The sequence below is a fragment of the Vibrio paracholerae genome, from assembly GCF_037672085.1.
GTDB lineage: Bacteria > Pseudomonadota > Gammaproteobacteria > Enterobacterales > Vibrionaceae > Vibrio > Vibrio cholerae.
Genome location: NZ_JBBHLM010000002.1, coordinates 300,343 through 415,685 on the forward strand (window position 1 = coordinate 300,343; position 115,343 = coordinate 415,685).

Here is a 115,343-nt window from a genome sequence, read left to right on the forward strand (position 1 = left end):
TAGCTCAGTGCTTCGGCATCAATCACGCCCAGTGGCGCAAGAATGCCCAGTACCAGAACGGTAATCGGGGTGATCATGGCAAACCAAGTGCCACCGGCACCAAACAGGCTCCACCATACAGGTTCGTCTGAACGTCTTGGGTTGGTATTAATCACAATAAGCTCCTTACACCACAATGAGAACGATCAGTGAGATAAAGGCCACGGCCGCCCACTGTGCTAGCACGATGATCTTTTTATCAACCAGTTTACCGCCTAAACGAATCGGTACGACTTGTGGCATCATGCTGAAGAAGGTTTGCGCATGGAACAAGCTACCCGCCAGCGCGACTAGGTTGATCGCAATAACAATTGGGTTGGCCATAAAATCCAACCAAGTTTGCCAAGCTTCAGGGCCTTTGACTAATGAACCTAAACCCAGAGTGAGGAATAAGGTAAATAGGATCAAAGGTAGGACGGTCGCTTCACGCACCATGTAGAAGCGGTAAAAAGGATGATCTTTCCACCAAGTGCGGGTCATTTCACGAACGTAAGGTTTGCGGTTACTCATCCTTATGCCTCCACTTTCTTTGGTGAACCATCAGGGTTCAGCATCGCGATTACGAAGTCTAATGAGGACTCGACTTTGCCTTGGTTTACCGCTGCTGCTGGGTCAACGTGTTTTGGACACACTTCAGAGCAGTAACCCACGAAGGTACAACCCCAAGCGCCATTATCACCGTTAATAAGCTTCATACGCTCGGCTTTACCGTTGTCACGGCTATCGAGGTTGTAGCGGTGTGCCAGAGTGAGTGCCGCAGGGCCTAAGAACTCAGGGTTTAGACCAAACTGTGGACAAGCTGCATAACACAAACCACAGTTGATACAACCAGCAAACTGCTTGTAGCGTGCCATTTGCTCTGGGGTCTGCAGGTTAGTGCCGTCTTCAGGCTTACGATCGTTACCTATGATGTATGGTTTGATCGCTTCTAGGCGCTCGATGAACGGCGTCATATCCACGATCAGGTCTTTCTCGATGGGGAAGTTAGCCAGTGGCTCAATTTTTACGCCTTCTGGGTAATCACGTAAGAAGCTCTTACATGCCAGTTTTGGCACACCATTGACCATGATGCCGCACGATCCACAGATCGCCATACGGCATGACCAGCGGTAAGAAAGATCTTTATCTAAGTGATCTTTCACATAGCCAATCGCATCCAGTATCGACATAGTTTCATCAAACGGAACTTCGAAGCGTTGCATGTGTGGCTCTGCATCGTTGGCTGGATCGTAGCGCAGAATGTCCACTTTTTGAATACGTTGTGCTGACATTATTTTTGCTCCTCTACGCTTTTTCCGGCCGCTTCAGCTGCGGCAGCTTTTTCGGCTGCTTCACCGTACAGACGCGCTTTTGGCTGCGACTTGGTGATTTTCACTGGGCTGTAATCGATCTTCGGTGTTTGACCTTCTTGATAGAATGCCAAAGAGTGTTTGAGGAATTGCACGTCATCACGCTCGGTGCAACCTTCATCAAGACGTTGGTGTGCGCCGCGCGATTCTTTACGTAGGATCGCGGAGTGAACCATGGCTTCTGCCACATCCAGACCGTAACCCACTTCAATCGCGTACAGCAGATCCGTGTTGAACACTTTGCCTTTGTCTTTGATGCTGATGCGCTTGTAACGCTCTTTCAACTCGGCCAGTTTGTCGATGGTTTCTTGCATCAGATCTTCCTGACGGTAGATACCACAACCCGCTTCCATGGTGTGACCCATTTCTGTACGGAGGGTTGCCCAGTTTTCATCACCTTCTTGCTGCATCAGTGCTGCGATGCGATCTTCAACTGCTTTGACTTGTGCGGCGATGGCTTTTTCATTCCAGCCTTTAAACTCTGCAGCGCGCTCAACCGCTTTTTCACCAGCAACGCGGCCAAACACCACAAATTCCGCTAGCGAGTTAGAACCTAAACGGTTCGCGCCATGCAGACCAACAGACGCACATTCACCTACTGCGAACAGGCCTTTAATGCGGGTTTCACATTCGCCATTGGTTTCGATACCACCCATGGTGTAGTGCACGGTTGGACGAATTGGAATCGGCTCTTTTGCTGGGTCAACGTTCACATACGCTTTGGCCAGTTCACAGATGAATGGCAGACGCTCTTGCAGGTATTCTTCACCTAAGTGGCGCAGGTCAAGCAGTACCACATCACCCAGTGGGTGTTTGATGGTGTTGCCTTTTTGCTGCTCATGCCAGAAGGCTTGAGAAACTTTGTCACGCGGACCCAGTTCCATGTATTTGTTCTTTGGTTGACCCACTGGAGTTTCAGGGCCCATACCGTAGTCTTGCAGGTAACGGTAGCCATGTTTGTTGACGATAATACCGCCTTCACCACGACAACCTTCGGTCATCAGAATACCCGTGCCTGGTAGGCCTGTTGGGTGGTATTGAACGAATTCCATATCACGTAGAGGAATACCGTGACGGAAAGCCATTGCCATACCATCACCGGTCACGATGCCGCCATTGGTATTGCAGTGGTAAACGCGACCCGCACCGCCAGTGGCTAGAACAACCGACTTAGCTTTAATGGTGACCAGCTCGCCTTCCGACATATGAATGGCGATCAAACCTTGGATTTCACCTTCATCAACCAGCAAATCCACCACAAAGTACTCATCCAATCGCTTGATTTGTGGGTACTTCATTGAAGTTTGGAACAGGGTGTGCAGCATGTGGAAGCCGGTTTTATCAGCAGCAAACCATGTGCGCTCAACTTTCATGCCGCCGAAGCGACGTACGTTGACTTCACCATTCTCTTTACGGCTCCAAGGACAACCCCATTGCTCCATCTGGATCATTTCGCGGGTTGCATTGGCAACAAAGTATTCAACAACATCCTGTTCACATAGCCAGTCACCACCGCCAACGGTATCGTTGAAGTGGTTATCTAGACTATCTTCATCCTTGATAACTGCTGCGGAGCCACCCTCGGCTGCGACTGTGTGAGAACGCATTGGATAAACTTTAGAAATCAGAGCAACTTCTAAATGAGGGTTTGCTTCTGCCGCTGCAATAGCAGTACGAAGACCAGCGCCACCAGCGCCGATGACTGCGATATCTGTGGTGAGAATTTGCACAGTTATCCTCCAGTGTGATTATTTTATTTTATGGACTGAGTTCGTTTCAGTACCTAGAGTTTTCAAAGTATTGATTTGGAAGTTACAGAGATGGAACTCACTGACTCAACACCTGACCACCCATTAAGTGGTAGGGGTAGTGTAGGAGAGCTTGAAGAATGAAAAATTGATTCTGTTGGGCTTTTGCTTCGGTATTGCAAACTTAAGCATACTATTTGCCCTATATGTGACTGGTGTCACAATTGAGTTTGGCTTTTTGTTCTGAAAGAGTACAATTCGTTATCTCTGTTTCTTGTGATGAGCCACCCATGACTAATTCTGATTGGATGCCGACCGCATCAATAAGCCAATTAAAACAACGCTCGACCTTGTTGCGTCAGATTCGTAAATTTTTTGCTGAGCGCAATGTGCTGGAAGTCGAAACGCCAGCCATGAGCCACGCCACGGTGACGGACATCCATCTACACACGTTTAAAACGGAATTTGTCGGGCCGGGTTATGCCAAAGGCAGCGCGCTGCATTTGATGACCAGCCCTGAATTTCATATGAAGCGTTTGTTGGCCGCGGGCAGTGGTTGTATTTACCAGCTGGGTAAAGCTTTTCGTAACGAAGAAAATGGCCGTTACCACAATCCAGAATTCACCATGTTGGAATGGTATCGGATTGGTTTTGATCACCATGCCTTGATGGATGAAATGGACGCCTTATTGCAATTGGTGCTGCGTTGCGGCAGTGCCGAGCGAATGACTTACCAAGACGCGTTTTTGAATGTGCTTGGCGTTTGCCCACTCGAAGGGGAAATGCGTGAGTTAAAGCAAGTGGCTGCTACGCTGGGTTTAAGTGATATCGCAGAGCCTGAAGAGGATCGTGACACCTTATTACAACTGCTGTTTAGCATTGGCATTGAGCCTAAAATTGGCCAAATCACACCAGCATTTGTGTATGATTTTCCGGCTTCACAAGCGGCGCTGGCCAAAATTAATCCGGCGGATCCGCGCGTGGCCGATCGCTTTGAGGTCTATTTTCAAGGGATTGAGCTCGCGAACGGCTTCCATGAATTGGATAACCCTGCCGAGCAGTTAGCCCGTTTTAAAGCGGATAATGCCAAGCGTTTAGAGATGGGACTGACAGAGCAACCGATTGATTACCATCTGATTGCGGCGCTGGAGGCCGGTTTGCCAGAATGTGCTGGGGTGGCTTTGGGTATTGATCGTTTGATCATGTTGGCGCTTGGCGAGGATCATATTGATAAGGTCACTGCCTTTCCGTTTCCTCGAGCCTGATCGGATTCTCAGTTTGCAACATATTCACCCTGTTCAAACCCAGTTTTAACGAGGTAAGCGCTCGCGTCATGCTGCCAACCTCGTTATACTCCTTGTCTGATTTGAATCCCCATTGCAAGAGCACAGGATATGCAAGAGTACATTGAGTTTTTTCAGCAAAATATGATCCTTTCACTGGCTTGGATCGGTATTTTGGTCGCGTTAATCGCCAGCATCTACAAATCGGCCACCGCGGCTTATCAAGAAGTCACGGCCACCCAAGCCACTCTGTTGATTAACCGTGAAAACGGCATCGTGGTTGACATCCGTAGTAAAGATGAATTCAAACAGGGCCACATTACCGACGCAATTCACATTTTGCCGTCAGACATCAAGGCGGGTAACTTGGCTGGCCTTGAAAGCCATAAATCGAACCCCATTATTGTGGTATGCAAAACAGGTCAAACCGCACGTGAAAGTGCAGATTTACTGACCAAAGCCGGTTTTGAGAAGGTAAATCTTCTTAAAAATGGCTTGATTGCTTGGAATGAAGCTAACCTGCCTTTGGTACGCGGTAAACGCTAAATCCTTAGAGCACCTCGTCGGCGCTGGTGAAAAGATCAGCGCTTGACACTCAGAGTTGTGATATCTACCACGTAATGGCTTGCCCACCTAGTGATCGCACACACTCTCAGTTAGTCTCAGGACACATTGACCTTTGAACCGAATTATCTGAATTAAGGATGAAATCATGGCTGAAGCAGCACAAGCCCCACAACAACAGTTTGCTATCCAACGTATCTATCTAAAAGATGTCTCTTTTGAAGCGCCAAGCTCACCAGTGATGTTCCAAAAAGAGTGGAATCCAGATGTCAAACTGGATCTCGACACGCAAAGCCGTGAATTGGGCGAAGGCGTTTACGAAGTGGTACTGCGCCTGACAGTAACCGTGAAAAACGCAGAAGAGACCGCATTCCTGTGTGAAGTACAACAAGCGGGTATTTTCAGTGCTGAGCAGATGGAAGCAGGCCAATTGGCCCATTGCTTGGGGGCTTTCTGCCCGAACATCCTGTTCCCATACGCACGTGAAACCATTTCAAGCCTAGTGGTGAAAGGTACTTTCCCACAACTGAACCTTGCTCCAGTTAACTTTGACGCGCTGTTCATGAACTACCTGCAACAGCAAGCTCAAGAAGGCGCAACGGCGAACGCATAATTCGCGCGATTGAGTTTTCAGTAAGAATAAAATGCACAGCGCCACCGCGATGTGCATTTTTTGTTTATCACTCGAGTATTGGTTTTTGCACTCTTTATCTGAGACAGCCTTAGCGAAGAAGGTGCAGACTGCAATAGCCTATGTTTGAGTATAGAATAGAGCACAACTTCGTTATCGATAGGCGGAACAATGAGCGAAACACAGAATCACAATAGCTACGGAAAACCTGTTGAAATGACCGTGATAGGTGCGGGCTCCTACGGTACCTCACTGGCGATCTCTTTGGCGCGTAATGGCGCGAATATCGTCCTGTGGGGACATGATGCAGAGCATATGGCGCGCATTGACGCTGACCGCGCTAACCATGAATTTTTGCCCGGAATTGCTTTTCCTGACACTCTGATTGTGGAAACTGACTTGCAAAAAGCGGTGCAAGCGAGCCGTGATCTGCTGGTGGTAGTGCCTAGCCATGTGTTTGGTATCGTGTTGAAAAGTTTGCAGCCACACCTGCGTGCGGATAGCCGCATTTGCTGGGCAACCAAAGGGCTAGAGCCTGAGACTGGAAGGCTACTCCAAGATGTCGCCCATGATGTACTTGGTGATAGCTACCCCCTTGCGGTGCTTTCTGGTCCTACTTTTGCCAAAGAACTGGCGATGGGGATGCCAACCGCGATTTCAGTGGCTTCGCCGGATGCGCAATTTGTACGTGACCTGCAAGAGAAAATTCACTGCAGTAAAACTTTCCGTGTGTACGCCAACAGTGACTTTATCGGTATGCAGCTTGGCGGCGCGGTAAAAAACGTGATTGCGATTGGTGCGGGGATGTCCGATGGTATTGGCTTTGGCGCGAATGCGCGAACCGCTCTTATCACTCGTGGTTTGGCTGAAATGAGCCGCTTAGGCGCCGCTTTAGGCGCGCAGCCGGAAACCTTTATGGGTATGGCAGGATTAGGTGATTTAGTGCTGACTTGTACTGACAACCAATCGCGTAACCGCCGTTTTGGTTTGGCCCTAGGTCAAGGTAAAGATGTGGATACCGCGCAAACCGATATCGGCCAAGTGGTTGAAGGGTATCGCAACACCAAAGAAGTGTGGATGCTAGCGAAACGCATGGGCGTTGAGATGCCGATAGTTGAACAAATTTACCAAGTATTGTATCAAGGAAAAGATGCGCGACTCGCCGCTCAGGATTTGCTGGCACGAGATAAGAAGATGGAGCGTTAATCCGCAGCGCAAGAGATGGAATTGAATCGATAGGGTATAGCTTACCCTATCTTGATTAGGACTGAGTAAGTAATGAAACAGTGCGCACACACCAAGGTTTGGCAAACCATTGTCGCTGAAGCTCGCGAGCAAGCCGAGCAAGAGCCGATGCTCGCCAGTTTTTACCATGCCACCATTATTAAGCATGACAGTTTAAAAGCGGCCTTGAGCTATATTCTAGCTAATCGTTTGAACACTGCCTCCATGCCTGCGATGGCAGTACGAGAAGTGATTGAAGAAGCGTTTGCTGCTGATCCGAGTATCTCAGAAGCGGCGGCGTGTGATATTTGCGCGACAGTCAACCGCGATCCTGCCGTCTCTATGTACTCGATGCCGCTACTTTACCTAAAAGGCTATCATGCTTTGCAAGGTTATCGGGTGGCTAACTGGTTATGGCGACAAGGGCGTAAGGCGCTCGCGACCTATTTCCAAAATCAGATATCTGTGGCGTGTCAGGTGGATATTCACCCTGCGGCGCGTATTGGTCGCGGCATCATGCTCGATCACGCGACGGGGATCGTGATTGGTGAAACCGCCGTGGTAGAAGATGATGTGTCGATTTTGCAGGACGTCACGCTTGGTGGTACCGGTAAAGAGTGCGGGGATCGTCACCCGAAAATTCGTGAAGGGGTGATGATTGGTGCGGGCGCGAAAATCTTAGGTAACATTGAGGTCGGTGAAGGCGCGAAGATTGGTTCTGGCTCGGTCGTGTTACAAGCCGTACCGCCCCATACTACAGTCGCTGGAGTGCCTGCGCGGATTGTGGGACGGCCACAATCGGATAAGCCTTCTTTGGATATGGATCAGCAGTTTAATGGTCGTTCGCAGACATTTATCGGCGGTGATGGTATCTAGAGACTCTCTCTATCTCTGCTCTCACGGTATTTAAGTGCTCATTCCGCGCTTGAGCAAAAAATAAAAAGGATGATGGTGACATCATCCTTTTTTACATCGGCAGGTTTGGCTTGGCTTATGCCATCGCGTTCAATTCTGCCAATACTTCGTCCGCCCATTGAATCCATGCTTGGCGAACCAGTAAATTACGACGTAGCGTTAAACGCTCTAAACGTTGCTGCTTGTCTAACACGGCTGGGTTAGCGTAATAAGCGGCTTCGATTTCCTGATAGTGAGCGACCAGTTTACGTGATTCTTCAACCAGTTCAGCCAGTTGCAGACGGTAAGGTTCTGCTGATTGTACTGAACAAGCCATCAATTTCGCACTAAACTCATCACGCACGGTTGGGTGTGCGGTTGGTTGATCAAACCACTCACCTAAAGCGCTGCGGCCAGCTTGGGTTATAGAATAAACCTTGCGATCTGGTTTGCCTTCCTGTGGTTCCAGAACACAAGTCACTAAACCCTGTTCCCCCATTTTATTGAGTTCACGATATACCTGCTGATGGCTGGCTTTCCAGAAGTAGCCAATGCTAGCAGAAAACTCTTTGGTTATATCGTACCCGGTTGCATCGCGAGTGCTAAGAACAGTAAGGATAACGTGTGGTAATGACATGTCTTCAATCCAAAAATTAAGTCAACATAAACTTCTATCTAAACAGTTGTTGTGCTTCTAATGGCACGCATATCAACGCATTTAAATACCTGCAGCGCAAAATTCGGCTGCTTATGTCACCTTATAAAGCCGGTTATCACCTAGAGTGGCGTATGTCTTTGCATACTTTGACTGTGAGATTGCTTTACATTACTTATCACAGAGGGAACGTAGTATATCTAAATAATAAGCATAAAGTGGAATACAAATATGCTGATTAGTCGAAAAACTGACATTATTCTCAATAATGCAAAAATGTAAAACAAAAGGCCGCAAAGTTGCGACCTTTTGGGTTTTTATACTGCCATTTAGCGGTTTGTTAACCAGTATTGCGCATTCCTGCCGCAATTCCTGCTATGGTCACCATCAAGGCTTCTTCCAGTTCTGGAGCAGGAAGTTCTGATTGACGGGTACGATACAGCAGTTCTGCTTGCAGCATATTGAGTGGTTCAATATAGATGTTACGCAGACGAATCGACTCTTGTCCCCAAGGATCGCTTTGCATCAGGTTCTCGTTGTTCTCAACGTTCAGCACAACTTTAATGTCTTGTTGTAATTGAGCACGCAATTTTTCACCCAATGGACGCAAAATCGGTTCAACAAGTCGCTCATCATAATGACGCGCGATGCTTACACTGCATTTGGTGTACACCATTTCCAACATGCCAAGACGAGTTGAGAAGAATGGCCATTTGCGACACATCTCTTCAAGTAGCGCTTGGTGTCCTTCATTAATGGCAATTTGGATCGCTTCTCCTGCGCCTAACCAAGCGGGAAGAATGAGACGATTCTGGCTCCATGAGAAGATCCATGGAATGGCTCGCAGGCTCTCGACTCCACCAGTAGGATTACGTTTGGCGGGTCTGGAACCCAATGGCAGCTTGCCGAGTTCTAATTCTGGTGTGGCTTGACGGAAGTAAGGAACAAAGTCTGGTTCACCACGCACGACTTTTCGGTAAGCATTGCACGAAATTTCCGACAGAATATCCATCAGCGCACGCCACTCATTTTTAGGCTCTGGTGGGGGTAGCAAGTTGGCTTCCAAAATAGCGCTGGCGTACATGTTAAAGCTGTTGACCGCCACTTCAGGTAGACCCAGTTTAAAGCGGATCATTTCGCCTTGTTCGGTTACACGCAGACCGCCCTTCAAACTCTTCGGTGGCTGAGAAAGCAGTGCCGCATGTGCAGGAGCACCGCCGCGACCAATTGTGCCGCCGCGACCATGGAATAGGGTGAGTTCGATCCCTGCTTCTTCGCCAACTTTCACTAGCGCTTCCATCGCTCGGTATTGCGCCCAGCCTGCCGCCATCACCCCTGCATCTTTGGCGGAATCGGAGTAACCAATCATCACCATTTGGTGGTTCTGAATAAAGCCGCGATACAGGTCGATGTTCATCAGTTGACGGATCACCGATTCTGCATTGTTCAAGTCATCTAAGGTTTCAAACAGCGGGCAAACATCCATACGATAAGGACATCCCGCCTCTTGCAGTAGCAGGTGCACGGCGAGGACATCCGATGCAGTGCGCGCCATCGAAATCACGTAAGCGCCAAAAGCATCTTTGGACTGTGCAGCGATGATCTTACAGGTATCCAACACCTCTTTGACTTGAGGCGACGGTTGCCAATCGCGTGGTAGCAGAGGGCGTTTCGAGTTCAGCTCTGTGGTCAGGAAAGCGATTTTATCTTGCTCGCTCCACTGATTGTAATCGCCGATGCCGAGATGGCGGGTCAGTTCCGAGATCACTTCAGCATGACGTGAGCTTTCTTGACGAACATCGAGGCGAACCAGATGCACGCCAAAGGCTTTAATGCGGCGCAGGGTATCGAGCAACGAACCATCTGCGATTACGCCCATGCCACACTCATGCAGTGATTGGTAACAAGCGTAAAGCGGTTCCCACAACTGATCTGCGGTTTGTAAAGGGGCTTTCACTGCCAGTTTTTGGCCGTTGAGTTTTGCATCAAGAATTTCAATCGTCTCTTGCAGCAAGCTTCGTATTGGCTTGAGGATGGCGCGATAAGGTTCGTGCTCTTCGCCGGCTAAAGCGCGTACGGCTTCATTACACTTGGTCATCGAAAGTTCGCTGACCAGTTCATTGATATCGGTGAGATACAAATCAGCTGCTTTCCAGCGTGACAGTAACAGCACTTCGCGTGTGATAGTGTGGGTCACAAAGGGGTTACCATCGCGATCTCCACCCATCCAAGATGAGAAATGCACAGGGCGTGCATCAATCGGTAAACCTTCACCTAAGTAAGATTTCACCTGTTCATCCAGCTCACGCAAAAACTCAGGAACAGCGTGCCACAGTGAGTTTTCTACGACTGCGAACCCCCATTTGGCTTCATCTAATGGCGTTGGACGCTGCTGACGAATCACATCCGAATGCCAACTTTGGGCAATTAATTGCTCAAGGCGGCGCTCGGTTTTATGGCGCTCTTTCGGAGAGAGGTCGCTGAGCTCAAGTTTGGACAGACACTCGTTGATTTTGACTAGCTTGTTGATCATGGTGCGACGAGTGATCTCAGTCGGATGAGCGGTCAATACTAGCTCAATGTTGAGATCGCGAATGGCTTGCGCCGTATCAAATTTACTGACCGACTTCTGCGCCAGTTTAGCAAACAGGCTACCAATCGCATCCAACTCATTCACGTGGCTTTCACAGTGGCGTGAGATGGTGTGATACTGCTCGGCAATATTGGTCAGGTTCAGGAATTGGTTAAAGGCGCGAGCCACGGGAGTCAGTTGGTGGTTAGGAAGATTTTTGATCTCTTCGATCAGCAGCTCGCGGTCTGCTTGGTTGCCCGCTCGGGCAGATTTGGAAAGTTTTCGGATGGTTTCCACTTTCGCTAAAATAACGTCACCATCGGCGGCTTGAATTGTCTGGCCGAGTAGTCGTCCTAACATGCTTACGTTACTTTTGAGCGCAGCGTATTTTTCGTTCATTGTCATCCTGCCTTGAAAAAAAATTACATCCAATGTGAGTTCAGTTAATTACACAATCTTGACCATTTTGTCCAGTGGACTTGCGGTTAAGACTAAGATTCCATTTATTGTCATCCGCATAGGTGCAGAGATTGTTTAACTAAAAACACCAAATTATTGAAAATTTCTTACAAAAAAGCCCTGAGGTTGAACTCAGGGCGATCAATTTAGAAACAATATTTCTGCATGGCTCGTGATAGCACGCGTACCGTTGGGTCAATAAATTCAAACGCCAAAAACTCATCCGGTTGATGAGCTTGATCGATCGAGCCTGGGCCTAGTACTAAGGTCGGGCAGATTTGCTGCAAGAAGGGCGCTTCGGTGCAGTAGTTTACGGTCTGTGCTTCTTGCTCACAGATTTCGCTAATGCCATGAATAAACGGGTGATCATGAGCGCACTCATAACCGGGGATCGGGTCATGCAGCGGGACGAGTTCAATGCGCCCCGGCCACTTTTGCTGTACCTCACGTAGAGCGTCACGCATCAAGTTATCTAAACCATCTAAGCTAATGCCGGGTAGAGGGCGAACGTCATAATGCAGTTCGCAGCAACCACAAATTCGGTTTGGGCTATCGCCACCATGAATGTGACCAAGGTTCAGCGTTGGAGTCGGAATTTCAAATCCCGGATGGTGATATTCTTTAATTAAGCGATCGCGCAGCTGCATGAGAGCAAACAGCACTTCGTGCATGATCTCAATCGCATTGACCCCCAGCGCTGGATTGGATGAATGGCCAGATTTACCGGTAACGCGAATGGCATTCGCCACATGGCCTTTGTGCGCGCGGATCGGCACTAAGCTGGTTGGTTCACCGATGATGCAGTAATCCGGTTTAAATGGGGCGTTTTCGGTAAAGTGGCGTGCACCGAGCATAGTAGTTTCTTCATCGCAGGTCGCCAGCACATACAGCGGCTTGGTTTGTTTGCGCCAATCGACGTTTTTCACCGCTTCATAAATAAAGGCGAAGAAACCTTTCATATCCGCGGTTCCTAATCCATAGAAGCGATTATTGGCTTGCGTGAGCGCATGCGGGTTGTAATTCCAGCGACCCTCATCAAACGGCACAGTATCACTGTGTCCTGCTAATAATAAGCCGCCTTCACCGCTACCGAGTTTGGCAATCAAGTTCTGCTTATTCGGGGCGACTTGCTCAATTTGAATCGAAAAACCGAGCGCGCTGAGCCAATCGGCTAATTTTGCGATCACCTGCTCATTACCTTCATCCCAGCGCGCGTCGGTTGAACTGATTGAAGAGGTTGAAATCAGGCCTTCATAGACCTCAAGGAAACTGGGTAACGGCATTTTATCTTTGCTCCTGCTATTGACAGAGTGTCGGCGAAACTGTAAAACACATATTAAATCACTTTAAGTGAATAAAAAACCAATTAATCGTAATTTTGAAAGATGAATAATCAGCGTTGCACGCTCTCTTTCACCACTTAATACGGATGTTTTTGATGTTAAAAACCACCATCATCGGCGCAAGCGGTTACACCGGAGCAGAACTGGCTCTTATGGTGCACAAACACCCACAACTCACGCTATCAGGTTTATACGTTTCCGCCAACAGTGTGGATGCGGGCAAATCGCTGGCGCAGTTGCATGGTCGAGTGGCAGGGCTGATTGATATGCCAGTGCAAGCCTTGACTGATGTGGATGCGGTGGCGGCCGAGTGTGATGTGGTCTTTCTGGCCACTGCCCATGAAGTGAGTCATGACCTCGCGCCGCAATTTCTCGCTCAAGGCTGTCAGGTGTTTGATTTATCTGGTGCATTTCGGGTGCAGAGCGAGTCGTTTTATCCAACCTTCTATGGCTTTGCGCATCAGCATTCTGAATGGTTGGAAAAAGCGGTGTACGGCCTTGCTGAGTGGAATGCGGAAGCAATCAAAACTAGCTCTATGATTGCTGTTGCGGGTTGCTACCCAACCGCATCACAACTGGCGATTAAGCCTCTGTTGGTGGATGGGTTAATCGACACGACCCAATGGCCAGTGATTAACGCGGTGAGTGGTGTCTCAGGTGCGGGGCGTAAAGCCACCATGACCAATAGCTTCTGCGAAGTGAGCTTGCAGCCTTACGGTGTGTTTAATCACCGTCATCAACCAGAAATTGCGACTCACCTAGGCTGTGAAGTGATCTTCACCCCGCATCTTGGCAACTTTAAGCGCGGCATTCTGGCCACCATCACCATGAAACTGGCAGATGGTGTCACCGAGCAGCAAGTCGCAGAAGCTTTTAGCAAAGCGTATCAAGATAAGCCGTTGGTGCGTTTCAGCAATGGTTTACCACGGATTCAAGATGTCGAGTTTACCCCATTTTGTGACCTCGGCTGGAAGGTACAAGGACGTCACATCATAGTGGTGTCTGCTATCGACAATTTATTGAAAGGCGCATCGAGTCAAGCGATGCAGTGTTTAAACATTCACTACGGTTTCGATGAATTAACCGCGTTGGTGTAAGGGTTCAACATGTCAGATCTTAAGCTCAGTCCTTTAGTGATTAAGTTAGGCGGTGCGGCGCTCGATTGCGCAGAGACACTTAGCAAACTGTTTGGTGCGATTGCCCAATATCAGAACCAAGCCCAGCGACGCATCGTGATCGTGCATGGCGGTGGTTATCTGGTCGATGATTTAATGGCCAAGCTGCAACTCAAATCGGTCAAAAAAGAGGGTTTGCGCGTCACTCCGTATGATCAAATTCCGATCATTGCCGGCGCTCTGGCTGGTACAGCCAACAAGATGCTGCAAGGCCAAGCGATCAAAGATGGCATCAATGCCGTGGGTTTGTCACTGGCGGATGGCGGTTTATGCCACGTCGAGGAGTTAGATCCTGAACTGGGCGCGGTTGGTAAAGCCACGCCGGGCGACTCCACTCTGCTGCAAGCGATTTTGGCTACTGGTGCGATGCCTATTATCAGCTCGATTGGCCTAACTGCCCAGGGGCAGATGATGAACGTCAACGCTGACCAAGCGGCGGTGGCGGTGGCGGGTGCTCTGGATGCGGAATTGGTCCTGCTCTCGGATGTCAGTGGTGTGTTGGATGGCAAGGGCCACCTTATCGCTACCTTAGATGCTAAACAAGCGGATGCAATGATTGCTGGCAAAGTGATTACCGACGGTATGATCGTCAAAGTGAAAGCAGCTTTGGAAGCAGCGCAAGATTTAGGGCGTCCGATTGAAGTGGCGACCTGGCGTTACCCAGAGAAGCTCGCCAAGTTATTTGGCGGCGAAAGCATCGGCACCCGTTTTCTACCTTAAGATTTTAAGTCACTAATTTGATTCAACCTGAGCACTGACCGCCAAGCGCAGAGCCAGGAATATGGAGATACATCAATGAGTAAAGTACAAGTTAAAAAAGTAGTTGTGGCATATTCTGGCGGTCTGGACACGTCGGTGATCATTCCATGGTTAAAAGAAAATTATGACTGTGAAGTGGTGGCGTTTGTGGCTGATGTAGGCCAAGGTGATGAAGAGCTGAAAGGCGTTGAAGCCAAAGCGCTCTCATCGGGTGCCTCGGAATGTTACATCGTTGACCTGAAAGAAGAGTTTGTTAAAGAGTACATCTACCCAACGCTGAAAACCGGTGCTTACTATGAAGGTAAATACCTGCTCGGTACTTCCATGGCGCGTCCGGTGATTGCGAAAGCGCAAGTAGAAATCGCGCGTAAAGTGGGAGCGGATGCACTGGCGCACGGTTGTACTGGTAAAGGTAACGACCAAGTGCGTTTTGAAGGTGCTTTTGCGGCACTGGCTCCAGATCTGCATGTGATTGCGCCTTGGCGTGAGTGGGATCTGCGTAGCCGTGAAGCGTGTTTGGATTACCTTGCCGAGCGCAACATTCCTTGTGCCGCGTCATTGACTAAGATCTACTCGCGTGATGCCAACGCATGGCACGTTTCTACCGAAGGTGGCGTATTGGAAAACACATGGAATGCGCCAAACGAAGATTGCTGGGTGTGGACAGTTGATCCTGAGCAAGCGCCTAACGAAGCCGAATATGTCACGCTGCAAGTGGCGCATGGCGAAGTGGTCGCCGTTGATGGCGAAGCCATGACCCCTTACAACGCTTTGCTTTACCTCAACCAAAAGGGCGCGAAGCATGGTGTCGGCCGTATCGACATCGTGGAAAACCGTCTGGTAGGTATGAAATCTCGCGGCTGTTACGAAACTCCGGGAGGCACCATCATCATGGAAGCGCTGCGTGCGGTTGAGCAACTGGTTCTGGATAAAACCTCATTCGAATTCCGTGAAGAGCTGGGTATTAAAGCGTCACACCTTGTTTATGATGGTCGTTGGTTCACGCCACTGCGTCAGGCGGTATTTGCGGCAGCCGATGAGCTGGCGAAAGATGTCAACGGTGAAGTGGTGATTAAACTTTATAAAGGCCAAGCCGTGGCAACGCAAAAACGTTCGGCTAACAGCCTTTACTCAGAAGATTTCGCGACCTTTGGTGCCGATGAAGTGTATGACCACAGCCACGCAGGCGGCTTCATCCGTCTTTACTCGCTGTCGAGCCGTATCCGCGCTCTGAGCAAAAATAAGCAGTAATCAGCGCAGTCATCGGTTTATATAATAAGGATCGCACTGCGATCCTTATCCCCTTCCTAATTGAAGTTGCAGCGGTGTTGGCTACGTTCATTCACCCCAATCACATAGTTTATCTATGCTCATGGGGATTCACTCACTTGCCGCCTACCTGCCACTCCAATGAGTTTGGGGGACATTTTCAGTTATCACATCCTCGACGGCGGTTGCGGTGAGAGGAAAGCAGGAGATTAAGCATGGCATTATGGGGCGGAAGATTTACCCAAGCGGCAGACAGTCGGTTTAAAGCATTCAATGATTCACTGCGTTTTGATTATCGCTTAGCCGAGCAAGATATTGTTGGATCAATCGCTTGGTCGAAAGCCTTGGTCTCCGTCAATGTCTTGAGCGTGCAGGAGCAACAACAGTTAGAGCATGCGTTAAATCAACTATTGCAATCGGTTCAGCAAGATCCTGAGCAAATCTTAGCCTCTGATGCAGAAGATATTCACTCTTGGGTCGAGCAGAAGCTGATTGAGCAAGTCGGTGATCTCGGTAAAAAACTGCACACAGGGCGTTCGCGTAACGATCAGGTTGCGACCGATCTTAAGCTTTGGTGTCGCGATCAGGGAGTCCATCTGCTGCTTGCTCTGAAAACGCTACAACAACAGTTGGTGGCAGTGGCGGCTGAACATCAAGCGACCGTTTTGCCGGGCTACACCCATTTGCAACGCGCGCAACCGGTGACATTTGCCCATTGGTGTTTAGCTTATTTGGAAATGTTTGAGCGTGATGAGTCCCGTTTGACTGATGCTCTAGCGCGTTTAAACACCTCACCACTGGGTTCTGGTGCATTAGCGGGAACCGCTTACGCGATTGATCGTGAGGTGCTAGCCGCGGATCTCGGGTTTACTCGCGCGACACGTAACTCGCTGGATGCAGTTTCCGATCGCGATCATGTGATGGAGCTGATGTCAGTCGCATCGATCTCTATGCTGCATTTGTCGCGTTTGGCGGAAGACATGATCTTCTACACCACAGGCGAAGCGGGCTTTATTGAATTGGCCGATACGGTGACTTCTGGCTCTTCACTGATGCCACAAAAGAAAAACCCCGATGCACTTGAGTTGATCCGCGGTAAAACCGGACGTGTCTACGGTGCATTGGCGGGGATGATGATGACAGTCAAAGCTTTGCCGCTGGCGTACAACAAAGACATGCAAGAAGACAAAGAAGGGCTATTTGATGCGCTCGACACTTGGTTTGATTGTTTGCAAATGGCGGGACTTTGCTTTGATGGCATTAAAGTCAATGCGGCGCGTACGTTAGAAGCGGCCAAGCAAGGCTACTCGAACGCGACTGAATTGGCTGATTATCTCGTTGCGAAAGGCATTCCATTTCGTGAAGCACACCATATTGTCGGGGTGGCGGTGGTTGCAGCTATTGGTAAGGGCGTGGCGTTGGAAGAGCTCTCTTTGGCCGAACTGCAACAGTTTTCGCCTTTGATTGAACAAGATGTCTATTCGATCCTGACTATTGAGTCTTGTTTAGAGAAACGCTGCGCACTGGGTGGCGTATCACCCAAACAAGTGGCGCATGCTCTTCAGCAGGCTCAAGCGCGCGTGAAGTCTTAAAATTTCAGCGAGCTTGTTGATCCTATGAGATAAATGGAAAAAAAACAGTGGTGCAACTATTTGAGCAATAAGAGGAATCATCTCAAAGAAAAAAGATCGTAAAAAAGATCATTTTTTTATGAACCTTTTGCTTAGAGCTCTGTCTATTACTGTACCACTGCTTTTTCTTAGAAGACTCTAAGAAGGCCCTAAATCTGTACTAGGTTTAGGGCTTTTTTCTTTTCTACATAGCAGAAAGTTTAATCCGGGTTCTAATCCTCTTTTCCTTGTCGTTTACGCCAAGGCAAGATCACGTACTTCATCCATAAATGCAGAAACAGTAACCCGTTAAAGGCAAACCCCGCAAGGATCAGACTGATCGACTCGATGCTGGTCGGGTCCTCTTTAAAGCCCCAAAACCAAATGATCCACACGACAACGGACAACACCGTGAGTTGATCCATACAGCGTTGACAGCGGCCAATTTTTTTCCAAAACCAATGTTCGCTGCACTCTCCACAAGCCATACACTCTACCTTAAGCCAAAAGATGTGATTGTCAGTCGGTGAACAACACCGAGTTGCTAAAACATCAAGGAGTATAACCCAGCGCAAGTATGATGCCGAAGCTTGAGGGCAGAGTTAAGGGCAGTGAGAACTGAATGAGCTCAACCAAATGCAATCTAATCCAAAAAGCCTGAGGTTGAGCTCAGGCTTTGGTATTTTTACTGAAAGAATCGATTCTGAGTGCGCGGGAAATTAACAGCCCGGACCACAATCCAAACAGTGTTTGATCATCTCAGGGCCTAAGTGCAGCTTCGCTTTTAAATCACGCAGAGCAGTGCGTACCCCTTCTTCTATCACCGGATGGTAGAAAGGCATATCGAGCATTTGCGAAATGGTCATCTGGTTTTGGTGCGCCCAAGCCAGCAAGTGTGCTAAATGCTCGGCATTCGGTCCCATCATCTCTGCGCCAAGGAAACGGCCAGTACCTTGCTCACCATACACATGCAGCAAACCTTTGTTGCGCAGCATCACGCGTGAACGGCCTTGGTTTTCAAACGACACTTCACCCACCGCAAAGCAGCCACAGTTACCCAAACGCTGAGTCAATTGCTTATAGGTTTCCCCGACCATAGCGATTTGTGGATCAGAAAACACTGCAGAAATTGGCGAGCGGCGTAAACCCGCGCGAATGTCAGGGAAGCGGCCTGCGTTATCGCCGGCAATGCGTCCTTGATCTGCGGCTTCATGCAGCAGCGGGATCTGATTGCTGGCATCGCCTGCAATAAAGATTGAAGGTACCGAGGTTTGCAATGTGTAATGATCAGCTTTAGGTACGCCACGCTCATCCAGTGCCACATCGGTATTTTCCAGAGCCAATTTGTCAACGTTGGGACGACGACCTGTTGCGGCAAGTACATAATCCACGATGAAGGTTTCTAGCTCACCTTGTTGGTTGATAAATTGTATTTCGACTTTATCGCCAGCAATACGTTTCATGCTTTCGACTTTGACATCTGCATCAAGATAAAACTCTTGTTGGAAAGCACGATTCGCGTAAGCCATGACATCAGGATCAGTAAGTGGTCCCACTTGACCGCCTAAGCCAAACACTTTCACTTTCACCCCTAAACGATGCAGGGATTGGCCAAGTTCTAAACCGATCACGCCCGGACCAAACACTGCGACGGCTTGTGGCAGGTCATCCCACTCAAATACGTCATCGTTGACCACAAGGCGATCGCCGAGCTCATTCCATACTGCTGGATAAGCAGGGCGAGAACCCGTCGCCATCACGATACGTTTGGCATGAATACGCGTGTGATCATCCACTTGCAGCGTATGGTTATCAATAAACTTGGCGTAGCCTGCAATCTTGTCTTGTTCAGGAATGGAATCCACCCCTTCCAGCACAAAACCGACAAAGCGATCTCGTTCGCGCTTGACGCGATCCATCACTTCACGGCCATTAATCACAATTTCACCTTGTGGGTAAACCCCAAAGCCGGGCGCTTTTTCAATCTGGTGTACACTTTCTGCCGCGGCGATCAGCAGTTTGGAAGGCATACAACCCACACGCGCACAGGTGGTGCCGTAAGGGCCGCCTTCAATCATCACCACATTCTGAGTGTAAGCTTTGGCTGCGCGATAAGCGCCTAGGCCAGCAGTGCCACCGCCGATCACGGCGACATCAACGTGAATCTGTTTCATTATGGATCCTCAATCGGTTTGTTCTCAGTCTGAAAGGGCAGTTTTAGGCTCCCATGTGGGAGCCTTGAAACTTATTGATTTAGGTAGGTTTCTAAGTCGTCGCTACCACCAATGTGTTTACCACCGATAAACACTTGTGGCACTGTACTGCGGCCAGAGACAGCGCGCAGACTCACTGTGGTGGCGTCTTTACCTAAAATCAGCTCTTCATACTGTAGACCGGCATCAATTAGTGCTTGTTTCGCCTTGGCGCAATAAGGGCAGCCTGGCTTAGTGAAAATAGTCACTGATTCTTGCACCTTGTATTGAGGGGCAATGTATTTGAGCATGGTATCGGCGTCCGATACTTTGAACGGGTCGCCCGGCTCATTCGGTTCGATAAACATTTTTTCTACCACACCGTCTTTAACCAGCATGCTGTAGCGCCATGAGCGTTTACCAAAGCCAAGGTCATTTTTATCCACCAACATGCCCATGCCATCGGTAAATTCACCATTACCATCAGGAATGAAGGTGATGTTGTCGGCGTTTTGGTCATCTTTCCAAGCATTCATCACGAAAGTATCGTTAACCGATACGCACAGAATGCTATCGACACCATGCTCTTTAAAGACTGGAAACAGCTCGTTGTAGCGTGGCAGGTGAGTGGATGAACAGGTTGGAGTAAAGGCACCCGGCAAGCTAAACACGATAACGGTTTTGCCTTTGAACAGTTCATCGGTAGTCACATTGACCCAAGCGTCACCTTGGCGAGTAGGAAAAGTAACCTGTGGAATGGTTTGACCTTCTTTAGATGTAAACATTGTGTTCCTCATTTGTGAAATTTAATTTTAAATCAATAGGATGTGTTTCCTTGTTGGTGGCTATTGTTAAAGAAAAGCTTTGATAGCTCTAATCGTTTAATGCTATGGTTTTAATAGATGTATTCTATCTGGGGAAGCTATGAACATTCGTGATTTTGAATACTTGGTCGCATTAGCTGACCACAAGCATTTTCGTAAAGCGGCTGAAGCGTGCTTTGTCAGCCAACCTACTTTGAGTGGCCAGATCCGCAAGTTGGAAGATGAAATTGGCACAACCTTGCTTGAGCGCAGTAGTCGTCGAGTTCTGTTTACCGAAGCTGGACTACAGCTGGTTGATCAGGCAAAGAAAATCCTTTCGGAAGTGAAAACGTTTAAAGATATGGCTAACCAGCAAACCGGAGCCATGACAGGGCCGTTGCACATTGGCTTTATTCCGACCTTAGGGCCGTATTTACTGCCGAAGATCATTCCTACTTTGAAAGAACGTTTCCCTGAATTGGAGTTGTATCTGCATGAAGCGCAGACTAGCCAGTTAGTGCGTCAACTCGAAGAGGGCAAACTCGATTGCTTGGTGCTCGCTTCGGTGGAAGAGACAGCACCTTTTAAAGAAATTGAGCTGTATAACGAAGTGATGAGCATTGCGGTACCTTGCGATCATGCTTGGGCGGCACGTGACGAAGTGGACATGCTGGAGCTGAAAGGTAAGACCGTATTGGCTTTGGGAGATGGGCATTGCCTGCGCGATCAAGCGTTAGGTTTTTGCTTTGCTGCGGGAGCGAAAGATGATGAGCGTTTCAAGGCCACTAGCTTAGAAACGTTGCGCAATATGGTGGCTGCGGGCGCGGGGATCACTTTATTGCCTGAGTTAGCTTTACCTGAAGATAAAACCAAAGATGGGGTATGTTATCTGCGGGCGGTTAACCCGATTCCATCGCGTCGACTCGTCTTGGCTTATCGCCCAGGCTCGCCTTTACGTCAGCGGTTTGAGCAGTTGGCAGAAGTGATTAAAGATCGTTTGCAGCAAAGCGAGTAAGACGTCGAATCGAATACAAAAAAAGAGGCTGATGATTCAGCCTCTTTTTTATTGGTTTCTTATTGACCATCGGTCGCTAGAATAACTCTTCACCAGAACTGGTCGAATAGATGGACTCATTGACATGTTCGCTGACGTATTCCGTCGGCTCAGTGCCTGCTTCGAAATACTCAAACATCGAGCTAGAGTCGAGTTTATTGGTCAGTAAGCCAGAATCGCGATCAATGCGGACACGAACGATATTGTTCGGTATTACTTTTTGTTGAACAGGCACGCCTTGCAGGGCGAGAGACATAAACTCAACCCAAGCTGGCAAGGCGGTTTTTCCACCAGATTCCGCACCGGAAACATCATCTTCAATGTTTCGATTCGGCGCTGTTTTGCCTAGGTTACGGCTATGATCATCAAAACCAACCCAAGCTACACTAACGATGCCTGGGGCATAGCCGTTGTACCATGCATCTTTCGAGTCGTTGGTGGTGCCGGTTTTACCGCCGATATCGCGGCGTTTCAGCGCCTGTGCACGCCAACCGGTACCGTTCCAACCGGTATCTGAGCTCCACTCTCCGCCACCCCAAATATTGCTGTATAGCATTTCACGCGTTAAGAAAGCGTTTTGCTCGGAAATCACTTTTGGGGCATAAGGGCTTGCCGCGTCTTGTTCGGCAAACTCATCAAACTCCGATGAGCATCCATTGCGGCAAACAACTTTGGGTTTTGCAGTAAATTCAATGTTGCCAAATGGATTTTCGACGCGGCTGATGTAGAAAGGCTCAACGAAGTAACCATTGTTGGCAAAAACCGAGAAGCCTTGTGCCATTTGTACTGGGGTTAGGCTGCCCGCCCCGAGCGCAATCGTCTCAGAGCGCGGTAACTGATCTAATTTGAAACCAAAGCGGGTCAGGAATTCGCGTGTTTCATCCAAACCCACTTCACGCAAAACGCGCACGGCCATGACGTTTTTCGATTGGGCTAAACCAATTCTTAGTCGTGTTGGGCCGGTATAGGTTGGTGGTGAGTTCTTCGGACGCCATGCCGTGCCTTGACTCTCATCCCATTGGTTAATTGGCGCATCATTAATCAGCGTGGCTAAAGTGAGCCCTTTATTCAGCGCTGCAGAGTAGATAAATGGCTTGATACTTGACCCTACTTGACGCACTGACTGGGTGGCACGGTTAAACTTGTTGTGCACAAAGTTAAAGCCACCAACCAACGCAGTGACCGCACCGTTTTCTGGATTCATCGCGACAAATGCGGTGTTGGCATTTGGAACCTGAGTTAGCTTCCAAGCCGCAATCGCGCCATTTTGGGTGCGTGGACGAACCCAAATCTGTTCTCCTGCTGCTAAAAATTCGTTAGCACTTTTCGGCAGTGGACCTTGGCGATCGTCGTTAATAAATCGACGTGCCCAATTCATGTCTTCCCAAGCGATGGTTTGCACACCATAGCTTTTTACCCACACTTGAGCCGATTTTTCTTCAACACTCAGAACCGCGGCAGGGAACATATCGCCATAGGTAGGCTCATTACTCAGGTATTCAGACAACTGAGTGCTACTCCAAGCCGGTTGATTGGCTTGCCACAACTCTTTTTCTGCACCGCGATAACCGTGACGCTCATCGTAAGCCAACAGGTTGTTGATTGCGGCTTGGTTGGCGGCTCTTTGCAACTTAGAGTCGACCGTCGTGTAGACATTCATGCCTGACGTGTAAGCAGCTTCTTCACCGTAGCGCTCAACCATCCATGCGCGAGCAATTTCTGCCACATACGGTGCGTTTAACTCAATCTCTGCGCCATGAAATTTAGACTGCACACGTTCGGCACGCGCAGCATCGTATTCCGCTTTAGTGATGTATTTTTCATCCAGCATGCGCTGCAATACTACATTACGACGGTTAGTCGCACGTTCGACAGAATAGATAGGGTTCATGGTTGAAGGGGCTTTAGGAAGGCCTGCAATCAGCGCAATTTCACCTAAGGTAAGGTCTTTCACCTCTTTGCCGAAATACGCTTGCGCAGCTGCGCCGACGCCATAAGAACGGTAGCCAAGGTAAATTTTGTTGAGATACAGCTCTAAGATCTCTTCCTTGCTCAACAGTTGCTCGATATGGATCGCAATGAAGATCTCTTTAACTTTACGCATCACCTTCTTCTCGTTAGAGAGGAAAAAGTTACGCGCAAGCTGCTGGGTGATGGTACTTGCACCTTGCGAAGCACTGCCCGAGGCAAGTACAGCAAAGGCGGCACGCGTGATACCAATCGGGTCAAAACCGTAGTGCTCGTAGTAGCGAGAGTCTTCGGTCGCAATCACCGCTTCGATCAACTCTTTGGGCATTTCTTCCAGTTTGAGCGGGATGCGGCGCTTTTCACCAAATTGGGCGATCAGCTTGCCGTCTTGACTGAAGACTTGCATTGGAGTTTGTAATTGGACATCACGTAGAGTGGCCACATCTGGCAGATCTGATTTCACATAGAAATAGAACCCAAAGATTGTAGTGACTCCAAGAATAATGCAAATCAATGAAAATACTAATAAACGCTTTATGAACTTCACCGGAGAATCCCTGTTTAGTTGAGGCTGCACTAATGCAAACCCTTGTACTCTAGGCTAAAACCTTAGCTCGCAAAATATCATCTGCCTATTTATTGAGAAAATAGGTCTATCGAGCTGAACCTCTTTACTGGAGCTTAGCCTCATGGGTAAATCATTAGTTACGGGTATTGATATCGGCCACCACAGCATTAAAGCAGCAGTGCTCAAACCTATGGGCGACACTTATGCGCTTGTGGGGTATGAGGAGTTGCTCGTTACCGCTGATATTTTCACCGATAATCACACGCTCGATTATCAGAAAATTGTAAAGAAACTAAAAGAACTAAAAAAGGGTTTGCCTCTATTTAGTCATAAAGTCGCGATAGCAATCCCAGATAGCGCCGTGATTAGCAAAGTATTACAAATAGATAGCGATCTTGAGCAGCGCGAGCTGGAATTTGCTGTCTATCAAGCCTTCTCGCATCAATCTCCATTCCCCGTTGAAGAGCTGAGCCTCGATTTCGTCAAAGTGACGGAAAAAAGCCTCGCCCGCAGCAGCACCACAACCTTCCAAGTCTATGCCACCAAAAAAGACGTGGTCGACAGTCGTTTGCATGCCGTTAAAAAAGCGGGTTTTGAACCTGTGTTGATGGATGTGCAAGTACATAGTTTGTTGCATTTATGGCAACTCGCTAGCCGTGCATATCGACGTCCCGACTGGATGTTGGTGGATATTGGCTACACCCAAATTTCATTGTGCCTCGATTTTCCGGAAAAAATGCCCTTTTACAAAGATGTGCCATTAGGAACTCGCCAATTGGAATCAGAACCCAGTGCTGTGAACTCATTGAATCATCCGCTGTTACAAGACCCCACACAGCGTTTTATTCAAGAATTGGTCGACAAAATTGCGCGGCAAATCCAGCTCTTTACTTCGGTTCATGGTGCGCAAAGCCTTGGCGGTTTATGGCTATCGGGGGGCGGTGCCACGCTTTCTGGTTTAGAGGACGCGCTTTATCAACGCTTGTCACTGCCTTGCGAAGTGCTCAATCCTTTTTCACTGTTCAAAAACAATGTGGCAAAACGTAAACGCTCACTGGTTGATGGCCAGCGTTTTAGTACCGCCGCCGGTCTTGCCTTACGAGGCTTAGCATGGTTGGAGAGTGAGCATGTTGCATAAGGTTAACTTACTGCCGTGGCGTGATGCGCGTCGTGAAGCACATAAAAAGCGTTTTTTAGGGCTAGTGACACTCGGTGTTTTGCTGGCAGTGTTGATGCAATTTGCCGCAGGCGAATACTTGGGCGGACAAATGGCTTTGCAGCAAGAGCGCATTGGGTATTTGCAACAACATATCTTCGCGCTGGATCAGCAGATCGCTAAGTTGAAGATTGCCGAAGAAGAACATAAGGCGTTATTGACCCGCTTGACTGTGGTGGAGCAACTGCAGCAAAAGCGCAATAAAACCACTGAGTTTATGAACCAAATGCCCAACCTTATCCCTGAAGGCGTCTATGTCGACAAGATCAAGATGAATGGCCATCAAATAGAAATAACCGGGATCAGCGATTCCACGGCTCGCTTGGCAACCATGCTCGATAACTTGGAGAAGTCGGACAAATTAACCGATGTCGAAATGCATGAAATCGTTTCAGGAAATAAGCGATTTGGTAAGCAATTTCAGAGTTTTAAAGTCTCCTTTAAAGTTTTAAACCCAACCTCTAACTCACAAGATGGGGAGGCACATAATGGCTAGTTTGCAAGAGTTAGAATTGGATGAAATCAGTGAATGGCCGCTGCTGCCTCAATTGGTGGTGATTCTGCTTATCATGCTGCTGATCCAAGGTGCTGGTTATTGGTTCTATCTCATGCCCAAACAAGACGAGATTGCGCTTTTAAAGCAGGAAGAGGAAACCGTCAAGGCCACACTGCGCATCAAAGCCAATAAAGTAGCGGTATTGCCGCAGATCCAAGCTCAGTTGGACGAACTGAAAGAGCGTTACGATTTTTTACTGCGCCAGCTACCGGTGCAAAAAGAGTTAGCCAGCATGCTGGCGTCAGTCAACCAGCTTGGGCTCGATAGTTCGCTTACCTTTACACGGATTGATTGGGGGGAGCGTGAAAGCCAAGAGTTTCTTTACCGCTTACCGCTCAATATCGAACTGACGGGGAGCTATCACGATATTGGCGATTTTTCGCAAGCGATTGCCAAGCTACCGCGCATCATCAACTTCGACGATGTGGATTGGCAGCGGGTAAGCCAAGAGAGTAGCACGCTGCACTTTCGAGTCAGAGCCTATACCTACCAGTTTAAGCAGGAGGTGGATGATGAAAAATAAGCCGCTTGGATTATGGCTGATGAGTTTGCTGGTGTTGGTTGGGTGTAAGGCGAACCAGGAAGATTTGACCTCATACGTCGCGCAAGTTGAGCGTGAAGCGCGCAAAGAAGTGACTAAGCTCAAGCCCATTTTAGAGTTTGAAGCCACGGCCTATAAGCAGCACAAGGGGCGTGAGCCATTTGTCTTACCGAAAGAAGCGTTAGTGCAAAACCAACCGTTGGCGAAAGCAGACTGTTGGCAACCCGTGCCACGTGCGAAAAATGGGCCGTTGGAGCGTTACCCATTGCACCAATTGCGCTTAAAAGGGGTGATGAGCAGCGGGGGCAGTATCTCTGCCTTAGTGCAAACGCCGGCAGGGAGTGTGGTCAATGTTAAGACAGGACAGTATGTTGGAATCAATAATGGCAAAGTGACCCGAGTTGACGGCAACTATTTGTTAATTAATGAAACTTTGCCTGATGGCTTAGGGTGTTGGAATCAGCGTAACGTCAAGCTGGCTTTAAAATAATCGGTTGAAGTATAGAGATATAACGATGAGAAATGGATTGAAAACTTATGTCGCACAGACTTGGCTGACCTTATGGGTCGGTTTGGCACTTTGTGCTTCTTCTACGGTGTTTAGTGCTGAATTCGCTACTACCAACCAGTTGGAAAATATTGACTTTCGAGTCAACAAAGAGAAAGCGGCGGTCTTAATTGTCGAATTGGCCTCGCCATCGGCGGTCGTGGATGTGCAAAAAGTCCAAGAAGGGTTGAGCATTGAACTCCTGAAAACCGATGTAGCGGATGACAAGCTGTATCTGCTTGATGTGAAGGATTTTTCAACTCCTGTTGAGAGTGTGGAAGTATTCCGTAAAGCGCCGAGCACACAACTTGTTGTGACTGTCGATGGTGAGTTTCAGCACGATTACACCTTGAAAGGAAAATACCTTGAGGTCGTGATCAGTAAACTTAAAGCTGATGAAAAGCCTAAGCCAAAGAGTGTTTTGGAAAAAGAAGGCAAGCTTATCTCGATTAACTTCCAAGATATTCCTGTCCGTAACGTATTGCAGTTGATTGCCGATTATAACGGTTTCAACTTAGTTGTTTCTGACTCGGTGGTGGGTAACCTGACTTTACGCTTGGATGGCGTGCCTTGGCAGCAAGTGTTGGACATTATTCTGCAAGTCAAAGGGCTTGATAAGCGCGTCGATGGCAATGTGATTTTGATTGCGCCGAAAGAGGAACTCGATTTACGCGAGAAACAAGCGCTCGAAAAAGCCCGTTTAGCGGAAGAACTCGGCGATTTAAAATCAGAAATCATCAAGATTAACTTTGCCAAAGCATCTGACATTGCGGCGATGATCGGCGGTGAAGGCAACGTCAACATGTTGTCTGAGCGAGGGGCGATCAGTATTGACGAACGGACTAACTCACTGTTGATTCGAGAGCTACCCGATAACATCGCAGTGATCCGCGAGATCATCGAATCACTCGATATTCCAGTCAAACAAGTGCAAATTGAGGCACGAATCGTCACAGTGAAAGAAGGTAACTTGGATGAACTAGGTGTGCGCTGGGGCTTCAGCTCGAGCAATGGTTCATTTGGTGCTGGTGGCAGTATTGAAAACAACTTATTACAGACAGTTCCTACCACATTACCTGCTGCCGATTTCAACGTTCAAGACTTCTTGAATGTCAACTTAGCGGCCACATCAAGCAATGCCTCTTCGATTGCATTCCAAGTGGCCAAATTAGGTTCTGGTACCTTGTTGGATTTGGAGCTTTCAGCATTACAAAATGAATCGAAGGCTGAAATCATCTCTAGCCCTCGTTTGATCACCACTAATAAACAGCCTGCCTATATTGAGCAAGGTACCGAGATCCCTTACCTAGAATCGTCTTCCAGTGGTGCCTCTACGGTCGCGTTTAAAAAAGCGGTATTGAGCTTGAAGGTAACGCCACAAATCACCCCAGATAACCGCTTGGTGCTGGATTTAAGCGTGACCCAAGACCGACGGGGTGAAACGGTGAAAACGGGTACTGGAGAAGCTGTCTCCATCGATACTCAGCGCATTGGTACTCAAGTACTGGTGAATAATGGAGAAACCGTGGTGCTGGGTGGCATTTTCCAACACAGCATCAATAATTCGGTAGATAAGGTACCACTGTTGGGGGACTTGCCTGTTTTAGGTGCGTTATTCAGACGAACCTATGAACAAATGGGCAAAAGTGAACTGCTAATTTTTGTCACGCCGAAAGTCGTCATTCAATAACTTAGCGTGTGCGTAACAAGCGAACAAAAATTAAAGTTGCAATAGTGGCACCATATCTAGATAATTTCGGGTCTTATCACGAAATATCGGTGAGGAATAGGTGCCACAAGCATTCCTATGGTTGGCGTATGTCCAGCAACTCTTGTGGCGATGTCATTGAATTAACGTTGTAAATTACTGCTGAACATGGCTGAAAAACGCAATATTTTCCTTGTTGGCCCGATGGGCGCTGGCAAAAGCACAATTGGTAGACACCTAGCTCAACAACTGCACATGGAGTTTATCGACTCTGATACGGTTATCGAAGAACGTACCGGAGCGGATATCGCATGGGTGTTTGATGTTGAAGGTGAAGAAGGCTTCCGCAAGCGCGAAGAGGCCGTTATTAATGATCTAACCGAGCAACAGGGTATCGTACTAGCGACCGGTGGTGGCTCAGTAATTAGTAAAGAGAACCGCAACCGACTGTCTGCTCGCGGTATCGTTGTATACCTCGAAACGACAATTGAAAAACAATTAGCACGTACCAATCGCGATAAAAAGCGCCCACTGCTGCAAACGGATTGCCCGCGTGAAGTGTTAGAGCAATTGGCTGATGATCGTAATCCTCTCTACGAAGAGATTGCGGACATCACAGTACGCACTGACGATCAGAGTGCAAAAGTGGTAGCCAATCAGATCGTAAAAATGCTAGAAGAACACATAATGTAATGTTTCTTCGAATTGGAGTGCAAAACCATGGAGCGGATTACGGTCAATTTAGGTGAACGTAGCTACCCAATCTCAATCGGTGCCGGATTGTTTGCCAATCCGGCTCTTCTTTCCCTATCTGCTAAGCAGAAAGTAGTGATTGTTACCAATCACACTGTCGCTCCGCTTTATGCGCCTGCGATAGTTTCATTACTCGATCACATCGGTTGTCAGCATGCTTTGCTAGAACTGCCCGATGGCGAACAGTACAAAACTCTCGAAACGTTCAATACTGTGATGAGCTTTTTGCTTGAGCATAACTATAGCCGTGATGTGGTTGTCATTGCTTTAGGTGGGGGAGTGATTGGTGATCTGGTCGGCTTCGCGGCAGCTTGTTATCAGCGTGGCGTTGATTTTATTCAAATGCCGACCACACTTCTGTCGCAGGTGGATTCTTCGGTCGGTGGGAAAACCGCGGTCAACCATCCGCTCGGTAAAAACATGATTGGTGCCTTTTATCAGCCCAAGGCGGTAGTGATTGATACTCAATGCTTGACCACGTTGCCCACGCGTGAATTTGCGGCTGGTATGGCAGAAGTCATCAAGTATGGCATCATTTACGACCAACCTTTCTTTGACTGGCTAGAAGCACAGATGGACGCTTTGTACGCATTGGACGAACAAGCGCTCACTTACGCAATTGCACGCTGCTGCCAAATCAAAGCCGAGGTGGTCGCGCAAGATGAGAAAGAGTCGGGCATTCGTGCGTTACTCAACCTTGGTCACACCTTCGGCCATGCGATTGAGGCACACATGGGCTATGGCAATTGGCTGCACGGTGAAGCCGTATCTGCGGGTACAGTAATGGCGGCGAAAACCGCTCAATTACAAGGTCTTATCGATGCATCTCAATTTGAACGTATCCTAGCTATACTGAAAAAAGCGCACTTACCTGTGCGAACCCCAGAGAATATGACCTTTGCCGATTTCATGCAGCATATGATGCGCGATAAAAAAGTATTGGCAGGGGAACTGCGTTTGGTGTTACCGACCAGTATCGGCACATCAGCGGTCGTAAAAGGGGTACCTGAAGCCGTGATAGCACAAGCGATCGAGTATTGTCGCACGGTGTAATCGAGAGACTTGCAGAACATTTTGATATCAGAAATTGTCATTAGGATGGCCCAATGAGCTTGGCACATGAACTGGATTTAGAATCGCAAACTGAGTTACTTGAACGGCTGCAACTGCTGACCCGTTTTGGTTCTAACTTGGTGAATGTTTGTGGTCGCCAAGGGGCGGGAAAATCGTGGCTCGCGCAACGATTTTTAGGCAGTTGGGCGCAAGATAAAAACCAATCTTTGCTCATGTGCCATCCTAACCAAAATGACGAGCAGCGCCGCGTGACGATGTTGTCACAGCTGTTTTCTGAACCACTTTACAATCCCAAAGACGCCTTAGCGGAAAGCTTCGCGCGTCTATTTGAAGACCAAAATTGCGATATCGTGATTGTGGTCGATGATGCCCATTTACTCTCTGAGTCTTTGGTTTCCGAATTGTGGATGTTGGTACTTGAAGCACAAACCAATCCACGCTGGAACGTCAATGTGGTGCTGTTTGCTCAAGACAATGGTCTGGATGCGTTATTAACGCGTTTAAGTTATGGACAAGAACATAAGCCTGTCGATTTAGAAATTGAGATGCTCTCCGAAGATGAAGCAGATCGTTTATTCGAAAATCGCGTCATGCGCTATGTTGATCCACAAGTTGAGCGTAAAGTGCTTAATGCTTATAAGAAGATCAATCCGTTACCGGGGGAAATTATGGCGTTGGCGGAAACGAAAAATGAAAAACGAGTGGTCATCCGCTCGATTATTGGCTCTCCGTTTAATATTGCCTTGGTCGTATTACTTCTCTTGTTGTTACTGGGCGGCGGCTATTGGTGGCTGCTGTCTAAGCCTGTTCCACAAGAGGGTAGCCTGCTTGAAGGCGAGGTCGCCGAACTCAACTCCGAAGCAAACCCTCTAGCTCAAGAGGGCACCTCAAGCGCGAATGGCGATGGCATGTTTGGTGCTGAAGGCGATGACTTTGGTGCCGATGATGATACCTCCGCTTTGCCACCGGATGTGGTGGATACCACAGCCAGTGTCGGTATTGCCGATGACGGTAAGCGCGTCGTGATTAACTCTGATGTGGTGGATGCCTTGCTGCAAGGCAAAGCCGAAACCGCTGATACTTCAGACATCAACAACTTAGTGGAGTCAACTCAAGCGGCGACTGAGCTGAAAACGCAAACTTTACAGCAAACACAAGTGCAGAATGCTCAGCTTAAATCGGTGAGTTTCTCTTTTGCGCGAGATGAGCTGAAGGCCATGTCACCACGCAGCTACACATTGCAGTTGGCGGCGATGAATTCTCTGCAAGATGTGCAAGGCTTTATTAATGAGCACAAACTACAAGGGAAAGTCTACGTTTACCCAACTCTGCGTAACGATGTCGAGTGGTTTATTGTCACTATGGGCAACTATCCCACCATCCAAATGGCGCGTGATGCCTCAGAAAAACTCTCTGCTTCGCTACAAGCGTTAGGTCCTTGGGCTAAATCACTTAGCCAAGTTCAGCGAGAAATCGAGCGTAAGAAATAAACCTGAGCTTCGCTGAAAAATATGTTACATTCCGCAGCCTTATTTTGTGGCCAACGATTAGAGCAGTAGATGAAAAAGCAGCGCGCCTTTCTGAAATGGGCTGGGGGTAAATATAGCCTAGTCGAGGATATTCAACGCCATCTACCAGAAGCTCGTGAGCTTGTTGAGCCTTTCGTTGGCGCAGGCTCGGTCTTCCTGAATACGGATTTTGAACGCTATCTGCTGGCGGACATCAATCCAGATCTGATCAATTTCTACAATCTGCTCAAAACCGAACCTCAAGTTTACATTCACGAAGCTAAGCGTTGGTTTGTGCCCGAAAATAACCGCAAAGAAGTCTACCTCGATATTCGTAAGCAGTTTAACCAGAGTGACGATGCGATGTTTCGCTCGTTAGCGTTTTTGTATATGAACCGCTTTGGGTTTAACGGCCTATGTCGTTATAACAAAAAAGGGGGCTTTAATGTGCCGTTTGGCTCGTACAAAAAGCCTTATTTCCCTGAGCAAGAGTTAGAGTTTTTTGCTGAAAAAGCACAGCGTGCCACCTTTATTTGCGCGTCGTATGGCGAAACCTTCGCTCGCGCGCAAAGCGATAGCGTGATTTATTGCGATCCACCTTACGCACCGCTGTCGACTACGGCCAATTTTACCTCTTATGCGGGCAATGGTTTTACCTTAGACGATCAAGCGGCGTTAGCCGATATCGCCGAGAAAACCGCCAAAGAGCGTGGAATTTCGGTGCTGATTTCCAATCACGATACCACCCATACTCGCCGTTTGTATCGCGGGGCGCAGCTCAATGTGGTCAAAGCTAACCGTACCATCAGTCGTAATGGTGCTGGGCGCAATAAAGTGGATGAGCTTTTAGCACTCTTCACGCCTCATCTTTGATCGCAAGCGTGATCTTGTGGGCTGAATGGTGGATTTCCTCTCCTTGCCTCAAGTCACGCGCTAGGATCTCGTCACCAGCTTAGGTAGAATGGCGGCCACATTGTGTTCAGCTTGCATTCAATTCCTAACGAGGTCGGTATGAAAGATTTTCTCATTGCACCATCCATTCTCTCCGCTGATTTTGCCCGTCTGGGCGAAGATGTTGCCAAAGTGCTCGCCGCAGGAGCGGATGTGGTGCATTTCGATGTGATGGACAATCACTACGTACCGAACCTGACGTTTGGCGCACCGATTTGCAAAGCCCTGCGCGATTACGGCATTACGGCACCGATTGATGTGCATTTGATGGTGAAACCGGTTGATCGCATCATTCCGGACTTTGCCAAAGCTGGTGCCTCCATGATCACTTTCCACGTTGAAGCCTCAGAGCACGTTGACCGTACTTTACAACTCATCAAAGAGTGCGGCTGTCAGGCGGGTGTGGTACTGAATCCAGCGACACCTCTGCACCATCTCGATTACATCATGGATAAAGTCGATTTGATTTTGCTGATGTCGGTGAACCCAGGCTTTGGCGGACAATCTTTCATTCCACATACTTTAGATAAACTGCGCGCGGTGCGTGAACGTATCAAGCAAAGCGGGCGTCCAATTCGTTTGGAAATTGATGGTGGCGTGAAAGTGGAGAATATCCGAGAAATCGCGGAAGCGGGTGCTGATATGTTTGTGGCAGGCTCGGCGATTTTTGGTCAGCCTGATTACCAAGCGGTGATTGAGCAGATGCGTGCTGAACTGGCGAAAGCCAAAATTTAATCTGATTTAGGATCGTGTTTTGAAATCCATAAAATTAATTGCTTTTGATTTGGATGGTACGCTGCTCGACAGCGTGCCGGATTTAGCGGTAGCGGCGGATCAAGCGGCGCGTGCGGTCGGCTATCCGGCGGTGAGCGAAGCGCAGGTGCGTGATTATGTCGGTAATGGTGCAGATGTGTTGATTGCGCGCGCACTCAGCCAGAGCTTAACGATCAATCCTGAATTAAGCCCAGAGCTACGTGCTCAAGCGCGTCACCTGTTTGATGAGTTTTATGAACAAACGGGGCACAAGCTGAGCCACCTGTACCCTAATGTTAAAACCACGCTTTTAGAGCTGCACCAAGCGGGCTTTATTCTGGCGCTCGTGACCAATAAGCCTTCTAAATTTGTGCCAGATGTTCTAGAGCAACACGGCATCGCGCATTTTTTCAGTGATGTGATTGGCGGCGATACCTTCCCGAATAAAAAGCCGGATCCGATGGCGCTGAATTGGTTATTAGAGAAGCATCAGCTAAGTGCTGAGCAAATGTTGATGGTCGGGGATTCGAAAAACGACATTCTGGCGGCAAAAAATGCTGGGTGTTATTCCTTCGGTTTAACCTACGGTTATAACCACGGCGAACCGATTGCCAATGCGGAGCCAGACTTCGTCTCCGATGACATTGGCACGCTGCTTGAAGTGGTGCTCGTTTCGGCGTAAAAGTTGCCGTTCGCACTAGTAAAATACTCGTTAATGAGTACACTGCTTGAACCGCGCCGATTCCGTGCGCGGTTTTTCTCCCTTTGTTTTGTGTAATTTCAATTTCAGTCACAAGGAAATCAAACCCATGAGCAAACCCATTGTATTGAGTGGTGTTCAACCGTCAGGTGAACTAAGTATCGGTAACTACTTGGGTGCTCTACGTCAATGGCAACAGATGCAAGATGATTATGACTGCCAGTACTGTGTTGTGGATTTGCATGCAATTACGGTTCGCCAAGATCCAAAAGCACTGCATGAAGCGACATTGGACGCTTTGGCTATTTGTCTCGCCGTTGGCGTTGATCCGAAAAAGAGCACGCTATTTGTTCAGTCACACGTACCTGAGCATGCTCAACTCGGTTGGGTTTTGAACTGCTACACCCAGATGGGTGAGCTGAGCCGCATGACTCAGTTTAAAGACAAATCAGCACGTTACGCCAACGATGTGAATGCTGGTCTGTTTGGTTATCCGGTACTGATGGCTGCAGATATTCTGCTGTATGGCGCGCACCAAGTGCCAGTGGGCAGCGATCAGAAACAACATCTGGAATTGGCACGCGATATCGCGACCCGTTTCAACAATATCTACAGCCCAGAGCAGCCGATTTTTACCATTCCTGAGCCTTACATCCCAACCGTGAATGCGCGGGTAATGAGTCTGCAAGATGCGACTAAGAAAATGTCCAAATCAGACGATAACCGCAAAAACGTGATCACCTTGTTGGAAGATCCAAAATCGATCATCAAGAAGATCAATAAGGCGCAGACCGATGCGGAAACCCCACCGCGTATCGCCTACGATGTTGAAAACAAAGCGGGCATCGCGAACCTGATGGGACTCTATTCTGCGGCGACAGGTAAAACCTTCGCCGAAATCGAAGCTCAGTACGCAGGCGTTGAAATGTACGGCCCATTTAAGAAAGATGTGGGTGAGGCTGTAGTGGCCATGCTTGAACCCGTACAAGCAGAATACCAACGCATCCGTAACGATCGCGAATACCTGAACAGTGTAATGCGTGATGGCGCAGAAAAAGCCTCGGCAAAAGCGCTGCAAACGCTGAAAAAAGTCTATGCGGCGGTTGGTTTTGTGGCGCGACCTTAAGCCAAAGCGAGCACAATCAAGTCACAGTGAATAAAGCTAGGGTTTCCTAGCTTTATTTTTTCAGGCGAGATAGGTTTGCACAGAGCGAAAGTATTTGAGGAATTCTCCCATCTGCGTTTCATACGGCTACACTTAAAACACCGAAATTTAAAAGAGTGTTAGCCATGAGATTCATCTTGCTGTTGATGCTAGTCGGGATGGCGCATGGAGCGCTAGCCAACCCCTTACGTGTCTGCGTTGGGGACGTTAATGTCTGGCCGCCGTTTACCTATTGGCAAGGCAGCTCTGCACAAGAAAAGGCAGATTCATTGACGGGTTCAGCCACGACCTTGGTGCTCGAAGCACTGAAAAAACAAGAGATAGAATACCAACTGCATTTCATGCCATGGGCTCGGGTTCAGCATGAATTAACTCAAGCAACAGGCCGCTGTGACTTAACCTGGGATGCCAGTTATCGTGCCGAAAGGGCGGAATACAGCTATTTTTCGGTACCGCTCTATACGATCCAGTTAGGCTATTTCACCTTGCCGGAAAACAGTAAGGCTTTGAATCTGGCTACCGACAGCGATGTGCTGTGTGGGATCAATGGTTTTAACTACCAAAATTTCGCATTACCACGAGAGCCTTCACTGACACTCAATTCCGTCCAGCAAGCCTTAAATATGCTGCAAAAAGAGCGTTGTGATTGGTTCGTGAGTGAAATTGAACCAATTTATGGCGGGATCATGTTAGGGCTCTATCAGTTAGATAGACCGATTCAACATCACGTTTTAGGTAAAGAGAAAGAGTACCATGTGCAGGTTCGGCGTAGCCTACCGAACGCGATGCCACTCTTAAACGGCCTCAATGAGTACATTTTACAAGCCCAGTCCAGCGGACATGCGCAAGCGGTTTTTGATCGCTTCTTGTCGATAACGCAAACCGAATAAATCGACGCCATGGCAGTTATGACTTCCTTATCCTCCCAGAGCGGCTCATTCGCCGCGCTGGCTATTTACCCCGCATGTTGAAACTTTGCTATGCATTCAAGTATTTGCTCTATTGATGAGATGAATATCTCGATATCAGTGCTGAATGTTTTTGTGTTGCATGAAAAACAGTAACACTCATCGCGTAAAGTCGTTTTTTTTTAGCGCAACACTGGTTCAATACACCCTGTTTTGTCTGTTAATCGCAAATAGGGAGGAGAAGGTACATCATGGAAATGAGAACAACCCCGAATTTAACGCGTTCAACGTTAGCTTTAGCAATTAGTTTTGGCTTAGTGGCACCAAGCTACGCTGACCTACTGATTTCCCAATACGTTGAAGGCAGCAGCTTCAATAAAGCGATTGAAATTGCCAACACGTCCGATCAAACGGTGAGCCTGAATGGCTATCAACTGGCGATGTCGACCAACGGCAGCGGCACTTGGGATAAAACTTTACCGCTCGATGGACAAGTGATTGCGGCGCGCGATGTGCTGGTGATTGCCCACGGCAGCTCAAATAGTGCGATACTGGCAATCGCCGATATGACCAACAACACAGTGGTTAACTTTAATGGCAATGATCCGATTGCGCTGCTCAATAGCGATGGCACAGTGCATGATGTGGTCGGCAGTATGGGCGGCGCAGATTTTGCGAAAGACAATACGCTCGCCAGAACAAAACTCACCCCAAGCGCTACTTACCAAGCTTCCGATTGGGCGACCCAAGGCAAAGACAATATTGATGGGCTTGGCGCACTGGACGTCGCCACGCTACCGAGTGCGTTCAATTGTACGCTAGATGGTGCTGAACCAAGCTTTACTACTATCCAACAAATTCAAGGTGAAGGCAGTACTTCTCCCTATATCCAAGGTTATCCCTACATCACCAATGAGGATTTCTTTGTCAAAGGTGTGGTGAGTGCAGTAACGACAGGACTGACTAAAGGCTTCTATCTGCAAGCGCTGGAAGATGACTACAACCCGAACACCTCGGAAGGTTTGTTCGTGTTTACCAACCAAAGCAGTTCGGACTTAGCACCGGGCGATGTGGTGTGCGTGAAGGGCAAAGTTCAAGAGTATTACAACCTGACGCAGCTAAAAGTAGAAAACAATCAATGGGTGAAACAAGGCCAGCAAGCTGCGCCACAAGCGCAAGCCATCGAGATCTTGCCTTCGGATGAAAACTTTGCGCAGACGCTAGAGCGTTACGAAGGTATGTTGGTAAAAACGACACCTGAGCTGGATATGCGTGTGACTCGCACCTTTGGTTATGACTATGCTTCGCGCCGTAACAACATGGTACTGGCGCAAGGTCGCATCAATATGCATCCAAACCAGCAGCATCCTGCCGGCTCAGAGCAAGCTTCGCAACAGAAGCTGGATAACGTGCAGCGCCGCTTGTTTGTGGAATCGGATGCCAAAGCACCAGATGGGCAAATTCCATATTACCCTACATTTGGCCGCACCGATGTCGATCAAGATGGTTCAACCGAAGACTATATCCGAATTGATGATACGGTTTCAGGCCTCGAAGGGGTTGTGAGCTACAGCTATAACGAATATCGCCTGATTGTGACCAACACCATCTCGGCAGAAAATTTGGTGCATAACGCGCCGCGTCAAGCCAAGCCAGACCTGGATGAAGGCGATCTGCGCATTGCCACGTTCAACGTACTTAACTACTTCAACTCGCCGTTTGGTGGTGATGCTAACCAACATGGGGATAACCGTGGCGCCAACAATCTGGCTGAATTTGAAGTGCAGCAAGCCAAGATTGTGAATGCGATTGTCCGTTTGGATGCCGATATCGTGGGTTTGATGGAAATTGAGAACAACGGCTTTGGTGAAGGTTCGGCGATTGCGCAATTGGTGAATCAGATCAATAGCCAAATCGCGGATAAGAAAAAACACTACCGCTTTGTGGCTATTGATTCGAATGGTGATGGCAAAACCGATGCTGCCGATTCACTGGGTACTGATGTGATCACCACAGGTGTTATCTATCGCGATAAAGTGGTGAAGCTGGCGCAAAATCGCGTCATCCCAATGCCAAGTCAGCAAGCACCAGAGGTGGTAGATGCCAACGGTAAAGTGATTGAAGATGGTAAAAACTATCAGCGTGATACGCTTGCCCCAACCTTTAAAGTCAAAGGTGGCAACGAAAAAATCACTGTCGCGGTGAATCACTTCAAATCGAAAGGATCAGCGTGTTGGGAAGATGCCGCGCCCGTTGAGCAAGGCGGACAAGCAGGCAAAGATCTCGATTACCAAGGCGCATGTGAAAACTTCCGCGTCGCCGCCGCGGTAGCGTTGGGTGATGCGCTGGCGAAAATCGATGGGCATAAAGTGATTCTCGGTGATATGAACTCGTACGGCATGGAAGATCCTATGCTGGTGCTGACGGACTACACACCAGAGAAATACGGCAAAACCATTCGCGCCGCACGCAATACTTACATTGCCGGTGTGGAGCAGTTTGGAGATGCAGGCGCAGAAATAAAACACAGCTACGGTTATCTCAACGCAGTTGCAATGAAACATCCAGACAGTTGGAGCTACTCATTTAATGATGAAGTCGGCGCGTTGGATCATCTGTTAGTCAGTCCAAGCCTCAAACACAAAGTCGTGGATGCGACCGATTGGCACATTAACGGTGCAGAATCGACCTTGTTTGACTACAACGATGAGTTCAAAGGCAACCTGCCGAAATACAAGGATCAATTCCGCGCCTCAGATCATGACCCCGCGGTACTGGAGCTTAACATCTACGGTGGGTCATTAGGTTTAGGCGCACTGCTTGGCCTATTGGGGCTTGGTGTTTGGCGCCGCCGTCGATCATCGTGATTAAGCTGTTAGCAATGTATAAAAGCCAAGTAGATTTACTTGGCTTTTATATTTTTAAAATCTAATTAAGGCATTGTTTAATTAAATAGGTGATGGTGAGCGTCATCAATATGATAATAATTATCGATTGAAAATGAATTTATCCTGTGTATATTGATTGGCCAAAACATAGCCCAGAGATATCAAATGCTTCTATTCGTTTTATACGAAGGGCGGTAGCTATCTAACAATCTGTATAAACTAATCTTATAGCGAATAATAATGAACTTTATTACTAAGACCTGCTCAGTCATTAGGCTTAAAGCGATTGACATTAGTATATTAATTGTCTTGCTGATGCCTGTTGCTGCTACTTTTGCCAACGTCAAAACTGAATCTTCCACATCAAATGCTAATAGCCCCTCCGTAATTGAAAGTGCTAATCAGTATTTAGTCAAAATTGCTAAGGCAAATGACTATGGACTATCAATAAACCATTTCAAGGAATTGAATAGCAGAGGGAAAATAATCGTATTAGCTAATAATTATTTAGTTAACCCTAAGTTATCAGATGCGCCTGCTAAGACAATAGTCTTAATTCTTGATGATAAACAGAGCGCAAATATTAAGCAGATCCGAATAGAAGGACGTGCGGCAGATCTCGTCTTGTTAGCCCCACAAGGCATTACTTGTAATGGCTGCTCGATTATTAATGCTGAGCGAGTCACATTAGCGACAGGAAGTGCAAATTTTTACAATGATGAGCTCAAAAGTATACAAATATCCCCCAAAGGTAAAATAGATGTCTCTGGTGCTGGCCTTTTAGCCAATGAAAGTAGCTTGCTAGATATTGCAGCTGGTACTTTTCGTCTTGATGCTCATTTAACCACAAACATGAAAGGGCGAGTGACTAGACGAGCTAATAAAGAAGTTCAAGAAATTGATAGTGCTGGAACTTTAGAAGTGTCAAATGGAGATGTGCAGATTATCGTGGGAAATAATCTATTTCGATATGATGATCGCCGATCGGATGCCTCATATTCTGAAATGAACGGTAATTCCATCGAGTTAACGACGAAAGCGAAAATTTCAGTAGGCAATTTACATCTTGAATCAACTTATTCAAAAGCCACGATAGCGCTCAATGGACAAATCTTAGTCAATGGTGCTTGGACCTATGTAGGTCGGTATAGAGATCAAAGTGTTGTGCCTCTTGAATCGATAAAAGTGAAATCAAATGGTGATATTCTTTTAAAAGATCAAGTTATTGTCAATAACCGATTCGATCTAGACTCAACGGGTAGCGTTTATTTTTATTCACCACAAGATAAGCAAAAAAAATTCTTATATGACAATATAAGAGCGAATGAGATAAATGTAGTTAGCACTAAGCTAATAGAAAACAAAGGTGTTATAGTTGCGAGTAAAGTAAAATTCTCTTCAGATAGATTCATTAATGAAGGTGATATTGAATCAACCCGTGAGATATACATTAATGGTGAGCATCAGTTAGTAAACCAGTTTGGTGGTATTATTCTTGGTGAAGATATTCATCTAAAGTCAAGCAACACCATTACAAACGGTTCACAATATCCTTGGCGGTTGGTTCCTAAATCAGATGATCGAGCAAGATCTGCCAATCGATATACAGCTCCTGAAAAAGAAGTTGGAGGGAAATTAGCTGTTCCAACAATCCCTTCTAATATGGAGAAACAACCTGTCGGTTCTTTAGCCGCATTTATCTTGGGGCAAAATATTAAGCTAGAAGCTGAACAATTTATTAATATCAATCCGTATGAAGTGAACCGAGCCAATATTCATGGGTCAGAATTAAAACTCTCTCCAGTTGAAAGCGGTCAAGTTATTGTTTCTTCAGAAAATATCTTGGATTTAAATCTGACTAATCGCTTATGGAATGTCTCATCAATCCTTGAGTCTTGGACGGGTAATGTGATGATTAATGCGCCCGTTATTGACAATGAGCGATATTATCTTTGGGCGGCTACAGATGTTAGTTCAAGAAAAGTTCCACCAAGTATACCGAGTTGGTGCGATGAAATACTAGCAATGTATTCAAATAGTCAGGAGTTTTTAAATGATCCTAATTCTGTAAATTTTGATGGTGGATTTAATATTTTAACGTGGGATAAAAGAGTTCTTTTAAATTGTTATCATGTAGGGCTTGACGAATCAAACTACCCTACTATAAAAATAGAAAAACAATACCTTAAAGCCCTATCTCCCCCATCAAGAATTAACGTTGGTGATAGTTTGGTTATTAAATCTCGCGATTTGAATAATAAACACAGCTCAATAGAAGTTAGAAAAGATGTTTTTGGCCAAGTCTCAAAAGTATGGATGGAGGGGTTAAGCCTAAAAGAGCGTTGGGAGAAAACGACCACTACCCACCATACAAATACTTATTGCTCACGAAGAGTATTTCGTAAGTGTATTAGTCGTAAAACAGACCGTTGGACAACATCCAAAACCGAATTAGTAAAAGATGATGTTATCGCACAGTATCCATTTGTCTTTTATGTCGATGGCCATATTCATGAAGGATTTGGTACAGATTATAAAATTATGCAAAATATCACGTTTGGTCCGCATGCGTCAGCGTATACACCTCGGCCTGTATCACCACCACCTAAGCCAAGTAAATATATACCGATAACCAGTTCTGGCATCACCTTCTTTATCCCTAACCCAAATTTTAAAGAGTAATAGGTGGAAATATGAATTATTCTCCATTATGGAAAAAAGTAACATCGACATGTTTATTGGCCACCTTGTTTACCCATATCAGTTTTCCTGTATATGCATCAGTAACTCAACGTGTAAACCTTGATTCAATCAATGATTTCCTTACAGCCTCCCCACGTTATGAGCTACAGAAGTCTGTTACTGATTATTTATACTCAAGTAAATTAACAACAGATGAGATTGGTATATTTGATGGTTTTGACTATTTCTATCATCGATTGGCTGAGAAGAAACCTCAATTAATTCCTGGGTACGCAAAGAATAATAATGAAATTGTCGACACACTACCACCTCGCTTTGGAACGGCTTATGTTGAAAGGGGAGTTATTCGACATCAGATAACACAGATACTGAATAAAAACTGGATAAGTTCTCCTGAGTTTTCGAGTTATAATGCTCAAACTAAACAGCTGTATGAGAATGCAGTGAATTTAGCATTGGAAAATAATTATCAACTTGGTCAGGTTCTTAATTTAGATCAAATAAAAAGAATCAATAAAGATGTTATTTGGCCTGAAGTTAGAACATTAGGTGATCAGCAAAAGCCATATCTGGTGCCATTTGTATATTTAACAGATGCAACCATTAAGCAACAAAAAATCATAGAGTCTACCTATCATGCCAATTCCGCTGATATCAAGACACAAACTTTTATTGTTGATGGTGTAAAAGTTAATTTTGCTCATCGAGCTATGATTGATGTTGAAAAGGACTTCATCAATACAAGAGGCATTATCAATGGAAGTAAGCTCACTATTCGTACTGGGCGAGAGCTACAAAATAATTCAGGTACGATAACGGGCGATGATGTCACGCTACTCGCTAATAAACTCACCAATAAAACGCTAGTGACACGGCTTGATTATGGCCATGGTTATTCAGAGAAATTCGCTCAAATTGGCACTATCTCGTCGTTGGGTAACTTAACTATTGCTACGGCGTCAGATGTGATAAGTCATGGCGGACAGTTTTCGGCGCAAGGTGATTTAACCATTAATGCTGGCGGAAATATCATATTGGTGCCGCAACAGGCAAAAAATGAGCGCTATGAATCTGGTGCGCGTTGGCAAGATAGTGAATCTTCTTTAGTTAATCTACAAACTAACCTCTCTGCGATTGATACCCTAAAACTGATTGCAGGTGGTCAAATTCATATCGAAGGTGCTCAATTAGAAAGCCAGGGGTTGATTGAGGTGTTGGCGGGATATGGCATTACTTTAAAGAGTGCCGCTGATTTACGCTCTTTCGAAAAGCGTTTTCAAGCATCAAGTGGTGGGGTTTTTGGCACCAAAGAGAGTAAAGCTGAAAGTAAAACAGAGGCAGAGATTGTTCGTACTCTATTAAAGGCTGGCCAGAGTATGCTGTTGTCGACCAAGCAAGGCGATATTTTGCTAGAGGCAGTGACCATCGACAATAAAGGTATTTCCAAAATCATTGCTGAAAATGGCGCGATTGATTTTGAATTGGCGAAACTTCTGGAAAGCTACAGCTATGAAAACTCCTATGAAGGTTCTTTGTCTTTCCGTCATACCGGTAACGGTTATCAAAGAGAGGTGGCTTATTATTCGGAGTTTATCAATAACGGTGGGCTTATTCTTGACGCGGCAACTGGGGTTAAAATTCAAGTCGCAGCAGGTTCACAAAACTTAGATCAAACACTGGCTGATTTAGCACGCGCACCTGAATTAGCTTGGATGCAGGAACTTCGGAATAACCCAGAATACAGTGAGGTTGACTGGCAATCGATTGAGCTGGTTTTGGAACAATGGGACTACGACCAATCGGGTTTGTCACCTGCTGCAATGGCAATACTGGCAATTGCGGTTTCTATTGCTATGGGGCCAGGAGCAGGATCTGCGCTTGCCGGAACGGGTACAAGTGCGGTGATCACCGTCAGTAGCCCTGCATTAGCTGCAGCCTTGAATGCCGGTTTGACTAGTATTGTGGTGCAAGCTTCTGGAAGCTTATTGGCTAATGGTTTTGATATACAAGAAACCTTGAGCCAACTAAGTTCAAAAGAGTCTTTAGTTTCATTAGCAACAAGTATGGTGACCGCTGGAGTTTTAAGTGGTTTGGATGTACCCATGTTCTCTGGTGAAGATGGAACAACCTTAACACTTGCCGATATGGTGCAAAATGCGGCAGGTAGTGAGTTGGCTACTCAGGCTATCATGCAAGTTTTTCAAGCCACTGTCCGCACAGGTATTAATGCTATCGCCAGTGGTTATGATTGGGATGAATTTGGCAGCTCTTTAGTACAAAGTTTAGCGATATCTTCGATTAACTTACTGGGTAAAGAGTTAGCTCAGCAAATAGGTGAAGCTGCCCGTCTAAATAATATTGATACTGCACAACAATATATTCTGCATGCCGCCTTGGGATGTGGCTTAGGTGTGCTAACTTCAGCCGCCCATGGTGGAAATACCGATGCTAACCGAATAGGCTGCGCTTCAGGTGCTGGCGGTGGTGTGATCGGAGAATATGTCGGATCGAAATATCGAGAAGAGATCGGGCTTTTAGAAAAGGATACCAAAGCATTTATTGAAAAAATGACTAAAAATTTTGCTGAGGAAAACGGTACTTCGCAATTAACCCCAGCAGCAATACAAGCTGAAGTGAGTAAGTTACATGCGCGGGGCGTTGATATTGCCCGGTTAGTCGCAGGGCTGTCTGTTTTTGCCATGCGTGGTAATGTGGATATTGCTATCAATACGGCAGGAAATGCAGCAGAAAATAATGCTCTTTTCCTTTTGGCTGTTCTTGTGACACCAGAGTCTGCTGCTCTGTTTATGGCTGCGATTACTGCATATACTGCCACTCAATTTGTGATGTCGTCAGTTGATGCTTACCATAAGGGGACTGAGCTTTACCGAATTTATCTGTATGGCACCACAGAAGAGAAAGCACAAGCCAAAGAAGAGATGATAGATCTTGCGATTAGCTACGGTCTTGAAACGGGAGCAACCATCGTTATCGGTGGTGTGGCCCAAAAAGTAACGAAGAAGCTACTGCAAGACGTCCCTTTTGATGAAGTTGCCGCTTTTATTTCATCTCAGTTACGTGGAAAAGGTAATATTGATGCAGCGGAAGTGTATGATCAAGTTGCTAAAAACATTAAATATAAAAATGATCATTTCGATACCTATAAAGCCAATGGCGGAAAAGATAATTACGACACTTGGTCTAAGAAATACGATAACAGTAGGTATGATGCTCTAAAGAATAACAAGCTTATTCCTGATAATGATGTCGATATGTCCGATTATTATAGACATAAGGAAATGTACCCCAATACCACCATTACGCCAGAGCGTTTTATCGAGCAGCAAAATAAAGGCTTCACTATTGGGGAGAAAGGTTCATGGAAAAGGATTGACACACGGCCTAAGAATGTTCCCGATGAACCAAGTTATCACTCTCAAAAGAATGAGGTACCACTTCCAATCTCGGCTGAGCAAGATATCGCGAAATTTATGCAAACAGAAGTTACGCTACCGCCTGATGTCACAAAGAAAACTGTCGAGCAAGTGATTACTTTGAGACAAAAAGCGGAAGCTGAAGTGCGAGAGCTCAGTTCGAATCCCGATCTAAACCGTGATGCCTTATTAAATCTTAAGGCGGATATCAGGAAATACGGGGACGTCTTGGGTAGCGCAAAACTAGAGCATAATTTGCATATTGAGTTTACGAGTGTTAAGAAGTTACCTTTTGAAGTCCCCGGACGTGGTCAGCAAGGGCAGTTTGATGGGATTTGGCTGGCCACTGACAAAAATGGCGTGACGAAACTGATCACGGGTGAAGCGAAAGCGGGCAAAAATCAAGTTCATTACAACCATCGGCAAGTCGGGAAGGATGAGCTTGGAGAAATTATTGATGCCCAGCAAACCAGCGCGCAGTATTACAAAGCGATCTGGGAAAATATGGAAAAATCCTTCCAGACTGCAAAAGAGAGTTCAAAATATCAGTCTGATCTGCTGTATAGAAAGCAAACCGATGAACTGGGTAAAACGCTTGAAATATATGAAAAATATAAGCAATCAAGCCCATCAAGCTCGATTGAATATCGAGGTTCTGAGCTGATATTTAATGAAAATGGCATGATTAAAAAAGCCAATAACCTTAAATTTGAGACAATGCATTAGTATGAAAAAAATAGTGAAGACTCATATTAAAAATTTAGAAGGTAAGCAGCGTGTTTATGATGCGATCTTAGAGCGTCTTATCAATACCAACCAGTTTTCATTGAGCATTGCGGAAAAAAACTGTTTTGGATTTGAAACTGGGTATCGCAACCTTTGCACGCTATTTGCGATTGGTCACTATCTGCCATCAGTCGCAGACTCTGAGGTAGTAGAGCATTTTTTCTCTGCTCAACAGTACGCCATATTATGGTTACGTCAGATGAATCTACCGAAAGGGGAGCTCATCCCCTTTCAATACCAAGGGGTAGATTTTGCAATTCCAGCTCAAGGTAGAACGGAGCATATCCAGTCATTTGATTGGCTTAATATGCTTTACCTCACTATTGTCACAGGGCGTAATGAGGATTTAAATTTATTAATAGAACTTCTGCATAAGGAGCAAGTGGTATGGCGCTCGGAGCAAAATCGTTATCATCTTGAGATAGTGCTGCATATGCTTGGCCTCCAAGCCAGCTGTGATATTACTGATTTAATCAATCGGTTTATTGCCCATATCCAGCGAGAAGGTCAAACACCTAAGGAGCGCATTCCTAGTTACCACGGGATTACAGTGACCTTGGGCTTTTTCGATGTGATGCAAGCTATACATCAGCAAGACCAAGTGGCGTATAACCTATCCATGCATCGCGCTTTAGAAATGCATAAAGAGTGGTGGACTCACGATAAGGATTTTAAAACAGATCCGAAAGGTTATATTTCATTACATCTCCTCACGGCAGCAAAATATGCATATAAAAAACACGGTTACATACTGGATGTAGAGTCGGATTATATCCCCAGCTATCTGTATATGAATTGATGGTATTATATTGAATATAAGAGGTGACCTGATATTAAAGGTTGCCTCTGTATCCAAACTACGTTCATTCACCCCAATCCCCTAGTTTGCTTATGTTCATCTGGAGTCACTCACTTTCAGTCTATCTGCAATTTCAAATTGTCTGGGTATGGATATATTCAAATTAAATAAATTTAGGCTACAAAGTTAAAATGAAAAAAATTATCAATAATGCGCTATTAATGTTTTTATTGTTTGTATCGAAAGCATCATTTGCTGCTGATACTTATATCTCCGGTAAGCTCGTTGATATTACCAGTGTTCAGCAAGGATTGCTGATTCGTATCGAAGGCTACCAAGTGCCAACAAAATGCCCTAATCCTCATAATTGGGGGTGGATGCTAATACCTGAGGAAAATAAAACCATGATCTCGGTTGCCTTGGCGATGTGGACACAAGGTAAAACTAACGCGACTATCTACATCAGTGGTACTAAGATAGGGTATTGTCAAGTTGTGCAATATGATCCTCACCATTAATAGTCAATAATTCGGAGTTTGCTAATGTTTAAAAAAATATTATTAATTTTTACTCTTCTATTGCCATTCTATGCTTTCTCAGGAACACAAACGGGTAAAGTCGCTTGGCTTATTGTTAGAGCATCCGATGGTTTGATCTATTTTGGTATTGAGGGATCGCCAGCTTCAGGTAAGCCACAATGTGCAACACTTAGTTATTGGATGATCCGTGATGAAAACTCCAATGTAGGCAAACAGCAATATTCACTCTTACTTACTGCATATGCTTCAGGTAAGCCAGTGGAGATTGTTGGAATGAACAGTTGTAAACGTTGGGGGGATGGTGAGGATGTGAATTATATTAAGATAAAATAGAAGTCGTTCATTGGTTCGTTAAGAAATTAAAATCGATAAGGGGTAAATATGTCAAAAATAATCATACATCTTTGTTTAGTGACCTCATTTTTTATATCATTTTCAATTCATGCGGCTTCTATTTCTAGTGGAGCGAGGAAAATTACTTCGTTAGGATGCCACAATATAGATAATATCTGTTTTGTTCAAATTGATGGTGATCCTGTTGGTCCTAGTTCATGTAAGACTAATTCAGTTCGGTGGGATATAGAAAAGGATCCTAATGGTAAGAGCAGTTTTAGTTTGCTAAATGCCGCATATTTCTCTGGAAAGTCAGTAGTGCTACAAATTAGTGAGCAATGTTTCAAATATCAAAATAACTTTCCTACTTTTTTATGGCTGATAGTGGTTAATTAAGGTTTAACATATGTTTATAAGAAAATTATTTATTTTTTTTATATTTTTCTCTATCTCTATGTCTTCCCAAGCAGAGTGTGAAACATGGGGTTGCATCGGGAAAATAACTAATATCTATACTAATGCGGATGGGATGATCTATTTTGGCACTGAGTACAACGAGAAGAAAGCGAATTGCACACCAGTTTCTGATGTTTACTTTACACTTAATCCTAAATCAGAAAATGCAAAAGAAATATATTCTTCCGTATTGTCTGCTTATATGGCAGGCAAGAAAATACAGCTAAGAGTCAAAGAGGGTAGTCAGGGTTGTGAATTGGCTTATGTTAATTTATCTACATCAATTTAAGGTGAAACTTGTATGATTTCAAAAATGAAAATTAAACAATTTTTTTGGTTTATGTTAATTGCTGTCTCATGTAATGCTTATGCCGATATTACCTGTTCAGGTAAGGTATTGACTGTTTTGCAGTATGCCAATGGTAATGTGAATGTTATGACATCTTATCGTAATGATTATACAGTTATATGTAATACAGTATCTAATTGGAAGGGTATTAGCCCTGATGCCTGTCGTTCTATGTTGAGTATTGTTCTTTCCGCTAAGGCTGTCGATAAAAATATTCTTGTTTACTATTCTGGTAATCAATTTTCCTGTGCAACGATCCCTTATTATGGTAATGCTCCTTCACCAGTTTATGTAGGAATAGATCGGTAATTATGACTAAAAATTCTGTTATAAGCATAACACTAATCACGTTAATGGCTGTCTTAACCGCATTTAATGCCCATGCTGCTCGTCAGGTCGGTAAGATTACAGGTGTCATTCCCTATGAAGCTTCAGGGAAAAAAATTGTAATTTTTAAAATCGAAAACAATATTGCCCAAGGGTGTAATGTTACTGGCCGTTTTGCATTTGATGAGTCAAAGAAAAATTTTGATTTGATGTCTTCTGCTCTTCTTTCTGCATTTCATGCTGGAACCACAGTTCATGTTGAATACACGAATAGCTGTAAAGCATGGGGAAACTCATACGATATTCAATATATATGTTTTGGCGATATTCCCTGCTAAACCAAAGGCTAGCGTAGTACGCTAGCCTTTTTAGTTTCTTACGTTGGTGGTGTGAACTTACTGCGCGTCGTGCAGTACGCTGCCCCACAGGTCGTATTCATCGGCGTGTTCAATCACAACGTTAACCAGCTCACCCGGTTTCAGGTTGGTTTCACCGTTGAGGTAAACCAAGCCATCAATTTCCGGTGCATCGGCATAAGTACGGCCAATCGCGCCTTCTTCATCGACTTCATCAATCAGCACTTGCATGGTGCTGCCGATGCGTTTTTGCAGTTTGGCAGCACTGATCTCTTGCTGCACGAGCATAAAGCGCTCGAAACGATCTTTTTTCACGTCTTCTGGGATTTGATCTTCAATCTCGTTCGCTGCAGCGCCTTCAACAGGTGAGTACTTAAAGCAGCCCACGCGATCGAGTTGTGCTTCTTTCAGCCAATCGAGCAGGATTTGGAAATCCTCTTCAGTTTCGCCCGGGAAGCCCACAATAAAGGTGGAGCGGATCACCAGTTCTGGGCAGATTTCACGCCATTTTTTGATGCGCTCTAAAGTGCGCTCCGCTTGTCCCGGACGCTTCATCATTTTCAGAACACGTGGGCTGGCGTGTTGGAATGGAATATCCAAGTAAGGCAGCACTTTTCCTTCTGCCATTAATGGGATGATTTCATCCACATGTGGGTAAGGGTAAACGTAGTGCAGACGAACCCAAATGCCCATTTTGCCAAGCTCTTCACTGAGCGCTTTGATGTTATGGCGCACTGGTGAGCCGTTAGCAAAACCTAGGCTGTGTTTGGTGTCCACACCATAAGCACTGGTGTCTTGGCTGATTACGAGCAGCTCTTTTACGCCAGCGTTTTTCAGGCGTTCCGCTTCACCAATAATCTCACCCACTGGGCGGCTCACCAAATCACCACGCATTGATGGGATGATGCAGAAAGTACAGCGGTGGTTACAACCTTCAGAAATTTTCAGGTAAGCGTAATGCTTGGGCGTCAGTTTCACCCCGTGATCCGGCACTAGGCTAGTAAACGGGTTGTGGGCTGGCTTTGGCGCGTATTGGTGTACGTGCTCCAATACGTTTTGGTAAGCGTGTGGGCCTGTAATACCGAGCACATTGGGGTGTACTTGGCGAATTTCATCTTCACGCGCGCCGAGGCAGCCCGTCACAATCACTTTGCCGTTCTCTTTCAGCGCTTCGCCAATGGTATCCAGAGACTCTTGCACCGCACTGTCGATAAAACCACAGGTGTTAACGATCACCACATCGGAGTCGTGGTAGCTGTTGACGATCTCATACCCCTCAGTGCGTAGTTGGGTCAGAATGCGTTCTGAATCCACTAAGTTTTTTGGGCAACCTAAGGAAACAAAACCAATTTTATTGCCTGTGGTTTGGCTATTTTGGCTTTGCTCGGCGATGGTTTTTTTCGCCGTTTCCAGTGTCGTGGTTTGATTTGGCGTAAAAGTCTGAACTGTCATTGCTCTGTGTGCTACCTGATAATTATCGAATCACCGTCCTTATCGCTTCTGTGCAGAGCGTGGCTAGGGGACGGGTATAAAAGTCGGCGAATTATAACTGAGCTTAGGAAATTGAATAGGGGAGAGAAAGGAAAATTGCGCAAAAAATGCGCGCAAACGTCTGCTCAAGTCGGTTAACTTTGCTTAATGCTTGCCTTTAGAGTGGAGTGCTGCACAATAACGCGCACTTTATTTCCATCCCAAGGTCGTATGCATGCTACTGATGATCGATAACTACGATTCGTTTACTTACAACCTGTACCAATACTTTTGTGAGTTAGGGGCGCAGGTCAAAGTGGTACGTAATGATGAGATCGATCTGGATGGGATCCGCGCGCTGGCACCGACACATTTGGTGATTTCTCCGGGACCATGCACGCCCAATGAAGCGGGGATCTCGCTCGCGGCGATTGAAGCGTTTGCAGGACAACTGCCCATCCTTGGCGTTTGTTTAGGGCATCAAGCCATTGCGCAAGCGTTTGGTGGGCAAGTGGTACGCGCTCGTCAGGTCATGCATGGCAAAACCTCACCGATTCGTCATACGGGACAAGGCTTATTTAGCGGATTGAATAACCCGCTAACGGTGACGCGTTACCATTCCTTAGTGGTGAAAAATGACACTCTGCCCGAGTGCTTTGAGTTGACGGCATGGACTGAGCTTAGTGATGGTCGCATTGACGAAATCATGGGTTTTCAACATAAAACCCTAGCCCTTGAAGCGGTGCAGTTTCACCCTGAGTCGATAAAGACAGAACAAGGCCACCAATTGTTGGCGAATTTTTTAAACCGCGCCTAATGCCAAGAACCATGCGTAGCCAGTGCCGATCGTACTGACTGCGATCACTTTTTTCGCTTTCTATCAAAGATTTATCCGCAAGCTGTCATTTTTCAAGCTTATTCATAGAGGATTGTGCTACCCGCGCCATGCCTTGATTTTGCTGCCTCTTTGCTTCATTTCCTATCGCCCCATAAAAATCGCTTCATAAATAATCCTTTTTATTGCATAAATAGTCGTTCGTGGTGTGGGGTTTATCTCACTTGCCTGTGCATACGAGATCTTTCACCATTGAAATGGTTAAATAAATGTAAATACAATGCTGCAAATGCTTTAAGGAAATACATAATCTAACACAGAGCCATTTTGTGGAAGAATCGCTTATCTCTGAGCATGCGGTATCGAGAGGGAATGGGTAATGACGGTGGAAATGAGTGTAGATCGGAGTTCTTTTGATGAGGTGATGGTGCCTTGTTACAACCCGATGGAGTTTATCCCAGTAAAAGGTTTTGGTTCACGGATTTGGGATCAGCAGGGTCATGAGTACATTGACTTCGCTGGCGGGATTGCGGTGAGTTGTCTAGGGCATTGCCACCCAGTGATGGTGCAAGCCTTGACCACCCAAGCCAATAAGCTGTGGCATTTAAGTAACGTAATGACCAATGAGCCAGCGTTGCGCTTGGCGAAAAAACTGACTCAAGTGAGTTTTGCCGAAAAGGTCTTTTTTGCCAACTCTGGCGCGGAAGCCAACGAAGCGGCACTCAAACTGGCGCGTCGTTATGCGGCCGATGTGTATGGTCCTGAGAAATCCGAGATTATTGCCTTTAACCAAGGTTTCCACGGTCGTACTTTCTTTACCGTATCGGTCGGTGGTCAAGCGACCTATTCGGATGGTTTTGGCCCTAAACCGGGTGACATTGTTCATTTGCCTTATAACGATTTGGCTGCACTGCAAGCGCAGATCTCCGATCGCACTTGTGCTGTGATGATGGAGCCGCTGCAAGGTGAGGGCGGGATCATTTCACCCAGTGCCGAATTTGTGCAAGCGGTGCGCGAGTTGTGTGACAAACATAATGCACTACTGATTTTCGATGAAGTGCAGACGGGGAATGGTCGTACCGGTGATTTCTATGCGTACCAAGGGATTGGTGTGACACCAGATATTCTGGCGACCGCAAAATCTCTCGGTGGCGGTTTCCCAATCGGTGCCATGCTGACCACGGCGAAAATTGCTGAGCACATGAAAGTGGGCGTACACGGTTCGACTTATGGCGGCAACCCATTAGCGTGTGCTGTAGCGGAAGCGGTGGTGGATTTCGTTGCGCAACCAGAAATATTGGCTGGTGTGAAACAGCGTGAGCAGTGGATGCGCGCTGAGCTAGAGAAAATCAATCAGAAATATCACTTGTTTAAAGAGATCCGCGGTAAAGGTTTGCTACTTGGCGCGGCACTCAACGATGAATGGCAAGGCCGCGCGCGTGACATTCTGGTCGCTGCGGGTAAGCAAGGCTTGATGGTGTTGGTGGCCGGGGCGAGCGTGGTTCGCTTTACGCCATCTCTCATCATCAGCCAACAAGAAATCGAAGAAGGTATGGTTCGCTTAGACAAAGCGATCGCCACACTGATGTGATAGCGAAGGGTTTGCATCGCAAGCCCTGATTGACGAACCATGGAGGTTCGACGCTATCGCAGGCTGCAGGATGACGTGAGGGGCGAAAGGTTCTCGCCCCGTGTCCAATGCAGAGATTACGCATCGGGAGGGAGTAAAGATGCTAGTTGTTCGTCCGATTAGCATGGCCGACTATGAGGCGCTACATACCTGCGCTGTCGAGTCCGGCCATGGCTTCACATCATTACCAGTAGATCAAGAGCTACTGACTAATCGTATTACCCACTCAGAATACAGCTTCAGCAAACCGAACGTCACAATGCCTGGTGATGAAGGCTATTTGATGGTGGGTGTGGATACTGAAACTGGGCAAGTGGCTGGAACCACGGGCATTGAAGCCTCGATTGGCTGGGATGTACCGTTTTATTCTTATCACATCAGCACCATAGTTCACTCGTCGCCTAAATTGGGTGTCAACAATGTAGTGAAGTTGCTGACATTTGGTAACAACTACACCGGATGCAGTGAGATCTGCACTCTGTTTTTGCGCCCACAGTATCGCCAAGGCTTGAATGGTCGTTTGATGTCGAAATGCCGTTTTCTGATGATGGCGGAACACTCACACCGTTTTTCCAAAACTATTTTTGCTGAGATGCGCGGCGTTTCCGATGCCGATGGCAATTCACCATTTTGGAAGTGGCTGCAAGAGCACTTTTTCTCGATTGATTTCACTTTGGCTGATTATCTGACTGGAATTGGCAAAAAAGGCTTTATCGCTGACTTGATGCCCAAACTGCCAATTTACGTCAACTTGCTGAGCAAAGAAGCGCAAGCAGTGATTGGTCAGGTGCATGAAAACACGCGACCCGCCTTGGTATTGCTTGAGAAAGAGGGCTTCACCTGTCGCAATTACGTCGACATTTTTGATGCGGGCCCAACCGTGGAATGTGAGCTGAACAATATTGAATCGGTGCGCCACTCAGTACGCGCCATTGTTGAAGTGGCAGAACATTCGAGCTCGCAGAATTTCATTATGTGTAACACCTCGTTTGAGAACTTCCGGGCTACGGCGGCCAAAGCCGCATACAGCCAAGAAGATAACGCGGTGATCATCTCCCCCAAAGTGGCCGCGGCATTAGAAGTGAGCACGGGGGATTATTTACGGATTTTGGCGCAGTAGGGGATAGCCATGACACATTGGATAGCCGGTGAATGGGTTGCGGGGACCGGTGAAAAACTACAATCACATACGCCTTATAGCCATGAGCTTTTATGGCAAGGCTACAGCGCTAGTGGCGAGCAAGTCGACGCGGCGGTGAAGGCCGCTCGCCGCGCTTTTCTCGACTGGAAAAAACGCCCATTTGCTGAGCGTGAACAGAAGGTGTTGGCCTTTGCGGAATTGGTGAAAGCCAACAGCGAACAGATTGCGCAAGTGATTGCTAAAGAGACGGGCAAGCCTTTGTGGGAAACGCGCACGGAAGCGGCTTCAATTGCCGGAAAAATCGCGATTTCGATTCGTGCTTATCATGAGCGTACCGGTGAAACCGTGCGTGAAGCGGCAGGCAATCAGCTGGTATTGCGCCATCGACCGTTGGGTGTGATGGCGGTGTTTGGGCCGTATAACTTCCCCGGCCATTTACCGAATGGGCATATAGTGCCTGCGCTGCTGGCGGGCAATACCGTGGTGTTTAAGCCTTCTGAGCAAACCCCGTGGACTGGCGAAGTCTTGATGCAGTTATGGCAACAGGCTGGCTTGCCTGCTGGTGTCATCAATCTGGTTCAAGGTTCAAAAGAGACGGGGATTGCGCTCGCGCAATCACGCGGGATTGATGGTTTGCTGTTTACGGGGAGTGCCAATACTGGACATCTGCTGCATCGCCAATTTGCAGGTCAGCCGGACAAAATGCTGGCGCTGGAAATGGGCGGCAATAACCCTATGGTGATTTCAGAGCACTATGGCGATCTGGATGCCACGGTTTACACCATTATTCAATCGGCGTTTATCAGCAGTGGTCAACGCTGCACCTGTGCGCGTCGCTTGTATGTGCCACTCGGGACGAAAGGCGATGCACTGCTCGATAAACTGGTTTCCGTAACGGCAAATCTGCGTATTGATCAGCCTTTTGCTGAGCCCGCACCCTTTATGGGACCGTTAGTTTCTGAAGCGGCAGCACAAGCGATCCTCAAGGCGCAAGCAGATCTACAAGCGCTAGGCGGAAAAAGTCTACTTGAAGCTCGCGCCTTGCATGCGGCGTTTATCACTCCGGCCATCATTGATGTGACGGCGATTGAGCGCTTACCGGATGATGAGTATTTCGGGCCTTTGCTGCAAGTGGTGCGTTACCAGACTTTGGCGCAAGCGATAGAGCTTGCCAATGATACCCGCTTTGGCTTATCCGCTGGGCTTGTCTCGACGGATGATGGCGAGTGGGATTACTTTGTCGAACATATTCGTGCGGGCATCGTCAATCGTAACCGCCAATTAACCGGAGCCAGTGGTGATGCGCCATTTGGTGGCCCAGGAGCATCGGGCAACTTACGCCCCAGTGCCTTCTATGCCGCCGACTATTGCGCTTATCCGATGGCTTCAATGGAGGGGGAGACAACATTGCTTCCTGCCACCTTGAGCCCGGGTGTTGAACTCTAATCATAATTTTTTTGTGCCTGCGCAGCCAAGTAGGCACTTTTTTCGTCACAGGTTGAAAGCTTTATCGTGTTAGCGCTGGATAAATTACACGGTGTCTAACCTTAGTCCCTTTGCGTTTCATAGGATCAACAAGGAGGCGTTATGACGCCAACAGCTTTATTCCAATCGCTCTGGAATGATTATATTGAGCGCCTCTGCCCATCGGCAGACAGAGTGCATCAACTCCTACAAGAAGATGAGCCGCTGATTAATGACCATATTGCGCTGCGCACATTTAATTTGGCGCCACTGGGGTTAGAGACGCTGGCTAAACCGTTTCTGGCACTCGGCTACCAAGCGTGTGGTGAGTATGAGTTCAAAAGTAAAAAACTCTTTGCTAAGCATTTTGAACATCCCGATCCTTTGCAGCCTAAGGTTTTCATTAGTGAGCTGAAAGTCGAAGAGTGTTCACCTGAGCTGCAAGCGATTGTTGAAAAGCTGGTGGCACAAGTTCAGCCACAAGCATTAGCCAGTGAGGCTTTTTTGTATGGAGGTCGCTTATGGAGCTTAAGCCATGCCGACTATCTTACTTTGGCGAAAGAGAGTGAGTATGCCGCTTGGCTTGCGGCGCATGGTTATGGTGCAAACCACTTTACAGTCAGCGTGAATCAGCTCAATGCGCTGCATGAAGTGAAACAGGTCAATGACCATCTGCGCCAACATGGCTTTAGCATCAATGAATCGGGTGGGGAAGTAAAAGGCTCACCAGAAGTCTTGCTCGAACAGTCTTCGACCATGGCTGATAAAGTGTTAGTGCGTTTTAACGAAGGCGCGGAGATGATCCCCGGTGGCTTTTATGAGTTTGCCAAACGCTACCCTATGGCCAATGGTCAGCTCTATCCCGGATTTGTCGAAGCTTCGGCGGATAAGATTTTTGAAAGCACGAACCGTTAAATCTAGCGCATCATACAAATAAAAATAGCCACCGCAGCAAGGGTGGCTATTTTTTATAACACGATACGGGTTATCGGGGCACTTAGCGAGTGCCGTAAACCACGATGGTTTTACCGTGGGCAGAGATCAGGTTCTGCTCTTCCAGCATCTTCAGGATGCGGCCAACGGTTTCGCGAGAACAGCCAACAATTTGACCGATCTCTTGGCGAGTGATCTTGATTTGCATGCCATCAGGGTGAGTCATCGCATCGGGCTGACGAGCAAGATTCAGCAGAGTCTGTGCGATACGGCCAGTTACGTCTAGGAACGCAAGGTCGCCAACTTTCTGGCTGGTCACTTGCAGACGACGAGCCATTTGACCTGAAAGGCGCATCAAAATGTCTGGGTTAACTTGGATTAACTGACGGAATTTCTTAAATGAGATTTCAGCCACTTCACACGGTGTTTTGGCACGAACCCAAGCGGTACGCTCTTGACCTTCTTCAAACAGGCCGAGTTCACCGATGAAATCACCTTGGTTCAGGTAAGAGAGAATCATCTCTTTACCTTCTTCATCTTTGATCAGTACCGCAACTGAACCTTTTACGATGTAGTACAGCGTTTCCGCCTTCTCACCCGCGTGGATCAGCGTGCTTTTTGATGGGTACTTATGAATGTGACAATGTGAAAGAAACCACTCTAGTGTTGGATCGGTTTGAGGTTTACCTAGAACCATAATAATCTCACTTCCTCTGCAGGGTACGCTTGCCGCTATCCATATTTTAGCGAAGCCTCAATTGGGCTTACTAGAATAAGAGGTGTTACCCAAGGCTGCAAGCTATCTTGTGTTTCGGTTAAGAATAGTATCCTTTTTCGAAATCGATTTCTTGATTTTAATCGTGTCAGTAGTCCGATTTGCTACGCAAAACTGTGCACATGATCACGGTATGAAAAGTAAGCATTCATCACTGGTCGGATCTAGCCAATTTTTCCCGTTTCGATCAGTTGTTGCAGCAGCGGGCGCACAATCAAATCCATCGCAAAACTCATTTTACCGCCGGGGACGACAATGGTGTTGTGGCGTGACATAAACGAGCCATCAATCATCGCCAGCAAGTACGGGAAATCGACGTTCTTGATGCCACGAAAACGGATCACCACAAAACTTTCATCTAAAGTTGGAATGCCTTTGGCATTAAGAGGATTCGAGGTATCGACAGTCGGGACGCGCTGAAAGTTAATATGGGTGCGCGAAAACTGTGGGGTGATGAATTTAAGGTAATCATCCATTGAGCGGACAATCGAATCCATCACCGCTTCACGTGAATGGCCGCGATCGCGCGTATCGCGAACGTATTTTTGGATCCACTCAAGATTAACTATGGGCACCATGCCAATCAAAAAATCGACGTGTTGCGCGACATTAACATCGCCATCAACTACGCCACCGTGTAAACCTTCATAAAACAGCACATCGGAGTTTTCAGGCAGTGATTGCCAAGGTGTAAACGTACCGGGCATCTGGTTATACGGCACCGCTTCATCAAAGGTGTGCAAGTAGCGGCGTACTTGGCCGGTACCCATTTTCCCGTATTGACGGAAAAACTCTTCCAGCGCAGGAAAATCATTGGCTTGTGGGCCAAAGTAGCTGATATGGCGGCCTTGCTCACGTGCTTTGCGGATTTCGACATCCATCTCGGGACGTGTGAAACGATGGAAACTATCACCTTCAATCCAAGCGGGTTTGATGTTCATCATATTGAACATTTTGCGAAACGCTTCTGAGGTGGTGGTGGTACCAGCGCCGGAAGAACCGGTCACTGCAATAATCGGATGTTTGGCTGACATGACAAACCTTGTCCTTTAAGTCCTTGATTTTGGTGCTAACTTAGACACCTTCCAAAAAATGACTATAGCACGGAAAATGCTGTCGTCACGGCATGGCTAAAACGGATGGCATTTAATATCCACGGTTTCATGCAATTCTGAATAGACGATCACAGCTTGTCCAGATTGTAATTGAGTGCGTACCTGAGCAATTTTCTCCTCTAGCGAGACTTCAATATCGCCATAGTCGGTGCCTTCACGCAGCACAAATTCACGGATCAAATTGTCGAGTGTGTCTGGTGCAATCTCTTGCCATGGAATGATCATAAATACCTCTTTATTTTATGACGGTTCTTTTGTATGACTGAAAGAAACGACGAGTTGCCGCCACGCTCAGTCGTTTGAATGTCGCTTTCATCTGTGGAGAAGGAATCGTGGATTAGCTGGGCAGTAGAAAATCATCTCGCAGCGGTGCGTAATAGTCGGGTAGAGCTTGCTCTAACCAAAAATACGGTTTAAGCCATGAACCGCTCAGGAAACCCACATGGCCGCCATGCTCGAAGAGACGATAGCGGATATTGTCAGGTAGCGGAAAATTGGGGATCACCGCTTCGGTCATAAAAGGATCGTCTTTGGCGTGGATGATCTGAGTCGGGATGCGGATCTGAGTCAGCTGTTTAATCCCAGAGCACTGCTGGTAATAATCGGCAGCATCATGAAAACCGTGCAGCGGCGCGGTGATCACATCATCAAACTCGGCGAGTTTAGCGATAGAGCGGATCCGCTCAGGGCTCAGTGGCAAAGCATTTTCCAGCAGTGAGTATTTCGCGATGGCATTTTTCTTCAATGAAGAGAGCAGATAGGCGCGATACACTTTGGAAAAGCCCTGTTCGATACGTTGTGAGCAGGCGGCTAAATCGAGTGGCGCGGAAATCAAGGTGGCGGCCGTAACGATAGGATCATCCCGAAACTGCGCAAGATAGTTGGCGAGCATGTTACCGCCGAGTGAAACACCGACGGCAACGATCGGACGCTCTGGTAATTGTTTACGCAGATACTCCAGCACAAAACGCGCATCGCCCGTTTCGCCAGAGTGGTAAGCGCGTGCTAAGTGGTTGGGTTTACCACTGCAACCGCGAAAATGCATCATTACCGAGAGCCAGCCTTGCCGCGCAAAGGCGTGCATCAAGCCGTTCGCGTAAGGGCTTTTGAAGCTGCCTTCTAAGCCATGGAACAACACAAACAGCGGCTTACGCAGCGCGTTTGGTGTGCGCCAATCTTCGCTCCAAGCCAGATCGAGAAAATCTCCATCGGGCGTGAATAGCGTTTGCCATTCGGCACTAAACAGCGGCTGTTTACGCAGCAAGCGAGGCAGCAGAGTTTGTAAGTGGGGATTTTTCAGCCCCTTGGCAGCAATAAACGTGGTCATGATGTTGGATTATCGGATTCTCGGTATGGAGCTGAAAAAAGCTCGGCTAAGTATTCTGCGCCAAGCATTTTACAGTATTGCAGAGTGAGCGATAGATCTTGCGCAGGATGAAGTGTCATTCGATTGATACAATGCACCAAATCTGCTTGTTGTTGCTTTTCTAATTGCAGCTCAAACTGCAGTGCTTCGCGATAGAGAGTGTCTGGCAAATGGCTTTTCAAGCGTCGCCGCAAATCACGAAAATCGTGCAGCAGAGTTTCCGAATGACTCAAACATTCCAGCACCGTCGGCCAGTCAGTTTCCGCAAAAGTGAGCTGCTGTTCATCTAGCCATTTGAGTAACAGCAGCAGATTGACATTGCCGTGATGGCTATTTTGTAATCGTAAGCACGCCTCTTTTACCTCGCGCACACTGTAATACTGCAAACTGAATTGCCAGAGTCTTTCCAGTGTTAATCTTGGTTTGGCGTGCTCATCACTCATTTATCCGTTGAACTCCCGTTCCATCTCTTCCAAGGTTTCTTGCTCGGCCATCCATTCTAGCTCGACTTGCTCAAGCTCGGATTTGGCGGCGGCTTGTTTAGCCAACACCTCAGTCAGTGTCGCTTTATTCTGTGCTTCGTACAGTGAGGTGTCCGACAATTGTGCCTCCATCTCACTGACAACGTGGTTCAACTTATCGAGTTTCTCTTCTAACTGTGTCAGCTTTTTGCGAATTGGCGCAGTGAGCTTACGAAAATCGGCTTCACGGCGCTTTTGCTCTTTTTTCGCAGCGGCACTGTTCGTGCTATTCGCAGTATTGGTCGGTTGGGTTTCTTTACGCTCGGCTTTTTGCTGATCGGTAAGCCATTTGTAGTAGTCATTCAAGTCACCATCAAACGGGCCGACTTGGTGATCATGCACTAAATAGAGATCATCGGTGGTAGCACGCAGCAAGTAGCGATCATGGCTGACAATGACCATGGCGCCTTCATAGCTTTGTAGCGCAAGGGTTAGTGCTTGACGCATGTCCAAATCCAAATGGTTGGTGGGTTCGTCAAGCAGCAGTAAGTTGGGCTTTTGCCACACAATCAACGCCAGCACTAAACGGGCTTTTTCACCACCCGAGAAGGGGGCGACTTTTTCGAGTGCTTTCTCGCCATGGAAACCAAAGCTGCCTAAGTAGTTACGTAGCTCTAGCTCATTTTTGTCTGGCGCGATTTGCATCATGTGTTGCAGTGGCGTCTCTTCCGGATGCAGTGTTTCCAACTGATGCTGCGCAAAGTAACCAATTTTCACCCCTTGCGAGTAAGTGCAGTCACCTGATTGCGGTTTGAGCTCACCCGAGAGCAGTTTGATCAAGGTGGATTTACCTGCGCCGTTACGACCAAGCAGACCGATGCGACTGCCCGGCACCAGATTGAGGCGGATCTTCTCGAGGATGAGGTTATCGCCGTAGCCCGCTGCGACCTGATCCATCATTAGTATCGGGTTCGGCAGCGCGGCAGGTTCACGAAATTCAAAGCTGAATGGGTTATCAAACTGGGCGGGCAGCACTTTTTCCATTCGCTCCAGCGCTTTAATCCGGCTTTGGGCTTGGCGAGCTTTCGACGCTTTATAGCGGAAGCGATCAATATAGCTTTGCATGTGCGCCATCTGCTTTTGTTGCTTTTGATAGATGGCTTGTTGCTGAAGCATTTTCTGTGCGCGCTGAGTTTCAAACGACGAGTAGTTCCCCGTGTATTCATTTAGCGTCTGATTTTCAATATGTACAATGCGATTGACGATCGGGTCGAGGAAATCGCGGTCATGGGAAATCAGGAGCAGCGTGCCGGGGTAGCTTTGCAGCCAACGCTCCAGCCACATCACCGCATCCAAATCCAAGTGGTTGGTCGGTTCGTCGAGCAGCAGTAAATCTGAGCGGCAAATCAGCGCTTGCGCGAGGTTTAAACGCATCCGCCAGCCACCAGAAAATTGGGTCAGGTTCCAGCTCATCTGCTCTTGGGTAAAGCCTAAGCCATCAAGCAGTTCTGAGGCGCGAGCGCGAATGCTGTAACCTCCGACCATCTCGATCTTGCCATGCAGATCGGCCACTTTGGTGCCGTTGTCGGCCGCTTCTGCGTCCATCAATTGGCGCTCAAGTTCGCGGTATTCGCGATCGCCATCGATGACGTATTCCAATGCTGTGCGATCCAGCGCTGGGGTTTCTTGCGCAACCCAAGCCAGCTCCCAGTGCGCTGGTTTACTGAAGGAGCCCGCATCAATGGTGAGTTCATCTTTCAGCAGTGCAAAGAGAGTGGATTTGCCGCAGCCATTTTTGCCCACTAAGCCGACTTTATCGCCGGGATGAATGGTGGCTGAAGCTTGCTCAAGGAGTGGTTTGCCGCCACGCAGTAGCTGAATCTCAGAAAAGGTAATCATAAAAAATCGTTTATCGCCCGTTGAATTTTCGCTCGGAATAGTAGGTGGAATAAGGATAAATGTCGATCATTATACCTAGCCTATCCCCTTCCTACTTGAAGCTGCAGCGGTGTTGGCTACGTTCGTTCACCCCAATCACATAGTCTATCTATGCTCATGGGGACTCACTCACTTGCCGCCTACCTGCAACTCCAAGTTGTTTGGGTATAGAAGTTGCGATAATCGACTGGTTGATCCGGTTTTACATTAGTTTATGAGTATATTAATGCACATCGGAATCGCTGGTTTTTCTATGTGCATCATTGAAAACAGCTGATGTATTGACTGTTTAGAAACACCATAATGTGGAATCTGGTATGCTTTGTCGTAAGCATTTTATTGCTACCTGCAACGCCAAGTGGTTTGGTTATAACGCAGAGCATCGTATATCAGTTGTAAGACGGGTTGACATGGTAGTAGAGACTAGGAGTGATAGGATCTCGTGAAACAGAAAAAACGTTTTATCGCTGGCGCAAATTGCCCACAGTGCCAGACCGCCGATACGTTGCAATGGTGGGTCGAGAACAGCATTGAGCTGGTAGAGTGCGTCGAATGTGGGTTCCATGAACAGCGTAAACCCAAATCCGTCGAGCAGAGTCAGCATGCGAATGAGCAGATGATCGGGATTTTTAAGCCTGAGTAATTGAGTTTCTGCGTGTGATCTTCATAATATCGACACTATTCTTCTCTTGGCCTGCATTTGGCAGTCGAGAGACAACCTCCCTGGAGCAGTTATGAAAATTGAAAAAAACACGGTAGCAAGTCTTGCTTACCAATTGACTATCGAAGATGGCGTGGTAGTGGACCAGTCTACTGTTGATGCGCCGCTGGATTACCTGCACGGTCACAATAACCTGATTACAGGCCTTGAGCGTGAATTGGAAGGCAAAGTGGCTGGTGATAAATTCACTGTTACTATCGCACCAGAAGATGCATACGGCGAACACAACGAAGATCTGGTACAGCGTGTTCCTGCAGACGTGTTCCAAGGAGTGGATGAGCTTGAAGTCGGTATGCGTTTCCTAGCCGATACTGACCAAGGCCCTATCCCAGTTGAAATCACAGAAGTGGATGGTGATGAAGTGGTAGTGGATGGTAACCATATGCTGGCTGGTCAATCACTGACTTTCACCGTAGAAGTGGTTGCTGTGCGCGCAGCGACGGAAGATGAGATTGCTCACGGTCATATCCATCAAGCGGGTGGCTGTGGTCATGACCACGATCACGACCATGATCATGAAGGCGGTTGCTGCGGTGGCGAAGGCCATGGTCATGATCACCATGGTCACGGTAAGAAAGAAGGCGGCTGCTGTGGCGGCGGCGGTTGTGGTTCTCACTAATAGTGAGCCCATCTCGTTGAGTAGTACGTTATTTTCGTAGTACGACAGATTCGAAAGCGCTAACCGCGATCCGGTTGGCGCTTTTTTATTGCGAACTTTGGCACTATACGCCCATTCTAAACGCCGAAATAAAACGGTTAACCCTATTGGAGAACACAAGTCATGACACAGCCTTTTGCGATTGCCATCCATGGCGGTGCAGGCACGATTTTGCGTGAGCAGATGAGTGATGCATTGCGCAGGGACATCTTCGCGACTTTAGAGCAAGCCGTGCGAGCGGGACATCAATTACTGGTAGAAGGTGCCGATGCCTTAGATGCGGTGGTGGCAGCGGTGACAGTATTGGAAGACTCGCCACTGTTTAATGCCGGCAAAGGCTCAGTACTGACGCACAATGAAATGGTGGAGATGGATGCCTCGGTGATGCATGGCGCAGCCCGAGAGGCTGGCGCGATTGCTGGTGTGCGTCATGTTCGCAACCCAATTCAACTCGCGCGCGATGTGCTGCGTCATAGTGATCATGTGTTTTTGATTGGTGATGGGGCGGAGCAATTTGCTTTCCTGCAAGGGCATGTTTATACCGAGCAAGACTATTTTTTCACTGAGCGCCGTTATGAACAGCTGCAAAACATGAAGCAGCAAGATCGCTTTGCACTTTCAGAAGCTTCCTATCAATCCGAGTCTGCTGAACAAGAGCCGCCAAGTGAATATCCCGATGATAAGAAATTTGGCACGGTAGGCGCGGTGGCGTTGGATCAACAGGGCAATTTGGCGGCGGCGACCAGTACGGGTGGGATCACCAATAAGCGTTTTGGTCGCGTGGGCGACTCGCCAATCATCGGTGCTGGAACGCTGGCTGAAAATGGCAATGTCGCCATTTCATGCACCGGAATGGGCGAGTACTTCATCCGTTATGCGGTTGCAGGCGATATTGCGGCACGCATGCGTTATCTCAAAGAAGATGTCCATACCGCCTGTGAAACCGTGGTGCAAGGTGAACTGAAAAGCGTAGGTGGTGAAGGGGGATTAATTGCGATTGATGCGCAGGGCGATCTTCACTTTGCCATGAACAGTTCTGGCATGTATCGCGCGGGGATTGATCGCCATGGTCAATTCAGTGTGAAAATTTACGCTGACGAATAACCTTTTCTTAATAACTGAATGGATTTTCAAAGCCGTTTTATATGAATTTTTCATGCTTAAAAAATGACTGCAAGGATTCAAATTCGGTGCTAGAATCCTTTTTTAACTAGCAATCAGACTTGGAAAGATGGGTAATAACGTTGTCGTTCTTGGCACCCAATGGGGTGACGAAGGTAAAGGTAAAATCGTAGACCTTTTAACTGAAGATGCAAAATACGTGGTTCGCTACCAAGGCGGACACAACGCAGGTCACACACTAGTAATCGACGGTCAAAAAACCGTTCTCCACTTAATTCCATCCGGTATTCTTCGCAATAACGTGAAATGCATCATCGGTAACGGTGTAGTACTTTCACCAGAAGCATTGATCAAAGAAATGTCTGGTCTCGAAGAGCGTGGTGTTCCTGTTCGCGAGCGTCTTTTCATTTCTGAAGCTTGTCCTCTGATCCTGCCATACCACGTTGCTCTTGACCAAGCGCGCGAAGCCGCTCGTGGCAAGAAAGCAATCGGTACTACTGGTCGTGGTATTGGTCCTGCGTACGAAGATAAAGTAGCTCGTCGTGGTCTGCGTGTTGGCGACCTGTTCGATATGGCCTCTTTTGCTGAGAAACTGCAAGAAGTGATGGCATTCCATAACTTCCAACTTGAGCACTTCTACAAAGTAGAACCAGTAAGCTACGAAGCGGTACTGGAGCAGGCGAAGGGTTATGCAGAACTGCTGACTTCTATGGTTATCGACGTAACCAACGAACTGGATGCAGCGCGTAAGCGTGGCGACAAAATCATGTTCGAAGGCGCGCAAGGTACACTACTGGATATCGACCACGGTACTTATCCATATGTAACGTCTTCAAACACCACTGCTGGTGGTGTTGCTGCGGGCTCTGGTTTTGGTCCTCGTCACCTAGGTTACATCCTTGGTATCGCGAAAGCGTACTGCACTCGTGTTGGTGCTGGTCCGTTCCCAACTGAACTGTTTGACGAAGTGGGCGATCACTTAGGCACTAAAGGCCATGAGTTTGGTGCAACCACAGGTCGTAAGCGTCGTTGTGGTTGGTTTGATGCAGTGGCAATGCGCCGCGCGATCCAAATCAACTCAGTCACCGGCTTCTGCCTGACCAAACTGGACGTTCTAGATGGTCTGAAAGAGATCAAGATCTGTACGGGTTACCAAATGCCTGACGGTTCTATTGCTGAAGTTTCACCTATGGCCGCTGACGCATTTGAAAACGTGACGCCAATTTTCGAAACTATGCCTGGTTGGTCTGAAACGACTTTCGGTGCAAAAACTTTGGCTGAACTGCCACAGACAGCGCTGGATTACATCAAGCGTATCGAAGAGCTGACTGGCGTTCCGGTAGACATCATTTCTACTGGCCCAGACCGCAACGAAACCATCATCAAAGTTCACCCATTCAGCGCGTGATCTTGAGATAAAAAACAGTAAGCCGACTCACCGAGTCGGCTTTTTTTTGCCATACTGTTGGTGGTATTTTGTGCGCTTGTGGCAAAAAGTTGCCGCAAAACGGTAAACGGGGCTAAAGCGATTGCATTCAATGCCGATATAGAAAGCAATCCGGGTCAACGTGCAATGCGGCGCGTGGTGACTGCCGGTGTTTATAAGAGTGCGGGTATGAAGCTACGAACGGTAGCCGCTTCCTTATTGCTTGCATGGCACTCCTCTTACAATCCTGCTTATGCAGCGGATTTAGGAGAGCCAGTGCCTATCTATTCGGAAGCTGAGCTAATCAAACTGATTGAAGAAAATAAGCATCTTGAGCGCGTAAAAGGGGATAATTGCCAGATCGTGGAAGATATTGTCGCACGTGCGACACGTATCAGTCTGCCCTCTTATGAGTTTCTGTATGGCGATATGCTGGCTTGGGGCGTGTGTGTGGATCAGGATGTTGAGCTGGGTCTCTACTATATGGAGAATGCGGCGCATCAAGGTTTGCCTGCTGCTCTGGAGCAGCTTGGGCGCTACTACTCACGCGGCACCCTAGTTCAACAAGATAAAGAACGCGCGATCCCCTATCTGCGTGAAGCGGCGGCAATGGGCAATCTTAATGCGCGTATTCAGCTCGCTGAACTGTTACTGCGTGATCACGGCAGTCCGCTCGATTATGAAGATGCGTACCGCTGGCTATATAACTCGGTCACCGCCGATCAGCGTACTCACAACCGTATCGCTCTGCTGCGTCAAGGTTTAGAGCGTCGGATGCCGGAAAATATCATCGCGCGAGCCAAACGCCGAGAAACGTTCTGGTAAAGTTGCTTTACCAGAACGGACGGTTCCCTTTAGCGCAAGAATTGCCGCATCTCTTCAAGCGCTTGCATGATCTGCTGAGTCGAAATTTGACGCTCTTTCTCTGGGGCAAGCTCTGAATTGAGAGTCTCGACTCGCCCAGTGGGGTAGCTCACCAACATCTCTTTATCACTCACTAACGCATAGTTAAAGTAACTACCGATAATCGTCCATTCCCGTTGTGGGCTCTCTTGCCAAAGCGGGTAGCCTAGCGCAAATTCATTGAGTGGATTTTGTACCCCTAACACTTCTTGCATCAACATAGGCGCAATATCGAGGTGGGTGGTTTTGTGCGTTAATACGCTTCCTTCTTTGTCAGGAATGTAGATGTAAAGCGGCACATGGATCTGCGCCATGCTGTAGTTACTGCCATGCCCCCAATAATTTTGTCGATTGTCATTAAACTCTTCACCATGATCAGATGTGATGATCACTATGGTATTGCGCAGCTCATCGCGGGCTTGCAACTGCTCAAGAACTTTGCCAATCAAACTATCAGCGTAATAGAGGGCATTGCGATAGCGGTTATGGTACGGCTCGGGATCAAAATCGTTGTTGAGTTTGATGTGATCGACTCGCTCCCAATAAGGGGTGAAAGGCGGTGTCATCGAGGTTGGGAAATCAGCCGCATGCGCTGAATCGTAAAACAGAAAACCGAAGTAGGGCTTGCTACGATCCCGTTGCTCTAAAAAGTGCAAAAAATCCTCAGTAATACGTTCATCACGCTGTGGTGAGTTTTCTCCGGGCGTGACTGTACGTAGCTGGGCAATTTTGCTGAATATCGTTCGGTCAAAGGGCGGGCTATTCAGTGGTGCCGAGCCGTAAATAGCAAACTGATAGTTCAAATCCGCGAGAGTTTGCATCAGCAGTGGGCGAGTTTGGCTAGTTTGAAACTCCTCCCAGTAGGTCGCGGGCAAGCCGTAAAAGAGACTGAATAAGCCAGCTTGGGTTGAATTTCCACCACTTAAGTGATGAGTAAAGCGCGTGGCTTGTTGACCAAAGTGAGCAATGTTGGGCGTAACATCACGATTGGCATCATCAAAGCGCCAAGCATCAATCCCAATCAATAAAATGTTTGGGCGCTCTGCAGGCGGTTCAATGTGCAGAGGTCGCAGCGGATAGTTGAGAGTGCTGCTGGTTGGTGCATGAAAATCCACCTGCTGACTGCGGGCGGATTGCGCATCAACAACACCGAGCTGGTCGAAAAAGCGCTTTGCGGTCAACGGATAATAGAGCGGCCAGTGATAGCTGTAGCTTGGGATCTCACTGTCATAAGTGGCATCTTTCCAAGCGTGGATAAACTGGCTACTCAGCAATGAAAGTAACCAAACCGCCGATACCCAGCGAACTCCACGTGAATGTTGAATGCGTTGCGCCAGTTTCATGATAAGCCATTGGGCAAAGCCGACCACGAAGACAATAAAGCCTGCCATCGCAAGGGTATACCACGACACGTTGATCACTTGCTGTCCACCATGCAACAGCAAATCCCACACAAAGCCACTAAGATGGAATCGGTACTGTTGATACACTTCAATATCGACCATCAACAAAATGCTCACGGCCCAAGAGGCTACAAACACAACACCGTGCAGTAGGCGACTCGGGAGCCAAAGCAGAGCGAGTGAAACCAGCGTGATGGCAAAGGCAAATAACCCAAACCAGCCAAACTGGGTGGCCGAAAGATAAGCATACGCTATCCCATTACCGCTGCGAACCTCCATCCATTGCAAATAGGGGAGGCCCAATACAGCCAATAAAACAGCATTCAAAATAAAGTGACTAAAAAGCCACTCTATATTCTTTTTTATCATCAATAACATGTGGAATCCCCGTAGCAAATGGGATTGGTTGGACAGCAAAATTGCTGCAAATAATAACTTAAAAGTTGACCTGTGTCACATTACCTAGAATGATGAAAGAGTTCTGTGCGTTGTCATTAGTTGTTCGTAGTGACAAAGCAGTAGGATATAACTAACACCTTCCTAGATAAGCAGGTCTGCCTATGTCTGATACCACACATCTTGATCCTTTCGCTGATCGCGAAGCCGACAATTATGACAATCCAATTCCGAGTCGTGAGTACATTCTCGAATTTTTAACCCAAGCCAATGTTCCCATGAATCGCAACGATCTGTTCGAAGCCCTCAAACTAGAAGGCGAAGAGCAATATGAAGGGTTGCGTCGTCGCCTGCGGGCAATGGAACGAGATGGCCAACTGGTGTTCACGCGCCGTCAATGCTATGCCTTGCCAGAAAAACTGGAAATGGTCAAAGGCTATGTGATTGGCCACAAAGACGGCCACGGTTGGGTGCGTCCAGAAGGGAGCTTAAACAAAGAAGGCGATATTTTATTGCCCCATCACCAGATGCGTACGCTGATCCATGGTGATTTTGTCTTAGTGCAGCCGAGCGGTACCGATAAACGCGGCCGCAAAGAAGGGCGCTTAGTACGCATTCTCGAAGAGCGTAATGGCCAAATTGTCGGACGTTTCTTCTTTGAATACGGTTACTCTTATGTGGTGCCGGATGACTCACGCATTCATCATGACATTCTGATCCCCAATGATCTCCGTGCTGGCGCTCGCATGGGCAACGTGGTCGTGATTGAAATTACCGACCGTGGCACGCGTAACCGCGGCATGATGGGTAAAGTCGTTGAAGTGTTGGGTGAAAACATGGCACCGGGTATGGAAACGCAAATTGCGATTCGTACTCACCAAATTCCCCATGAATGGCCCGCAGAAGTTGAGCAGCAAGTAGCAGGATTGACTGAGGAAGTGCCTGAAGAGGCCAAGCAAGGTCGTGTCGATCTACGTGCTTTGCCATTAGTCACGATCGATGGCGAAGATGCTCGAGATTTCGATGACGCTGTCTATTGTGAAGCGAAAAAAGGCGGTGGCTGGCGTTTATGGGTCGCGATTGCCGACGTGAGCTATTACGTACGTCCCGATACCGCGCTGGATAAAGAAGCGATCAACCGCGGTAACTCGGTCTATTTCCCATCGCAAGTTGTTCCAATGCTGCCTGAAGTACTATCGAATGGCCTCTGCTCACTCAACCCGCAAGTAGACCGCTTGTGTATGGTGTGTGAAATGACTGTATCGGAAACGGGTAAGCTATCGGGCTACAAGCATTACGAAGCGGTGATGAACTCACACGCTCGCCTAACTTACACCAAAGTGCACGAAATCCTCGAAGGGGATGAAGAGCTGCGCGAGCGTTATAAAGAAGTGGTTCCTCACCTAGAAGAGTTGCACCGAATGTATCAAGTGCTGAAAAGTGCACGTGATGAACGTGGGGCAATTGAGTTTGAAACTGTCGAAACTAAATTTATCTTCAATGCCCAGCGCAAGATTGAAAGTATTGAGCCTGTCATTCGTAACGATGCACATAAGCTGATTGAAGAGTGTATGATTCTCGCTAACATTGCTTCTGCCTCTTTGGTAGAAAAAGCCAAAGAAGCAGCGTTGTACCGTGTCCATGAGCCACCAGGTGAAGAACGTCTAACAGGTTTCCGTGATTTCCTCGGTGAATTGGGGCTCGATCTCTCCGGTGGTCTTGAGCCATCACCCACCGACTACGCCAATTTAATGAAGCAAATTGGTGAACGCCCAGACAAAGAGCTGATCCAGACCATGTTGCTGCGTTCGATGAAGCAAGCCGTGTATAACGCAGATAACGCGGGTCACTTTGGCTTAGCATTGAAACGCTATGCACACTTTACTTCGCCAATCCGCCGTTATCCGGATTTGCTGCTGCATCGCGCAATTAAATATTTGATTGCTAAGCAAGAAGGGCATAACCAAGATCGTTGGACACCAACCGGCGGTTATCATTACTCCTTCGATGATATGGATTTCTACGGTCAACAGTGTTCTATGACCGAGCGTCGAGCGGATGATGCCACTCGTGAAGTCTCAGATTGGCTCAAATGTGAGTATATGCAAGATCACGTTGGTGAAGAGTTAGAAGGCGTGGTAGCTAATGTCACCAGTTTCGGCTTTTTTGTACGTTTGACTGAACTGCATATTGATGGTTTGGTGCACATTTCGACTCTGGCCAATGACTACTACCACTACGATCCGATCGGTCAGCGTCTGGTGGGGGAAAGCTTTGGCGCTATTTACCGTCTCGGCGACGCGGTGAAAGTGAAAGTGTTGGCGGTAAATCTGGATGATCGCCAAATTGACTTTGAATTAGTCGAAACAAGTCGTAAGCTACGCGGCCAAGGTAAAACGGCCAAGAAACGTGCCGATGAAGCCCGAGCTAAAGCGCAAGGTAAAAAAGAAGCGGCCACCAAAGGTGCCCGTGGCAAATCACCAACGAAATCAGAGGTGAAACCACAGGTAGAAGCGACGCGCCGTCCAGACAGTGAAGGCCGCAGCAAACCGAAAAAGACCAAAGCGCCGAAAAAACGCAAAGACCAAGCTCGTAAGAAAAGCGGCAAAGCACGAGATAAAACCCAATAGGTAACACATGAGTAATGAATTGATTTATGGCATCCACGCTGTGAACGCGGTATTACAACGCGATCCTGCGCGTTTTGTTGAAGCGTATGTGCTTAAAGGTCGTCAGGATGATCGCCTGCTGCCTGTGCTCAACGAGTTGATGCGTTTGGGCGTCTCAATTCAAGAGATGAGCCGCAAAGCGCTGGATGACAAAGCGGAAGGCGCAAACCATCAAGGATTGATTGCCCGTGTTAAACCTGCTCGTCAACTCAATGAAAATGACCTTGACGATATCCTTGCTCAGCATGAACAACCCCTGTTGTTAGTGCTGGATGGGGTGACGGATCCCCATAACTTGGGGGCTTGTCTGCGCAATGCTGATGCGGCAGGCGTGGCGGCAGTGATTGTGCCTAAAGACAAATCAGCACCACTGACCGCGACCGTCAGTAAAGTTGCGTGTGGCGCGGCGGAAACTGTACCACTCGTGCGCGTTACTAACTTGGCGCGTACCATGCGCGCACTGCAAGAAAAAGGTGTCTGGTTTGTAGGGACAGCAGGCGAAGCGACTCACGACATCTACCAAAGCAAACTGACTGGGCCGCTGGCGATTGTAATGGGCGCAGAAGGTGATGGCATGCGTCGCTTAACGCGTGAAACCTGTGATGATTTGATTAAGATCCCGATGGCAGGCAGCGTATCAAGTCTAAACGTGTCTGTAGCTTGTGGGGTTTGCCTATTTGAAGCAGTACGTCAGCGTATGGCGAATCAATAAGTCCAATTAACTCATAGTATCGAACGGGCACCTAACAGTGCCCGTTTTTTCTTGATAGCAGTTTTTCTTGATAATAAATGCTATGCCCGCTAGCCACCTTGCCGATAGCATTGAGCCGATTTAATTTCGTTTATTTTTCAAACATACCTTGCAACTGAAACTGTGATCGGTATAATGCTCGGCACTGGTTTAGCCAGTTGTGAACCAATGAGCAGTGAGGAGCGAGCTTATCATTATTGATAAGCAAGGTAATGTATACTCAGCTTATGTTCGCAGTTAATACGACTAGCTTATAAATCAAGTTATTCACATTAGCTGACAATGTGCCCAATTGTGGCACTACGGTTTCACATAAATCAATCGGCATTCTCTCGTCCTGACGAGTTTGAGTGGCGATATTGTTTGTGTAATTTTATTAGAATTGGAGCTCTGTCTCATGCAGAACCAACGTATCCGTATCCGCCTAAAAGCTTTCGATTACAAACTGATCGATGCTTCTACTGCGGAAATCGTAGAAACAGCTAAGCGTACCGGCGCACAGGTTCGTGGTCCAATCCCACTGCCTACTCGTAAAGAGCGTTTCACTGTTCTGATCTCTCCACACGTAAACAAAGATGCACGTGACCAGTACGAAATCCGTACTCACAAGCGTCTGATCGACATCGTAGAACCAACTGACAAGACTGTAGATGCTCTGATGCGTCTTGATCTTGCTGCTGGTGTTGATGTTCAAATCAGCCTAGGTTAAGGGAGATTAGAAGAATGATTGGTCTAGTCGGACGTAAAGTGGGTATGACCCGCGTATTTACTGAAGAAGGCGTTTCTATCCCAGTAACAGTTGTTGAGGTTGAAGCGAACCGTGTTACTCAAGTGAAAACGCTTGAGACTGATGGTTATGCTGCGATCCAAGTCACTGCTGGTGCTAAGAAAGCTAACCGTGTTACTAAGCCAGAAGCTGGTCACTTTGCGAAAGCGGGTGTAGAAGCTGGTCGCGGTCTTTGGGAATTCCGTTTAGAAAACGGCGAAGAGTTTGCAGTAGGTTCTGAACTGACTGTTGAACTGTTCAACGAAGTAAAAAAAGTAGACGTTACTGGTACATCTAAAGGTAAAGGTTTCCAAGGTGCTGTTAAGCGCTGGAACTTCCGCACTCAAGATATGACTCACGGTAACTCATTGTCTCACCGCGCTCCTGGTTCAATTGGCCAATGTCAAACCCCAGGCCGCGTGTTTAAAGGCAAGAAAATGGCAGGTCACATGGGTGCTGAGCGTGTAACGACTCAAAACCTAGAGATCGTACGTGTTGACGCTGAGCGCAATCTGCTTCTGATTAAAGGTGCAGTCCCAGGCGCAACTGGCGCTAACGTGATCGTCAAACCAGCTGTTAAAGCGTAACGTCTAGGAGTAAGTAATGGAATTGATGGTTAAAGGTGCTAACGCACTAACTGTTTCCGAAACTACTTTCGGACGTGAGTTCAACGAAGCTCTTGTACACCAAGTAGTTGTTGCTTATGCAGCAGGTGCTCGTCAAGGTACTCGTGCTCAAAAGACACGTTCAGAAGTTTCTGGCGGTGGCGCTAAGCCATGGCGTCAAAAAGGTACTGGCCGTGCACGTGCTGGTACAATCCGTAGCCCAATCTGGCGTACAGGTGGCGTTACTTTTGCTGCGAAACCACAAGATCACAGCCAAAAAGTAAACAAAAAAATGTACCGTGGTGCTATGAAGAGCATTCTGTCTGAGCTAGTTCGTCAAGAGCGTCTAATCGTTGTTGAAAACTTCTCAGTTGAAGCTCCAAAGACCAAAGCTCTGGTAGCTAAGCTAAAAGAACTTGAGCTGAACGATGTTCTCATCGTTACTGGCGAAGTAGACGAGAATCTGTTCTTAGCTGCTCGTAACCTGTACAAAGTTGACGTGCGTGACGTAACTGGTATCGATCCAGTAAGCCTCATCGCATTTGACAAGGTTCTAATGACTGCTGCTGCAGTTAAGCAAGTTGAGGAGATGCTGGCATGATCCGTGAAGAGCGTCTACTAAAAGTTCTACGTGCTCCGCACATCTCTGAAAAAGCAACTATGTCTGCTGAGAAAGCGAACACTATCGTTTTCAAAGTAGCAAAAGATGCAACAAAGAAAGAGATCAAAGCAGCTGTAGAAAAGCTATTTGAAGTTGAAGTTAAGTCTGTAAATACCCTGATCATCAAGGGTAAGACCAAGCGTCAAGGTGTACGCCAAGGCCGTCGTTCAGACGTGAAAAAAGCGTACGTGACTTTGAATGAAGGTCAAGATCTTGACTTCGTTGGCGGCGCGGAATAACAGGAGTAGTTGAAAAATGGCTATTGTTAAATGTAAGCCGACTTCGGCTGGTCGTCGTCACGTTGTTAAAGTTGTTAACGCTGACCTTCATAAAGGTAAGCCTTACGCACCTCTTCTAGAGAAAAACTCTAAGAACGGTGGTCGTAACAACAACGGTCGTATCACAGTACGTCACATCGGTGGTGGTCACAAGCAGCACTATCGTTTGGTTGATTTCAAACGTACTAAAGACGGTATCCCAGCGAAAGTTGAGCGTCTAGAATACGATCCAAACCGTAGCGCAAACATTGCTCTCGTTCTGTACGCAGACGGTGAGCGTCGTTACATCATTGCACCGAAAGGTCTGCAAGCGGGTGACGTTATCCAATCTGGCCCAGATGCGCCGATCAAAGCGGGTAACGCAATGCCAATGCGCAACATCCCAGTTGGTTCAACAATCCACAACGTTGAATTGACTCCAGGAAAAGGCGCTCAGCTGGCTCGTTCTGCTGGTGCTTACGCGCAACTTGTTGCTCGTGATGGTGCATACGTAACTCTACGTCTACGTTCTGGCGAAATGCGTAAAGTGTTGTCTGAAGGCCGTGCAACTATCGGTGAAGTAGGCAATGCTGAGCATATGCTGCGTGAACTAGGTAAAGCTGGTGCAGCTCGCTGGCGCGGTGTTCGTCCAACCGTTCGCGGTGTGGTAATGAACCCGGTTGACCACCCACACGGTGGTGGTGAAGGTCGTACTTCTGGTGGTCGTCACCCTGTATCTCCTTGGGGCGTACCAACTAAAGGCTACAAGACACGTAGTAACAAACGCACTGACAAGTACATCGTACGTCGTCGTAATAAGTAATCTATTTAAGAGGATAAGCCATGCCACGTTCTCTCAAGAAAGGTCCATTTATTGACCTACACTTGCTGAAGAAGGTAGAGAAAGCGGTGGAAAGCGGAGACAAAAAGCCTATTAAGACTTGGTCCCGTCGTTCAATGATCATTCCAACAATGATCGGTTTGACCATCGCTGTCCATAATGGTCGTCAACACGTTCCAGTTTTCGTAACTGACGAGATGATCGGTCACAAGCTGGGCGAATTTGCACCTACTCGTACTTACCGCGGTCACGCTGCGGATAAGAAAGCTAAGAAGAAATAAGGGGTAAATGATGGAAGCTATCGCTAAACATAACTTTGCTCGTATTTCTCCTCAGAAAGCTCGCTTAGTTGCAGACCAAATCCGCGGCAAGTCTGTGGATCAAGCTCTAGAACTTCTGACTTTCAGCAACAAAAAAGCGGCTGAGCTAGTTAAGAAAGTTCTGGAATCTGCAATCGCGAACGCAGAGCACAACGAAGGTGCGGATATCGACGATCTACGTGTCGCTAAAATCTTCGTAGATGAGGGCCCAGTCATGAAGCGTATTATGCCTCGTGCTAAAGGCCGTGCGGATCGTATCTTGAAGCGTTCAAGCCACATTACTGTGGTTGTCGCAGATCGCTAAGAGACTAGGAGAGTAAGCAATGGGTCAGAAAGTACATCCAAATGGTATTCGTTTAGGCATCGTTAAGCCTTGGAATGCTACATGGTTTGCTAACACCAAAGATTTCGCTGACAACCTAGACGGCGACTTCAAGGTACGTCAATACCTATCTAAGGAATTGGCAAACGCGTCTCTGTCACGCATCGTTATCGAACGTCCTGCGAAGAGCATCCGTGTGACTATTCACACTGCTCGTCCAGGTGTTGTTATCGGTAAGAAAGGCGAAGACGTTGAAAAACTGCGTGCAGCAGTAGCAAAAATTGCTGGCGTACCAGCGCAAATCAACATCGCTGAAGTACGTAAGCCTGAGCTGGATGGTCAGCTTGTGGCTGATAGCATCGCGTCTCAACTAGAGCGTCGTGTAATGTTCCGTCGTGCTATGAAGCGCGCAGTACAAAACGCAATGCGTCTAGGCGCTAAAGGTATCAAAGTGGAAGTAAGCGGTCGTCTAGGCGGCGCTGAAATCGCTCGTTCAGAGTGGTACCGTGAAGGCCGTGTGCCTCTACACACTCTGCGTGCTGACATTGATTACGCAACTTCTTCGGCTCACACCACTTACGGTGTAATCGGCGTTAAAGTCTGGATCTTCAAAGGTGAGATCCTAGGCGGTATGCCAGCAGCAACTGAAGTTGCAGAGCCAAAGGCTGACAAGCCGAAGAAGCAGCGTAAAGGCCGTAAGTAAGGAGTCGACAGATGCTACAACCTAAACGTACTAAGTTCCGTAAGGTTCAGACTGGTCGTAACCGTGGTCTAGCGAAAGGTACTGAAGTAAGCTTCGGCTCTTTTGGTCTTAAAGCTGTTGGCCGTGGTCGTCTGACTGCTCGTCAAATCGAAGCAGCACGTCGTGCTATGACGCGTCACATTAAGCGTCAAGGTAAAATCTGGATCCGTGTGTTCCCAGACAAACCAATCACAGAAAAACCACTAGAAGTTCGTCAAGGTAAGGGTAAAGGTAACGTTGAGTACTGGGTAGCCCAAATCCAACCTGGTAAGGTTATGTACGAAGTTGATGGTGTACCTGAAGAATTGGCACGTGAAGCGTTCCGCCTAGCGGCTCGCAAACTGCCATTCAAGACTACATTTGTAACTAAGCAGGTGATGTGATGAAAGCACAAGATCTACGCGAAAAAAGCGTTGAAGAGCTGAACTCTGAGCTACTGAATTTGCTAAAAGAGCAGTTCAACTTGCGCATGCAAGCTGCAACTGGTCAACTGCAGCAGACTCATACTCTGAAAGCTGTACGCCGTGATATCGCACGTGTGAAAACTGTTTTGACTGAGAAGGCAGGCGCATAATGAGCGACAAAATTCGTACTCAACTAGGTCGTGTTGTTAGCGACAAGATGGACAAGTCTATCGTTGTTGCTATCGAGCGCATGGTGAAGCACCCTATCTACGGTAAATTCGTTAAGCGCACGACTAAAGTACACGCACATGACGAAAACAACGAGTGTGGCATTGGCGACACTGTTGAAATTCGTGAATGTCGTCCACTGTCTAAGACTAAGTCTTGGACTCTGGTGAAAATTGTAGAAAAAGCGAAGATCTAATCTCCACTTTTTCTCGCAATTCAGGCGGCTCCAATTATTTTTGGAGCCGTTTGTTTTTTGACTACCCAATCAAAAAAAAGGGTGGTACAATTCGCGTCCCTTTAAAGAGGCAGCCCGACCCGAGATGGGTCTAGTTTTTTTAATATTTAGCGGAGCACTAACATGATCCAAATGCAAACTATGCTGGATGCAGCTGATAACTCAGGCGCTCGCAGCGTAATGTGTATTAAGGTTCTGGGTGGCTCTCACCGTCGTTACGCCCACGTTGGCGACATCATCAAAGTTACTGTTAAGGAAGCAATTCCTCGCGGTAAAGTGAAAAAAGGTGATGTGTTAAAGGCGGTGGTAGTTCGCACCCGTAAAGGCGTACGTCGTCCAGACGGTTCTGTCATTCGCTTCGACCGTAATGCTTGCGTTCTGTTGAACAACAACAGTGAGCAACCTATCGGTACACGTATCTTTGGTCCAGTGACTCGTGAACTTCGTAATGCGAAATTCATGAAGATTGTATCACTGGCTCCAGAAGTTCTGTAAGGAGCGGCAACAATGGCAGCTAAAATCCGTCAAAATGACGAAGTAATCGTTCTTGCTGGGAAAGACAAAGGCAAGAAAGGTAAAGTAACTAAGGTTCTGGCAACTGGTAAAGTTATCGTTGAAGGTATCAATCTAGTTAAGAAACATCAGAAACCTGTTCCTGCAATGGGTGTCCAAGGTGGCATCGTTGAGCAAGAAGCAGCAATCGACGTTTCTAACATTGCGATTTTCAACGCAGCAACTGGTAAAGCAGACCGCATCGGTTTCCGTTTCGAAGATGGTAAGAAAGTTCGTTTCTTTAAATCTAACAACGAAATCGTTTCTAACTAATTAGAAGTAATTTGGAGTTCTACTATGGCGAAACTGCATGATTACTACAAGTCGTCTGTAGTCGCTGAGCTGACCAAACAGTTCAGTTACACAAGCGTCATGCAAGTCCCTAGAATTGAGAAAATCACCCTCAATATGGGCGTTGGTGAAGCAATCAACGATAAGAAACTACTTGAAAATGCAGCGTCTGATATGGCGATCATCTCTGGCCAAAAGCCACTGATCACTAAAGCGCGCAAATCTGTAGCTGGTTTCAAAATTCGTGAAGGCTACCCAATTGGTTGTAAAGTAACCTTGCGTGGCGAGCGCATGTGGGATTTCTTAGAGCGTTTGATTTCTATCGCTCTACCACGTGTACGTGACTTCCGCGGTGTTAACGGCAAGTCTTTTGACGGTCGCGGTAACTACAGCATGGGCGTTCGCGAGCAAATCATCTTTCCGGAAATCGACTACGATAAAGTCGATCGTGTACGCGGTCTTGATATCACTATCACGACTACCGCTGGTACCGATGAGGAAGGCCGTGCTCTGCTGGCTGCCTTTAACTTCCCATTCCGTAAGTAAGGTGAAGGGTTACTGTTATGGCTAAACAATCAATGAAAGCACGTGAAGAAAAACGTGCGAAGCTGGTAGCTCAGTTCGCTGAAAAGCGTGCAACTCTGAAAGCTATCATCAGCGATGTAAACGCATCTGAAGAAGATCGTTGGAACGCGGTTCTTAAACTGCAATCTCTTCCACGTGATTCAAGTCGTTCTCGTCAGCGTAACCGTTGCAACCAAACTGGTCGCCCACACGGTTTCCTACGTAAGTTCGGTCTAAGCCGTATTAAAGTTCGTGAAGCTTGCATGAAAGGCGAGATTCCAGGACTTCGTAAGGCTAGCTGGTAATTGCCACTTAATCATTTGGAGTAAAGTTTATGAGCATGCAAGATCCGATTTCGGATATGCTGACCCGCATTCGTAACGGTCAGGCAGCAAACAAAGTTGCTGTAAAAATGCCTTCTTCAAAGCTGAAAGTTGCAATTGCTGCACTTCTGAAAGCAGAAGGTTATATCGCTGATTTCGCTGTTGAAGGCGAAGTGAAAGCAGAGCTGGAAATCACTCTTAAGTATTTCCAAGCAAAACCAGTAATCGAGCAAATCAAACGCGTTTCTCGTCCAGGTCTTCGTGTTTACAAGAAGAAAGACGAGCTTCCATCTGTAATGGGTGGTCTAGGCGTTGCTGTCGTTTCCACTTCCAAGGGTCTGATGTCAGACCGCGCTGCTCGTAAAGCAGGTCTTGGCGGTGAAATCATTTGCTACGTAGCATAATTAAGGAGTAGAACATGTCTCGTGTTGCTAAAGCACCTGTCGCTATTCCAGCTGGCGTAGAGGTGAAACTGAACGGCCAAGAGATCACTATCAAAGGTGCTAAAGGCGAACTTTCTCGCGTTTTCCACAAGGGTGTAGTGATCGCACAAGAAGACAACCAACTGACTTTTGGTCCACGTGAAGGCGTAGCCAACGCATGGGCACAAGCAGGTACTGCACGTGCTCTAGTTAAGAACATGGTTGTTGGTGTTACTGAAGGCTTTACTAAGAAACTCGTTCTGAAGGGTGTTGGTTACCGTGCTGCTATGAAAGGCAACGCTGTAGGCTTGACTCTGGGTTTCTCTCACCCTGTTGAGCATGAACTGCCAGAGGGTATTAAAGCTGAATGTCCAAGCCAAACTGAAATCGTACTGACTGGTTGTGACAAACAACTTGTTGGTCAGGTTGCGGCTGACATTCGTTCTTACCGCGCGCCTGAGCCTTACAAAGGCAAAGGTATTCGTTACGCAGATGAAAATGTGCGTAGTAAAGAAGCTAAGAAGAAGTAAGGTAACACTATGGATAAGAAAGCATCTCGCATCCGTCGTGCTACACGTGCACGACGTAAGATTGCAGAACTGGGTGCAACTCGCCTAGTAGTACACCGTACTCCTCGTCACGTGTACGCACAAGTGATTGCAGCTAATGGCTCTGAGGTTATCGCCGCCGCTTCTACTGTAGAAAAAGCGATCCGTGAGCAAGTGAAATACACCGGTAACATCGATGCAGCGAAAGCAGTGGGTAAAGCTGTTGCAGAGCGCGCACTTGAAAAAGGCGTAACTGTAGTTGCGTTTGATCGTTCTGGTTTCCAATACCACGGTCGAGTAGCAGCGCTAGCAGATTCTGCTCGCGAAGCTGGTCTGAAATTCTAAGGTAGGGTTGGAAGATGGCTAAAGAACAACAAGTTCAAGCGAATGATTTGCAAGAGAAATTAATCGCAGTTAACCGTGTTTCTAAAACGGTTAAAGGTGGTCGAATCATGAGCTTTACTGCACTGACTGTAGTTGGTGACGGTAACGGTCGTGTAGGTTTCGGTTACGGTAAAGCCCGTGAAGTACCTGCTGCGATCCAAAAAGCAATGGAAAAAGCACGTCGTAGCATGGTTACGATCGCGCTGAACGAAGGTACTCTTCACCACCCAGTGAAAGGTCGCCATTCGGGCTCTAAAGTTTACATGCAGCCTGCTGCAGAAGGTACTGGTGTAATCGCCGGCGGTGCGATGCGTGCAGTACTTGAAGTTGCTGGTGTACACAACGTTTTGTCTAAAGCGTACGGTTCAACGAACCCAATCAATATCGTTCGTGCAACGATTGATGCGCTAGTAGACGTTAAGTCACCAGAAATGGTTGCTGCTAAACGTGGTCTAACTGTTGAATCAATTTCGGAGTAAGAACACAATGGCAACTATTAAAGTAACTCAAACTAAAAGCTCAATTGGTCGCCTGCCAAAGCATAAAGCTACACTGCGCGGTTTAGGTCTTCGTAAAATCAACCACACAGTAGAACTTGAAGATACGCCATGTGTTCGTGGCATGATCAACAAGGTTTACTACATGGTTAAAGTTGAGGAGTAATCATAATGCTATTGAATACTCTATCACCGGCCGCGGGTTCTAAACATGCCCCTAAGCGTTTAGGTCGTGGTGTCGGTTCAGGCCTTGGTAAAACAGGTGGCCGTGGTCACAAAGGTCAAAAGTCACGTTCTGGCGGCAAAGTACGTCCAGGTTTTGAAGGCGGTCAAATGCCTCTGAAACAACGTCTACCAAAATTCGGTTTCACTTCTCGTAAGAGCTTTGTGTCTGCTGAAGTTCGTCTGTCTGAACTGGCGAAAGTAACTGGTGACGTAGTTGATCTGAATGCTCTGAAAGCAGCAAACCTCGTTACTAAAAACATCGAGTTTGCAAAAATCGTTCTTTCTGGCGAGATCAACAAAGCAGTGACCGTAAAAGGTCTGCGCGTGACTAAAGGCGCTAAAGCTGCAATCGAAGCTGCAGGCGGTAAAATCGAGGAATAATCTCGAGGATTGAGGTACAGATGGCTAAAAAACCAGGACAAGATTTTCGTAGTGCTCAAAGCGGCTTAAGTGAACTAAAGTCGCGCTTGTTCTTCGTAATTTGTGCACTTTTAGTATTCCGAGCCGGCTCTTTTGTGCCGATTCCTGGTATTGACGCTGCTGTACTTGCCGAATTGTTCGAACAGCAAAAAGGTACCATCGTAGAAATGTTTAACATGTTCTCCGGTGGTGCTCTTGAGCGTGCATCTATTTTAGCACTGGGCATCATGCCGTATATTTCGGCGTCAATTGTTGTCCAGTTGCTAACAGTAGTTCATCCAGCGTTAGCGGAACTCAAAAAAGAGGGTGAAGCAGGCCGTCGTAAGATAAGCCAATATACGCGCTACGGCACGCTTGTACTTGCAACATTCCAAGCGATTGGTATTGCAACAGGCTTACCAAACATGGTCAACAATCTGGTTGTTATCGACCAAACCATGTTTACCCTGATTGCTACCGTGAGTTTAGTAACCGGTACCATGTTCTTAATGTGGTTAGGTGAACAAATTACAGAGCGTGGGATAGGAAATGGTATTTCGATACTGATTTTCGCAGGTATTGTTGCTGGATTGCCTTCGGCAATCGGTCAAACAATCGAGCAAGCGCGTCAAGGTGAACTGCATGTACTTCTTCTGCTGTTAATTGCAGTGTTAGCTTTTGCTGTGATTTACTTCGTTGTTTTCATGGAGCGTGGTCAACGTCGTATCGTCGTGAACTACGCGAAGCGTCAGCAAGGTCGTAAAGTATTCGCGGCACAAAGCACTCACTTGCCGTTGAAGATCAACATGGCTGGTGTTATCCCTGCAATTTTTGCGTCAAGCATTATTCTGTTCCCAGGAACATTGGCGCAGTGGTTTGGTCAAAACGGTGAAAGCAGCACATTCGGTTGGCTAACCGATGTGTCTTTAGCTCTAAGCCCAGGCCAGCCTCTGTATGTAATGCTTTATGCAGCGGCGATTATCTTCTTCTGTTTCTTCTATACCGCGTTGGTGTTTAACCCGCGTGAAACGGCAGATAACTTGAAGAAGTCTGGTGCATTCGTACCCGGTATCCGCCCAGGTGAGCAGACAGCGAAATATATCGATAAAGTAATGACACGTTTAACCCTTGCGGGCGCACTGTATATTACTTTTATCTGTCTAATCCCTGAGTTCATGATGGTCGCTTGGAACGTACGTTTCTACTTTGGTGGCACCTCACTACTGATTGTAGTTGTCGTGATCATGGACTTTATGGCACAGGTACAGACCCACTTGATGTCTCATCAATATGAGTCTGTGTTGAAAAAAGCAAATCTGAAAGGCTATGGCCGTTAATACGGCAGCAGTTCAGATAGATTTACGGAGTTTAGCAATGAAAGTTCGTGCTTCCGTTAAAAAAATCTGCCGTAACTGTAAAGTTATCAAGCGTAACGGTGTCGTTCGCGTGATTTGCAGTGAGCCAAAGCACAAGCAGCGCCAAGGCTAATTAGCAGAAATTTTTTACTTGAAAATTAAGGTAGTGTCGAGTATATTCCTCGGCCTACCTTTTGCGTGCAAAAGAAGTAGTATACCGCAACGTATCCTCGACGGGCTTTGTTGCGGGTAATTCTTTGATGAAAGTACTAGGAGTGCATAGTGGCCCGTATAGCAGGCATTAACATTCCTGATCATAAACATGCTGTAATCGCACTAACTGCGATCTACGGTATCGGTAAAACCCGTTCAAAAGCTATTCTAGCTGACCTGGGTATTGCTGAAAGTGTTAAGATCAGTGAACTAACTGAAGAGCAGATCGATCAACTGCGTGATGGTGTAGCTAAGTACACTGTAGAGGGTGATCTACGTCGTGAAGTTTCCATGAACATCAAGCGCCTAATGGATCTTGGTTGTTACCGTGGTCTTCGTCATCGTCGCAGTCTACCACTACGTGGACAGCGTACTAAAACCAACGCTCGCACCCGTAAGGGTCCGCGTAAGCCGATCAAGAAATAATCGGGAAGGGTAGAGTACAATGGCTAAACAACCAACTCGCGCACGTAAGCGTGTACGCAAGCAAGTTGCTGATGGCGTAGCGCATATCCACGCATCTTTCAACAACACAATCGTAACCATTACGGACCGTCAAGGTAATGCTCTTGCTTGGGCAACTGCTGGTGGTTCTGGTTTCCGCGGTTCTCGTAAGTCTACTCCGTTCGCTGCACAGGTTGCTGCTGAGCGTTGTGCTGAAATGGCTAAAGAATACGGCCTAAAGAACCTAGAGGTTATGGTTAAGGGTCCTGGTCCAGGTCGTGAATCTACTGTTCGCGCTCTGAATGCAGCTGGTTTCCGTATCACGAACATCGTTGATGCTACACCAATCCCTCATAACGGTTGTCGTCCACCGAAGAAACGTCGCGTTTAACGTTTCTAGGAAGATTGGAGAAAGATCATGGCAAGATATTTGGGTCCTAAGCTGAAGCTTAGCCGCCGCGAAGGTACTGACTTGTTCCTTAAGTCAGGCGTTCGTGCGATTGATACCAAGTGTAAAATTGATAACGCACCAGGCGTACACGGCGCTCGTCGCGGTCGTCTGTCTGAGTATGGCGTTCAGCTTCGTGAGAAGCAAAAAGTTCGTCGTATCTATGGCGTTTTAGAAAAACAATTCCGTAACTACTACAAAGAAGCTGCTCGCCTGAAAGGCAACACAGGTGCAAACCTGCTTCAGCTTCTGGAAGGTCGTCTGGATAACGTAGTTTACCGTATGGGTTTCGGTGCAACTCGCGCTGAAGCACGTCAGCTGGTTAGCCACAAAGCTATCCTAGTTAACGGTAAAGTAGTAAACGTTCCTTCTTTCAATGTTGCGGCAAACGACGTTGTTGCAGTTCGTGAGAAAGCGAAAAAGCAATCTCGCATCAAAGCGGCTCTAGAAGTTGCTGAACAACGCGAAAAACCAACTTGGATTGAAGTCGATGTAAACACGATGGAAGGTACTTTCAAGCGTCTGCCTGAGCGTTCCGATCTGTCTGCTGACATCAACGAACAATTGATCGTCGAGCTTTACTCTAAGTAAGGTTTAAACTAAAGAGAGGACACAATGCAGGGTTCTGTAACAGAATTTCTTAAGCCACGTCTTGTTGATATCGAACAAATCAGCACGACACACGCAAAAGTAACTCTTGAGCCGTTAGAGCGTGGTTTCGGCCATACTCTGGGTAATGCACTTCGCCGTATTCTTCTATCTTCAATGCCAGGTTGTGCTGTAACTGAAGTAGAGATTGAAGGCGTTCTTCACGAGTACAGCACCAAAGAAGGTGTTCAGGAAGATATCCTTGAGATTCTCTTGAACCTGAAAGGTCTGGCTGTTCGCGTTGCCGAAGGCAAAGATGAAGTGTTCATTACACTGAACAAATCAGGCTCGGGCCCTGTGGTTGCAGGTGACATCACCCATGACGGTGATGTAGAGATCGTAAACCCTGAACACGTTATTTGTCATTTAACTTCTGACAATGCTGCGATCGCTATGCGTATCAAAGTAGAACGTGGTCGTGGTTATGTTCCAGCTTCTGCCCGTATCCATACTGAAGAAGATGAGCGTCCAATTGGTCGTTTGCTTGTTGACGCGACTTTCAGCCCAGTAGACAAAATTGCCTACTCTGTTGAAGCAGCTCGTGTTGAACAGCGTACCGACTTGGACAAGCTTGTTATCGATATGGAAACTAACGGTACTCTTGAGCCTGAGGAAGCAATCCGTCGCGCAGCAACAATTCTTGCTGAGCAATTGGATGCGTTCGTAGATCTTCGTGATGTACGTGTACCTGAGGAGAAGGAAGAGAAGCCAGAATTCGATCCGATCCTACTGCGTCCTGTAGACGATCTTGAACTAACAGTTCGCTCTGCTAACTGTCTGAAAGCAGAAGCGATTCACTACATCGGTGATCTGGTACAGCGCACTGAGGTTGAGCTTCTTAAAACGCCAAACCTCGGTAAGAAGTCTCTTACAGAGATTAAAGACGTGCTTGCATCACGTGGTCTGTCTCTGGGCATGCGTCTAGAAAACTGGCCACCAGCGTCAATCGCTGAAGATTAATCGATATTAGTTAGAAGGATTAGGTCATGCGCCATCGTAAGAGTGGTCGTCAACTCAACCGCAACAGCAGTCATCGCAAAGCGATGTTCAGCAACATGGCTAGCTCTCTAGTACGTCATGAAGTTATCAAGACTACTTTGCCAAAAGCGAAAGAGCTGCGTCGCGTCGTTGAGCCTTTGATTACACTAGCTAAGACTGACAGTGTTGCTAACCGTCGTCTAGCATTTGCTCGCACTCGTGATAACGAAGTGGTAGCAAAACTGTTTAACGAACTAGGTCCACGTTTCGCTGCACGTCAAGGCGGCTACACTCGTATTCTGAAGTGTGGTTTCCGTGCAGGTGACAAAGCTCCAATGGCATACATTGAGCTGGTTGATCGCCCAGAAGCTGCTGTTGAAGCTGCTGCTGAGTAATCAGTTCGTCATGCAATAAAAGAGCCGGGCTAGCCCGGCTTTTTTATTTCTATTTTCTGCTTTATCTGGGTGTTAAAAGTGGGTTTTGCAACTTTTCACACTGTATCTCGATTTCACACTGTATACCGATAGTGGGCATGGCATTACTGCCATAGCTTACCTAACGATGCTAATAGGTCTTGACTCGCACCTTGCTGAGTCAGGTATTGCATCAATACTGGTACAAATTGTTCAACCATGCTGGCATCCAGTCCTAATGTGTTAAAGGCTTGGTTCACTTCTTTGCGTTGCAAAATAGTGCTGACATTTTGATTTGGGAGCAGTCCATTTAAATCACTCAGGCTTGGGATCAATTGACGTAATTCGCTCTTTTGATCGGTAGTTAAGTTGTTTTGAGCCTGTGCAAGCAAGGTTGCTACACCGCCTCCCGCTTGTTGCGGTGAAAGAGGAAATTGACTGGTAAATTGAGTCAATAAATCTTGAGTTGCCTTAGATTGGGAGAGAGTTTCACCAACTAATCCAGCAAGATCGTTCGAGCCTAGAGATTTGAGGTTGGGGAAAGCCAGAGCGGATGTGCTGACGAATGTCGAAATAAGTAAGGCAGTAAAACGATAGTGCATAATCACTCTCCATAGATGGCGCGTACCGTATTTTTCTAGTGTTCAAAAGTTCAGATTTAAACTTTGGATATGAGATAGTTTAATTAAAAAAGAGCGACCCAGTGGGCCGCTCTTTGTCACATTATTGCGAAAGCTAGACTTACAGGATATCCAGTAGTTCTACTTCAAAAACTAATGCTGCGAAAGGTGGAATTGCAGCACCTGCACCACGTTCGCCATAAGCGAGGTTGTGTGGAATATAGAGTTTCCACTTGGAGCCTGATGGCATGAGTTGCAAAGCTTCAACCCAACCGCGGATCACGCCAGTCACTGGGAATTCAGCAGGTTGGCCGCGAGATACTGAGCTATCAAATACAGTGCCATCAACCAGTTGACCGTGATAGTGTACGCGAACTGACTTATCGGATGTTGGGATTGGGCCATTACCTTCAACCAGCACTTCGTACTGCAGGCCTGACTCAAGAACCGTCACTTCTGGACGTAGAGCATTATCTTTCAGGAAAGCTTCACCTTCAGACGCGGCCACTTTAGCAGCTTCTTGACGGGCTTCTTCAGCGCGCATATGAATCGCATGTAGGGCTTGGTTGATCTCATCGACAGAAATCGCTGGTTGATCGCCAACCAGTGCTGTTGCGATACCCGCAGCAATTGCTGCCACGTTTAGGCCTTCAAGGCCGCTACCTGCCAACTGTTGGCCCATTTGCAGGCCGATGCCGTAGCTTGCTTTTTGTTCTACGGTTTCAAATTTTACTTCAGACATAAAAGTCACTCTTGGTCATTCAATAAAGGCGACAGAATAGCAGGTTAGGTTGAGTGATGAAACGTTTAGCGCCCAATCGATGCTATCCGTTCGGTGTGACTTGTCGCAGAAAGTTTAGCGAAAAACTTCAAGTTTGTGTCAAGCTTTGGCTTTCATGTCACTCGACTCTATACTCTAACCTCATGAATTTTTATACTGTGGGCAAGTAATTAAAGGACTTAGAACATGAACCGCCGCTACAAGAAGCCGCAGAAAATTGATTATTTGGCGATAATGCACGATTACTGGCAGCAAGTTGATTGGGCTTACTATCGCCAACAACTTCATACATTATGGTTGCGCTTACCACTCTTCCATCGTCGTGGCTTAATGGTGCTCACACCTGCTGTGCTGGTATTGATGGTGATTCCATTGCCGGATAAGCAAGAAGTGGCGGCGGAATCCACTAATTCGTCAAAACGTATTGAGGTTGGAATTAATACGCAAAGCTTGAGTGAACAACGCACGCAAGTGCAAACTGCACTGAAATCTTCGGCATGGCAAGAGTACGTAGTACGTCAAGGTGATACTTTATCTCAGGTGTTTCGTAACAATGCTCTGCCACTCACCGATATTAATGCGCTGGTTAAGGTGGAAGGTTCTGATAAACCGCTAAGCCAAATCCAAGCGGGTCAACTGATCCGCTTTAAATTGGCGGAAAATGGTCAATTAGACATTTTGCAGCTTGAACGTAATAATCAATCAGTGATGTTCTTCCGTCTCTCTGATGGCGGCTTTGGGCGCAGTAAATAATCCCCACCACTTTGCCAGCCATGCACTGGGCAACAAGGGCAAAATAATCATTCCGATCCCAAGCCAAGTTAGTGAGTCCAGCATTTCAGCAAACCAGAATGCGCCAAAAGCCGCGACAAAGATCAATCCTGAATACTCAGCCAGTGCGATTTGACTGGCTGGCGCTTTCTGATAGGCGGCGACGGCTAACCCGTTGTACAGCAGAATCAATCCTGAACTCGCTGCAATCCATAACCATTGATGTAAGCTGAGTGGCTGCCAATAGGCGGCCGCCAGTAAGCCGGAAATGGGGAGTGAAAAAAGTGTTGTCCACATTAGTGTGGTCACGACAGGTTGACGCTCCGGAATGGTGCGAGCGAGTAGGTTAAACAGTGCCAACGAACATGCCGTGCCCAATGCAAACAGGGCTGCCCAATGAAATTGCGACGGGCGCAAGACAATCAGTACCCCAAGAAAGCCGGTTACGGTTGCGATAATCTTAGCGCGTGTTGGTCTCTCTTTCAGAAACAGAATTGAGAGAGGCAGCATCAATAGTGGCGCGGCGTAAAACACTGCATTGGCGGTGGCTAGGGGTAAATACGAAATTGCGACCACCATACAGCCAGCGCCCAGTAGCACTAAATGAGCGCGGATTAGGGTGACCTTAGGATCATGTAGTTGACGTAAGACTTTGGGCTGTTTTCGCCACACGGGCCAGATGAGGGCAAAAGCAAAGAGTTGGCGTAAGAACATATATTGAAAAGGTACGACTTCACCTTGCAGCATTTTGACTGCCACATCAGAGAGCGAAGCCGCCAAATTGCCCAGAACCAGTAGCCAAACAGCCAACGCTACAGGGTTCATGGTTAGGCTCTTTTCATATCAATGTGAGGAATGCCATCTTCTAGATAGATTTCTGAGGTTGCGACAAAGCCATAGCGAGCATAAAACTCGCGCAGATGCTCCTGCGCACCAATTTCAATCGATTGTTGTGGCCATAAGTTTTGACACTGCTCAACTGCCGTTTGCAATAGTTGGTGTCCTAAGCCATTGCCACGTGCACTGGCCTTAGTCGCCACACGGCCAAGGCTAACACTAGGATAGCTCACTCCAGCAGGCAGTAGACGTGCGCAAGCGACGAGTTCTCCATCTTGATAACCCAGCAGGTGATGCACTTCGTTGAGCGTATCTTTGTTATCCAATTCTGGGTAGGGGCAGGTCTGCTCGACCACAAAAACATCGACACGCAGTTTGAGTAGTTCGTACAGCTGTTGGGTGGTTAATTGGCAAAAAGGGATACATTGCCAGTTGATCATCTTTATCTCCTTAAATATGAAATCTATCCACTTCCTATTAGAAGCTGCAACTGCAAGTCATTTGGGTATGGGCGGATAGGAATAGCAGTACTGTAGCAGGCTGCGCAAAATCCAGCGTTAACAAAGGTTAAGGGCAAGCAAGAAAATTTAAATTAAGATTCACTGGAGCTCGGGCGCAAAATAACGATAATAGCGCTTCTTTTTTCGTCACACTGAGGACACCCCTTGAACGCCAACTCTTTTGCTGCTTTGAATCTGAAGCCTGAACTTCTTGCTAACCTTGAAACTATGGGGTTTGCCACTATGACTCCGATTCAGGCGCAATCTCTTCCTGCGATCCTTAAAGGTCAGGATGTGATTGGCCAAGGCAAAACAGGCTCCGGTAAAACCGCTGCGTTTGGTCTTGGGGTACTCTCCAACCTCAATGTGAAGCGCTTTCGTGTACAAGCCTTGGTGCTGTGTCCAACACGTGAGTTGGCCGATCAAGTCGCGACCGACATTCGTACGCTAGGGCGTGCTATCCACAATATCAAAGTGTTGACGCTGTGTGGCGGCATGCCGATGGGGCCGCAGATCGGATCCCTTGAGCATGGCGCGCATATCTTGGTTGGAACGCCGGGACGGATTTTGGATCATTTGAGTAAAGATCGTATCGATCTGAGTGAGCTCAATACCTTGGTGTTGGATGAAGCGGATCGCATGTTAGAAATGGGTTTCCAAGAAGCGCTGGAGGCGATCATTGCTGCCGCGCCAGCCGAGCGTCAAACTTTGCTGTTTAGTGCAACTTACCCCGCGAGCATTGAGCAGATTGCGCAAAGTGTGACTCGCAATGCGCTGATGATTAAAGTCGAAGCGACCCACGATACTTCAAGCATTCGTCAATATTTCTACAAAGTAGAAGGCAGTGCTGCGCGTGATGAGGCTCTGGAAACCTTGCTCTTGCACCATCAACCGACTTCTTCTGTGGTGTTTTGTAACACCAAACGTGAAGTACAAAATGTTGCTGATGCCCTGCATCAAAGCGGTTTTAGCGTGATTGAACTGCATGGTGATATGGAGCAGCGTGAGCGCGACCAAGCCTTAGTGCAATTTGCCAATAAGAGTATTTCTATTCTGGTGGCGACCGATGTTGCGGCTCGTGGTCTGGATGTCGATAACCTTGATGCAGTGTTTAACTACGATCTGTCTCGCGATCCTGAAGTGCATGTACATCGCATCGGGCGTACTGGTCGTGCGGGAAGTAAAGGCTTAGCGTTTAGCTTCTTTAGTGACAACGAGAGCTACCGTGTGGCGCAAATTGATGAGTACATGGATATCGCGATTGAGCCTTCAACCTTGCCGCAACCTGCTGCAGGCGCTCGTCCTTACGCGGCGAATATGGTCACCATTCAGATTGACGGTGGTAAGAAAGATAAGGTGCGTCCCGGCGATATCCTTGGCGCACTGACCAGTGATGGCGAACTGACTGCGGATCATATCGGCAAGATTAACCTGTTCCCGATGCGTGCTTATGTGGCCGTGCACAAGAAAATCGCCCACAAAGCGCTGAATAAAATTGCCAACGGTAAGATGAAGGGACGCCAGTTCCGCGCTCGCTTACTCAAATAATCTTACGCGTCCTGTCTCAGCCGCGCTTTAATGCGGCTGAGGCTAATTGGTGTGATCCCCAAATATGCGGCGATGTGATGATCGCAAAGCCGCGCCATCAAATCTGGAAACTGAGCACACATCACTTGGTAACGCTGTTCTGGGCGATAGAGCAACATAAAGCGCTCTTTTTGCTCCTTGTACAGCAGTTGCGTCTCAAGTAAACGTTGATAGAGCGGGTGACCACTAGAGCGCCATTCACGTAACACATCAATCGGTACGCCCATCAGTTGTACTGGAGATAAGGTTTCCAGCATGAAGGGTGAGGCTTGCTCACGCAGCAAACTTTCAAAACCAATCGCCCAGTCTTGCTCCCAATAAAACTCTTTACTGAAACTTTTGCCCTCTTCGGTGAGATAGCAAGCGTGGCATAGCCCTGCGAGCACCCAATAGGCAAAGGGAGTGGTTTCTCCTTGTGCGACCAAGACATGTCGCGTTGGCAGCTCGAGTGGCTGAGCGACACTTTGCAATTGCGTGCATTCGGCATCGGAAAAACCATGCTGTTTTAGATAAGCGTGAAACTGTGCTTGCATAAAAGCCTCATAGAAAAGAAAACAGCCACTCTAGGTGGCTGTCTACTTTACGTGATAACCCAAGCGACTTGAAGCGGCTGCCGTATTGGTTGCCATTTCAATAGGGGGTTATTGATGCTTATTTTTGTAAGTCGATGCGATACACCGCGAAGCCGACGTCATCACTGGCGACTTGGGTCATCGGATATTGACCTTTTTGTTTAATAAACTGGGTGGCTTTATCGCTTGGTGAGGTTTCAAAGCGAATATCCAGCTTGGTTTTGCTGCTGATCGGAGCAAATGACCAGTTGTTGTCCGCACTTGGCGTCACTTCGCCTTTGTCCTTACTCACGCGCGCGATGTAATCGGCCACTACTGTGCGGTTTTCATCGGGTGAATCAAACGCGACAAACTCAGCGCCTGTGCCGGGGAATTTGTTGCTGTAGGCACGATAGTTGTTGGTGGCGATCAAGAAGGTTTGTTGGGTATCAATTGGCTTACCTTGATAAGTCAGTTGCACGATGCGCTGTGAATTTGGGTTGATCAGTTTGCAGTCACCATCGTAGCGCGCAGGCTGAGTCACATCGATCTGGTAATTGACGCCATCAATCACATCAAAGTTGTAAGTGCGAAAATCATCCCAGTTGATGAGAGATTGCGGTGCGCTAGACGTCACATCAATCTGGTTAAACTGGCCTGCTGAGCACTCTAACCACTCTTTAAGCTGCTGACCGCTCACTTTCATGGTGACTAAGGTGTTTGGGTACAGGTAAAGGTCGGCGGCATTACGGAAAGTCAGCTCGCCCGCTTCCACTTCAGTAAAACCGTTAGGATCGTCTTTACGGCCACCGGCTTTGAAAGGCGCAGCGGCAGAAAGCACTGGCAAACCATCAAGGTTTGGATCGCCTTGAATAAAGCGCTCGACATAATCTTTTTGCGCGAGGTTGACGATTTGTACCGTTGGGTCATCTTGCACCAGTGATAAGAAGCTGTACATCACGTCGTTCGCTTTGCCGATTGGCTGGTTAACAAAGTCACGTGTACCTTGATGATCGTGTTGCAGCGCTTGCACCATAGTGGCATCGGCTTCGACAAGCGCTTTCTTATTGGCTTTGTCAAAGATTGGGCGAGCTTCGGATTGACCGGAAGTCACTGCCCAGCGACCTTGCTGCTTTTCTAAGGTCAGATCCATCACCCCAACATGGCTACCCCAACGGCCCGGCATCACAGCGGTCACGCCATTAATGGTACCTTTATCGATGTCTGCGCCCGGTACATTGGCAAAATCTTTACCCGGGAAGACGGCATGAGAGTGACCAAAAGCAATCGCATCAATGCCTTTGACTTGGGTCAGGTAGTAAACCGAGTTTTCTGCGCCGGCTTGGTATTCATCGGTGCTGATCCCAGAGTGGGGGATGGCGACAATCACATCCGCGCCTTTGGCTTTCATCTCAGGGATAAGTTTTTCTGCGGTCTGTTTGATATCGGCTGCGGTCACTTTACCTTCGAGATTTTTCTTATCCCATACCATGATTTGCGGCGGAACAAACCCGATATAACCGACCTTGATGGTATGCGCCTCTCCATCGGTATCTTTAAAGCTGTGCTCTTTAATCACATAAGGCGTGAATAAGTGCTGACCTGTTTTAGCATCAAATACGTTGGCGTTGATGTAGGGGAAGGCCGCATCGTTGATGGTCTCTTTTAAAAACTCAAGGCCGTAGTTAAATTCGTGGTTACCTATGTTACCTACATCATAACCTAGCGGATTCATGGCTTTATAAACGGGGTGCACTTCGCCAGCCTTGATGCCCTTCGCTGCCATGTAGTCACCCATTGGGCTACCTTGGATCAAATCACCGTTATCGACCAGCACACTGTTTTCGACTTCGGCGCGAGCTTGTTTGACAAGAGTAGCGGCGCGCGTCAGGCCAATTTGATCGGAGGCTTTATCTTTGTAGTAGTCGTAATCCATCAAATTGGTATGAATATCCGTGGTTTCAACAATACGTAGTTTGATCGTATCGGCCATTACAGGGCCAGCCATAGCTAACAGGCCGCCAAGTACCGCTAAAGAAACAGGTTTGATCATCATGGTCATCACAGACTCCAGAATGAGTTACAGAAGGGGGGAAATAAAAACAACTCGATAAATGTAACAAAAATCGATGAAACAAAAATTTTACTCATAACCAAATTGTGATGTGGCGCGATACCTTTGTCTGAAATTGCCCGGTTGATCCCAGTTGGCATGCTGCTGTTGTCCTGACTGTGTCGAGTAATCTGCTGAGCTTAGACCTTTATGGCCATTTAACTCCGCTTATATCAGCTTTTGGAATAAAAAATGAAATTATAGAATTTCAGGTAATAACCGTAACTGCTCATAATGCCTGCAACAGACCAACTAAGGATCAAGATTATGGCGCAGGATGCGGTAACTCCCCTTCGTAAAACCCCTCGCTTAGCCGTTGTAGAAGGCTCAGGTTATGTGCGTGCCGCGCGTAGCCAACTGCAAGCAGGAGAAGTGGCGCTGGTGGGCGCAGGCCCAGGCGATCCTGAGCTACTCACAGTCAAAGCACTCAGTTATCTCCAACAAGCGGATGTGGTGCTCTACGACTATTTAGTGTCCGATGAAATCATGGCGCTCATTCCAAGCGAGACGATTTTAGTCTGTGTCGGGAAACGTGCAGGCCATCACAGTGTACCGCAGGAGAAAACTAATCAACTCTTGGTGGATTTTGCTCGTCAAGGTTATCGCGTGGTGCGCATCAAAGGCGGCGATCCTTTTATGTTTGGCCGTGGTGGGGAAGAGCTAGAAGTGCTGTTTGAAGCTGGCGTGAAATTTCAGGTTGTCCCCGGCATCACCGCAGCCGCAGGTGCAACGGCGTATGCCGGCATTCCGCTCACTCATCGTGATTACGCCCAATCGGCGCTGTTTGTCACCGGCCATTTAAAAGCGCAAGCCGAGGATCTGGATTGGTCAACGCTGGCGCGTGGTAAGCAAACCTTAGTGATTTATATGGGCTTGAGCAACGCTGCGGCAATCGCTGAACAGCTCCAGTTGCATGGTCGTCAAGCGAGCACGCCCGTGGCAATCATTGAACGTGGCACTCAAGTCAATCAACAGGTGCTGATTGGCACATTGCAAACTTTGCCCAGTTTAGCCAGCCAAGCGCAATCTCCGGCGCTGATTGTGGTGGGTGAAGTGGTCGCGCTTGCCGCCAAGCTGCACTGGTTTGGCGAACAAGGCGCAACACAGCAGCTTGATGCGGCGCAGTCAGCGTAAGGTGCAGCATTCATCTTCTTGGTCACTACTTAAAATTTCACACTACGGCGCGGCTTAAGTGCAGCGCGCCGCCGTCAGGCAAGCGAAAAGGAAGCAGGTAAAATGGATCAACAGCGTTTAACCCATTTAAAACAGTTGGAAGCAGAAAGCATCCACATCATTCGTGAAGTGGCGGCCGAATTTGATAATCCGGTGATGATGTACTCGATTGGCAAGGATTCATCGGTGATGTTGCATTTAACGCGCAAAGCGTTTTATCCGGGCAAGATCCCTTTTCCTTTGTTGCACGTCGATACCGACTGGAAGTTTCGCGACATGATTACGTTTCGTGATGCGACGGCCAAAAAGTACGGCTTTGATCTTATCGTGCATAAAAATCCAGAAGGTTTGGCGGCGGGGATCAACCCATTTGATCACGGCTCCTCTAAGCACACCGACATCATGAAAACCCAAGGCTTGAAGCAGGCGTTGAACAAATATGGCTTTGATGCGGCCTTTGGTGGTGCGCGACGCGATGAAGAGAAATCGCGTGCTAAAGAGCGTGTCTACTCTTTTCGCGATAAAAACCACACTTGGGATCCGAAAAACCAGCGTCCAGAGCTATGGCGCACCTATAACGGCCAGATCAACAAAGGTGAAAGCATTCGGGTGTTCCCGCTCTCGAATTGGACGGAGCTGGATATCTGGCAATACATCTATTTGGAAAACATTGAGATTGTTCCGCTCTATCTGGCGGATGTCCGCCCAGTCGTGCAGCGTGATGGCATGCTGATCATGGTGGACGATGATCGTATGAAGCTGCGCGAAGGTGAACAGATTGAGCACAAAAGCGTGCGTTTTCGCACTTTGGGTTGCTACCCACTGACCGGAGCCATCGAGTCACAGGCCAACACATTAACCGAGATTATTGAAGAGATGCTGGTGGCGACCTCCAGTGAGCGCCAAGGCCGCGCGATCGACCACGATCAGTCGGGATCAATGGAACTGAAAAAACGTCAAGGTTACTTCTAAGGATCGAAGGAAAGCGTATGAACAATGCAGTCAAAGAGCAGCTCGCTGAGCTCGGTATTGAAGGTTACCTCAATCAGCATCAACACAAATCGTTACTGAGATTCTTAACTTGTGGCTCGGTCGATGATGGTAAAAGCACTCTGATCGGTCGTTTGCTCCACGATTCAAAGCAGATTTATGAAGATCAACTGGCCGCCGTCCATAACGATAGCCAGCGGGTTGGCACCACGGGCAGTCGCCCTGACCTAGCCCTGTTGGTGGATGGCTTGCAAGCTGAGCGTGAGCAAGGCATCACCATTGATGTCGCCTATCGTTATTTTTCAACCCAGAAGCGCAAATTCATCATTGCCGATACACCGGGGCATGAGCAGTACACCCGTAATATGGCGACAGGCGCATCGACTTGTGATCTGGCGGTGATCTTGATTGACGCGCGTAAAGGCGTGCTGGATCAAACGCGTCGTCACTCATTTATCTCCAACTTACTTGGCTTGAAACACTTTATTGTGGCGGTCAACAAAATGGATCTGGTCGATTATTCGCAAGATCGTTTTGAACAGATCCGCGCAGAATATCTTGAGTTTTCAAAGCATTTACAGGGAGAGACCGAGATTCAGATCATCCCGCTTTCGGCGTTGGAAGGCGATAACGTGGTCGAAAAAAGCCGTTTGATGGATTGGTATCAAGGCCCATCACTGCTTGAGCTACTGGAAAATGTCGATATTGATCGCGACAAGAGCAGCGGTGCGTTTCGCTTCCCAGTACAGTATGTGAATCGTCCTAACCTCGATTTTCGCGGCTTCGCGGGTACGATTGCTTCTGGAGTGGTGAAAGTCGGCGATAAAATCAAAGCGCTGCCATCGGGGAAAACCTCAACCGTGACAAGGATTGTGACTTTTGATGGTGATTTGCCTCAAGCACAAGCGGGATTGGCGGTCACTTTGACTCTGGCTGATGAAATTGATATTAGCCGTGGTGACTTGATTGTGCTGGAAAGTGCGCAAGTCGACAGCACTAATCATTTGTTGGCGGATGTGGTGTGGATGACGGAGCAGCCACTGCAAGTGGGGCGTGATTACGATATTAAAATCGCGGGCAAGAAAACCGTCGGTCAAGTAAAAGCCGTGCGTCATCAGTACGACATCAATAACTTGTCGACTTACCATGCCGAGAGTTTACCGCTTAATGGGATTGGGTTGTGCGAGTGGACGTTTACCCAAACTGTCGCGCTTGATAAATATCTGGATTGTGCCGATACCGGTGGTTTCATCATTATCGACCGCCTGACAAACGTGACTGTTGGCGCAGGTTTAGTGCGTGACAGTTTGCAAAATATCACGGGCCAAACCGAGCAATTTTCAGCTTTTGAACTTGAGCTCAATGCCTTGGTACGTAAGCACTTCCCACATTGGCAAGCGATTGATTTGAGCCGCTTAGGTAAAGCGTGAGTGAGGATGGATGAGTAAGCAAGCAGACAGCCTGCGCTTTGAAAAAGATGCCAAGCCAGAGAATGTGGTGTGGCATCGTCATGCGGTGGATAAAGCGCAACGTGCGGCGCTGAAACAGCAGCGCCCTGCGGTACTCTGGTTTACCGGTTTATCGGGCGCGGGTAAATCGACCGTGGCTGGGGCGCTTGAGAACCGTTTAGCGGCGCTTGGGTATCACACTTATCTGCTGGATGGCGATAACGTACGCCACGGTTTGTGTAGCGATCTCGGCTTTTCTGAGCAGGATAGACGGGAAAACATTCGCCGCATTGGTGAGCTTGCCAAGCTGATGGCGGATGCGGGGTTGATTGTGCTGACCGCGTTTATTTCACCCCATCGCGCTGAACGTCAAATGGTGCGTGACTTGTTGCCAAATGGCGAGTTTCTTGAGGTGTACGTCAACACGTCATTGGATGTGTGCGAAGCGCGTGACCCGAAAGGCTTGTACAAAAAGGCGCGCGCCGGAGAAATTCGCCAATTTACCGGGATTGATTCGGCCTATGAAGCGCCGCTCAATCCGGATATCGATTTACCTGCGGGTGAAAAAAGCGTGGATGAGTTGGTGGCGCAGTGCCTACAGGCGTTAGCAGAGCGTAATATCATTCAACGTTGGGTATAACTCTTTAGATTCATAATAAATAAAAAAACCAAAAGCGACCGTCCGGTCGCTTTTTTGATCTCTTTATTGAGGGCATATCATCAGACGGTGTGGTGAATCGAGCTGCTGCTCACTTCAGTCTGTACGGTGAATTTCTGAGTCAGGAGTGCGACCAACTGATCGTAATAAGTCATATTGGGTTTGTTACCGAGCAGTCGACACAGTTCATTGCCGGTTGGGCTAAAACGATAATAGATCAGGCGCACGCCTTTGCTGGTCGGCTGCAGATGCAGATTTTTACCCTGATAGCTAAGGAGTAGGGCGGGTTCGGCTTCAATCTCGCCCGATTCCAATTCCGTTGCGTGCAAAAGACCCAGCTCAATCAATACCAACAAGCTGGAATAAGGCAGTTGATGATTGCCTATATTGATGGCTTGGGTGGTAATGCGCTTGCCGAGACTAAACAAGCTATTTTGCGCTTTGTAGCCAATCAGCAATTTCAAGCTGGTGTCTGAGCCAAAACTGCACGCCAGCGCGGCGGCGCGTTGTAAAATCTGCGCTTCTTTGGGCGTCATATCCTGCAGCACCTTCAGTGCTTTCATGGAGGTAAAGCCGGGATTAGTCACTTCACGTTTCAGCACTTGCGCCCACAGGCGCTGCATGGAGCTATTGTGAATGTCCTGCGCCATATCAAAAAAGCGATATAGCCAATCTTGGTCTGGGTCGCCAGCGCTTTCATTACGGCAAGAGCTGTGCGCAAGCTTAATGATCTGCTCTAAGTTTTTCTGGCGCTGCTCTTTACGTTGTCGCTCGCGATGTACTGCTCGTTCTAATGCGCTGTTTTCCGGCGATTCTGTTAATAGCTGGGCATCTAAGCCGTGATGACGGGCGATAACCAAAATGCGGCTACCACTGTCTTTGACGTAATGGGAGTGGGTTCGTTTCTCTTGGCTCTGTTGAGAGTCATGCTCGATCACAACAGGCGTCATATTGTCCGCCATGCGCTTCCTGAAAGCCTCTGCTGCGTTTTTGGTCTGCTGTAAAATTTACTCTGTTCGCCGCTGAGCAGCCAGTGAAACTCTCTGACGTAGTGCACAATTTTGTGCTATCACAAATGATAATAAATTGTTAAAGTTGTTATTAATCTTTGTGGGGTGGCTATGAAGTATTGGAAAGAGCGCAAATTGGCCAAGTACCTATCGCTATTAATCTTATTTATCGGCTATTTCTCGGTACTGGCGTATCTATCGAAATATTTGGTGTAACCTCCCCGCGCAAGCGCAGGGAGGGCACAGCGTTTTCTCTCTGCGGTTACATATCGTCGTATTCGGCGATCTCAGTACCGATAATGGTGTAAGCCGTTTCCGCTAGATCATGACTGAGCGATTCGGTTTTCAATTCCCCAATCACATAAATCACATCCCACAGCTCTTGGATCGGAGCACCTTTAGGAAACTTGACGTAAATAATCTGGTTAGGTGGCGGTGGTGGCACGTGAATACACGCACCAAAGTAAGGCACCAATAAAAACTCGGTGACCTTCTTATCATCGCCTTCAAGCGGGATCACAAAGCCGGGAATTTTGACCCGACTGCCGTTCAGCTCCTTACGGACCGTGCCAATCTGTTGCTGTTTGGCTGGTTCATTACCGTTATGATCCGGCATCGGCATACCTTGTTGATCAAACAAGTTGCGCTCATTTTCTGGAATGAGATCGAGCCAGTCGAGTTGTAACACATCCTGCTCACTGGCAGTGGTGTTTTGATTAGCCAATAGTGGCGTTGAGAACAGCGGCGCCATGATGAGGCTCGCTATCAACATAAAACGTTTCATCGAATGCTTCCTTGTGATCCTTCTCGTTGTGAGTCAGTCACCTATTTTATTCCTATAAGCGAATGGTCATGCCATCACTGAGCGATTGTCGATAAGCGCGCAGTGCGGGAACAAAGCCAATCACTATACCTGCCAGTTGTACGCAGCCGAGCAACTGCCATTCATAAGCGGTTAACCCAGCCAGCGCAATTTGAATGCCGTACTGGCTTGCAATCAGTGGCGCGGCGAGCGCCAGTAGCAGATAAAGCACACTCACGCCAAGCAGGATGCCCACGAGTGTCAGTACACTTGCTTCGCTGACCAGCAAAGCAAACACATGCTGTGGCCTTGCGCCCATTGCACGTAAGATCGACATCTCTCTGCGCCGCTCTTGTAAGCTGGTCAGCAAGCTACTGAGCATGCCGAGCAACCCTGCTACCACCACAAAAACGGAGACAGCCATCAGTGCTTGTTCAGCGACGGACATCATACCCCACAGTTCATGCAGTGCTACGCCGGGCATGATAGCGCTGAGCGGCTCTTGCGGATAGTCATTGATTTGCCGCTGCAGGGCAAAAGTTTGGATTTTTGATTTTAGTCCAACCAGCATGGCGGTGATCTGCTTAGGCGTGAAATCACGCTGTGCCAGTTGTTCGGCGCTGGGTTGATGGCCAAGATTGGCACCGGACTCCCAACCGACATGGATCGCCTCTATCGCTTCTAAGGAAACATGCACAGTTTTATCAACTGGGGTGCCCGTGGGAGCCAAAATGCCGACCACAGTGAAGGGCAGATTGTCGTGGCGGCTAAAGCCGACATCACTGATGCCATGGGCGATGATAATTTGGCTGCCGATTTGGTAGCCAAGCGCTTGGGCGACATCAGCGCCAATCACGGTTTCAAATAGCCCATTGAACTCTCGCCCTTGGGACAAAGTCAGTGGTTGCTTACTTCCGTAACGATAATGTTCAAAATAGCTGTGATTGGTGCCAAGTACGCGAAATCCTTTATGTGAATCACCTAAAGAGATCGGAATCGCCCATTTCACCGCAGGGTGCTGGCTAAATTCTTGGTAACTTTTCCAATCAATATTGTTGGTGGCATTGCCAATCCGAAACACGGAATAGAGCAGTAAATTAACTTGCCCAGAGCGTCCGCCGACGATCAAATCGGTACCGGAAATGGTATTGGCAAAACTCTCTTTCGCTTGAGTGCGGATGCGTTCTACCCCAAGCAGTAACACCACGGCGATAGCAACGGTTAACACGGTGAGCAGAGCCGTTGCTTTGCGATTGAGTAGGCTTTTCCACGCTAAATTCAGGATAACTTTCATTGCCAACCTCCTGCACGATTGAGAGTAGGTAAGTGAACACTTCGCTCAAAAAGCTTTTCCAGTGTTGGGTCATGGCTAACAAAAACTAAAGTGGAACCGACTCGCTCCGCTTCTTCACGCAGCAGAGCAATAAAAGCTTCACGGTTATCGTAATCGAGGGCAGACGTGGGTTCGTCGGCGATGATGAGTTGCGGTTCACCCATCAGTGCTCGCGCCGCGGCGACGCGTTGCTGCTGGCCGATACTGAGTTCGGTCACGGGTTTATTCAGTAAAGCGCTTGGCAGATGCAATCTTTCCAACAGTGATTGCGCTTTGTGCGATAAGTGACCATCCACTTGCTGTTTGCGCAGAGCAGAAAAGTGGCATGGTAAGGTCACGTTATCTAACACCGACAGATAAGGCAGCAGATTAAATTGTTGGAAAATATAGCCTATATGGTCGGCGCGGAAGCGATCGCGCTGACTGGCACTCAAGCGGCTTAAGTCACTGCCAAGTAAGGAGACGACACCTTGGGTTGCGGTATTAATGCCAGTTAAAAGGCTAAGTAACGTGGACTTGCCGCAGCCACTGGGGCCTTTGACAAACAGGTGTTCACCCCGAGCAATCTGTAAATGGGCAATATCCAAGGTGGGTGAGCTGGCTCCCGGCCAACAGAACACCACATCATTCAACTCAATCACGGATGAAGTAGGATCAGAACGGTGAGCAGGCATCATGGCTCCTCATGTGTGCAGGGAAAATCAAAGCATCTCCAATGAGGGATAGGTGAGAGTCACCTATCCCGAGCGGCGGCATTACAGTTTGATAAGCGTTTGCTTAGCGTTCAGTTGTAGCGCACTTTGCTGCTTTTCCGTTAACACATTGGCTTGGATTTTCTCTGTGCTTGGGAAATATTGGAACCATTGGGTATCGATCTGTTTGAGCTGATCGACGGCTTCACAGTGGAACTGATATTGAGCAGTGAATGAGCCGTGTTGATGTTCATCATGGTCATGCCCTTCGTGGTCATGTCCTTTATGGTCGTGTTCTTTGTGATCATGGTTCGCATGTTTATCAGCGGCATGATCATGACCTTTATGATCGTGGTCTTTATGATCGTGCGCCTTATGGTCATGCCCGCCTTCACCGTGCTGATGCTCGTGATCTTCACCTTCACCATAAGCGTGGCTGTGTTGGTACTCTTCGCCACCTAAAGTGTGTTTAATCAACACTTCACGTTTTGCGCACTGTGCTTTATCACTGAGTGCAAATAGCTTCTCTGGGTGATGCAAGGTCTCTAAGGCTTTTTCGAGCGCTTGTTTTTGCGCGTCATCTTGAGGGGCGTGTTCAAAACCGACCACATCGGCTCCCGGTGCGGTGATTTCCAGCAGCAGGTCATGGCCATCTTGAGCAATGTTCAGTTCAACTTGGCCATGCACATGAGCCTCGTGCTGACGATGTTGATGCTCTGCGTGGTGATGCGCGAATACGTTGCCAGAAAGTGTCGCGCCAACCATCAGCGCAATCATTGTTGGGTAATGCATGAAAAACTCCTAATAAAACAAAAAAAAGAAACAATCGGTTTGATTTGTTTTATGCCGCTGGTGGTGAACGAGCGAAATAGGAGTGCAGCACTTGAGTGCGTTGGATCGGTTGTTCAACCCTTGCTTGTGGTGGATTTTGACGCCAACTGGGCAATATCCACTGACTGGTTTTGAGGCCATGTGCCGCGCTGGCAAACAACTGACAATCATGCTGTAAATGATGTTCAGGATGCAGATCAAGTTGGTGATCAATCACGGCCACGTTAAACCAAAACGCCAGCACCACAGAGAGCATAGCCACTATGGATAAGCGAGTTGTACGTAGCTGAGGTAACGACATAGCGTGTGCGACCAAGAGTGATTGAAAACCGACAGTGATTGAGGCTTGTTATAATATAACAAGTCACAAATCAGGCAAGCGATGATTCTGATGAGTTTGTATGCAGATGTCTCTTCGTCAACGGGTGAGCAAGTTAGTCTTTACTCACCCGATATGATTGATGGATGAAAGCATCCTCTTCCTACTTGAAGCTGCAGCCGTGTGGGCTGCAACGTCAAGTCGTTTGGGGCGATTACAGATTTTGCTGAATCAAACCCAGTACGGTTTGAATGTCCGCTTCGTTGAGCGCCCCTTCTTTCACAAACAGCACGTTACCTTGTTTATCTTGCACAATGATTGCAGAGGATTGCGCTTGTAATTGCCAGGCTTGGGCAACCAGACCGAATTCATCAAGCACCATAGAAGACCAAGGAAACTCTTTTTTGCTGTCTTGCGCCGATGATTTCACAAATGAGCTGGTGCCCCAAATCGCGTCATTTTGGTTGATGATGGTGGTGGTTTGGTAACTCTCTGCTGGAAATTTCGCCGCGGTGATCGCGGTCATCAGTGGCGCATTTAGCGCTTTTGAGCTGCTACGGCCGGCAATCGCTTGAATGACGCGCACCTTGCCCAGTAGATCCGCAGAGCGCCATTTTTGGTAATTGACATTATTGTCTTGTAGGACGATTTCACCGTGCTTTTCGACACCAACCGCAGGTACCGGTGAGCCGATAGTCAGGTTGTGCGCGAAAGCCAGAGTGGGAGAGCATGCTAAGAGTAAAGCGAGAAGTGTTTTATTTTTCATGGTTTTGTTTCCTCAAGTTGAGCAAACAAAGGTATAGCATACAAATGAGGGGAAAGAGAAATTCCCCTCATTGAGATGTATTTAGAGTGTGGTGTGTGGCGGGAAACAGACTCCTGTGCCACCGAGCCCACAATAACCATTCGGATTTTTGGCCAGATATTGCTGGTGGTAAGTCTCTGCGAAGTAATACTCTGCTGCGGGCAGAATCTCAGTGGTAATCGAGGGGCGATGTTGCGCCGTCAGCAGGGCTTGATAAGCCGCTTTTGAGGCTTCTGCAATTTCGCGCTGTTCTTCACTGAAAGTGTAAATGGCTGAGCGGTATTGCGTTCCGCGATCGTTGCCTTGACGCATGCCTTGCGTGGGGTCGTGGCGCTCCCAAAAGGCGCGGAGCAGTTCGGTCAGTGGCAGGCGTTCTGGATCAAAAATGACGCGCACGACCTCGGTATGACCAGTTTTGCCACTGCACACTTCTTCATAGGTTGGATTGGGCGTAAAACCGCCTGAGTAGCCAACGGAGGTGGAGATCACTCCATCCAGTTGCCAAAACAGGCGTTCAGCGCCCCAAAAGCAGCCCATACCAATCAAGATTTGTTGTTGACCGGATTGGGGCGCAGCAGTGAGTGAGCTGCCATTGACGAAATGCGTATCGTCAATCGACATCGCAGTAGTACGACCGGGTAAGGCGTTGTGTGCCGTAACCATGGTTTGTTTGTCGAGCATGATGTTTCCTTACTGAAGTGGTGGCGCTGTCTGTTTGAATATCGCAAGCAGCAACGCCCTGATTATCTTCGATACAGACCGGAGATTTAACGGTTTTCGTACAGACGCAGGGTTGCATTGACGTTATGATGCGTCTGTAGCAAAAATGTCACCGTTGTATAACGAGTCTAAATCAAGCATGAGACGAAAATCACTTCCCGCTTTAATCTCGCTATGGCTGTTTTCAGCTGTATCTTACGCCGATGTGAAGCTCGAGATCACTGGAATAAGTGGCGCAGAGAAAGATAACGTGGAGGCGTATCTCTCATCGATCGCGGCACAAGACTACTCCACTAGCCTGCGTTTTCAATCTCAACTGGAAAGAAGCATAACTGAAGCGTTGAATGCGCTCGGCTACTATCACGCCAGTATCATTTTTACCGTTTCTGAAGAGAAACAGCGCTTACGCGCCGCAGTGACCTTGGGTGAAGTGACCCGTTTGAGCGAGGTCGATATTGTGATCCGCGGTGAAGCTGAAGGCGATCGCGATTTTCAACGTTTGATCCGCCGTAGTGGTTTGACAGTAGATGCACCGCTCAATCACACTCTGTATGACAACCTCAAATCGGGCATTCGTAACTTGGCGTTGCAAAAAGGCTACTTTAATGGTGATTTTCAGGCCAGCCGACTGGAAGTGATTCCAGAGCTGAATCAAGCTCGGGTCATTTTGCATTTTGATAGCGGGATCCGTTACCTGTTTGGAGCGACCACAGTTGAAGGCAGTCAAATCGATGAAAATCGAGTGATGTCGCTGCGTCCTTTCAAACAAGGGGAGCCGTATTTGGTGTCGCAAATCGGCGAGTTTAACCAAAATCTCTCCAATACAGATTGGTTCTCTTCGGTGTTTGTTGAGCCGGACTTATCACAGTTGGATGAGGGGCGTGAGTTGCCGATCAAGGTGACCTTAGCACCGCAAGCGCGTAATCAACTGGAAACCGGTTTAGGTTATTCAACGGACGTTGGAGTGCGTAGCTCATTAAAATGGAAGAAACCTTGGGTGAACAGCCAAGGGCACAGTTTTGACAGCAGTTTCTCCCTTTCTATGCCAGAACAAACTATTACAGCGGGTTATAAGATCCCACTGGAAGATGCGTTAAATGAGTACTATCGCATTCAGTACGGCATGAAACATTTGGACAAGCGTGATACTGAGAGCTTGGAGTCTAACCTAGCACTTGAACGCCATTGGCAGTTGGATGGCGGTTGGCATCGCACGGTTTTTATTCGCTATCTCTTAGAGAATTATCGTCAAGGCTTACAAGATGATAACAGCCAGTTTTTATTGCCGGGGATGACCTATACCCGTACGAGGACGCGTTCCAACAGTGGCTTGCTGACTTGGGGCGATAAACAGACGATTACCTTGGAATATGGCGACCCAGCCTTGCTTTCAGAAACGCGGGTATTGCGTTTACAAAGTGGATCTTCTTGGTTACGGACCTATGATCGTAATCATCGAGCGTTAATTCGCGTTGATGGTGGTGCAAACTTGGTGGATGAATTTGACCAACTCTCGCCCTCACTGCGTTTCTTTGCCGGTGGTGATAATAATTTGCGCGGATACAGTTACAAGTCGATTTCACCGCAAGATGCCAGCGGTGCATTGACGGGGGCGAAATACATCGCCACCAGTTCAATCGAATATCAATACCGTTTAACGGGTAACTGGTGGGCGGCGATGTTCATGGATGTCGGTGATGCGTTTAACGATAATCCTGAATGGAAGAAAGGGGTCGGTACTGGGATCCGCTGGATTTCGCCCGTTGGCCCTATTCGGCTCGATTTCGCATGGGGGCTGGATGCCGCGCCGGGCGATGAGTTCAAAATCCACTTCACTTTAGGGCCTGAATTATGATCAAACGGGCGTTAAAGTGGACCAAATGGCTCTCTATGTCGCTGTTGGTGTTAGTGATCTTGTTGGTGCTGGCTTTGGCGGGGGCGCTGTTTACCAACCCCGGTTTGCATGCGGTTTTGTGGGGCGCGCAGCAAGCATTGCCGCAGTTGAAAGTGGATCAGGCGCAAGGCGCATTGTTTCCGCGTTTTACTTTGCAAGGGATCAGTTACGCTGATAGTGAGCTTAATCTGGCCTTTTCTGCACAAAAGCTAAGCTTGGCGATGAACCCCAACTGCTTATTAGAGCCCAGTATCTGTATTAATGAGCTGACTCTCTCTGGGGTAAAATTTGATCTCCCCTTATTAGCGGAGAGTGAAGCATTAACAGAGACTGAAGCGACCCCTGATGAATCAGACTCTGAGCCGCTGGGAGAAATATCCACTCCTATCCCGATTCGCTTAGGCCTGCTAGACCTACAAGACATTGAATTAAATATTCTGGGAAACCGAGTGGCATGGCAACAATTGAGCACACGAGCGTCTTGGCAAGGAAATCGCCTGCGTATCGGGCAAAGCGAGTGGCTGGGGATTCGTCTTGTGTTAGCGGAGAGTGAAGCCTCAACCGAACCCGAGGCGACTCAAGCGACAACCCCTGATAACGCGGAACCTTTGCAACTGCCAGATGTGAGGATCCCGCTGCATATCGAGTTAGCGCGTTTCGATATTCGTGATTTTCGTTTAGAACAAGAGACGCCGATCATCGTCAATCATCTTACTTTGCAAGCCACTGCCGCGCAGCATGAAGTCTCTATCTCTAGTCTTGAGCTGAGCATGCCGGAGCTGGATGCGCAATTGAACGCACAAGCGACGCTCAGTCAAGATTACCCCATTCAGTTAGAACTGCGCAGCCAAGTTCATCTTGCTGATTTTAAAGGCCAAACCTTATCACTGGCCGCACAGGGTAGTCTTGGGGATCTGACATTACAAGCCAATCTAGACTCGTTAGCTCAAGCGCAGTTGAACAGCCACTTTAATCTGTTGGATGCCGATATACCGTTTGATCTGCAACTGAGAAAGGTGAAAGCACAGTGGCCCATGTTAGGCGAAGGGGATTATCACGTTGAGGTTCCGGAGTTAAGTATTCAAGGCTCCTTAGCCAAGTATCAGTTCGCGTTGCAGGGCGCGCTACAAGGCAAAGATTTACCGAATGTCAGTTTAGCCCTGCAAGGGCATGGCAATCTGGATGAAGTCGCGTTGCAATCACTTAAAGTCGATACGCTTGGCGGCTTAGTGACGGGCAATGCCGTGGCGAATTGGAAAAATCCGCTCAATTGGGCCGCTCGTTTAAATCTGAAAAATATTCAGCCCGGTCTGCAATGGCCTGAGGCTGAAGGCAAAATCAGTGGTGAGCTCGATACCTCTGGCTCTTTGACTGAGCAAGGTGGCTGGCAAGTGGAGGTTTCACGCTTAGCGATCAACGGGGTATTACGTGATTATCCGCTTAACATGTTAGGTGAACTCAGTGCCTCCGATGTCAAAGGTCAAGGGGATATCGCGTTACAAACTAAGGGAATCTCCTTAGTGCATGGGCCGAATTCCCTCACCGCTAAAGGCCAATTGAGTAAGCAGTGGCGGATGTCGGTCGAACTGGATGTGCCGGATTTGAGCAAATCCTTACCAGATGCCAAAGGCAAAGTGATTGGTGATGTGCTGCTGCGAGGTGATCTCAAACAGCCGAGGGTCAAATGGGTGCTGGATGCCGATAGCCTGTACTTGAAAGAATTAGGCTCGATTGGCCACGTCACTTTGCAAGGCAATCTGGTTGCTCTGTCAGAGCCTCAAGGCGAGCTCGCCTTACAAGTGCGCGATATTCACTATCAAGATCAACGAATTGATACTGTTAATTTAAAAGCACAAGGCTCTCAGAGAAAACACGAGGTGACACTCGATGTCACCTCCAATCTCGCTTCGACCAGCTTGGCAATGAATGGCCGATTGCGTACAGAACCCACACTGCGCTGGCAAGGTGAGCTGGAGCGCATGTGGTTAAATTCACCGCAAGGACAATGGCTGTTACAACAGGCGACGGCACTCTCGTTTGACCAGCGAACGGAGCGCGTGAAAGTTGCTGCTCACTGCTGGGTGCAAGGTGAATCGTCACTCTGTTTAGAAGAAGAGGCTGAGTTAGGGGATCGGGGTGAGGCGCGTTTAGCGATTAAGCAGTTTGATTTTAAGCAACTTGCCGGAGTCCTTCCTAAAGAAACCCAACTCAGTGGGGAATTAAATGGTCAAGTGTGGGCTAAATGGGCTCCGAAAGCGGCGCCGCAGTTGCAAGCCAATCTTGAGTTAACCCAAGGTCAGGTAACGCAAAAGCTGAATAAAAGCGTGACGTTTGGTTGGGATAAAGCGCAATTTTCTGCCCAATTGGCGAAAAATCAGCTGCAAGCCAGTTGGTTATTAGATGCAACCGATAATGGTGATCTCACTGGCAATATTAAGATTGCCGATGTGCGTGCCGAACAGAAAACCATGCTCGGTTCACTTAACTTAACCACGTTTAATCTGGATTTCTTGCAACCGTTGATTGGTGAACTTAGTGAAGCGAAATCCAATATTAATGCGGATATACAATTTCATGGCCCAATGTTGCATCCGCAATTGGACGGTGAAATTGCGATTAATGATATTCGTGTGAAAGGTGAGATATCACCGGTTGATGTACAATCAGGTCAAGTGTCACTCAAATTTAATGGTTATCAGGCAGTGTTAAATGCCGATATCCAGACCACCGATGGTTTACTGGAAGTCGATGGTGATGCTGATTGGCAACAGATAGAGGATTGGCGGCTCAAAGCGCGAGTGCATGCACCTTCAATGATGGTTGAGCTGCCACCCATGGTGAGAGTCAAGGTGATCCCTGATTTAACCTTGACCATGCAACCTCAACTGGCACGAGTGACGGGTAATATAGCGCTGCCGTGGGGGCGGATTGTGGTCGAAGAGTTACCGCCGAGCGCGATTGGGGTATCGAAAGATCAAATTTTGCTGAATGCGGATTTTGAGCCACTGACTGACAAAGAACGGATCCCGTTTAGTGTGGAGAGTGACGTCAATGTGCAAATTGGCGACGATTTCCAACTTAGCGCTTTTGGTCTACAAGGTAACTTAGTCGGACGTCTCAATGTAGCGCAAAAGGATAAAGGGCCGTTTATTTTGGGTGAGGTGAACATTCGCAATGGTCAATACCGCTCATTTGGACAAGATCTGCAGATCAAAGAAGGGAAGATCTTGATGAATGGCCCGGTGGATCAGCCGTATTTGGCGATCACTGCGATCCGTAATCCCAACAACACGCAAGATGGCGTGGTTGCTGGGGTGCGAGTCAGTGGACCCTCGGATGAGCCGTCACTCACCATCTTCTCTGAACCTGCAATGCCACAAGCCAATGCGCTGTCGTATTTGTTGCGTGGACAAAATATTGATGGGGAAGCAGGGGGCAACGCCATGACCACCACCTTGATTGGTCTGAGTTTAGCGCAGAGCGGTAAACTGGTTGGCGAGATAGGCCAAGCGTTTGGTGTGCAGGATCTGCAACTGGATACGGCAGGTTCTGGAGACGATTCACAGGTCACGGTCAGTGGTTATATTCTGCCTGGCTTGCAAGTGAAATATGGTGTAGGTATTTTTAACTCAGTCGGCGAATTTACTGTGCGTTATCGCTTGATGCAGGATCTGTATTTGGAGGCCGTCTCCGGTGTCGACAGCGCCGTAGATCTGCTCTATCAGTTTGAATTTAACTAAGGAGAGAGATGTGCAGCACCTCGTTTTTGTGTATGGCACTTTGCGTCATGGAGAGAGCAACCACACGTATTTACAACACAGTCAGTTGCTTGGTCAGTTTGAAACCAAACCTGAATACGCCTTGTATGATCTAGGCGCGTATCCCGGATTGGTGGAAGGGCATCAATCGGTGCATGGTGAAGTCTATCTCGTAGATGAACACACTTTAGCGCAGCTGGATATTTTGGAAGATGTGCCAGTGGAATATCGACGTGACACCATTGAGACACCGTTTGGTACCGCGTGGATCTATATTTATCAAGAGACCCATCGCTTACATTCGTTGATTGATTCCGGAGACTGGTGTCAGCGTGTCTAGTTCTGACCTACAAAGAAAAAAGCCAGCTGAGCTGGCTTTTTTATGCTCAAAACGTGGGCTTATTTGTTTTGCGCACGCTCGTAAGAGCTTAGGATTTCAGCGCGAGCAGATGCGGCATCTTCCCAGCCATCCACTTTTACCCACTTGCCTGATTCCAGCTCTTTGTAACGCTCGAAGAAGTGAGTGATCTGTGCTTTCAGCAGCGCTGGCAGATCGTTCACGTCTTGGATGTGATCGTATTCTTTAGAGATCTTGGTATGCGGTACCGCAACCACTTTCGCATCTTCACCGGATTCGTCCGTCATCTTCAGCACGCCAACAGGACGGCAACGGATCACAGAACCAGGGATCAGAGGGTATGGAGTTGGGACCAACACGTCTACTGGGTCACCGTCCAGTGACAGAGTGTGGTTCACGTAACCGTAGTTACATGGGTAGAACATAGGCGCTGACATGAAGCGGTCTACGAATACTGCGCCAGACTCTTTGTCGACTTCGTATTTGATTGGGTCAGCATTGGCAGGGATTTCGATCACTACATAGATATCATCAGGCAGTGATTTGCCCGCTGGCACATTGTTTAAGCTCATTAACGGTTTCCTTTTCTGTTAGCCGGACTTCAAATTCGGGATTTATTATTATTCAAGTTTGCCTATGGCGCAAAATGCACCCTTCAGCGAAGGGGTGAGTTTACTCTCAAAATAAAGGATCCCCAAGTGACAAAGAGAAAAAGCGCCGCACAGGGCGGCGCGAAGTGGCTTAGTCTGGGTAAGTCTCTAAAAACGTTTCGACTTTATGCACCATGTTTTTTGAGCCGACAAAAAACGGTACGCGTTGATGCAGTTCGGTGGGTTTGATGTCCATGATGCGACGCGCCCCATCCGAGGCAAGGCCGCCCGCTTGTTCAATCAAAAACGCCATCGGGTTGCACTCATAGAGCAGACGCAATTTACCATTCGGATGGCTTTGCGTGCTTGGGTACAAGTAAATACCACCTTTCAGTAAGTTACGATGGAAATCCGCCACCAGCGAACCAATGTAGCGTGAAGTGTAGGGGCGTCCCTCTTCTGGCACATTTTCTTGGCAGAATTTGATGTATTTTTTCACGCCCGTTGGGAAGCGGATGTAGTTACCTTCGTTGATCGAGTAAATCTTACCGTTTTCTGGAATACGCATATTCTCATGCGAGAGATAGAAGGTGCCGAGCGAAGGATCGTAGGTAAAGCCGTTCACACCATTGCCCGTGGTGTACACCAGCATGGTGGATGAGCCGTAAATCACATAACCAGCAGCGACTTGTTTATTGCCCGGTTGCAGAAAGTCCTCCTGCGTCGGCGGTGTGCCAACTGGCGAAACGCGGCGGTAAATCGAGAAAATTGTCCCCACCGATACGTTCACGTCGATATTGGAAGAGCCATCGAGCGGATCCATCAACACCACGTATTTGGCATTTTTGTTGAGCTCTTTACTGAATGCGACCGCTTCATCTTCTTCTTCACTCGCCACACCACACACCTGATCGCGAGCTTCCAGTGCGGCTTTGAATTTTTCGTTGGCATACAGGTCGAGCTTTTGTTGCTCTTCCCCTTGAATGTTGTCATTGCCTGACGCGCCAATGATATCTGCCAGTCCCGCTTTATTGATTTCGCGGTTGACGATTTTGGCGGCCAAACGAATTGAGGCTAAAAGAGAGGAAAGTTCACCGCTGGCGTGGGGGAAATCATGTTGTTTTTCAACAATAAATTCACCGAGGGTGCGCATTTTCTGCATGTTGGTTCCTTAACACTATTGGGTCGGGGGTACGCCCGTTTGTTGACCTAAGGTTAGTGAAGTGCAACAAACGGGTTGAGCAAGATGATGGGATCCTCTGATGGAATCGATTGCGCTATGCACCTTGTCTATAGTGAATTGTAAAACTTAGATCTTTTTACGGGTATTGAACTAACCGACACAGATCTCACTTTGATTGTCGACCATTTCGAATTTACACCACGCTGAACTGCTGCACTCGCTTTTGCGTGGCGGATCGGGATAATGGAGCCATTCCAATCGCACAGTAAAAAGGCTGGGTTTTTATGCACATTCATATCTTGGGAATTTGTGGCACGTTCATGGGCGGCGTTGCGATGTTAGCGCGTCAATTGGGTCATAAAGTCACGGGCAGCGATGCCAATGTTTACCCGCCAATGAGCACTATGTTAGAGGCGCAAGGCATCGAGATCATTGAAGGTTTTGACCCTGCTCAACTTGAGCCCAAGCCTGATCTGGTGGTGATTGGCAACGCGATGAGTCGTGGTAACCCTTGCGTGGAATACGTGCTCAACCACAACTTGCGCTACACCTCTGGCCCACAGTGGCTACAAGATTTTCTGCTGCATGATCGTTGGGTGATCGCGGTATCGGGTACGCATGGCAAAACCACCACTTCAAGCATGATTGCTTGGGTACTGAAGCATTGCGGCTATCAACCGGGTTTCTTAGTCGGTGGTGTGTTAGGTAATTTCGGTATTTCTGCGCGTTTAGGCGAAAGCATGTTTTTTGTGGTCGAAGCCGACGAATACGACAGTGCTTTTTTCGATAAGCGTTCTAAGTTCGTGCATTACCATCCGCGCACTTTAGTGATGAATAACCTAGAGTTCGATCATGCAGACATTTTTGATAACTTAGAGGCGATCAAGCGCCAATTTCACCATTTGGTACGTACTGTGCCGGGCAACGGTCGCATTCTTGCTCCTAAGCAAGATGAAGCTTTAGTCGATGTTTTACAGCGCGGCTGTTGGAGTGAAACCGAGTTCAGTGGCGAGCAAGGCGAGTGGCAAGCAGAGAAAATTACCGCCGATGGTTCTCAATTCCATGTTTTGCTGAAAGGGGAGCGTGTAGGCCAAGTGAATTGGAGCTTGGTGGGCGATCACAACGTCAGTAATGCACTGATGGCGATTGCCGCAGCGCGTCACGTCGGGGTTGCTCCTGAGCTTGCTTGTGAAGCGCTGGGGCTGTTTGTCAACACCAAGCGCCGCTTAGAGCTGAAAGGTGAAATTAATGGGATAACGGTGTACGACGATTTTGCCCATCACCCAACCGCGATTGAACTTACGCTCGGCGGTTTACGTAACAAGGTGGGCGATAAGAAAATCATCGCCGTACTTGAGCCGCGCTCTGCCACCATGAAGCTGGGCGTGCACAAAGAAACCTTGGCGGCTTCGCTGCACAGCGCCGATTCGGTTTACCTTTACCAGCCGTCTAACATTCCTTGGTCGGTGGAAGAGGTCGCGAAACAGTGTCAACAGCCTGCGCAAGTAAGCGCCAATATGGATGAATTTGTGGTGATGATTGCCAAAGAAGCCCAAGCCGGTGACCAGATTTTGGTGATGAGCAACGGTGGTTTTGAAGGCATTCATGGCAAGTTGCTCGCGGCACTGCAACAGAAATAATTTAAGGTGAGCATGAACAACAATCGAACCATTACACTGGCTTGGACTGGCGCTTCCGGAGCGCCCTATGGGCTGCGCTTATTGCAATGCTTGTTAGCGGCAGATTATCAGGTGTATTTGCTGATTTCTTCGGCGGCGCGAGTGGTGCTGGCGACTGAGCACGGCTTGAAACTGCCTGCTAACCCTGAAGCGGCGCAAGCGGCTTTGGTGGAGCATCTGGGCTGCGCCAGTGATAAGTTGGTGGTGTGCGGAAAAGAAGATTGGTTTTCGCCAGTGGCTTCCGGTTCGGCAGCCCCCAAGCAGATGGTGGTGTGTCCATGCTCGGCAGGCAGTGTGGCCGCGATTGCCCATGGCATGTCAGATAATCTGATTGAACGCGCCGCTGATGTGGTGCTGAAAGAGCGTGGACAACTGCTGTTGGTGGTACGTGAAACGCCTTTCTCCACTTTGCATCTGGAAAACATGCTTAAGCTCTCGCACATGGGGGTGACCATCATGCCTGCTGCGCCGGGTTTTTATCATCAGCCACAATCGATTGACGATCTGGTCGATTTTATGGTGGCGCGCATTCTCGATCATCTTGGCATCGAACAAGCGCTCGTGCCGCG

118 protein-coding genes and 1 pseudogene (2 of these 119 only partly in view) are annotated in these 115,343 nt (G+C 47.7%); 84 read left to right on the forward strand and 35 right to left on the reverse strand.

Annotated elements, in window-relative coordinates; genetic code table 11:
• The 4 genes in view from frdD to frdA are tightly spaced (at most 10 nt apart) and all read right to left on the reverse strand, a layout consistent with a single transcriptional unit that may run on beyond the window.
• Positions 1-155, reverse strand: the 5' end (the start) of a protein-coding gene (gene frdD, locus R4537_RS06685) for a fumarate reductase subunit FrdD (protein ID WP_000611154.1). 208 nt of this gene lie to the left of the window's left edge; only the first 155 of its 363 coding nucleotides appear in the window; the start codon lies at positions 153-155; its stop codon lies beyond the left edge, outside the window.
• 10 nt (positions 156-165) lie between these two features.
• The gene (gene frdC, locus R4537_RS06690; RefSeq protein WP_071179315.1) at positions 166-549 is read right to left on the reverse strand and encodes a fumarate reductase subunit FrdC; all 384 of its coding nucleotides are present in this window, start codon (positions 547-549) and stop codon (positions 166-168) included.
• Positions 550-551: 2 nt separating this feature from the next.
• Positions 552-1,310 carry a succinate dehydrogenase/fumarate reductase iron-sulfur subunit gene (locus R4537_RS06695; protein WP_071179314.1) on the reverse strand — a complete coding sequence of 253 codons (759 nt, stop codon included), beginning with the start codon at positions 1,308-1,310 and terminating at the stop codon, positions 552-554.
• Positions 1,310-3,118 (reverse strand): fumarate reductase (quinol) flavoprotein subunit, encoded by a 1,809-nt coding sequence (gene frdA / locus R4537_RS06700; RefSeq protein WP_071179313.1) that lies wholly within the window; start codon positions 3,116-3,118, stop codon positions 1,310-1,312. The genes R4537_RS06695 and frdA overlap by 1 nt, the downstream gene beginning before the upstream one ends.
• A 308-nt stretch (positions 3,119-3,426) precedes the next feature.
• Between frdA and epmA the strand changes: the two genes are divergently transcribed.
• The 5 genes from epmA to cysE all read left to right on the forward strand — a co-directional run bounded on the left by epmA (position 3,427) and on the right by cysE (position 7,714).
• A complete protein-coding gene (epmA, locus tag R4537_RS06705; protein ID WP_071179312.1) occupies positions 3,427-4,401 on the forward strand; it encodes an elongation factor P--(R)-beta-lysine ligase in 975 nt (324 codons plus the stop codon).
• A 129-nt stretch (positions 4,402-4,530) separates the two neighbouring features.
• The gene (locus R4537_RS06710) at positions 4,531-4,965 is read left to right on the forward strand and encodes a rhodanese-like domain-containing protein (protein WP_001158897.1); all 435 of its coding nucleotides are present in this window, start codon (positions 4,531-4,533) and stop codon (positions 4,963-4,965) included.
• Between the two features lie 166 nt (positions 4,966-5,131).
• Positions 5,132-5,596, forward strand: a complete 465-nt coding sequence (gene secB / locus R4537_RS06715; protein ID WP_071179311.1) for a protein-export chaperone SecB — start codon at positions 5,132-5,134, stop codon at positions 5,594-5,596.
• A gap of 189 nt (positions 5,597-5,785) precedes the next feature.
• Entirely contained in the window at positions 5,786-6,820 is a 1,035-nt protein-coding gene (gpsA, locus tag R4537_RS06720; protein ID WP_071179310.1) for an NAD(P)H-dependent glycerol-3-phosphate dehydrogenase, read from the forward strand.
• A 72-nt stretch (positions 6,821-6,892) separates the two neighbouring features.
• Positions 6,893-7,714: a serine O-acetyltransferase gene (cysE, locus tag R4537_RS06725; RefSeq protein ID WP_000806519.1), complete on the forward strand. Its 822-nt coding sequence runs from the start codon at positions 6,893-6,895 to the stop codon at positions 7,712-7,714.
• Between the two features lie 115 nt (positions 7,715-7,829).
• Here cysE and R4537_RS06730 read toward each other — a convergent pair whose 3' ends face one another.
• From R4537_RS06730 to argE, 3 genes are all read right to left on the reverse strand, one after another.
• On the reverse strand, positions 7,830-8,369 hold the full coding sequence (locus R4537_RS06730; protein WP_000056565.1) for a PadR family transcriptional regulator: 540 nt from the start codon (positions 8,367-8,369) through the stop codon (positions 7,830-7,832).
• 358 nt (positions 8,370-8,727) lie between these two features.
• On the reverse strand, positions 8,728-11,358 hold the full coding sequence (gene ppc, locus R4537_RS06735) for a phosphoenolpyruvate carboxylase (protein ID WP_071179309.1): 2,631 nt from the start codon (positions 11,356-11,358) through the stop codon (positions 8,728-8,730).
• Between the two features lie 206 nt (positions 11,359-11,564).
• Entirely contained in the window at positions 11,565-12,701 is a 1,137-nt protein-coding gene (gene argE / locus R4537_RS06740; protein ID WP_001130852.1) for an acetylornithine deacetylase, read from the reverse strand.
• A 155-nt stretch (positions 12,702-12,856) separates the two neighbouring features.
• Between argE and argC the strand changes: the two genes are divergently transcribed.
• The 4 genes from argC (at position 12,857) to argH (ending at position 17,556) form a co-directional block, all read left to right on the forward strand.
• Positions 12,857-13,858 carry an N-acetyl-gamma-glutamyl-phosphate reductase gene (gene argC, locus R4537_RS06745; protein ID WP_071179308.1) on the forward strand — a complete coding sequence of 334 codons (1,002 nt, stop codon included), beginning with the start codon at positions 12,857-12,859 and terminating at the stop codon, positions 13,856-13,858.
• 9 nt (positions 13,859-13,867) lie between these two features.
• Entirely contained in the window at positions 13,868-14,656 is a 789-nt protein-coding gene (gene argB / locus R4537_RS06750) for an acetylglutamate kinase (RefSeq protein WP_071179307.1), read from the forward strand.
• 75 nt (positions 14,657-14,731) lie between these two features.
• Positions 14,732-15,946 carry an argininosuccinate synthase gene (locus R4537_RS06755; protein ID WP_071179306.1) on the forward strand — a complete coding sequence of 405 codons (1,215 nt, stop codon included), beginning with the start codon at positions 14,732-14,734 and terminating at the stop codon, positions 15,944-15,946.
• Between the two features lie 233 nt (positions 15,947-16,179).
• Positions 16,180-17,556, forward strand: a complete 1,377-nt coding sequence (gene argH, locus R4537_RS06760) for an argininosuccinate lyase (RefSeq protein WP_071179305.1) — start codon at positions 16,180-16,182, stop codon at positions 17,554-17,556.
• 251 nt (positions 17,557-17,807) lie between these two features.
• On the opposite strand, the gene R4537_RS06765 is transcribed toward argH, so the two are convergent.
• From R4537_RS06765 to R4537_RS06775, 3 genes are all read right to left on the reverse strand, one after another.
• The gene (locus R4537_RS06765) at positions 17,808-18,062 is read right to left on the reverse strand and encodes a DUF3624 domain-containing protein (protein ID WP_000742078.1); all 255 of its coding nucleotides are present in this window, start codon (positions 18,060-18,062) and stop codon (positions 17,808-17,810) included.
• A 231-nt stretch (positions 18,063-18,293) separates the two neighbouring features.
• The gene (locus tag R4537_RS06770; protein WP_071179304.1) at positions 18,294-19,748 is read right to left on the reverse strand and encodes a dihydrolipoyl dehydrogenase; all 1,455 of its coding nucleotides are present in this window, start codon (positions 19,746-19,748) and stop codon (positions 18,294-18,296) included.
• 71 nt (positions 19,749-19,819) lie between these two features.
• Positions 19,820-20,551, reverse strand: a complete 732-nt coding sequence (locus R4537_RS06775) for a glutathione peroxidase (RefSeq protein ID WP_000495225.1) — start codon at positions 20,549-20,551, stop codon at positions 19,820-19,822.
• Between the two features lie 139 nt (positions 20,552-20,690).
• On the opposite strand from R4537_RS06775, the gene oxyR reads away from it, so the two are divergent.
• The gene (gene oxyR, locus R4537_RS06780) at positions 20,691-21,584 is read left to right on the forward strand and encodes a DNA-binding transcriptional regulator OxyR (RefSeq protein WP_071179303.1); all 894 of its coding nucleotides are present in this window, start codon (positions 20,691-20,693) and stop codon (positions 21,582-21,584) included.
• Positions 21,585-21,660: 76 nt separating this feature from the next.
• Here oxyR and R4537_RS06785 read toward each other — a convergent pair whose 3' ends face one another.
• Positions 21,661-24,138: a penicillin-binding protein 1A gene (locus R4537_RS06785; RefSeq protein WP_071179302.1), complete on the reverse strand. Its 2,478-nt coding sequence runs from the start codon at positions 24,136-24,138 to the stop codon at positions 21,661-21,663.
• Between the two features lie 142 nt (positions 24,139-24,280).
• Here R4537_RS06785 and pilM point away from each other — a divergent pair, with 142 nt between their 5' ends.
• The 23 genes from pilM (at position 24,281) to R4537_RS06900 (ending at position 49,491) form a co-directional block, all read left to right on the forward strand.
• Positions 24,281-25,297, forward strand: a complete 1,017-nt coding sequence (gene pilM, locus R4537_RS06790; protein ID WP_071179301.1) for a type IV pilus assembly protein PilM — start codon at positions 24,281-24,283, stop codon at positions 25,295-25,297.
• The gene (locus R4537_RS06795) at positions 25,287-25,871 is read left to right on the forward strand and encodes a PilN domain-containing protein (RefSeq protein WP_071179300.1); all 585 of its coding nucleotides are present in this window, start codon (positions 25,287-25,289) and stop codon (positions 25,869-25,871) included. The genes pilM and R4537_RS06795 overlap by 11 nt, the downstream gene beginning before the upstream one ends.
• The gene (locus tag R4537_RS06800) at positions 25,864-26,454 is read left to right on the forward strand and encodes a type IV pilus inner membrane component PilO (RefSeq protein ID WP_000157690.1); all 591 of its coding nucleotides are present in this window, start codon (positions 25,864-25,866) and stop codon (positions 26,452-26,454) included. The genes R4537_RS06795 and R4537_RS06800 overlap by 8 nt, the downstream gene beginning before the upstream one ends.
• Positions 26,444-26,962: a pilus assembly protein PilP gene (locus R4537_RS06805; RefSeq protein ID WP_071179299.1), complete on the forward strand. Its 519-nt coding sequence runs from the start codon at positions 26,444-26,446 to the stop codon at positions 26,960-26,962. The genes R4537_RS06800 and R4537_RS06805 overlap by 11 nt, the downstream gene beginning before the upstream one ends.
• Positions 26,963-26,987: 25 nt before the next feature.
• Positions 26,988-28,709: a type IV pilus secretin PilQ gene (locus R4537_RS06810; RefSeq protein WP_071179298.1), complete on the forward strand. Its 1,722-nt coding sequence runs from the start codon at positions 26,988-26,990 to the stop codon at positions 28,707-28,709.
• A 186-nt stretch (positions 28,710-28,895) separates the two neighbouring features.
• A complete protein-coding gene (aroK, locus tag R4537_RS06815) occupies positions 28,896-29,420 on the forward strand; it encodes a shikimate kinase AroK (protein WP_000818615.1) in 525 nt (174 codons plus the stop codon).
• Positions 29,421-29,447: 27 nt separating this feature from the next.
• Positions 29,448-30,533: a 3-dehydroquinate synthase gene (aroB, locus tag R4537_RS06820; RefSeq protein WP_000439813.1), complete on the forward strand. Its 1,086-nt coding sequence runs from the start codon at positions 29,448-29,450 to the stop codon at positions 30,531-30,533.
• Between the two features lie 53 nt (positions 30,534-30,586).
• On the forward strand, positions 30,587-32,044 hold the full coding sequence (locus R4537_RS06825; protein ID WP_071179297.1) for an AAA family ATPase: 1,458 nt from the start codon (positions 30,587-30,589) through the stop codon (positions 32,042-32,044).
• Between the two features lie 69 nt (positions 32,045-32,113).
• Positions 32,114-32,935 carry a Dam family site-specific DNA-(adenine-N6)-methyltransferase gene (locus tag R4537_RS06830; protein ID WP_071179296.1) on the forward strand — a complete coding sequence of 274 codons (822 nt, stop codon included), beginning with the start codon at positions 32,114-32,116 and terminating at the stop codon, positions 32,933-32,935.
• A 138-nt stretch (positions 32,936-33,073) separates the two neighbouring features.
• Positions 33,074-33,748 (forward strand): ribulose-phosphate 3-epimerase, encoded by a 675-nt coding sequence (rpe, locus tag R4537_RS06835; RefSeq protein ID WP_000651337.1) that lies wholly within the window; start codon positions 33,074-33,076, stop codon positions 33,746-33,748.
• Between the two features lie 19 nt (positions 33,749-33,767).
• Positions 33,768-34,448, forward strand: coding sequence for a phosphoglycolate phosphatase (locus R4537_RS06840; protein ID WP_000835873.1), 681 nt, complete (start codon positions 33,768-33,770; stop codon positions 34,446-34,448).
• Positions 34,449-34,575: 127 nt separating this feature from the next.
• On the forward strand, positions 34,576-35,592 hold the full coding sequence (gene trpS / locus R4537_RS06845; RefSeq protein ID WP_000042609.1) for a tryptophan--tRNA ligase: 1,017 nt from the start codon (positions 34,576-34,578) through the stop codon (positions 35,590-35,592).
• A 164-nt stretch (positions 35,593-35,756) separates the two neighbouring features.
• A complete protein-coding gene (locus tag R4537_RS06850; RefSeq protein WP_071179295.1) occupies positions 35,757-36,521 on the forward strand; it encodes a substrate-binding periplasmic protein in 765 nt (254 codons plus the stop codon).
• A 269-nt stretch (positions 36,522-36,790) separates the two neighbouring features.
• Positions 36,791-39,406: a GlyGly-anchored extracellular endonuclease Xds gene (xds, locus tag R4537_RS06855; protein ID WP_071179294.1), complete on the forward strand. Its 2,616-nt coding sequence runs from the start codon at positions 36,791-36,793 to the stop codon at positions 39,404-39,406.
• Between the two features lie 261 nt (positions 39,407-39,667).
• Positions 39,668-42,109: a two-partner secretion domain-containing protein gene (locus R4537_RS06860; RefSeq protein WP_071179293.1), complete on the forward strand. Its 2,442-nt coding sequence runs from the start codon at positions 39,668-39,670 to the stop codon at positions 42,107-42,109.
• A gap of 11 nt (positions 42,110-42,120) precedes the next feature.
• Positions 42,121-46,290, forward strand: a complete 4,170-nt coding sequence (locus R4537_RS06865) for a DUF637 domain-containing protein (RefSeq protein ID WP_080483536.1) — start codon at positions 42,121-42,123, stop codon at positions 46,288-46,290.
• A 1-nt stretch (position 46,291) separates the two neighbouring features.
• Positions 46,292-47,149: an immunity 49 family protein gene (locus tag R4537_RS06870; RefSeq protein WP_080478840.1), complete on the forward strand. Its 858-nt coding sequence runs from the start codon at positions 46,292-46,294 to the stop codon at positions 47,147-47,149.
• 191 nt (positions 47,150-47,340) lie between these two features.
• The gene (locus tag R4537_RS06875) at positions 47,341-47,667 is read left to right on the forward strand and encodes a hypothetical protein (protein WP_071179291.1); all 327 of its coding nucleotides are present in this window, start codon (positions 47,341-47,343) and stop codon (positions 47,665-47,667) included.
• 24 nt (positions 47,668-47,691) lie between these two features.
• Complete coding sequence (locus R4537_RS06880) at positions 47,692-48,021, forward strand: hypothetical protein (protein ID WP_071179290.1); 330 nt, start codon at positions 47,692-47,694, stop codon at positions 48,019-48,021.
• Between the two features lie 48 nt (positions 48,022-48,069).
• A complete protein-coding gene (locus R4537_RS06885) occupies positions 48,070-48,417 on the forward strand; it encodes a hypothetical protein (RefSeq protein ID WP_139284710.1) in 348 nt (115 codons plus the stop codon).
• Positions 48,418-48,427: 10 nt separating this feature from the next.
• On the forward strand, positions 48,428-48,766 hold the full coding sequence (locus R4537_RS06890; RefSeq protein ID WP_071179289.1) for a hypothetical protein: 339 nt from the start codon (positions 48,428-48,430) through the stop codon (positions 48,764-48,766).
• Between the two features lie 12 nt (positions 48,767-48,778).
• Positions 48,779-49,135, forward strand: a complete 357-nt coding sequence (locus tag R4537_RS06895; protein ID WP_071179288.1) for a hypothetical protein — start codon at positions 48,779-48,781, stop codon at positions 49,133-49,135.
• 2 nt (positions 49,136-49,137) lie between these two features.
• Positions 49,138-49,491 carry a hypothetical protein gene (locus tag R4537_RS06900; protein ID WP_071179287.1) on the forward strand — a complete coding sequence of 118 codons (354 nt, stop codon included), beginning with the start codon at positions 49,138-49,140 and terminating at the stop codon, positions 49,489-49,491.
• 57 nt (positions 49,492-49,548) lie between these two features.
• Here R4537_RS06900 and rimO read toward each other — a convergent pair whose 3' ends face one another.
• Complete coding sequence (rimO, locus tag R4537_RS06905) at positions 49,549-50,961, reverse strand: 30S ribosomal protein S12 methylthiotransferase RimO (RefSeq protein WP_071179286.1); 1,413 nt, start codon at positions 50,959-50,961, stop codon at positions 49,549-49,551.
• A gap of 253 nt (positions 50,962-51,214) precedes the next feature.
• Here rimO and R4537_RS06910 point away from each other — a divergent pair, with 253 nt between their 5' ends.
• From R4537_RS06910 to R4537_RS06930, 5 genes are all read left to right on the forward strand, one after another.
• Positions 51,215-51,796, forward strand: a complete 582-nt coding sequence (locus R4537_RS06910; protein WP_071179285.1) for an aminodeoxychorismate/anthranilate synthase component II — start codon at positions 51,215-51,217, stop codon at positions 51,794-51,796.
• A 397-nt stretch (positions 51,797-52,193) separates the two neighbouring features.
• Complete coding sequence (locus R4537_RS06915; protein WP_000215475.1) at positions 52,194-53,405, forward strand: aspartate aminotransferase family protein; 1,212 nt, start codon at positions 52,194-52,196, stop codon at positions 53,403-53,405.
• A gap of 139 nt (positions 53,406-53,544) precedes the next feature.
• Positions 53,545-54,564, forward strand: coding sequence for an arginine N-succinyltransferase (gene astA / locus R4537_RS06920; protein ID WP_000962042.1), 1,020 nt, complete (start codon positions 53,545-53,547; stop codon positions 54,562-54,564).
• A gap of 9 nt (positions 54,565-54,573) precedes the next feature.
• Positions 54,574-56,031, forward strand: coding sequence for a succinylglutamate-semialdehyde dehydrogenase (gene astD / locus R4537_RS06925; protein ID WP_071179284.1), 1,458 nt, complete (start codon positions 54,574-54,576; stop codon positions 56,029-56,031).
• A 141-nt stretch (positions 56,032-56,172) separates the two neighbouring features.
• Complete coding sequence (locus R4537_RS06930) at positions 56,173-56,964, forward strand: DUF1338 domain-containing protein (protein WP_000189091.1); 792 nt, start codon at positions 56,173-56,175, stop codon at positions 56,962-56,964.
• Between the two features lie 82 nt (positions 56,965-57,046).
• Here the strand turns inward: R4537_RS06930 and crp are convergent, their stop codons facing one another.
• The 6 genes from crp to R4537_RS06960 form a co-directional block, all read right to left on the reverse strand.
• Positions 57,047-57,679 carry a cAMP-activated global transcriptional regulator CRP gene (gene crp, locus R4537_RS06935; RefSeq protein WP_000242749.1) on the reverse strand — a complete coding sequence of 211 codons (633 nt, stop codon included), beginning with the start codon at positions 57,677-57,679 and terminating at the stop codon, positions 57,047-57,049.
• A 242-nt stretch (positions 57,680-57,921) separates the two neighbouring features.
• Entirely contained in the window at positions 57,922-58,791 is an 870-nt protein-coding gene (locus tag R4537_RS06940) for a phosphoribulokinase (RefSeq protein ID WP_001274666.1), read from the reverse strand.
• A gap of 96 nt (positions 58,792-58,887) precedes the next feature.
• On the reverse strand, positions 58,888-59,097 hold the full coding sequence (locus R4537_RS06945; RefSeq protein ID WP_000586561.1) for a YheU family protein: 210 nt from the start codon (positions 59,095-59,097) through the stop codon (positions 58,888-58,890).
• Between the two features lie 112 nt (positions 59,098-59,209).
• Positions 59,210-60,199 carry a hydrolase gene (locus tag R4537_RS06950; RefSeq protein ID WP_071179283.1) on the reverse strand — a complete coding sequence of 330 codons (990 nt, stop codon included), beginning with the start codon at positions 60,197-60,199 and terminating at the stop codon, positions 59,210-59,212.
• Complete coding sequence (locus R4537_RS06955; RefSeq protein ID WP_001278733.1) at positions 60,196-60,681, reverse strand: TIGR02444 family protein; 486 nt, start codon at positions 60,679-60,681, stop codon at positions 60,196-60,198. The genes R4537_RS06950 and R4537_RS06955 overlap by 4 nt, the downstream gene beginning before the upstream one ends.
• Positions 60,682-62,598, reverse strand: a complete 1,917-nt coding sequence (locus R4537_RS06960) for an ABC transporter ATP-binding protein (RefSeq protein ID WP_071179282.1) — start codon at positions 62,596-62,598, stop codon at positions 60,682-60,684.
• 481 nt (positions 62,599-63,079) lie between these two features.
• Here R4537_RS06960 and R4537_RS06965 point away from each other — a divergent pair, with 481 nt between their 5' ends.
• The 5 genes from R4537_RS06965 to motX all read left to right on the forward strand — a co-directional run bounded on the left by R4537_RS06965 (position 63,080) and on the right by motX (position 67,389).
• Positions 63,080-63,280: a YheV family putative zinc ribbon protein gene (locus tag R4537_RS06965; protein ID WP_000810610.1), complete on the forward strand. Its 201-nt coding sequence runs from the start codon at positions 63,080-63,082 to the stop codon at positions 63,278-63,280.
• A 91-nt stretch (positions 63,281-63,371) separates the two neighbouring features.
• Complete coding sequence (gene slyD, locus R4537_RS06970) at positions 63,372-63,977, forward strand: peptidylprolyl isomerase (protein ID WP_000687664.1); 606 nt, start codon at positions 63,372-63,374, stop codon at positions 63,975-63,977.
• A 162-nt stretch (positions 63,978-64,139) separates the two neighbouring features.
• Positions 64,140-65,120 carry an isoaspartyl peptidase/L-asparaginase family protein gene (locus R4537_RS06975; protein ID WP_071179281.1) on the forward strand — a complete coding sequence of 327 codons (981 nt, stop codon included), beginning with the start codon at positions 64,140-64,142 and terminating at the stop codon, positions 65,118-65,120.
• Between the two features lie 127 nt (positions 65,121-65,247).
• Entirely contained in the window at positions 65,248-66,546 is a 1,299-nt protein-coding gene (locus R4537_RS06980) for an adenylosuccinate synthase (protein WP_000527934.1), read from the forward strand.
• Between the two features lie 207 nt (positions 66,547-66,753).
• Complete coding sequence (gene motX, locus R4537_RS06985) at positions 66,754-67,389, forward strand: flagellar protein MotX (RefSeq protein WP_071179357.1); 636 nt, start codon at positions 66,754-66,756, stop codon at positions 67,387-67,389.
• A gap of 29 nt (positions 67,390-67,418) precedes the next feature.
• On the opposite strand, the gene R4537_RS06990 is transcribed toward motX, so the two are convergent.
• Positions 67,419-69,248, reverse strand: a complete 1,830-nt coding sequence (locus tag R4537_RS06990; protein WP_071179280.1) for a DUF3413 domain-containing protein — start codon at positions 69,246-69,248, stop codon at positions 67,419-67,421.
• Positions 69,249-69,430: 182 nt separating this feature from the next.
• Between R4537_RS06990 and rnr the strand changes: the two genes are divergently transcribed.
• The 30 genes from rnr (at position 69,431) to rplQ (ending at position 86,753) form a co-directional block, all read left to right on the forward strand.
• A complete protein-coding gene (gene rnr, locus R4537_RS06995; RefSeq protein ID WP_001285866.1) occupies positions 69,431-71,896 on the forward strand; it encodes a ribonuclease R in 2,466 nt (821 codons plus the stop codon).
• Positions 71,897-71,903: 7 nt separating this feature from the next.
• On the forward strand, positions 71,904-72,647 hold the full coding sequence (rlmB, locus tag R4537_RS07000) for a 23S rRNA (guanosine(2251)-2'-O)-methyltransferase RlmB (protein ID WP_000064141.1): 744 nt from the start codon (positions 71,904-71,906) through the stop codon (positions 72,645-72,647).
• Between the two features lie 436 nt (positions 72,648-73,083).
• Entirely contained in the window at positions 73,084-73,395 is a 312-nt protein-coding gene (gene rpsJ / locus R4537_RS07005; RefSeq protein ID WP_001181007.1) for a 30S ribosomal protein S10, read from the forward strand.
• A 14-nt stretch (positions 73,396-73,409) separates the two neighbouring features.
• A complete protein-coding gene (rplC, locus tag R4537_RS07010; RefSeq protein ID WP_000579842.1) occupies positions 73,410-74,039 on the forward strand; it encodes a 50S ribosomal protein L3 in 630 nt (209 codons plus the stop codon).
• A 16-nt stretch (positions 74,040-74,055) separates the two neighbouring features.
• The gene (gene rplD / locus R4537_RS07015; protein ID WP_000422344.1) at positions 74,056-74,658 is read left to right on the forward strand and encodes a 50S ribosomal protein L4; all 603 of its coding nucleotides are present in this window, start codon (positions 74,056-74,058) and stop codon (positions 74,656-74,658) included.
• Complete coding sequence (rplW, locus tag R4537_RS07020) at positions 74,655-74,957, forward strand: 50S ribosomal protein L23 (RefSeq protein ID WP_000617541.1); 303 nt, start codon at positions 74,655-74,657, stop codon at positions 74,955-74,957. Before rplD ends, rplW begins: the two co-directional genes overlap by 4 nt.
• 16 nt (positions 74,958-74,973) lie before the next feature.
• Entirely contained in the window at positions 74,974-75,798 is an 825-nt protein-coding gene (rplB, locus tag R4537_RS07025; protein ID WP_001018908.1) for a 50S ribosomal protein L2, read from the forward strand.
• A 20-nt stretch (positions 75,799-75,818) separates the two neighbouring features.
• Positions 75,819-76,097: a 30S ribosomal protein S19 gene (gene rpsS / locus R4537_RS07030; protein WP_001138114.1), complete on the forward strand. Its 279-nt coding sequence runs from the start codon at positions 75,819-75,821 to the stop codon at positions 76,095-76,097.
• 10 nt (positions 76,098-76,107) lie between these two features.
• Positions 76,108-76,440: a 50S ribosomal protein L22 gene (gene rplV / locus R4537_RS07035; protein ID WP_000387269.1), complete on the forward strand. Its 333-nt coding sequence runs from the start codon at positions 76,108-76,110 to the stop codon at positions 76,438-76,440.
• Positions 76,441-76,459: 19 nt separating this feature from the next.
• Positions 76,460-77,161: a 30S ribosomal protein S3 gene (gene rpsC, locus R4537_RS07040; protein ID WP_000529942.1), complete on the forward strand. Its 702-nt coding sequence runs from the start codon at positions 76,460-76,462 to the stop codon at positions 77,159-77,161.
• 11 nt (positions 77,162-77,172) lie between these two features.
• On the forward strand, positions 77,173-77,583 hold the full coding sequence (gene rplP / locus R4537_RS07045; protein ID WP_000941218.1) for a 50S ribosomal protein L16: 411 nt from the start codon (positions 77,173-77,175) through the stop codon (positions 77,581-77,583).
• On the forward strand, positions 77,583-77,774 hold the full coding sequence (gene rpmC / locus R4537_RS07050; RefSeq protein ID WP_000647192.1) for a 50S ribosomal protein L29: 192 nt from the start codon (positions 77,583-77,585) through the stop codon (positions 77,772-77,774). Before rplP ends, rpmC begins: the two co-directional genes overlap by 1 nt.
• Positions 77,774-78,028: a 30S ribosomal protein S17 gene (rpsQ, locus tag R4537_RS07055; protein WP_001280802.1), complete on the forward strand. Its 255-nt coding sequence runs from the start codon at positions 77,774-77,776 to the stop codon at positions 78,026-78,028. The genes rpmC and rpsQ overlap by 1 nt, the downstream gene beginning before the upstream one ends.
• Positions 78,029-78,190: 162 nt before the next feature.
• A complete protein-coding gene (rplN, locus tag R4537_RS07060) occupies positions 78,191-78,562 on the forward strand; it encodes a 50S ribosomal protein L14 (protein ID WP_000615540.1) in 372 nt (123 codons plus the stop codon).
• 12 nt (positions 78,563-78,574) lie between these two features.
• Positions 78,575-78,892, forward strand: a complete 318-nt coding sequence (gene rplX, locus R4537_RS07065) for a 50S ribosomal protein L24 (protein ID WP_000729176.1) — start codon at positions 78,575-78,577, stop codon at positions 78,890-78,892.
• 24 nt (positions 78,893-78,916) lie between these two features.
• Entirely contained in the window at positions 78,917-79,456 is a 540-nt protein-coding gene (gene rplE / locus R4537_RS07070) for a 50S ribosomal protein L5 (RefSeq protein ID WP_001096208.1), read from the forward strand.
• A gap of 17 nt (positions 79,457-79,473) precedes the next feature.
• The gene (rpsN, locus tag R4537_RS07075; RefSeq protein WP_001118926.1) at positions 79,474-79,779 is read left to right on the forward strand and encodes a 30S ribosomal protein S14; all 306 of its coding nucleotides are present in this window, start codon (positions 79,474-79,476) and stop codon (positions 79,777-79,779) included.
• Between the two features lie 29 nt (positions 79,780-79,808).
• Entirely contained in the window at positions 79,809-80,201 is a 393-nt protein-coding gene (gene rpsH, locus R4537_RS07080) for a 30S ribosomal protein S8 (RefSeq protein ID WP_000062614.1), read from the forward strand.
• Between the two features lie 14 nt (positions 80,202-80,215).
• Positions 80,216-80,749, forward strand: a complete 534-nt coding sequence (gene rplF, locus R4537_RS07085; RefSeq protein ID WP_000091926.1) for a 50S ribosomal protein L6 — start codon at positions 80,216-80,218, stop codon at positions 80,747-80,749.
• 9 nt (positions 80,750-80,758) lie between these two features.
• Entirely contained in the window at positions 80,759-81,112 is a 354-nt protein-coding gene (gene rplR, locus R4537_RS07090; RefSeq protein ID WP_000358092.1) for a 50S ribosomal protein L18, read from the forward strand.
• Between the two features lie 14 nt (positions 81,113-81,126).
• Positions 81,127-81,630 (forward strand): 30S ribosomal protein S5, encoded by a 504-nt coding sequence (rpsE, locus tag R4537_RS07095; RefSeq protein WP_001040927.1) that lies wholly within the window; start codon positions 81,127-81,129, stop codon positions 81,628-81,630.
• Positions 81,631-81,637: 7 nt separating this feature from the next.
• The gene (gene rpmD / locus R4537_RS07100; RefSeq protein ID WP_000201159.1) at positions 81,638-81,814 is read left to right on the forward strand and encodes a 50S ribosomal protein L30; all 177 of its coding nucleotides are present in this window, start codon (positions 81,638-81,640) and stop codon (positions 81,812-81,814) included.
• Between the two features lie 5 nt (positions 81,815-81,819).
• On the forward strand, positions 81,820-82,254 hold the full coding sequence (gene rplO / locus R4537_RS07105; protein ID WP_000926115.1) for a 50S ribosomal protein L15: 435 nt from the start codon (positions 81,820-81,822) through the stop codon (positions 82,252-82,254).
• Positions 82,255-82,274: 20 nt separating this feature from the next.
• Positions 82,275-83,609, forward strand: a complete 1,335-nt coding sequence (gene secY / locus R4537_RS07110; protein ID WP_071179279.1) for a preprotein translocase subunit SecY — start codon at positions 82,275-82,277, stop codon at positions 83,607-83,609.
• Between the two features lie 37 nt (positions 83,610-83,646).
• Positions 83,647-83,760: a 50S ribosomal protein L36 gene (gene rpmJ / locus R4537_RS07115; protein ID WP_000868186.1), complete on the forward strand. Its 114-nt coding sequence runs from the start codon at positions 83,647-83,649 to the stop codon at positions 83,758-83,760.
• Between the two features lie 149 nt (positions 83,761-83,909).
• Complete coding sequence (gene rpsM, locus R4537_RS07120; protein ID WP_000090771.1) at positions 83,910-84,266, forward strand: 30S ribosomal protein S13; 357 nt, start codon at positions 83,910-83,912, stop codon at positions 84,264-84,266.
• A gap of 19 nt (positions 84,267-84,285) precedes the next feature.
• The gene (gene rpsK, locus R4537_RS07125; RefSeq protein ID WP_001118870.1) at positions 84,286-84,675 is read left to right on the forward strand and encodes a 30S ribosomal protein S11; all 390 of its coding nucleotides are present in this window, start codon (positions 84,286-84,288) and stop codon (positions 84,673-84,675) included.
• A gap of 27 nt (positions 84,676-84,702) precedes the next feature.
• Entirely contained in the window at positions 84,703-85,323 is a 621-nt protein-coding gene (rpsD, locus tag R4537_RS07130) for a 30S ribosomal protein S4 (protein ID WP_000135213.1), read from the forward strand.
• 24 nt (positions 85,324-85,347) lie between these two features.
• A complete protein-coding gene (locus R4537_RS07135; RefSeq protein WP_001162087.1) occupies positions 85,348-86,340 on the forward strand; it encodes a DNA-directed RNA polymerase subunit alpha in 993 nt (330 codons plus the stop codon).
• A 26-nt stretch (positions 86,341-86,366) separates the two neighbouring features.
• Complete coding sequence (gene rplQ / locus R4537_RS07140; RefSeq protein ID WP_001216360.1) at positions 86,367-86,753, forward strand: 50S ribosomal protein L17; 387 nt, start codon at positions 86,367-86,369, stop codon at positions 86,751-86,753.
• 143 nt (positions 86,754-86,896) lie between these two features.
• Here rplQ and R4537_RS07145 read toward each other — a convergent pair whose 3' ends face one another.
• Positions 86,897-87,373, reverse strand: coding sequence for a DUF2780 domain-containing protein (locus tag R4537_RS07145; RefSeq protein WP_071179278.1), 477 nt, complete (start codon positions 87,371-87,373; stop codon positions 86,897-86,899).
• A gap of 139 nt (positions 87,374-87,512) precedes the next feature.
• On the reverse strand, positions 87,513-88,133 hold the full coding sequence (locus tag R4537_RS07150) for a BamJ family beta-barrel-assembly machinery protein (RefSeq protein WP_071179277.1): 621 nt from the start codon (positions 88,131-88,133) through the stop codon (positions 87,513-87,515).
• Positions 88,134-88,358: 225 nt separating this feature from the next.
• Here R4537_RS07150 and R4537_RS07155 point away from each other — a divergent pair, with 225 nt between their 5' ends.
• The gene (locus tag R4537_RS07155) at positions 88,359-88,925 is read left to right on the forward strand and encodes a LysM-like peptidoglycan-binding domain-containing protein (protein WP_001082017.1); all 567 of its coding nucleotides are present in this window, start codon (positions 88,359-88,361) and stop codon (positions 88,923-88,925) included.
• On the opposite strand, the gene R4537_RS07160 is transcribed toward R4537_RS07155, so the two are convergent.
• On the reverse strand, positions 88,875-89,768 hold the full coding sequence (locus tag R4537_RS07160; protein ID WP_032482683.1) for a DMT family transporter: 894 nt from the start codon (positions 89,766-89,768) through the stop codon (positions 88,875-88,877). The two genes, R4537_RS07155 and R4537_RS07160, sit on opposite strands and share 51 nt — an antisense overlap.
• A 2-nt stretch (positions 89,769-89,770) precedes the next feature.
• Complete coding sequence (locus R4537_RS07165) at positions 89,771-90,220, reverse strand: GNAT family N-acetyltransferase (protein WP_071179276.1); 450 nt, start codon at positions 90,218-90,220, stop codon at positions 89,771-89,773.
• Positions 90,221-90,445: 225 nt separating this feature from the next.
• Between R4537_RS07165 and dbpA the strand changes: the two genes are divergently transcribed.
• Positions 90,446-91,828: an ATP-dependent RNA helicase DbpA gene (gene dbpA / locus R4537_RS07170; RefSeq protein WP_071179275.1), complete on the forward strand. Its 1,383-nt coding sequence runs from the start codon at positions 90,446-90,448 to the stop codon at positions 91,826-91,828.
• A gap of 2 nt (positions 91,829-91,830) precedes the next feature.
• Here the strand turns inward: dbpA and R4537_RS07175 are convergent, their stop codons facing one another.
• Positions 91,831-92,400 (reverse strand): Crp/Fnr family transcriptional regulator, encoded by a 570-nt coding sequence (locus tag R4537_RS07175; protein WP_001148834.1) that lies wholly within the window; start codon positions 92,398-92,400, stop codon positions 91,831-91,833.
• Positions 92,401-92,518: 118 nt separating this feature from the next.
• Complete coding sequence (gene cpdB, locus R4537_RS07180) at positions 92,519-94,426, reverse strand: 2',3'-cyclic-nucleotide 2'-phosphodiesterase (protein ID WP_230373903.1); 1,908 nt, start codon at positions 94,424-94,426, stop codon at positions 92,519-92,521.
• Positions 94,427-94,798: 372 nt separating this feature from the next.
• On the opposite strand from cpdB, the gene cobA reads away from it, so the two are divergent.
• From cobA to cysC, 4 genes and pseudogenes are all read left to right on the forward strand, one after another.
• Positions 94,799-95,665, forward strand: a complete 867-nt coding sequence (cobA, locus tag R4537_RS07185) for a uroporphyrinogen-III C-methyltransferase (protein WP_000046002.1) — start codon at positions 94,799-94,801, stop codon at positions 95,663-95,665.
• A gap of 66 nt (positions 95,666-95,731) precedes the next feature.
• Positions 95,732-96,676: pseudogene (gene cysD / locus R4537_RS07190) on the forward strand (sulfate adenylyltransferase subunit CysD); the annotation flags it as partial.
• 17 nt (positions 96,677-96,693) lie between these two features.
• Positions 96,694-98,124, forward strand: a complete 1,431-nt coding sequence (gene cysN / locus R4537_RS07195; protein ID WP_032480156.1) for a sulfate adenylyltransferase subunit CysN — start codon at positions 96,694-96,696, stop codon at positions 98,122-98,124.
• Between the two features lie 10 nt (positions 98,125-98,134).
• Complete coding sequence (gene cysC, locus R4537_RS07200; RefSeq protein WP_071179274.1) at positions 98,135-98,782, forward strand: adenylyl-sulfate kinase; 648 nt, start codon at positions 98,135-98,137, stop codon at positions 98,780-98,782.
• Between the two features lie 80 nt (positions 98,783-98,862).
• On the opposite strand, the gene R4537_RS07205 is transcribed toward cysC, so the two are convergent.
• The 8 genes from R4537_RS07205 to msrA all read right to left on the reverse strand — a co-directional run bounded on the left by R4537_RS07205 (position 98,863) and on the right by msrA (position 105,273).
• Positions 98,863-99,762, reverse strand: a complete 900-nt coding sequence (locus R4537_RS07205; protein ID WP_000774796.1) for a TIGR03899 family protein — start codon at positions 99,760-99,762, stop codon at positions 98,863-98,865.
• Positions 99,763-100,072: 310 nt separating this feature from the next.
• Positions 100,073-100,594, reverse strand: coding sequence for a DUF3299 domain-containing protein (locus R4537_RS07210; RefSeq protein WP_057643987.1), 522 nt, complete (start codon positions 100,592-100,594; stop codon positions 100,073-100,075).
• Positions 100,595-100,646: 52 nt separating this feature from the next.
• A complete protein-coding gene (locus R4537_RS07215; RefSeq protein WP_071179273.1) occupies positions 100,647-101,906 on the reverse strand; it encodes an ABC transporter permease in 1,260 nt (419 codons plus the stop codon).
• The gene (locus R4537_RS07220) at positions 101,903-102,619 is read right to left on the reverse strand and encodes an ABC transporter ATP-binding protein (RefSeq protein ID WP_071179272.1); all 717 of its coding nucleotides are present in this window, start codon (positions 102,617-102,619) and stop codon (positions 101,903-101,905) included. The genes R4537_RS07215 and R4537_RS07220 overlap by 4 nt, the downstream gene beginning before the upstream one ends.
• 81 nt (positions 102,620-102,700) lie before the next feature.
• Positions 102,701-103,429, reverse strand: a complete 729-nt coding sequence (zrgA, locus tag R4537_RS07225; RefSeq protein ID WP_071179271.1) for a zinc uptake protein ZrgA — start codon at positions 103,427-103,429, stop codon at positions 102,701-102,703.
• A gap of 49 nt (positions 103,430-103,478) precedes the next feature.
• Positions 103,479-103,769 (reverse strand): DUF2607 domain-containing protein, encoded by a 291-nt coding sequence (locus R4537_RS07230; RefSeq protein ID WP_175463863.1) that lies wholly within the window; start codon positions 103,767-103,769, stop codon positions 103,479-103,481.
• 232 nt (positions 103,770-104,001) lie between these two features.
• The gene (locus R4537_RS07235; RefSeq protein ID WP_000792395.1) at positions 104,002-104,553 is read right to left on the reverse strand and encodes a YtfJ family protein; all 552 of its coding nucleotides are present in this window, start codon (positions 104,551-104,553) and stop codon (positions 104,002-104,004) included.
• Between the two features lie 81 nt (positions 104,554-104,634).
• The gene (gene msrA / locus R4537_RS07240; protein WP_000884812.1) at positions 104,635-105,273 is read right to left on the reverse strand and encodes a peptide-methionine (S)-S-oxide reductase MsrA; all 639 of its coding nucleotides are present in this window, start codon (positions 105,271-105,273) and stop codon (positions 104,635-104,637) included.
• A gap of 178 nt (positions 105,274-105,451) precedes the next feature.
• Between msrA and tamA the strand changes: the two genes are divergently transcribed.
• From tamA to R4537_RS07255, 3 genes are read left to right on the forward strand one after another with little or no spacing between them, the layout of a single operon-like run.
• On the forward strand, positions 105,452-107,167 hold the full coding sequence (tamA, locus tag R4537_RS07245) for an autotransporter assembly complex protein TamA (protein WP_071179270.1): 1,716 nt from the start codon (positions 105,452-105,454) through the stop codon (positions 107,165-107,167).
• Positions 107,164-110,946: an autotransporter assembly complex protein TamB gene (tamB, locus tag R4537_RS07250; protein WP_071179269.1), complete on the forward strand. Its 3,783-nt coding sequence runs from the start codon at positions 107,164-107,166 to the stop codon at positions 110,944-110,946. Before tamA ends, tamB begins: the two co-directional genes overlap by 4 nt.
• Positions 110,947-110,956: 10 nt before the next feature.
• Positions 110,957-111,304: a gamma-glutamylcyclotransferase family protein gene (locus tag R4537_RS07255; protein ID WP_001164258.1), complete on the forward strand. Its 348-nt coding sequence runs from the start codon at positions 110,957-110,959 to the stop codon at positions 111,302-111,304.
• A gap of 59 nt (positions 111,305-111,363) precedes the next feature.
• Here the strand turns inward: R4537_RS07255 and ppa are convergent, their stop codons facing one another.
• On the reverse strand, positions 111,364-111,894 hold the full coding sequence (gene ppa / locus R4537_RS07260) for an inorganic diphosphatase (protein WP_000056163.1): 531 nt from the start codon (positions 111,892-111,894) through the stop codon (positions 111,364-111,366).
• Between the two features lie 169 nt (positions 111,895-112,063).
• The gene (gene fbp, locus R4537_RS07265; RefSeq protein WP_001171118.1) at positions 112,064-113,074 is read right to left on the reverse strand and encodes a class 1 fructose-bisphosphatase; all 1,011 of its coding nucleotides are present in this window, start codon (positions 113,072-113,074) and stop codon (positions 112,064-112,066) included.
• A gap of 305 nt (positions 113,075-113,379) precedes the next feature.
• Between fbp and mpl the strand changes: the two genes are divergently transcribed.
• Together mpl and R4537_RS07275 are read left to right on the forward strand one after the other, a co-directional pair.
• Positions 113,380-114,735: a UDP-N-acetylmuramate:L-alanyl-gamma-D-glutamyl-meso-diaminopimelate ligase gene (gene mpl / locus R4537_RS07270; RefSeq protein ID WP_071179268.1), complete on the forward strand. Its 1,356-nt coding sequence runs from the start codon at positions 113,380-113,382 to the stop codon at positions 114,733-114,735.
• A gap of 12 nt (positions 114,736-114,747) precedes the next feature.
• Positions 114,748-115,343, forward strand: partial view of a flavin prenyltransferase UbiX gene (locus R4537_RS07275; RefSeq protein WP_001063917.1) — the 5' portion only. 34 nt of this gene lie beyond the right edge of the window; the window shows 596 of its 630 coding nt (coding positions 1-596); its start codon is at positions 114,748-114,750; its stop codon lies beyond the right edge, outside the window.

Bases quoted from the DNA above. Each gene is read 5' to 3' on its own strand.
- R4537_RS06870 (WP_080478840.1), top strand. From the start codon at position 46,292: ATGAAAAAAATAGTGAAGACTCATATTAAAAATTTAGAAGGTAAGCAG.
- R4537_RS06795 (WP_071179300.1), top strand. From the start codon at position 25,287: ATGTTGCATAAGGTTAACTTACTGCCGTGGCGTGATGCGCGTCGTGAA.
- R4537_RS06825 (WP_071179297.1), top strand. From the start codon at position 30,587: ATGAGCTTGGCACATGAACTGGATTTAGAATCGCAAACTGAGTTACTT.
- R4537_RS07230 (WP_175463863.1), bottom strand. From the start codon at position 103,769: ATGTCGTTACCTCAGCTACGTACAACTCGCTTATCCATAGTGGCTATG.
- argE (WP_001130852.1), bottom strand. From the start codon at position 12,701: ATGCCGTTACCCAGTTTCCTTGAGGTCTATGAAGGCCTGATTTCAACC.
- rpsK (WP_001118870.1), top strand. From the start codon at position 84,286: ATGGCTAAACAACCAACTCGCGCACGTAAGCGTGTACGCAAGCAAGTT.
- R4537_RS06950 (WP_071179283.1), bottom strand. From the start codon at position 60,199: ATGACCACGTTTATTGCTGCCAAGGGGCTGAAAAATCCCCACTTACAA.
- cobA (WP_000046002.1), top strand. From the start codon at position 94,799: ATGGCGCAGGATGCGGTAACTCCCCTTCGTAAAACCCCTCGCTTAGCC.
- rimO (WP_071179286.1), bottom strand. From the start codon at position 50,961: ATGACAGTTCAGACTTTTACGCCAAATCAAACCACGACACTGGAAACG.
- aroB (WP_000439813.1), top strand. From the start codon at position 29,448: ATGGAGCGGATTACGGTCAATTTAGGTGAACGTAGCTACCCAATCTCA.
- rpsE (WP_001040927.1), top strand. From the start codon at position 81,127: ATGGCTAAAGAACAACAAGTTCAAGCGAATGATTTGCAAGAGAAATTA.
- fbp (WP_001171118.1), bottom strand. From the start codon at position 113,074: ATGCAGAAAATGCGCACCCTCGGTGAATTTATTGTTGAAAAACAACAT.
- R4537_RS06805 (WP_071179299.1), top strand. From the start codon at position 26,444: ATGAAAAATAAGCCGCTTGGATTATGGCTGATGAGTTTGCTGGTGTTG.
- R4537_RS06860 (WP_071179293.1), top strand. From the start codon at position 39,668: ATGAACTTTATTACTAAGACCTGCTCAGTCATTAGGCTTAAAGCGATT.
- cysN (WP_032480156.1), top strand. From the start codon at position 96,694: ATGAACAATGCAGTCAAAGAGCAGCTCGCTGAGCTCGGTATTGAAGGT.
- rpsD (WP_000135213.1), top strand. From the start codon at position 84,703: ATGGCAAGATATTTGGGTCCTAAGCTGAAGCTTAGCCGCCGCGAAGGT.
- astD (WP_071179284.1), top strand. From the start codon at position 54,574: ATGACACATTGGATAGCCGGTGAATGGGTTGCGGGGACCGGTGAAAAA.
- R4537_RS06730 (WP_000056565.1), bottom strand. From the start codon at position 8,369: ATGTCATTACCACACGTTATCCTTACTGTTCTTAGCACTCGCGATGCA.
- rpsC (WP_000529942.1), top strand. From the start codon at position 76,460: ATGGGTCAGAAAGTACATCCAAATGGTATTCGTTTAGGCATCGTTAAG.
- rnr (WP_001285866.1), top strand. From the start codon at position 69,431: ATGTCTGATACCACACATCTTGATCCTTTCGCTGATCGCGAAGCCGAC.
- R4537_RS07135 (WP_001162087.1), top strand. From the start codon at position 85,348: ATGCAGGGTTCTGTAACAGAATTTCTTAAGCCACGTCTTGTTGATATC.
- R4537_RS07215 (WP_071179273.1), bottom strand. From the start codon at position 101,906: ATGAAAGTTATCCTGAATTTAGCGTGGAAAAGCCTACTCAATCGCAAA.
- rplP (WP_000941218.1), top strand. From the start codon at position 77,173: ATGCTACAACCTAAACGTACTAAGTTCCGTAAGGTTCAGACTGGTCGT.
- R4537_RS06770 (WP_071179304.1), bottom strand. From the start codon at position 19,748: ATGAAACAGATTCACGTTGATGTCGCCGTGATCGGCGGTGGCACTGCT.
- tamA (WP_071179270.1), top strand. From the start codon at position 105,452: ATGAGACGAAAATCACTTCCCGCTTTAATCTCGCTATGGCTGTTTTCA.
- tamB (WP_071179269.1), top strand. From the start codon at position 107,164: ATGATCAAACGGGCGTTAAAGTGGACCAAATGGCTCTCTATGTCGCTG.
- argH (WP_071179305.1), top strand. From the start codon at position 16,180: ATGGCATTATGGGGCGGAAGATTTACCCAAGCGGCAGACAGTCGGTTT.
- R4537_RS06695 (WP_071179314.1), bottom strand. From the start codon at position 1,310: ATGTCAGCACAACGTATTCAAAAAGTGGACATTCTGCGCTACGATCCA.
- R4537_RS07165 (WP_071179276.1), bottom strand. From the start codon at position 90,220: ATGATCAACTGGCAATGTATCCCTTTTTGCCAATTAACCACCCAACAG.
- rplD (WP_000422344.1), top strand. From the start codon at position 74,056: ATGGAATTGATGGTTAAAGGTGCTAACGCACTAACTGTTTCCGAAACT.
- aroK (WP_000818615.1), top strand. From the start codon at position 28,896: ATGGCTGAAAAACGCAATATTTTCCTTGTTGGCCCGATGGGCGCTGGC.
- rlmB (WP_000064141.1), top strand. From the start codon at position 71,904: ATGAGTAATGAATTGATTTATGGCATCCACGCTGTGAACGCGGTATTA.
- R4537_RS06940 (WP_001274666.1), bottom strand. From the start codon at position 58,791: ATGTCAGCCAAACATCCGATTATTGCAGTGACCGGTTCTTCCGGCGCT.
- R4537_RS07210 (WP_057643987.1), bottom strand. From the start codon at position 100,594: ATGAAACGTTTTATGTTGATAGCGAGCCTCATCATGGCGCCGCTGTTC.
- crp (WP_000242749.1), bottom strand. From the start codon at position 57,679: ATGGTTCTAGGTAAACCTCAAACCGATCCAACACTAGAGTGGTTTCTT.
- R4537_RS07150 (WP_071179277.1), bottom strand. From the start codon at position 88,133: ATGTCTGAAGTAAAATTTGAAACCGTAGAACAAAAAGCAAGCTACGGC.
- R4537_RS06930 (WP_000189091.1), top strand. From the start codon at position 56,173: ATGACGCCAACAGCTTTATTCCAATCGCTCTGGAATGATTATATTGAG.
- mpl (WP_071179268.1), top strand. From the start codon at position 113,380: ATGCACATTCATATCTTGGGAATTTGTGGCACGTTCATGGGCGGCGTT.
- astA (WP_000962042.1), top strand. From the start codon at position 53,545: ATGCTAGTTGTTCGTCCGATTAGCATGGCCGACTATGAGGCGCTACAT.
- R4537_RS06945 (WP_000586561.1), bottom strand. From the start codon at position 59,097: ATGATCATTCCATGGCAAGAGATTGCACCAGACACACTCGACAATTTG.
- ppc (WP_071179309.1), bottom strand. From the start codon at position 11,358: ATGAACGAAAAATACGCTGCGCTCAAAAGTAACGTAAGCATGTTAGGA.
- R4537_RS06895 (WP_071179288.1), top strand. From the start codon at position 48,779: ATGATTTCAAAAATGAAAATTAAACAATTTTTTTGGTTTATGTTAATT.
- rplO (WP_000926115.1), top strand. From the start codon at position 81,820: ATGCTATTGAATACTCTATCACCGGCCGCGGGTTCTAAACATGCCCCT.
- ppa (WP_000056163.1), bottom strand. From the start codon at position 111,894: ATGAGCTTAAACAATGTGCCAGCGGGCAAATCACTGCCTGATGATATC.
- rpsJ (WP_001181007.1), top strand. From the start codon at position 73,084: ATGCAGAACCAACGTATCCGTATCCGCCTAAAAGCTTTCGATTACAAA.
- gpsA (WP_071179310.1), top strand. From the start codon at position 5,786: ATGAGCGAAACACAGAATCACAATAGCTACGGAAAACCTGTTGAAATG.
- oxyR (WP_071179303.1), top strand. From the start codon at position 20,691: ATGAACATTCGTGATTTTGAATACTTGGTCGCATTAGCTGACCACAAG.
- R4537_RS06880 (WP_071179290.1), top strand. From the start codon at position 47,692: ATGTTTAAAAAAATATTATTAATTTTTACTCTTCTATTGCCATTCTAT.
- R4537_RS06915 (WP_000215475.1), top strand. From the start codon at position 52,194: ATGACGGTGGAAATGAGTGTAGATCGGAGTTCTTTTGATGAGGTGATG.
- rpmC (WP_000647192.1), top strand. From the start codon at position 77,583: ATGAAAGCACAAGATCTACGCGAAAAAAGCGTTGAAGAGCTGAACTCT.
- R4537_RS06890 (WP_071179289.1), top strand. From the start codon at position 48,428: ATGTTTATAAGAAAATTATTTATTTTTTTTATATTTTTCTCTATCTCT.
- R4537_RS07145 (WP_071179278.1), bottom strand. From the start codon at position 87,373: ATGCACTATCGTTTTACTGCCTTACTTATTTCGACATTCGTCAGCACA.
- msrA (WP_000884812.1), bottom strand. From the start codon at position 105,273: ATGCTCGACAAACAAACCATGGTTACGGCACACAACGCCTTACCCGGT.
- rpmJ (WP_000868186.1), top strand. From the start codon at position 83,647: ATGAAAGTTCGTGCTTCCGTTAAAAAAATCTGCCGTAACTGTAAAGTT.
- rplR (WP_000358092.1), top strand. From the start codon at position 80,759: ATGGATAAGAAAGCATCTCGCATCCGTCGTGCTACACGTGCACGACGT.
- R4537_RS06955 (WP_001278733.1), bottom strand. From the start codon at position 60,681: ATGAGTGATGAGCACGCCAAACCAAGATTAACACTGGAAAGACTCTGG.
- R4537_RS06980 (WP_000527934.1), top strand. From the start codon at position 65,248: ATGGGTAATAACGTTGTCGTTCTTGGCACCCAATGGGGTGACGAAGGT.
- trpS (WP_000042609.1), top strand. From the start codon at position 34,576: ATGAGCAAACCCATTGTATTGAGTGGTGTTCAACCGTCAGGTGAACTA.
- R4537_RS06800 (WP_000157690.1), top strand. From the start codon at position 25,864: ATGGCTAGTTTGCAAGAGTTAGAATTGGATGAAATCAGTGAATGGCCG.
- rpe (WP_000651337.1), top strand. From the start codon at position 33,074: ATGAAAGATTTTCTCATTGCACCATCCATTCTCTCCGCTGATTTTGCC.
- R4537_RS07160 (WP_032482683.1), bottom strand. From the start codon at position 89,768: ATGAACCCTGTAGCGTTGGCTGTTTGGCTACTGGTTCTGGGCAATTTG.
- rpsQ (WP_001280802.1), top strand. From the start codon at position 77,774: ATGAGCGACAAAATTCGTACTCAACTAGGTCGTGTTGTTAGCGACAAG.
- zrgA (WP_071179271.1), bottom strand. From the start codon at position 103,429: ATGCATTACCCAACAATGATTGCGCTGATGGTTGGCGCGACACTTTCT.
- rpsH (WP_000062614.1), top strand. From the start codon at position 79,809: ATGAGCATGCAAGATCCGATTTCGGATATGCTGACCCGCATTCGTAAC.
- rpsS (WP_001138114.1), top strand. From the start codon at position 75,819: ATGCCACGTTCTCTCAAGAAAGGTCCATTTATTGACCTACACTTGCTG.
- cpdB (WP_230373903.1), bottom strand. From the start codon at position 94,426: ATGGCTGGCCCTGTAATGGCCGATACGATCAAACTACGTATTGTTGAA.
- argB (WP_071179307.1), top strand. From the start codon at position 13,868: ATGTCAGATCTTAAGCTCAGTCCTTTAGTGATTAAGTTAGGCGGTGCG.
- rplB (WP_001018908.1), top strand. From the start codon at position 74,974: ATGGCTATTGTTAAATGTAAGCCGACTTCGGCTGGTCGTCGTCACGTT.
- R4537_RS07235 (WP_000792395.1), bottom strand. From the start codon at position 104,553: ATGAAAAATAAAACACTTCTCGCTTTACTCTTAGCATGCTCTCCCACT.
- R4537_RS06710 (WP_001158897.1), top strand. From the start codon at position 4,531: ATGCAAGAGTACATTGAGTTTTTTCAGCAAAATATGATCCTTTCACTG.
- R4537_RS06875 (WP_071179291.1), top strand. From the start codon at position 47,341: ATGAAAAAAATTATCAATAATGCGCTATTAATGTTTTTATTGTTTGTA.
- R4537_RS06765 (WP_000742078.1), bottom strand. From the start codon at position 18,062: ATGGCTTGTGGAGAGTGCAGCGAACATTGGTTTTGGAAAAAAATTGGC.
- R4537_RS06900 (WP_071179287.1), top strand. From the start codon at position 49,138: ATGACTAAAAATTCTGTTATAAGCATAACACTAATCACGTTAATGGCT.
- R4537_RS06810 (WP_071179298.1), top strand. From the start codon at position 26,988: ATGAGAAATGGATTGAAAACTTATGTCGCACAGACTTGGCTGACCTTA.
- rpmD (WP_000201159.1), top strand. From the start codon at position 81,638: ATGGCAACTATTAAAGTAACTCAAACTAAAAGCTCAATTGGTCGCCTG.
- rplF (WP_000091926.1), top strand. From the start codon at position 80,216: ATGTCTCGTGTTGCTAAAGCACCTGTCGCTATTCCAGCTGGCGTAGAG.
- slyD (WP_000687664.1), top strand. From the start codon at position 63,372: ATGAAAATTGAAAAAAACACGGTAGCAAGTCTTGCTTACCAATTGACT.
- R4537_RS06975 (WP_071179281.1), top strand. From the start codon at position 64,140: ATGACACAGCCTTTTGCGATTGCCATCCATGGCGGTGCAGGCACGATT.
- R4537_RS06830 (WP_071179296.1), top strand. From the start codon at position 32,114: ATGAAAAAGCAGCGCGCCTTTCTGAAATGGGCTGGGGGTAAATATAGC.
- R4537_RS07205 (WP_000774796.1), bottom strand. From the start codon at position 99,762: ATGGCGGACAATATGACGCCTGTTGTGATCGAGCATGACTCTCAACAG.
- R4537_RS06885 (WP_139284710.1), top strand. From the start codon at position 48,070: ATGTCAAAAATAATCATACATCTTTGTTTAGTGACCTCATTTTTTATA.
- rplQ (WP_001216360.1), top strand. From the start codon at position 86,367: ATGCGCCATCGTAAGAGTGGTCGTCAACTCAACCGCAACAGCAGTCAT.
- pilM (WP_071179301.1), top strand. From the start codon at position 24,281: ATGGGTAAATCATTAGTTACGGGTATTGATATCGGCCACCACAGCATT.
- secB (WP_071179311.1), top strand. From the start codon at position 5,132: ATGGCTGAAGCAGCACAAGCCCCACAACAACAGTTTGCTATCCAACGT.
- cysC (WP_071179274.1), top strand. From the start codon at position 98,135: ATGAGTAAGCAAGCAGACAGCCTGCGCTTTGAAAAAGATGCCAAGCCA.
- R4537_RS06990 (WP_071179280.1), bottom strand. From the start codon at position 69,248: ATGTTATTGATGATAAAAAAGAATATAGAGTGGCTTTTTAGTCACTTT.
- motX (WP_071179357.1), top strand. From the start codon at position 66,754: ATGAAGCTACGAACGGTAGCCGCTTCCTTATTGCTTGCATGGCACTCC.
- cysE (WP_000806519.1), top strand. From the start codon at position 6,893: ATGAAACAGTGCGCACACACCAAGGTTTGGCAAACCATTGTCGCTGAA.
- R4537_RS07155 (WP_001082017.1), top strand. From the start codon at position 88,359: ATGAACCGCCGCTACAAGAAGCCGCAGAAAATTGATTATTTGGCGATA.
- rplC (WP_000579842.1), top strand. From the start codon at position 73,410: ATGATTGGTCTAGTCGGACGTAAAGTGGGTATGACCCGCGTATTTACT.
- rplE (WP_001096208.1), top strand. From the start codon at position 78,917: ATGGCGAAACTGCATGATTACTACAAGTCGTCTGTAGTCGCTGAGCTG.
- R4537_RS07175 (WP_001148834.1), bottom strand. From the start codon at position 92,400: ATGCAAGCACAGTTTCACGCTTATCTAAAACAGCATGGTTTTTCCGAT.
- rplN (WP_000615540.1), top strand. From the start codon at position 78,191: ATGATCCAAATGCAAACTATGCTGGATGCAGCTGATAACTCAGGCGCT.
- xds (WP_071179294.1), top strand. From the start codon at position 36,791: ATGGAAATGAGAACAACCCCGAATTTAACGCGTTCAACGTTAGCTTTA.
- R4537_RS06755 (WP_071179306.1), top strand. From the start codon at position 14,732: ATGAGTAAAGTACAAGTTAAAAAAGTAGTTGTGGCATATTCTGGCGGT.
- R4537_RS06865 (WP_080483536.1), top strand. From the start codon at position 42,121: ATGAATTATTCTCCATTATGGAAAAAAGTAACATCGACATGTTTATTG.
- argC (WP_071179308.1), top strand. From the start codon at position 12,857: ATGTTAAAAACCACCATCATCGGCGCAAGCGGTTACACCGGAGCAGAA.
- rplX (WP_000729176.1), top strand. From the start codon at position 78,575: ATGGCAGCTAAAATCCGTCAAAATGACGAAGTAATCGTTCTTGCTGGG.
- rpsN (WP_001118926.1), top strand. From the start codon at position 79,474: ATGGCTAAACAATCAATGAAAGCACGTGAAGAAAAACGTGCGAAGCTG.
- R4537_RS07220 (WP_071179272.1), bottom strand. From the start codon at position 102,619: ATGCCTGCTCACCGTTCTGATCCTACTTCATCCGTGATTGAGTTGAAT.
- R4537_RS06910 (WP_071179285.1), top strand. From the start codon at position 51,215: ATGCTACTGATGATCGATAACTACGATTCGTTTACTTACAACCTGTAC.
- R4537_RS06850 (WP_071179295.1), top strand. From the start codon at position 35,757: ATGAGATTCATCTTGCTGTTGATGCTAGTCGGGATGGCGCATGGAGCG.
- R4537_RS06960 (WP_071179282.1), bottom strand. From the start codon at position 62,598: ATGATTACCTTTTCTGAGATTCAGCTACTGCGTGGCGGCAAACCACTC.
- R4537_RS06775 (WP_000495225.1), bottom strand. From the start codon at position 20,551: ATGTTTACATCTAAAGAAGGTCAAACCATTCCACAGGTTACTTTTCCT.
- frdC (WP_071179315.1), bottom strand. From the start codon at position 549: ATGAGTAACCGCAAACCTTACGTTCGTGAAATGACCCGCACTTGGTGG.
- rplW (WP_000617541.1), top strand. From the start codon at position 74,655: ATGATCCGTGAAGAGCGTCTACTAAAAGTTCTACGTGCTCCGCACATC.
- secY (WP_071179279.1), top strand. From the start codon at position 82,275: ATGGCTAAAAAACCAGGACAAGATTTTCGTAGTGCTCAAAGCGGCTTA.
- epmA (WP_071179312.1), top strand. From the start codon at position 3,427: ATGACTAATTCTGATTGGATGCCGACCGCATCAATAAGCCAATTAAAA.
- rplV (WP_000387269.1), top strand. From the start codon at position 76,108: ATGGAAGCTATCGCTAAACATAACTTTGCTCGTATTTCTCCTCAGAAA.